The 115,343-nt window shown below is 39.2% G+C and carries 119 protein-coding genes and 4 tRNA genes (1 of these 123 running past the window's edge); 40 read left to right on the top strand and 83 right to left on the bottom strand.

The window, feature by feature from the left end:
- The 5 genes from PTI45_RS09140 to PTI45_RS09120 all read right to left on the bottom strand — a co-directional run.
- Positions 1 to 700: the 5' portion of a BMP family lipoprotein gene (locus PTI45_RS09140; protein WP_069327251.1), read on the bottom strand. It extends 338 nt beyond the left edge of the window; 700 of the gene's 1,038 nt are visible here — the first part of the coding sequence; its start codon is at positions 698 to 700; its stop codon lies off the left edge, out of view.
- Between the two features lie 408 nt (positions 701 to 1,108).
- Positions 1,109 to 1,468 carry a 50S ribosomal protein L20 gene (gene rplT / locus PTI45_RS09135; protein ID WP_069327250.1) on the bottom strand — a complete coding sequence of 120 codons (360 nt, stop codon included), beginning with the start codon at positions 1,466 to 1,468 and terminating at the stop codon, positions 1,109 to 1,111.
- Between the two features lie 26 nt (positions 1,469 to 1,494).
- Positions 1,495 to 1,695, bottom strand: coding sequence for a 50S ribosomal protein L35 (gene rpmI, locus PTI45_RS09130; protein ID WP_069327249.1), 201 nt, complete (start codon positions 1,693 to 1,695; stop codon positions 1,495 to 1,497).
- 15 nt (positions 1,696 to 1,710) lie between these two features.
- Positions 1,711 to 2,205, bottom strand: a complete 495-nt coding sequence (infC, locus tag PTI45_RS09125; RefSeq protein WP_069327248.1) for a translation initiation factor IF-3 — start codon at positions 2,203 to 2,205, stop codon at positions 1,711 to 1,713.
- A gap of 455 nt (positions 2,206 to 2,660) precedes the next feature.
- Positions 2,661 to 3,908: a glycosyltransferase family 2 protein gene (locus PTI45_RS09120; protein ID WP_069327247.1), complete on the bottom strand. Its 1,248-nt coding sequence runs from the start codon at positions 3,906 to 3,908 to the stop codon at positions 2,661 to 2,663.
- 696 nt (positions 3,909 to 4,604) lie between these two features.
- On the opposite strand from PTI45_RS09120, the gene PTI45_RS09115 reads away from it, so the two are divergent.
- Positions 4,605 to 5,132, top strand: coding sequence for a phosphatase PAP2 family protein (locus PTI45_RS09115; RefSeq protein ID WP_069327246.1), 528 nt, complete (start codon positions 4,605 to 4,607; stop codon positions 5,130 to 5,132).
- A gap of 119 nt (positions 5,133 to 5,251) precedes the next feature.
- Positions 5,252 to 6,385: an MGDG synthase family glycosyltransferase gene (locus PTI45_RS09110; RefSeq protein WP_069327245.1), complete on the top strand. Its 1,134-nt coding sequence runs from the start codon at positions 5,252 to 5,254 to the stop codon at positions 6,383 to 6,385.
- 37 nt (positions 6,386 to 6,422) lie between these two features.
- Here PTI45_RS09110 and trmB read toward each other — a convergent pair whose 3' ends face one another.
- Positions 6,423 to 7,130, bottom strand: coding sequence for a tRNA (guanosine(46)-N7)-methyltransferase TrmB (gene trmB / locus PTI45_RS09105; RefSeq protein WP_069327244.1), 708 nt, complete (start codon positions 7,128 to 7,130; stop codon positions 6,423 to 6,425).
- Between the two features lie 469 nt (positions 7,131 to 7,599).
- Between trmB and mnmL the strand changes: the two genes are divergently transcribed.
- The 5 genes from mnmL (at position 7,600) to PTI45_RS09080 (ending at position 11,760) form a co-directional block, all read left to right on the top strand.
- Positions 7,600 to 8,556, top strand: a complete 957-nt coding sequence (mnmL, locus tag PTI45_RS09100) for a tRNA modification radical SAM protein MnmL/YtqA (protein WP_069327243.1) — start codon at positions 7,600 to 7,602, stop codon at positions 8,554 to 8,556.
- Between the two features lies 1 nt (position 8,557).
- Positions 8,558 to 9,151 (top strand): tRNA 5-(aminomethyl)-2-thiouridylate-methyltransferase MnmM, encoded by a 594-nt coding sequence (mnmM, locus tag PTI45_RS09095; RefSeq protein ID WP_069327242.1) that lies wholly within the window; start codon positions 8,558 to 8,560, stop codon positions 9,149 to 9,151.
- 54 nt (positions 9,152 to 9,205) lie between these two features.
- Entirely contained in the window at positions 9,206 to 9,595 is a 390-nt protein-coding gene (locus PTI45_RS09090) for a VOC family protein (protein ID WP_069327241.1), read from the top strand.
- 85 nt (positions 9,596 to 9,680) lie between these two features.
- Positions 9,681 to 10,649, top strand: coding sequence for a type I phosphomannose isomerase catalytic subunit (locus PTI45_RS09085; protein ID WP_069327240.1), 969 nt, complete (start codon positions 9,681 to 9,683; stop codon positions 10,647 to 10,649).
- A gap of 154 nt (positions 10,650 to 10,803) precedes the next feature.
- Positions 10,804 to 11,760 (top strand): alpha/beta fold hydrolase, encoded by a 957-nt coding sequence (locus PTI45_RS09080; RefSeq protein WP_069327239.1) that lies wholly within the window; start codon positions 10,804 to 10,806, stop codon positions 11,758 to 11,760.
- Positions 11,761 to 11,821: 61 nt separating this feature from the next.
- Here PTI45_RS09080 and PTI45_RS09075 read toward each other — a convergent pair whose 3' ends face one another.
- From PTI45_RS09075 to PTI45_RS08995, 19 genes are all read right to left on the bottom strand, one after another.
- Positions 11,822 to 12,460 carry a LysE family translocator gene (locus PTI45_RS09075; protein ID WP_069327238.1) on the bottom strand — a complete coding sequence of 213 codons (639 nt, stop codon included), beginning with the start codon at positions 12,458 to 12,460 and terminating at the stop codon, positions 11,822 to 11,824.
- A gap of 177 nt (positions 12,461 to 12,637) precedes the next feature.
- Entirely contained in the window at positions 12,638 to 14,038 is a 1,401-nt protein-coding gene (locus tag PTI45_RS09070; protein WP_245703464.1) for a phytase, read from the bottom strand.
- A gap of 126 nt (positions 14,039 to 14,164) precedes the next feature.
- A complete protein-coding gene (locus PTI45_RS09065) occupies positions 14,165 to 14,629 on the bottom strand; it encodes a GNAT family N-acetyltransferase (RefSeq protein ID WP_069327237.1) in 465 nt (154 codons plus the stop codon).
- A gap of 175 nt (positions 14,630 to 14,804) precedes the next feature.
- Positions 14,805 to 15,542 (bottom strand): Bax inhibitor-1/YccA family protein, encoded by a 738-nt coding sequence (locus PTI45_RS09060; RefSeq protein ID WP_069327236.1) that lies wholly within the window; start codon positions 15,540 to 15,542, stop codon positions 14,805 to 14,807.
- Between the two features lie 87 nt (positions 15,543 to 15,629).
- On the bottom strand, positions 15,630 to 16,358 hold the full coding sequence (locus PTI45_RS09055) for a hypothetical protein (protein WP_069327235.1): 729 nt from the start codon (positions 16,356 to 16,358) through the stop codon (positions 15,630 to 15,632).
- Positions 16,355 to 16,849 carry an NUDIX hydrolase gene (locus PTI45_RS09050; protein WP_069327234.1) on the bottom strand — a complete coding sequence of 165 codons (495 nt, stop codon included), beginning with the start codon at positions 16,847 to 16,849 and terminating at the stop codon, positions 16,355 to 16,357. The genes PTI45_RS09055 and PTI45_RS09050 overlap by 4 nt, the downstream gene beginning before the upstream one ends.
- A 13-nt stretch (positions 16,850 to 16,862) precedes the next feature.
- A complete protein-coding gene (locus PTI45_RS09045; RefSeq protein WP_069327233.1) occupies positions 16,863 to 17,633 on the bottom strand; it encodes a tetratricopeptide repeat protein in 771 nt (256 codons plus the stop codon).
- A 27-nt stretch (positions 17,634 to 17,660) separates the two neighbouring features.
- The gene (gene msrA / locus PTI45_RS09040) at positions 17,661 to 18,191 is read right to left on the bottom strand and encodes a peptide-methionine (S)-S-oxide reductase MsrA (protein WP_069327232.1); all 531 of its coding nucleotides are present in this window, start codon (positions 18,189 to 18,191) and stop codon (positions 17,661 to 17,663) included.
- Positions 18,192 to 18,362: 171 nt separating this feature from the next.
- Entirely contained in the window at positions 18,363 to 18,485 is a 123-nt protein-coding gene (locus PTI45_RS24540) for a hypothetical protein (protein WP_273593517.1), read from the bottom strand.
- A gap of 141 nt (positions 18,486 to 18,626) precedes the next feature.
- Positions 18,627 to 18,938, bottom strand: coding sequence for a hypothetical protein (locus PTI45_RS09035; protein WP_069327231.1), 312 nt, complete (start codon positions 18,936 to 18,938; stop codon positions 18,627 to 18,629).
- Positions 18,939 to 18,969: 31 nt separating this feature from the next.
- Positions 18,970 to 19,392: a GNAT family N-acetyltransferase gene (locus PTI45_RS09030; RefSeq protein ID WP_175425154.1), complete on the bottom strand. Its 423-nt coding sequence runs from the start codon at positions 19,390 to 19,392 to the stop codon at positions 18,970 to 18,972.
- A 105-nt stretch (positions 19,393 to 19,497) separates the two neighbouring features.
- The gene (locus PTI45_RS09025; protein WP_069327229.1) at positions 19,498 to 19,998 is read right to left on the bottom strand and encodes a DinB family protein; all 501 of its coding nucleotides are present in this window, start codon (positions 19,996 to 19,998) and stop codon (positions 19,498 to 19,500) included.
- A gap of 39 nt (positions 19,999 to 20,037) precedes the next feature.
- Positions 20,038 to 20,220 (bottom strand): hypothetical protein, encoded by a 183-nt coding sequence (locus PTI45_RS23890; RefSeq protein WP_175425153.1) that lies wholly within the window; start codon positions 20,218 to 20,220, stop codon positions 20,038 to 20,040.
- A 141-nt stretch (positions 20,221 to 20,361) separates the two neighbouring features.
- Positions 20,362 to 21,075, bottom strand: coding sequence for a DUF4309 domain-containing protein (locus tag PTI45_RS09020; protein WP_069327228.1), 714 nt, complete (start codon positions 21,073 to 21,075; stop codon positions 20,362 to 20,364).
- Between the two features lie 104 nt (positions 21,076 to 21,179).
- Complete coding sequence (locus PTI45_RS09015) at positions 21,180 to 22,250, bottom strand: hypothetical protein (RefSeq protein WP_069327227.1); 1,071 nt, start codon at positions 22,248 to 22,250, stop codon at positions 21,180 to 21,182.
- A complete protein-coding gene (locus PTI45_RS09010; RefSeq protein WP_069327226.1) occupies positions 22,247 to 24,085 on the bottom strand; it encodes an HSP90 family protein in 1,839 nt (612 codons plus the stop codon). Before PTI45_RS09010 ends, PTI45_RS09015 begins: the two co-directional genes overlap by 4 nt.
- A gap of 23 nt (positions 24,086 to 24,108) precedes the next feature.
- Complete coding sequence (locus PTI45_RS09005; RefSeq protein ID WP_069327225.1) at positions 24,109 to 24,546, bottom strand: DUF7716 domain-containing protein; 438 nt, start codon at positions 24,544 to 24,546, stop codon at positions 24,109 to 24,111.
- Between the two features lie 30 nt (positions 24,547 to 24,576).
- Complete coding sequence (locus tag PTI45_RS09000) at positions 24,577 to 25,203, bottom strand: hypothetical protein (protein ID WP_069327224.1); 627 nt, start codon at positions 25,201 to 25,203, stop codon at positions 24,577 to 24,579.
- Between the two features lie 298 nt (positions 25,204 to 25,501).
- Complete coding sequence (locus tag PTI45_RS08995; protein WP_069327223.1) at positions 25,502 to 26,173, bottom strand: HD domain-containing protein; 672 nt, start codon at positions 26,171 to 26,173, stop codon at positions 25,502 to 25,504.
- 317 nt (positions 26,174 to 26,490) lie between these two features.
- Between PTI45_RS08995 and PTI45_RS08990 the strand changes: the two genes are divergently transcribed.
- Positions 26,491 to 27,399 (top strand): methyl-accepting chemotaxis protein, encoded by a 909-nt coding sequence (locus tag PTI45_RS08990; protein WP_371748095.1) that lies wholly within the window; start codon positions 26,491 to 26,493, stop codon positions 27,397 to 27,399.
- A gap of 175 nt (positions 27,400 to 27,574) precedes the next feature.
- On the opposite strand, the gene PTI45_RS08985 is transcribed toward PTI45_RS08990, so the two are convergent.
- From PTI45_RS08985 to PTI45_RS08970, 4 genes are all read right to left on the bottom strand, one after another.
- A complete protein-coding gene (locus PTI45_RS08985) occupies positions 27,575 to 27,871 on the bottom strand; it encodes a hypothetical protein (protein ID WP_069327222.1) in 297 nt (98 codons plus the stop codon).
- 65 nt (positions 27,872 to 27,936) lie between these two features.
- Positions 27,937 to 28,731, bottom strand: coding sequence for a PP2C family serine/threonine-protein phosphatase (locus PTI45_RS08980; protein ID WP_069327221.1), 795 nt, complete (start codon positions 28,729 to 28,731; stop codon positions 27,937 to 27,939).
- A gap of 15 nt (positions 28,732 to 28,746) precedes the next feature.
- Positions 28,747 to 29,397 (bottom strand): DUF3885 domain-containing protein, encoded by a 651-nt coding sequence (locus PTI45_RS08975; RefSeq protein ID WP_069327220.1) that lies wholly within the window; start codon positions 29,395 to 29,397, stop codon positions 28,747 to 28,749.
- Positions 29,398 to 29,405: 8 nt separating this feature from the next.
- Positions 29,406 to 29,876, bottom strand: coding sequence for a VOC family protein (locus PTI45_RS08970; protein WP_069327219.1), 471 nt, complete (start codon positions 29,874 to 29,876; stop codon positions 29,406 to 29,408).
- A 129-nt stretch (positions 29,877 to 30,005) separates the two neighbouring features.
- Between PTI45_RS08970 and PTI45_RS08965 the strand changes: the two genes are divergently transcribed.
- Positions 30,006 to 30,542, top strand: coding sequence for a hypothetical protein (locus PTI45_RS08965; protein ID WP_069327218.1), 537 nt, complete (start codon positions 30,006 to 30,008; stop codon positions 30,540 to 30,542).
- A gap of 158 nt (positions 30,543 to 30,700) precedes the next feature.
- Here PTI45_RS08965 and PTI45_RS08960 read toward each other — a convergent pair whose 3' ends face one another.
- The 4 genes from PTI45_RS08960 to recQ form a co-directional block, all read right to left on the bottom strand.
- Positions 30,701 to 32,470, bottom strand: a complete 1,770-nt coding sequence (locus tag PTI45_RS08960; RefSeq protein ID WP_069327217.1) for a B12-binding domain-containing radical SAM protein — start codon at positions 32,468 to 32,470, stop codon at positions 30,701 to 30,703.
- Positions 32,467 to 33,192: a thioesterase II family protein gene (locus PTI45_RS08955; RefSeq protein ID WP_069327216.1), complete on the bottom strand. Its 726-nt coding sequence runs from the start codon at positions 33,190 to 33,192 to the stop codon at positions 32,467 to 32,469. Before PTI45_RS08955 ends, PTI45_RS08960 begins: the two co-directional genes overlap by 4 nt.
- Positions 33,193 to 33,270: 78 nt before the next feature.
- Positions 33,271 to 34,095: a hypothetical protein gene (locus PTI45_RS08950; protein ID WP_069327215.1), complete on the bottom strand. Its 825-nt coding sequence runs from the start codon at positions 34,093 to 34,095 to the stop codon at positions 33,271 to 33,273.
- 162 nt (positions 34,096 to 34,257) lie between these two features.
- Complete coding sequence (gene recQ, locus PTI45_RS08945; protein WP_069327214.1) at positions 34,258 to 36,141, bottom strand: DNA helicase RecQ; 1,884 nt, start codon at positions 36,139 to 36,141, stop codon at positions 34,258 to 34,260.
- A gap of 168 nt (positions 36,142 to 36,309) precedes the next feature.
- On the opposite strand from recQ, the gene PTI45_RS08940 reads away from it, so the two are divergent.
- The 5 genes from PTI45_RS08940 to PTI45_RS23635 all read left to right on the top strand — a co-directional run bounded on the left by PTI45_RS08940 (position 36,310) and on the right by PTI45_RS23635 (position 42,737).
- On the top strand, positions 36,310 to 37,974 hold the full coding sequence (locus PTI45_RS08940) for an AraC family transcriptional regulator (RefSeq protein WP_069327213.1): 1,665 nt from the start codon (positions 36,310 to 36,312) through the stop codon (positions 37,972 to 37,974).
- Positions 37,975 to 38,060: 86 nt separating this feature from the next.
- Entirely contained in the window at positions 38,061 to 39,041 is a 981-nt protein-coding gene (locus tag PTI45_RS08935) for an ABC transporter substrate-binding protein (RefSeq protein WP_069327292.1), read from the top strand.
- An 18-nt stretch (positions 39,042 to 39,059) separates the two neighbouring features.
- Positions 39,060 to 40,067 (top strand): FecCD family ABC transporter permease, encoded by a 1,008-nt coding sequence (locus PTI45_RS08930; protein WP_069327212.1) that lies wholly within the window; start codon positions 39,060 to 39,062, stop codon positions 40,065 to 40,067.
- The gene (locus tag PTI45_RS08925; protein WP_069327211.1) at positions 40,060 to 41,085 is read left to right on the top strand and encodes a FecCD family ABC transporter permease; all 1,026 of its coding nucleotides are present in this window, start codon (positions 40,060 to 40,062) and stop codon (positions 41,083 to 41,085) included. Before PTI45_RS08930 ends, PTI45_RS08925 begins: the two co-directional genes overlap by 8 nt.
- A gap of 41 nt (positions 41,086 to 41,126) precedes the next feature.
- Positions 41,127 to 42,737 (top strand): alpha/beta hydrolase, encoded by a 1,611-nt coding sequence (locus PTI45_RS23635; protein ID WP_083243434.1) that lies wholly within the window; start codon positions 41,127 to 41,129, stop codon positions 42,735 to 42,737.
- Between the two features lie 72 nt (positions 42,738 to 42,809).
- Here PTI45_RS23635 and PTI45_RS08915 read toward each other — a convergent pair whose 3' ends face one another.
- Positions 42,810 to 43,736 (bottom strand): alpha/beta hydrolase, encoded by a 927-nt coding sequence (locus PTI45_RS08915; RefSeq protein WP_069327210.1) that lies wholly within the window; start codon positions 43,734 to 43,736, stop codon positions 42,810 to 42,812.
- A 39-nt stretch (positions 43,737 to 43,775) separates the two neighbouring features.
- Entirely contained in the window at positions 43,776 to 44,693 is a 918-nt protein-coding gene (locus tag PTI45_RS08910) for a LysR family transcriptional regulator (RefSeq protein ID WP_069327209.1), read from the bottom strand.
- 112 nt (positions 44,694 to 44,805) lie between these two features.
- Between PTI45_RS08910 and PTI45_RS08905 the strand changes: the two genes are divergently transcribed.
- On the top strand, positions 44,806 to 46,119 hold the full coding sequence (locus PTI45_RS08905) for an APC family permease (protein WP_069327208.1): 1,314 nt from the start codon (positions 44,806 to 44,808) through the stop codon (positions 46,117 to 46,119).
- Positions 46,120 to 46,242: 123 nt separating this feature from the next.
- Here PTI45_RS08905 and PTI45_RS08900 read toward each other — a convergent pair whose 3' ends face one another.
- Positions 46,243 to 48,207 (bottom strand): fibronectin type III domain-containing protein, encoded by a 1,965-nt coding sequence (locus tag PTI45_RS08900; RefSeq protein WP_069327207.1) that lies wholly within the window; start codon positions 48,205 to 48,207, stop codon positions 46,243 to 46,245.
- A 243-nt stretch (positions 48,208 to 48,450) separates the two neighbouring features.
- On the opposite strand from PTI45_RS08900, the gene PTI45_RS08895 reads away from it, so the two are divergent.
- The 7 genes from PTI45_RS08895 to PTI45_RS08865 all read left to right on the top strand — a co-directional run bounded on the left by PTI45_RS08895 (position 48,451) and on the right by PTI45_RS08865 (position 54,908).
- A complete protein-coding gene (locus PTI45_RS08895; RefSeq protein WP_069327206.1) occupies positions 48,451 to 49,182 on the top strand; it encodes a hypothetical protein in 732 nt (243 codons plus the stop codon).
- Positions 49,183 to 49,382: 200 nt separating this feature from the next.
- A complete protein-coding gene (locus PTI45_RS08890; RefSeq protein WP_069327205.1) occupies positions 49,383 to 50,126 on the top strand; it encodes a response regulator transcription factor in 744 nt (247 codons plus the stop codon).
- Entirely contained in the window at positions 50,126 to 51,487 is a 1,362-nt protein-coding gene (locus PTI45_RS08885; RefSeq protein ID WP_069327204.1) for a sensor histidine kinase, read from the top strand. Before PTI45_RS08890 ends, PTI45_RS08885 begins: the two co-directional genes overlap by 1 nt.
- Before the next feature lie 37 nt (positions 51,488 to 51,524).
- Complete coding sequence (locus PTI45_RS08880) at positions 51,525 to 52,553, top strand: RluA family pseudouridine synthase (RefSeq protein WP_083243433.1); 1,029 nt, start codon at positions 51,525 to 51,527, stop codon at positions 52,551 to 52,553.
- Positions 52,554 to 52,666: 113 nt separating this feature from the next.
- A complete protein-coding gene (locus PTI45_RS08875) occupies positions 52,667 to 53,182 on the top strand; it encodes a hypothetical protein (RefSeq protein ID WP_069327203.1) in 516 nt (171 codons plus the stop codon).
- A 391-nt stretch (positions 53,183 to 53,573) separates the two neighbouring features.
- Complete coding sequence (gene speD, locus PTI45_RS08870; RefSeq protein ID WP_069327202.1) at positions 53,574 to 54,395, top strand: adenosylmethionine decarboxylase; 822 nt, start codon at positions 53,574 to 53,576, stop codon at positions 54,393 to 54,395.
- Between the two features lie 6 nt (positions 54,396 to 54,401).
- Entirely contained in the window at positions 54,402 to 54,908 is a 507-nt protein-coding gene (locus PTI45_RS08865) for a DUF6985 domain-containing protein (RefSeq protein WP_069327201.1), read from the top strand.
- A gap of 96 nt (positions 54,909 to 55,004) precedes the next feature.
- On the opposite strand, the gene PTI45_RS08860 is transcribed toward PTI45_RS08865, so the two are convergent.
- The gene (locus tag PTI45_RS08860; RefSeq protein ID WP_175425152.1) at positions 55,005 to 55,661 is read right to left on the bottom strand and encodes a cyclodeaminase/cyclohydrolase family protein; all 657 of its coding nucleotides are present in this window, start codon (positions 55,659 to 55,661) and stop codon (positions 55,005 to 55,007) included.
- Positions 55,662 to 55,937: 276 nt separating this feature from the next.
- On the opposite strand from PTI45_RS08860, the gene PTI45_RS08855 reads away from it, so the two are divergent.
- Positions 55,938 to 56,924: a Gfo/Idh/MocA family protein gene (locus PTI45_RS08855; RefSeq protein ID WP_069327200.1), complete on the top strand. Its 987-nt coding sequence runs from the start codon at positions 55,938 to 55,940 to the stop codon at positions 56,922 to 56,924.
- An 80-nt stretch (positions 56,925 to 57,004) separates the two neighbouring features.
- Here the strand turns inward: PTI45_RS08855 and PTI45_RS08850 are convergent, their stop codons facing one another.
- The 4 genes from PTI45_RS08850 to PTI45_RS08835 all read right to left on the bottom strand — a co-directional run bounded on the left by PTI45_RS08850 (position 57,005) and on the right by PTI45_RS08835 (position 59,412).
- Positions 57,005 to 57,748: an HAD family hydrolase gene (locus PTI45_RS08850; RefSeq protein WP_069327199.1), complete on the bottom strand. Its 744-nt coding sequence runs from the start codon at positions 57,746 to 57,748 to the stop codon at positions 57,005 to 57,007.
- A complete protein-coding gene (locus PTI45_RS08845) occupies positions 57,745 to 58,182 on the bottom strand; it encodes an HD domain-containing protein (protein ID WP_069327198.1) in 438 nt (145 codons plus the stop codon). Before PTI45_RS08845 ends, PTI45_RS08850 begins: the two co-directional genes overlap by 4 nt.
- A gap of 101 nt (positions 58,183 to 58,283) precedes the next feature.
- On the bottom strand, positions 58,284 to 58,991 hold the full coding sequence (locus PTI45_RS08840) for a DUF4241 domain-containing protein (protein WP_083243431.1): 708 nt from the start codon (positions 58,989 to 58,991) through the stop codon (positions 58,284 to 58,286).
- A 94-nt stretch (positions 58,992 to 59,085) separates the two neighbouring features.
- Entirely contained in the window at positions 59,086 to 59,412 is a 327-nt protein-coding gene (locus PTI45_RS08835; RefSeq protein WP_069327197.1) for a hypothetical protein, read from the bottom strand.
- Positions 59,413 to 59,441: 29 nt separating this feature from the next.
- Between PTI45_RS08835 and PTI45_RS08830 the strand changes: the two genes are divergently transcribed.
- Positions 59,442 to 60,167 carry a threonine/serine exporter family protein gene (locus PTI45_RS08830; protein WP_069327287.1) on the top strand — a complete coding sequence of 242 codons (726 nt, stop codon included), beginning with the start codon at positions 59,442 to 59,444 and terminating at the stop codon, positions 60,165 to 60,167.
- A gap of 29 nt (positions 60,168 to 60,196) precedes the next feature.
- Entirely contained in the window at positions 60,197 to 60,619 is a 423-nt protein-coding gene (locus PTI45_RS08825) for a threonine/serine exporter family protein (RefSeq protein WP_069327196.1), read from the top strand.
- 65 nt (positions 60,620 to 60,684) lie between these two features.
- On the opposite strand, the gene PTI45_RS08820 is transcribed toward PTI45_RS08825, so the two are convergent.
- From PTI45_RS08820 to PTI45_RS08810, 3 genes are read right to left on the bottom strand one after another with little or no spacing between them, the layout of a single operon-like run.
- Entirely contained in the window at positions 60,685 to 61,056 is a 372-nt protein-coding gene (locus PTI45_RS08820) for a hypothetical protein (RefSeq protein WP_069327195.1), read from the bottom strand.
- Between the two features lie 24 nt (positions 61,057 to 61,080).
- Positions 61,081 to 61,581 (bottom strand): hypothetical protein, encoded by a 501-nt coding sequence (locus PTI45_RS08815; RefSeq protein ID WP_069327194.1) that lies wholly within the window; start codon positions 61,579 to 61,581, stop codon positions 61,081 to 61,083.
- A gap of 9 nt (positions 61,582 to 61,590) precedes the next feature.
- Complete coding sequence (locus PTI45_RS08810; protein ID WP_069327193.1) at positions 61,591 to 62,559, bottom strand: DUF4261 domain-containing protein; 969 nt, start codon at positions 62,557 to 62,559, stop codon at positions 61,591 to 61,593.
- 222 nt (positions 62,560 to 62,781) lie between these two features.
- Here PTI45_RS08810 and PTI45_RS08805 point away from each other — a divergent pair, with 222 nt between their 5' ends.
- Both PTI45_RS08805 and PTI45_RS08800 read left to right on the top strand, forming a co-directional pair.
- Positions 62,782 to 63,288 carry a DinB family protein gene (locus PTI45_RS08805; protein WP_069327192.1) on the top strand — a complete coding sequence of 169 codons (507 nt, stop codon included), beginning with the start codon at positions 62,782 to 62,784 and terminating at the stop codon, positions 63,286 to 63,288.
- 224 nt (positions 63,289 to 63,512) lie between these two features.
- Positions 63,513 to 64,601: a M24 family metallopeptidase gene (locus PTI45_RS08800; RefSeq protein ID WP_069327191.1), complete on the top strand. Its 1,089-nt coding sequence runs from the start codon at positions 63,513 to 63,515 to the stop codon at positions 64,599 to 64,601.
- Between the two features lie 155 nt (positions 64,602 to 64,756).
- Here PTI45_RS08800 and PTI45_RS08795 read toward each other — a convergent pair whose 3' ends face one another.
- Together PTI45_RS08795 and PTI45_RS08790 are read right to left on the bottom strand one after the other, a co-directional pair.
- Positions 64,757 to 65,512 (bottom strand): queuosine precursor transporter, encoded by a 756-nt coding sequence (locus PTI45_RS08795; protein ID WP_069327190.1) that lies wholly within the window; start codon positions 65,510 to 65,512, stop codon positions 64,757 to 64,759.
- Between the two features lie 302 nt (positions 65,513 to 65,814).
- Positions 65,815 to 67,212 carry an L-cystine transporter gene (locus tag PTI45_RS08790; RefSeq protein WP_069327189.1) on the bottom strand — a complete coding sequence of 466 codons (1,398 nt, stop codon included), beginning with the start codon at positions 67,210 to 67,212 and terminating at the stop codon, positions 65,815 to 65,817.
- Between the two features lie 511 nt (positions 67,213 to 67,723).
- Between PTI45_RS08790 and PTI45_RS08785 the strand changes: the two genes are divergently transcribed.
- On the top strand, positions 67,724 to 69,415 hold the full coding sequence (locus PTI45_RS08785; RefSeq protein WP_069327188.1) for a methyl-accepting chemotaxis protein: 1,692 nt from the start codon (positions 67,724 to 67,726) through the stop codon (positions 69,413 to 69,415).
- On the opposite strand, the gene PTI45_RS24105 is transcribed toward PTI45_RS08785, so the two are convergent.
- Positions 69,412 to 69,552 carry a hypothetical protein gene (locus tag PTI45_RS24105; protein WP_175425151.1) on the bottom strand — a complete coding sequence of 47 codons (141 nt, stop codon included), beginning with the start codon at positions 69,550 to 69,552 and terminating at the stop codon, positions 69,412 to 69,414. The genes PTI45_RS08785 and PTI45_RS24105 overlap by 4 nt on opposite strands.
- A 478-nt stretch (positions 69,553 to 70,030) precedes the next feature.
- Between PTI45_RS24105 and lplA the strand changes: the two genes are divergently transcribed.
- Positions 70,031 to 71,032, top strand: coding sequence for a lipoate--protein ligase (gene lplA / locus PTI45_RS08780; RefSeq protein ID WP_069327187.1), 1,002 nt, complete (start codon positions 70,031 to 70,033; stop codon positions 71,030 to 71,032).
- Between the two features lie 30 nt (positions 71,033 to 71,062).
- Positions 71,063 to 71,860 (top strand): Cof-type HAD-IIB family hydrolase, encoded by a 798-nt coding sequence (locus tag PTI45_RS08775; protein WP_069327186.1) that lies wholly within the window; start codon positions 71,063 to 71,065, stop codon positions 71,858 to 71,860.
- A 111-nt stretch (positions 71,861 to 71,971) separates the two neighbouring features.
- On the opposite strand, the gene PTI45_RS08770 is transcribed toward PTI45_RS08775, so the two are convergent.
- The 11 genes from PTI45_RS08770 to cysT all read right to left on the bottom strand — a co-directional run bounded on the left by PTI45_RS08770 (position 71,972) and on the right by cysT (position 82,611).
- Positions 71,972 to 72,892: a response regulator gene (locus PTI45_RS08770; RefSeq protein WP_069327185.1), complete on the bottom strand. Its 921-nt coding sequence runs from the start codon at positions 72,890 to 72,892 to the stop codon at positions 71,972 to 71,974.
- Position 72,893: 1 nt separating this feature from the next.
- Positions 72,894 to 74,261, bottom strand: coding sequence for a sensor histidine kinase (locus PTI45_RS08765; protein ID WP_245703463.1), 1,368 nt, complete (start codon positions 74,259 to 74,261; stop codon positions 72,894 to 72,896).
- A 158-nt stretch (positions 74,262 to 74,419) separates the two neighbouring features.
- The gene (locus PTI45_RS08760; RefSeq protein ID WP_069327184.1) at positions 74,420 to 75,070 is read right to left on the bottom strand and encodes an amino acid ABC transporter permease; all 651 of its coding nucleotides are present in this window, start codon (positions 75,068 to 75,070) and stop codon (positions 74,420 to 74,422) included.
- Between the two features lie 71 nt (positions 75,071 to 75,141).
- Positions 75,142 to 75,795 carry an amino acid ABC transporter permease gene (locus PTI45_RS08755; protein WP_069327183.1) on the bottom strand — a complete coding sequence of 218 codons (654 nt, stop codon included), beginning with the start codon at positions 75,793 to 75,795 and terminating at the stop codon, positions 75,142 to 75,144.
- Positions 75,796 to 75,910: 115 nt separating this feature from the next.
- The gene (locus PTI45_RS08750; protein WP_069327182.1) at positions 75,911 to 76,753 is read right to left on the bottom strand and encodes a glutamate ABC transporter substrate-binding protein; all 843 of its coding nucleotides are present in this window, start codon (positions 76,751 to 76,753) and stop codon (positions 75,911 to 75,913) included.
- A gap of 49 nt (positions 76,754 to 76,802) precedes the next feature.
- The gene (locus PTI45_RS08745) at positions 76,803 to 77,531 is read right to left on the bottom strand and encodes an amino acid ABC transporter ATP-binding protein (protein ID WP_069327181.1); all 729 of its coding nucleotides are present in this window, start codon (positions 77,529 to 77,531) and stop codon (positions 76,803 to 76,805) included.
- 233 nt (positions 77,532 to 77,764) lie between these two features.
- The gene (locus PTI45_RS08740) at positions 77,765 to 78,574 is read right to left on the bottom strand and encodes an MBL fold metallo-hydrolase (protein ID WP_069327180.1); all 810 of its coding nucleotides are present in this window, start codon (positions 78,572 to 78,574) and stop codon (positions 77,765 to 77,767) included.
- 221 nt (positions 78,575 to 78,795) lie between these two features.
- Positions 78,796 to 79,860: a sulfate ABC transporter substrate-binding protein gene (locus PTI45_RS08735; RefSeq protein WP_069327285.1), complete on the bottom strand. Its 1,065-nt coding sequence runs from the start codon at positions 79,858 to 79,860 to the stop codon at positions 78,796 to 78,798.
- Positions 79,861 to 79,931: 71 nt separating this feature from the next.
- A complete protein-coding gene (locus tag PTI45_RS08730; protein WP_069327179.1) occupies positions 79,932 to 80,996 on the bottom strand; it encodes a sulfate/molybdate ABC transporter ATP-binding protein in 1,065 nt (354 codons plus the stop codon).
- A 2-nt stretch (positions 80,997 to 80,998) separates the two neighbouring features.
- On the bottom strand, positions 80,999 to 81,796 hold the full coding sequence (locus PTI45_RS08725) for a sulfate ABC transporter permease subunit (RefSeq protein WP_069327178.1): 798 nt from the start codon (positions 81,794 to 81,796) through the stop codon (positions 80,999 to 81,001).
- Complete coding sequence (cysT, locus tag PTI45_RS08720; protein WP_069327177.1) at positions 81,796 to 82,611, bottom strand: sulfate ABC transporter permease subunit CysT; 816 nt, start codon at positions 82,609 to 82,611, stop codon at positions 81,796 to 81,798. Before cysT ends, PTI45_RS08725 begins: the two co-directional genes overlap by 1 nt.
- Before the next feature lie 304 nt (positions 82,612 to 82,915).
- Between cysT and PTI45_RS08715 the strand changes: the two genes are divergently transcribed.
- Positions 82,916 to 83,317 carry a secondary thiamine-phosphate synthase enzyme YjbQ gene (locus PTI45_RS08715; protein WP_069327176.1) on the top strand — a complete coding sequence of 134 codons (402 nt, stop codon included), beginning with the start codon at positions 82,916 to 82,918 and terminating at the stop codon, positions 83,315 to 83,317.
- 195 nt (positions 83,318 to 83,512) lie between these two features.
- Here PTI45_RS08715 and PTI45_RS08710 read toward each other — a convergent pair whose 3' ends face one another.
- From PTI45_RS08710 to PTI45_RS08700, 3 genes are all read right to left on the bottom strand, one after another.
- Positions 83,513 to 84,094 carry a TetR/AcrR family transcriptional regulator gene (locus tag PTI45_RS08710; protein ID WP_069327175.1) on the bottom strand — a complete coding sequence of 194 codons (582 nt, stop codon included), beginning with the start codon at positions 84,092 to 84,094 and terminating at the stop codon, positions 83,513 to 83,515.
- Positions 84,095 to 84,132: 38 nt separating this feature from the next.
- Positions 84,133 to 84,774: a YigZ family protein gene (locus PTI45_RS08705; protein ID WP_069327174.1), complete on the bottom strand. Its 642-nt coding sequence runs from the start codon at positions 84,772 to 84,774 to the stop codon at positions 84,133 to 84,135.
- Between the two features lie 193 nt (positions 84,775 to 84,967).
- Complete coding sequence (locus tag PTI45_RS08700) at positions 84,968 to 86,323, bottom strand: glucose-6-phosphate isomerase (protein ID WP_069327173.1); 1,356 nt, start codon at positions 86,321 to 86,323, stop codon at positions 84,968 to 84,970.
- Positions 86,324 to 86,448: 125 nt separating this feature from the next.
- Between PTI45_RS08700 and PTI45_RS08695 the strand changes: the two genes are divergently transcribed.
- A complete protein-coding gene (locus PTI45_RS08695; RefSeq protein ID WP_069327172.1) occupies positions 86,449 to 87,345 on the top strand; it encodes an NAD(P)-dependent oxidoreductase in 897 nt (298 codons plus the stop codon).
- A 167-nt stretch (positions 87,346 to 87,512) separates the two neighbouring features.
- On the opposite strand, the gene ppnP is transcribed toward PTI45_RS08695, so the two are convergent.
- Positions 87,513 to 87,824 (bottom strand): pyrimidine/purine nucleoside phosphorylase, encoded by a 312-nt coding sequence (gene ppnP, locus PTI45_RS08690; RefSeq protein ID WP_069327171.1) that lies wholly within the window; start codon positions 87,822 to 87,824, stop codon positions 87,513 to 87,515.
- A gap of 105 nt (positions 87,825 to 87,929) precedes the next feature.
- Positions 87,930 to 89,990 carry a transketolase gene (gene tkt / locus PTI45_RS08685; protein ID WP_069327170.1) on the bottom strand — a complete coding sequence of 687 codons (2,061 nt, stop codon included), beginning with the start codon at positions 89,988 to 89,990 and terminating at the stop codon, positions 87,930 to 87,932.
- Between the two features lie 404 nt (positions 89,991 to 90,394).
- Here tkt and PTI45_RS08675 point away from each other — a divergent pair, with 404 nt between their 5' ends.
- Positions 90,395 to 90,841 carry a hypothetical protein gene (locus PTI45_RS08675; RefSeq protein WP_245703462.1) on the top strand — a complete coding sequence of 149 codons (447 nt, stop codon included), beginning with the start codon at positions 90,395 to 90,397 and terminating at the stop codon, positions 90,839 to 90,841.
- A 204-nt stretch (positions 90,842 to 91,045) separates the two neighbouring features.
- Here PTI45_RS08675 and purU read toward each other — a convergent pair whose 3' ends face one another.
- Both purU and PTI45_RS08665 read right to left on the bottom strand, forming a co-directional pair.
- Positions 91,046 to 91,945, bottom strand: coding sequence for a formyltetrahydrofolate deformylase (gene purU / locus PTI45_RS08670; RefSeq protein WP_069327168.1), 900 nt, complete (start codon positions 91,943 to 91,945; stop codon positions 91,046 to 91,048).
- A 148-nt stretch (positions 91,946 to 92,093) separates the two neighbouring features.
- Positions 92,094 to 93,215, bottom strand: a complete 1,122-nt coding sequence (locus PTI45_RS08665) for a deoxyribonuclease IV (RefSeq protein WP_069327167.1) — start codon at positions 93,213 to 93,215, stop codon at positions 92,094 to 92,096.
- 369 nt (positions 93,216 to 93,584) lie between these two features.
- On the opposite strand from PTI45_RS08665, the gene PTI45_RS08660 reads away from it, so the two are divergent.
- Complete coding sequence (locus PTI45_RS08660; RefSeq protein WP_069327166.1) at positions 93,585 to 94,487, top strand: TIGR01777 family oxidoreductase; 903 nt, start codon at positions 93,585 to 93,587, stop codon at positions 94,485 to 94,487.
- A gap of 220 nt (positions 94,488 to 94,707) precedes the next feature.
- Here PTI45_RS08660 and PTI45_RS08655 read toward each other — a convergent pair whose 3' ends face one another.
- From PTI45_RS08655 to PTI45_RS08610, 10 genes are all read right to left on the bottom strand, one after another.
- Positions 94,708 to 96,588, bottom strand: coding sequence for a DUF6382 domain-containing protein (locus PTI45_RS08655; RefSeq protein WP_069327165.1), 1,881 nt, complete (start codon positions 96,586 to 96,588; stop codon positions 94,708 to 94,710).
- Between the two features lie 93 nt (positions 96,589 to 96,681).
- A complete protein-coding gene (locus tag PTI45_RS08650) occupies positions 96,682 to 97,194 on the bottom strand; it encodes an A24 family peptidase (protein WP_069327164.1) in 513 nt (170 codons plus the stop codon).
- Between the two features lie 48 nt (positions 97,195 to 97,242).
- Positions 97,243 to 98,397 (bottom strand): TadE/TadG family type IV pilus assembly protein, encoded by a 1,155-nt coding sequence (locus tag PTI45_RS08645; protein ID WP_083243429.1) that lies wholly within the window; start codon positions 98,395 to 98,397, stop codon positions 97,243 to 97,245.
- Positions 98,366 to 100,654, bottom strand: a complete 2,289-nt coding sequence (locus PTI45_RS08640; RefSeq protein ID WP_069327163.1) for a hypothetical protein — start codon at positions 100,652 to 100,654, stop codon at positions 98,366 to 98,368. Before PTI45_RS08640 ends, PTI45_RS08645 begins: the two co-directional genes overlap by 32 nt.
- Before the next feature lie 13 nt (positions 100,655 to 100,667).
- The gene (locus PTI45_RS08635) at positions 100,668 to 101,339 is read right to left on the bottom strand and encodes a TadE/TadG family type IV pilus assembly protein (RefSeq protein WP_069327162.1); all 672 of its coding nucleotides are present in this window, start codon (positions 101,337 to 101,339) and stop codon (positions 100,668 to 100,670) included.
- Position 101,340: 1 nt separating this feature from the next.
- On the bottom strand, positions 101,341 to 101,538 hold the full coding sequence (locus PTI45_RS08630) for a Flp1 family type IVb pilin (protein ID WP_083243428.1): 198 nt from the start codon (positions 101,536 to 101,538) through the stop codon (positions 101,341 to 101,343).
- Positions 101,539 to 101,550: 12 nt separating this feature from the next.
- Positions 101,551 to 102,435 (bottom strand): type II secretion system F family protein, encoded by an 885-nt coding sequence (locus PTI45_RS08625; RefSeq protein ID WP_069327282.1) that lies wholly within the window; start codon positions 102,433 to 102,435, stop codon positions 101,551 to 101,553.
- A 37-nt stretch (positions 102,436 to 102,472) separates the two neighbouring features.
- Positions 102,473 to 103,345 (bottom strand): type II secretion system F family protein, encoded by an 873-nt coding sequence (locus PTI45_RS08620; protein WP_069327160.1) that lies wholly within the window; start codon positions 103,343 to 103,345, stop codon positions 102,473 to 102,475.
- 49 nt (positions 103,346 to 103,394) lie between these two features.
- On the bottom strand, positions 103,395 to 104,663 hold the full coding sequence (locus PTI45_RS08615; RefSeq protein ID WP_069327159.1) for a TadA family conjugal transfer-associated ATPase: 1,269 nt from the start codon (positions 104,661 to 104,663) through the stop codon (positions 103,395 to 103,397).
- The gene (locus PTI45_RS08610) at positions 104,660 to 105,799 is read right to left on the bottom strand and encodes a P-loop NTPase family protein (RefSeq protein WP_069327158.1); all 1,140 of its coding nucleotides are present in this window, start codon (positions 105,797 to 105,799) and stop codon (positions 104,660 to 104,662) included. Before PTI45_RS08610 ends, PTI45_RS08615 begins: the two co-directional genes overlap by 4 nt.
- A gap of 414 nt (positions 105,800 to 106,213) precedes the next feature.
- Between PTI45_RS08610 and PTI45_RS08605 the strand changes: the two genes are divergently transcribed.
- Positions 106,214 to 107,461, top strand: coding sequence for an outer membrane protein assembly factor BamB family protein (locus tag PTI45_RS08605; protein WP_069327157.1), 1,248 nt, complete (start codon positions 106,214 to 106,216; stop codon positions 107,459 to 107,461).
- An 82-nt stretch (positions 107,462 to 107,543) separates the two neighbouring features.
- On the opposite strand, the gene PTI45_RS08600 is transcribed toward PTI45_RS08605, so the two are convergent.
- The 3 genes from PTI45_RS08600 to PTI45_RS08590 all read right to left on the bottom strand — a co-directional run bounded on the left by PTI45_RS08600 (position 107,544) and on the right by PTI45_RS08590 (position 109,172).
- Positions 107,544 to 108,041: a thiol-disulfide oxidoreductase DCC family protein gene (locus PTI45_RS08600; protein ID WP_083243427.1), complete on the bottom strand. Its 498-nt coding sequence runs from the start codon at positions 108,039 to 108,041 to the stop codon at positions 107,544 to 107,546.
- 96 nt (positions 108,042 to 108,137) lie between these two features.
- Complete coding sequence (locus tag PTI45_RS08595) at positions 108,138 to 108,413, bottom strand: hypothetical protein (RefSeq protein ID WP_069327156.1); 276 nt, start codon at positions 108,411 to 108,413, stop codon at positions 108,138 to 108,140.
- A 345-nt stretch (positions 108,414 to 108,758) separates the two neighbouring features.
- Entirely contained in the window at positions 108,759 to 109,172 is a 414-nt protein-coding gene (locus PTI45_RS08590) for an organic hydroperoxide resistance protein (RefSeq protein WP_069327155.1), read from the bottom strand.
- A gap of 161 nt (positions 109,173 to 109,333) precedes the next feature.
- Here PTI45_RS08590 and PTI45_RS08585 point away from each other — a divergent pair, with 161 nt between their 5' ends.
- On the top strand, positions 109,334 to 109,843 hold the full coding sequence (locus PTI45_RS08585; RefSeq protein ID WP_069327154.1) for a glutathione peroxidase: 510 nt from the start codon (positions 109,334 to 109,336) through the stop codon (positions 109,841 to 109,843).
- 110 nt (positions 109,844 to 109,953) lie between these two features.
- Here PTI45_RS08585 and PTI45_RS08580 read toward each other — a convergent pair.
- Together PTI45_RS08580 and PTI45_RS08575 are read right to left on the bottom strand one after the other, a co-directional pair.
- Positions 109,954 to 110,036, bottom strand: a tRNA-Leu gene (locus PTI45_RS08580).
- Positions 110,037 to 110,221: 185 nt separating this feature from the next.
- Positions 110,222 to 110,584: a helix-turn-helix domain-containing protein gene (locus PTI45_RS08575; protein ID WP_069327153.1), complete on the bottom strand. Its 363-nt coding sequence runs from the start codon at positions 110,582 to 110,584 to the stop codon at positions 110,222 to 110,224.
- Positions 110,585 to 110,798: 214 nt separating this feature from the next.
- Here PTI45_RS08575 and PTI45_RS08570 point away from each other — a divergent pair, with 214 nt between their 5' ends.
- Complete coding sequence (locus tag PTI45_RS08570; protein WP_069327152.1) at positions 110,799 to 111,005, top strand: helix-turn-helix domain-containing protein; 207 nt, start codon at positions 110,799 to 110,801, stop codon at positions 111,003 to 111,005.
- Positions 111,006 to 111,223: 218 nt separating this feature from the next.
- On the opposite strand, the gene PTI45_RS08565 is transcribed toward PTI45_RS08570, so the two are convergent.
- From PTI45_RS08565 to PTI45_RS08555, 3 genes are all read right to left on the bottom strand, one after another.
- A tRNA-Leu gene (locus tag PTI45_RS08565) sits at positions 111,224 to 111,306 on the bottom strand.
- A 35-nt stretch (positions 111,307 to 111,341) separates the two neighbouring features.
- A tRNA-Lys gene (locus PTI45_RS08560) sits at positions 111,342 to 111,414 on the bottom strand.
- Between the two features lie 17 nt (positions 111,415 to 111,431).
- Positions 111,432 to 111,506 (bottom strand) — tRNA-Glu (locus PTI45_RS08555).
- Positions 111,507 to 111,666: 160 nt separating this feature from the next.
- On the opposite strand from PTI45_RS08555, the gene PTI45_RS08550 reads away from it, so the two are divergent.
- The 3 genes from PTI45_RS08550 to PTI45_RS08540 all read left to right on the top strand — a co-directional run bounded on the left by PTI45_RS08550 (position 111,667) and on the right by PTI45_RS08540 (position 115,157).
- Entirely contained in the window at positions 111,667 to 112,452 is a 786-nt protein-coding gene (locus PTI45_RS08550; RefSeq protein WP_069327151.1) for a DeoR/GlpR family DNA-binding transcription regulator, read from the top strand.
- Positions 112,449 to 113,324 (top strand): Cof-type HAD-IIB family hydrolase, encoded by an 876-nt coding sequence (locus tag PTI45_RS08545; protein WP_069327150.1) that lies wholly within the window; start codon positions 112,449 to 112,451, stop codon positions 113,322 to 113,324. Before PTI45_RS08550 ends, PTI45_RS08545 begins: the two co-directional genes overlap by 4 nt.
- A gap of 303 nt (positions 113,325 to 113,627) precedes the next feature.
- Positions 113,628 to 115,157 carry a cohesin domain-containing protein gene (locus PTI45_RS08540; protein ID WP_069327149.1) on the top strand — a complete coding sequence of 510 codons (1,530 nt, stop codon included), beginning with the start codon at positions 113,628 to 113,630 and terminating at the stop codon, positions 115,155 to 115,157.
- The last annotated feature ends 186 nt before the right edge of the window (positions 115,158 to 115,343 follow it).

Here is a 115,343-nt window from a genome sequence, read left to right as displayed (position 1 = left end):
CAGCAGCATGGAAAATGATATCCGCGCCATCGTTGTACATTGTAGCTGCTGCTGCTTTACCTAGATCAGGCTTATCAAATGCACCTGTGTAGTTTACAAGCAATTCAGCATCAGGGTTTACTGCTTTAATACCTGCTTTAAAACCAACTTCGAATTTTTTGATCAATGGGCTATCTACCCCACCGACAAATCCGATTTTGTTGGATTTTGTCATTTTACCTGCTACAACACCTACTAAGAAGGAACCTTCGTTTTCAGAGAATGTTACAGATTTAACGTTAGGAGCATCAACTACACTATCAATAATAGCTAATTTTGCATCTGGATTTTGTTTAGCTACAGTAGCAATACCATCTGCTAAGCTAAAACCAATTCCCCAAGTTAAGCTGTAATCGCCTTTTACAAATTGATTCAAGTTAGGAATATAATCCTGATCGGATTTACTTTGCAGATATTTCACTTCTGCTCCGCTTTCAGTTTTTACTTTTTCAAGAGCTTCCCAAGCAGATTGGTTAAATGATTTATCATTTACGCCACCTACGTCAGTTACCATACCAATTTTAACATCGCTTTTTACTGCTCCGCCTGTAGCATCGCCACTCCCTGCGTTGTCAGTACTGTTGCTTTTGTTCCCACAAGCTGCTAGTACCAATGAAAATGCTAGCAACATAATGAGTGAAAGTTTGTACGCCTTCTTCATGAATCTTTTTCCCCCTTAGAAGTATAAGCTATGATCTGCTGCCTCTCTGTCTGGATACGAACATTTTTACCCTTATCGAGCTCAATATTCGTTATAGGTGCAGATTTAACAGTCGATGAACAAATTATACAATCAAGTGGTAAGAAAATCTACTATTTAAATTACTATTGGTTAATTAATTTACGATTTTATTTTCTGAAAGCGCTTTATTATGTAAAAATATACTATTTAATGTTAATCTCGTGTAACATTATCGTTCATAGTCTTTACACGTTTTACGTTTTAATGCGTTAAACTGCTATTTATGTGTTATGTTTTATTACTATGTATACTTTTTAGAATAATTTGCGTATAAAAAGAGCCACCGGATCATCCGACGGCTCTTTATGCAACACAGAAGAATAAATCTTATGCGTTAATTTTTTCTTTAGCTACAGTAGCCAATGAGTTAAACGCGTTAACATCATTTACAGCCAATTCAGCTAACATTTTACGGTTAATATCAACACCAGCCAATTTAAGACCGTGCATCAATTTGTTGTAAGATAATCCGTTGATACGTGCTGCTGCGTTAATACGAACGATCCACAATCTGCGGAAGTTACGTTTTGTCTGACGACGGTCACGGTAAGCATACACCAAAGATTTGTTAACTTGCTCTTTTGCTGTTTTAAAAATACGGTGTTTGGAACCGAAGTAACCTTTTGCTAATTTAAGAATTTTCTTATGTCTGCGACGTGTGACGAATCCGCCCTTCACTCTTGCCATATCAGTAAACCTCCCAGTAAATTAAATTATTTAAGATTAGATAATTGTTGTTTCAAACGTTTTACATCGCCGCTAGACATCAACGGGTTTGTTCCCAAAACGCGTTTTTGACGTTTGGATTTGTGAGAAAGCAAGTGGTTTTTAAACGCTTTATAACGTTTGATTTTACCTGTTCCTGTAATTTTGAAGCGTCCTTTTAAACTACTATGAGTTTTCATTTTAGGCATTTTAATATCCCCCTTTTAATTTTTCGGCGCCAAGATCATGATCATGCTGCGGCCTTCTAATTTTGGTTGGCGCTCAACTGTGCAAAGTTCTTCAACTTCAACTTTTACACGATCCAATATTTTTTGACCAATACTTGCATGTGTAATTTCGCGACCGCGGAAGCGGACCGAGCATTTCACTTTGTCGCCATCTTTTAAGAATTTTACAACATTGCGGAGTTTAGTTTGATAATCATGCTCCTCAATGTTAGCACGGAACCATACTTCTTTAAGATCAACGATCTTTTGGTTTTTACGTGCTTCTTTTTCTTTCTTCTGTTGCTCATAACGGAATTTACCGTAGTCCATAATGCGACATACAGGTGGTTTCGCTTGTGGAGCTACATTTACAAGATCCATGTTCAAATCGATTGCCATCTGCAATGCTTCACGAGTAGGCGTAATTCCGATCTGTTCACCTTCAGCACCAACCAGGCGTACTTCTTTAACCCGGATTTCGTCATTGATCATATGTTCTTTACTAATAACTTTCCACCTCCATATTATGATCGTGCAACTATAATAAATATACAAATTAAAAAGGGATGCAGGTCTAGTCACCCGCATCCCTTGATCAGCTAATATCCATAACAAGACAAATCTTGTCAATAAATCTCAGATCAATGAACCAGCCGACTATTATCGGGCAGGTGAGAAGCAAAGCTTCTACTTTATATATTCTCAATCACGTACTAAAATATTGTATCATATCTATTTGATATATACAACCCTTTTTATAAAATAAATTAAATGCCTATCAAACATACATTTAGACTCATCGTATTCATCACATTCTATTACATAAACCATCTATCTAATTATAGTAGAAATTATGTTATAGGCCATGTATAAACAAAAGACCGATATAACAACTTAGCTGTTATATCGGTCTTTTTTAATTGTAGCTATATTGCATTACATGGTTATTAACCTTGTTTGCTTTGTACTTCTTCCAAACGTACAACACGCGTATGTTGAGTGTGACTCCATTGCTTGTTGTTTTGTGTGAAGAAAGCATAGAACGTAATTGGCCACCAAGATAGACCGTAGATTGGGAATAACAACAAGTATAGATATACTTTCCAAGACTTCACTTTTTCTAATGCCATTGCAAGAATAAAAGTAACAACATTGGCACCAATTGCTGTAATAGCTACCCACATTGGCAAGTAGTTATAGATTGTAGCGATATGTGGTCCACCTAGAATAGCTGTATCAATCCACATTGCCGCAGTCATTAAGAATGTAACTAAAACAATATATACGTTGACACTATACAGTGCCAAGTCGAATTTGATAATACTCATTTCTTTTACACTTTTCCATAGTAGCGGGAAGAAATAACGACGAGCTACTGTAAAGTGACCTTGCATCCAACGCAAACGTTGACGAGAAGAAGCTTTGAATGTTAACGGCTTTTCATCAAATACTTTTGCATCATAGCTAAAACGTGGGTAAATTCCTTTTTCTGCACAACGCATTGTAAATTCTAAATCTTCTACAAGACTTGTTGCGCCCCAGCCGATTTCTTTCAATAGTTCATTTTCAAAACACATTCCTGTACCACCAAGGAAGTTCGCCATATTCAAATTATGACGGGACAATTGCCATAGACGGTTGATGTACCAGTAAGATACGCCATAAGCAGCAGTGATCCAAGAATCTTCTGGATTTTTTGTATCAATATAACCTTGAATAACGCGTGCACCTTCACACATGTCGTTATTCATTTCTGTCAAGAATCTGTGGTCTGCCAAGTTATCAGCATCAAACATAACGATACCATCATACTGACGAGGCATACTCCACAATTCTCTTAGCATCCACTCGATCGCGTATCCTTTACCACGTTCTGCTGGATTAGTACGTACACAAGCATTCATTCCGTGACTACGTACGATATCTGCTGTACCATCTGTACAGTTATCACAGATAACAAACACATCATATAATTCAGCCGGATAATCCATATTTTTCAGATTTTCCATTAGTGCTCCAATAACGGTTTCCTCATTATGCGCTGCAACAAGTACCGCGAATGATTTCTGTGGAGCATGATCCGGTCTTTTTTTCCTTTTAACAATTCCAAATAGCGAGAATGAAAACTGATATACACCGATAACTGCCAGCATAACCTGGAGCACGATAAATATAGCATCAATAACGTTTCCCATAATAACTGTGAACCTCCTTAAATTTTAAAACCCCAATATAACAAATTCACTCTTTTTCTCTAGATCACTAATTTCAAGACGTCACATTTTAAATTTAATTTTTAGCATGAGTCGCTTTAAAACTTTTCACCCCAGATGATTATACTATGACGAACATTAAAGTTATGTTACAAAACGATTACAAGCGACATTAAGATTTTGCACATTTTTTGTGGATTTGTCAAAATTCTAAAAGAGGGTATACGGTTAAAAACCATGGAATTACGACCAGTTATATGCAATAAATGTTACAGAACAAGGTTTAACGCCATTTTATGCCTGTTTATGTTCTATTTGCTTATTTTTATTGCTAATGGTGTTTGATTTGTATGAGGATCAATAATGGAGCTATAGTGACTGTGAAGCTTGTGGTTGTATTTCTTTGAATTTTTAAACGTATTTAATTAGGTTGAACCATCTTATTGATAACGATTTACATATTGGTTGAACTCGATGTGAATGACTTTAGCCATTCTCGGGTAAGGGTAATAAGAAATACTTTTGGATTATTTTGCAAATCAGGTTTAAACTATTGGGTAACTTACAAAAGTTGTATCTATTTTAACACTCTGTTAACGTTATAAAGCTTGAAAAGCGTACTGAATAAAAATATGATGAATATAAGCCGAAAATTGGCAATTAATACGGGGGTCTCTCATGCGTCATTTTCTTATTCGCCTACAAACGATGGAGCAACACATTTTCAGATGGTTTAACTCAAGACTTCATAATAAGTTTTTAAATCTTTTCTTTTATTACTTAACGAATCTAGGCGGAGCGACATTTACCATTATAGCTACTCTGGCGGTATGGCAATTCGCACCCGCACCTTGGGGCCGCGCAGGACTTCAAGCTGCTGTAGCATTAGCCATTAGCCATGTACCTGTAGCTATCGTCAAAAAGCTGTACCCACGTATTCGTCCTTATCTGGCTATCCCAGAAACGATTACGTTCCGCAATCCATTAACAGACCATTCGTTTCCATCAGGACATACGACAGCGATCTTTTCTGTTACTGTTCCATTTATGTTGACAGATCCACTCATGATTCTGTTGCTGTTGCCATTCGCACTGATTGTTGCTGTATCACGTATGTACTTGGGATTACATTATCCTTCAGATGTACTGGTGGGAGCTGCGATCGGAACATCGGTAGCGATGGGTACATTTGCATTATGGCCATAAAAAAGCTATTCTAGCAATATTACCGGATTGTTACAGTAGTGTTACAGAGAAGGATTAATACTTATCCTTCCTCTACTCCATTTTATTAGAGAATACCTTGCAGAAAAGGTGAATTGGACGTGTCAAAATATAGAGTGCTGCTTTTGTCGGAAGGTTTTGGTTCGGGTCACACACAGGCTGCTTATGCATTAGCGAGTAGCTTACGCAAAATCTCGCCGAATATTCAGACTAAGGTACTGGAACTCGGTAGTTTCCTTAATCCTAAAGTGGCTCCATTGATCCTAACCGCATACAAAAAAACGGTCATCTCGCAACCAAGACTTGTGCGTATGATGTATCGTAGCCAATACAAAAAATCGATCAATCGGCTAGCTACGCTAGCTTTGCATCGTCTTTTCTATACACATACTCATAATGTTGTTCGGCAGTTAAAGCCAGATGTGATTGTATGTACGCATCCGATTCCCGGAGCAGTGATTTCACGGCTTAAACGTTTGGGACTGCGTACACCATTATGTATGGTCATTACAGATTACGATGCTCATGGAACATGGGTGAGTCCAGAAGTGAACCGTTATCTAGTCTCTACACCTGATGTACGTTCCAAATTAATACAGCGTGGTGTACCTATTCAGAAAATTGAAGTCTCTGGTATTCCTGTACACCCTAAGTTCTGGGAACATACAGGCAAAGTCGAATTTCAACAGAAGTTTGGACTCAAAAATATGCCGACTGTGTTAGTGATGAGCGGTGGTTGGGGATTGATGAGCGATGATGTGGTCAATGCGTATCTCACCAGCTTCAGTGATAAGATCCAATTTATTTTTTGTTTTGGTAACAATGATAAAGCGTATCGCAAAGCTGAGCAGAATGTGAACTTTAATCATCCTAATATTCATTTAATTCGATACACCAATGAAATTGATCAATTGATGGAAGTTTCGGATCTTCTTGTAACCAAACCGGGAGGAATGACATGTACAGAAGGATTAGCCAAAGCGATCCCGATGTTATTCTATAATCCTTTACCCGGACAAGAAGAAAAAAATTCTCAGTATTTCACGCAACAAGGTTGGGGAGAACCGATTACATCGATTGATGTGGTTACCGAATGGATGGAATTGTTGATCAATGATTATGATGCTGTGGTAGAACAACGTAAGCAAAATATAGCTCAGATTGATCGTTATAATCCAACGCAAAGTGCCCATAGTATTGCTGAAATGGTAGAAAAAAGTAAGGTCTTATCCTAAGTCGCTGGATAAGACCTTACTTTTTTTGTGGTATAAATCAATATTTATCTAAACGCATCACTTGATATTCACGCAATACTTCTTCACCGATCAGTACTTCACAACGATGAATATTCATGCCTTTTCCCATAAATTTAGCTTCGTATTCTGTCATCACATGCTCTTCATTGATCCCATCGCGATGAAGATTCAGACTCAAATTGGTCATTTGTAGACCATAATCTGCAAATGAATTCAAAGAGAACTCAAACAATGTTTCAGAATCGGTTTTGAAATGAATTTCACCACGAGCATTTAACAACTTACAATACATTTCCAAAAAGCGTGGATGTGTTAAGCGACGACGACCGTGTTTCTTTTTCGGCCATGGATCACTAAAATTAAGATAGATTCGCTCGATCTCACCCGGTGCAAAAACCTCTTCAATCTTCTCAATATTCGCGCGGGCTAGCTGAATCGTTGTAGGTTCACCACGCTCTGCTTCTTCCCAAGCTATTCTTGTTTTTTCACTGGCACGGCGTACCAATTCATCGTACATATCAAATCCAATATAATTGACATTTGGATGCTTAACGCTCATCTGGCTAACAAATCTTCCTTTACCCATGCCAAATTCAACATGAATCGGTAGATCATTATCGAAACGCTCTTGCCATTTTCCTTTATATTGTTCAGGATTCAGCACGACTAAATCTTCCTGCTGCTCCAATCCTTCACGTATTCCTTTTCTACCTCGTAAACGCATGTCGTTCCTCCGATTTCAATGGTGTATATAGTTATCCTACTACTAAGGCATTATTGTGACGAAGAAATGAGAAAAAGTAAAGCATTTATCTGCATATCTATCTGTAAACAGGAAAAAAGGATCTCCCTTCTCTGCAAGCAGATTAGAAAATCCTTTTCTCTATATTTGGAATTGGGGTCCAACAAATTTAGCAATCATAGTCTACCATTTTTTGCTCAAAAATTAAATGATTTGTTGTAATAAACTATGAAAAAATAAAGCTTTTAAGTTGTTTCTAACAATGATTACCCCTTTTTTAGTCGAATGAAGCGAGCCTTACTTTTAAAACATTTATTTTGTGAATAATATTTGGAAGTTCGTCACCTGCCGCTATCTTTTAAATAAAAATGTTTGTTACAATATAACCTGAATTAGACGTATGATTCATACTTTAAATATCGTAATCAAGAACGATCGAAGGAGCTTCACTATGCTTACAACTCAAGCTACCTCCACTCCCTTATTATGGAGTGATAAAAGGTTCCATACGTGGAATACCGAAATGCGTGAACAATTTGGAAATAAAGTATTCAAAGTCACCTTAGATGCTGGATTTACCTGTCCCAATCGTGATGGATCAATCGCCAAAGGGGGTTGCACATTCTGTAGCGCTCGCGGTTCAGGAGATTTTGCAGGCAGTCGTCGTGATGATCTGGTCACTCAATTTAATCATATTCGTGATCGTCAGCATCAGAAATGGCCTCATGCTCAGTATATTGGTTATTTTCAGGCGTATACAAATACATATGCTCCTGTCGAACAATTACGTGAGTACTTTGAAATTATTTTGCAGCAACCAGGTGTGGTCGGATTATCAATAGCGACTCGTCCTGATTGTCTACCTGATGATGTAGTCGATTATTTGGCTGAATTGAATGAACGTACTTATCTATGGGTCGAAATGGGATTACAAACGATTCATGAGTCTACTTCAGAGCTAATCAATCGTGCTCATGATAGCCAATGTTATGAAGAAGCGGTCGCCAAGTTACGTGCTCGTGGTATCCGTGTCTGTGCTCATATTATATATGGACTGCCTCAAGAAACGCATGAGATGATGTTAGATACAGGTCGTGCTGTGGCTCAAATGGATGTACAAGGCATCAAAATTCACCTGCTCCATCTTATGCGCAAAACACCGATGGTTAAGCAGTATGAAGCAGGATTATTACGCTTTTTGGAAAAAGACGAATATATTAAGTTGATCGTAGATACGCTTGAAATTTTACCACCAGAGATAATCGTGCACCGTCTTACAGGAGATGCACCTCGTGATCTATTGATCGGGCCGATGTGGAGTCTGCGAAAATGGGAAGTGCTTAACGGGATTGATGATGAATTGAAGCAACGGGACACATGGCAAAGCAAATATTGGAGAGCACTTTGATATGGGATTTCTGTCTGTTTTAAGTTATGCTCATAAATTAGTATTGGAACGTCTGGATGCTCATTCAGGTTATGCGATTGATGCGACTGCTGGCACAGGTGTAGACACGCTGATGCTTGCTAAAGCCGCTGGAAGACGTGGACAGGTATTTAGCTTTGATATTCAACAAGATGCACTGGATCGTACACAGGAGCGTTTAGATAAGGAAGACCAAGCTAAGCTTGCTTCTGTGCAATTGATTCTGGATAGTCATGCTACAATGAGCCAGTATATTCCTGAAGCTCAGCATGGTAAGATTCAAGTGATCATGTTCAATCTTGGGTATCTGCCTACAGGAGATCTGAGTATTATTACTGAACCTGAGTCTACATTGACGGCTTTGGCTTCTGCTTTTGACTTATTAGCTATTCGGGGAATACTCACCATTGTTCTCTATCCCGGACATGCTGGCGGAGCAGAAGAAGCAAAGGCTGTGCAAGATTGGGCTTCTTCTCTGCCTGTCGCTGTAGCACAATCGATTATTTATCGACAATTGCAACGGCAAGATGCACCTTATCTCATTGCGATTGAGAAAAAAGGATCATCAACACCATGAATAAGTATCCACTGCTGTATTGGAAGTAACATTATATTGAAGGAGTGAGTATTGATGGCTGTACGCAAACTAGAGCATGTAGGTATTATGGTAAAATCGATCGAGGTGTCGATTGCTTTTTATGAAGATGTTATTGGTTTGAAACATCTCGAAAATGCTGGACATATCGATGAGTATATCAAACTCGCTTTTCTTGCTTTTCCAGATCAATCGCAAACGGAAATCGAATTGGTTGAAGGATACACAGGTGAGCTCGCTAATGAAGGCAAGGTACACCATGTGGCTTTTGCAGTAGATGATATTGAACAAGAATATGTACGAATTCAAGCCTTAAATTTGCAAGAATTAGATGCAGAGATTACCACTCTTCCTAATGGCAGTCGCTACTTTTTCTTTAGTGGTCCTGATGGAGAGCGTCTGGAATTTTTCCAATCGTCACGTTAAGATAGAAACAGACCGCTTAGAGACACAGACGGCATGGGATACATAGAACAGTTGTATACCTATTACACTTGGAGGAGAGATAATAATGACTAATCCATACCCGCTTCAATTTCAACCGGAATTTAAAGAACGTGTGTGGGGCGGACGTGCCCTTGAACAATTTGGCTGGGATATTCCTGAAGGCGTGATCGGTGAAGGCTGGATGATCGCAGATCACCCGAATGGTACCACTTCTGTTATCGGTGGCGAATTAGATGGTGTAAGCTTAACTGAACTTGGACAACGATTCGGACGCGATTGGTTCGGCACCAAAGGTGTATCTGAAGTCAACGGACGTTTTCCATTATTAATCAAACTATTGGATTGTAATGACGACCTTTCTGTTCAGGTTCATCCTACAGATGATTATGCAGGGCTTCCTAAAGGGGAACTCGGTAAAACAGAAATGTGGTATGTGCTTGCGGCGAAGCCTGGTGCTAAGATCATTTACGGTCTTAAAGAAGGCGTGACTCGTGAATCCTTAGCAGAAGCGATTGAGAATAATAAAATTACAGATACATTGCAAGAGGTTTCGGTAGAAGCAGGCGATACATTCTATATTCCTGCCGGTACTGTACATGCTTTGTGCGCAGGAGTACTGGTTGCTGAAATCCAACAAAATTCAGATACAACGTATCGTTTATACGATTATGATCGTCCTGGATTAGATGGTAAACCTCGTGAGCTCCATATTGAAGATTCACTCAATGTCATCGCTTATGAAGGCGCTGGCGCAACGACGATGAAAACAGATGGTCTTGCAGCTGGAGAATGGTTAGAACTCGCTGCTTCTCCTTACTTTATTGTTGAAAAAGGGGTCGTAGATGGTGCTTGGTCATTATCAACAACCGCAGAAAGTTTTACTATTCTAGTCATCGCTGATGGTGAAGGTTCGATTGCATGGGGCAATGAAAGTGTCCCTGTCAAAGGTGGACAATGTTTCTTATTACCTGCTAATCTAGGCGACTACACATTAGATGGTCATTGCACGGTTATTCGTTCTTATTTGCCTTAAAAAGACAGAACAGTTCTAGTTAGCTTTGATTCAATAATGGGAATAAATGGTTAACATTAGTTAGATTATAGGTTCCAAGTCAGACAACAATAGACCTGTACAGATCTACATCAATTATGTAGATTTGTACAGGTTATTTGCAAGGAGGAATACGATGCTAGAACGTACATTTAAAATGACTGATCCTGAAAATGTAGCTGTCCATGTATATGAATGGCTTCCAGAAGATGATCAGAATCATCGACCTTTACGCGGAATTGTTCAGATTACTCATGGCATGTCTGAAACTGCAAAACGATACAAACGATTCGCAGAATCGCTAACTGAGCAAGGATTTATAGTCTATGCTCATGATCAACGTGGACATGGATTAACGGCTTCAGGGCCTGAATATTTAGGCGATCCAGGAGATAACGGATTTTATTGGATGACTCAGAATGTGATGCAATTATCTGAGTGGATTCGAGATCATCATCCGAATACACCCCTTTTTATTATGGGACATAGTATGGGTTCATTTATTATTCAAAAGGTGATGTATGAGCAACCTGATCTGTATGATGGATTTATGTTGTCCGGTACAAATGGAAAGCGTAATCTACTCCGTGTAGGTAAGCAGATTGCTCATCTTCAGCAACGACTGCGTGGACAAGTACATCGTAGTCTATTGTTAAATATCATTGTGTTTGCTTCATACAATAAAGGGCTCCCACGTCCACGTAAAACGTTTGATTGGTTATCACGTGATCCTGAAGAAGTATCTTTATTTATGAATGATCCACTTTGTGGGAAGTTACCTTCTGTTCGTTTTTATGTTCACTTTTTTGAATTGTTGTTAGAGATTCATCAACCCGATCATATGAAGCGTATTCCACCGAATAAGCCTGTGTATTTATTTAGCGGCGAACGTGATCCTGTCGGACAATACGGTAAAGGGGTCAAGCAGTTGTATCAACAATATCTTCAGTTAGGGTTAGAAGATGTGAAGCTCGACTTGTATTCAGACAGCCGACATGAGACGCTAAATGATACCAATCGTGATGAAGTGACTGCAAATGTGATTCATTGGCTCAATGAACACCTATCCACTAAACCCGTTACATCCAAATAAAGCCATCTCTCCTATGCTATGTAGGTAGAGACGGCTTTATTTTTTTCAAAATGATAAAGAATTACGATGAAACATTACGCGAAGTACGTAACAGATTCAGACCTAATAATATAAAAATACTACCTGTAATCTTGTTCATATATGTAGAGATACGACTGGATTGAAGACGCTGTGCCATTTTACTAGAAAACAGAACCAATAACATACACCATAGTATCCCGGTCGTGCTAAAAGTAAGTCCGAGCAGGATAAAAGGAATTGCTCCATACGTCTGTTCAGGGCTGACAAATTGAGGGATAAACGCTAAGTAAAACAGCGCAACTTTGGGATTCAGTACATTGGTCATCATGCCTTGCAAATACACTTTACGATTGCTTTGTGACTCTACAGCTTGCATCGATGGTTTATCTTCGTGCCGAGCCATAATCGAACGAATACCCAACCAGATCAGATAGGCAGCCCCAATCCATTTAACAATATTAAAAGCAAGCGCAGATTGCATAAGAATAAGAGAAAGTCCAAGACCCGCAAGTAATGTATGTACTAATGAACCTGAGACAATACCATATACTGACATGATCCCTGCCTTTTTCCCTTGAAAAATACTACGACTTAAAATATAAATCGTATCACTGCCCGGTGTTATATTGAGCAAAATACTAGACAAAATAAAAATCCAATAATGTTCGATTCCCCACACGGTTACTCACTCCTATCTTTTTTATATTTGAAGATTATATCTGCTTTGAAGAGAAATGGGTATAGATAATATAAAAAAATACAGACAACAGCATCTTGAAAGATACTTTTGTCTGTATGTGTAGAAGTAAACCCTACAACTATTTAATAAATTAGTGTATAGCGATACATCTATACCTTATTGACGATTTTCTAATTTTCGTGGATCAGGGCTAGTGTTGGTCGTCATATCTACACCTTCATGTAGACCCGCATCAATCGACTGCCATGGTACAAGCTTGAAGTTTTGATTAAGCTTTTTACCATTTTGCAAATTCTCATCATCTTGAGCAATAAATACACCATACGGATACTGGCTACCCATATTCGCACCTAATACATCAATACCATCGGTTTCTGTCGTGCCATCGATACCTTTGCCATCGTTAATCGTAAAGTTAGCGATGTATGGATTGTTATTCTGGCGATCATAGACAGCATACGTGTTATTACCTTGACTTGAAGCCATCAAGTAACCTGTTCCATCTGCACCATAATAAAGGGTTAAACCTTCGATATCATCATGGAGACGACGACCATCTGCAACATCGACTGTGCTCAAAGCTTTGGTACCACCATCAGGTTCTGCACTGTATTTCCAGATCGCTGCATCTTCTTCAGCAATATATAATGTGCCATATTCATCATCAGCAACCATACCTTCTGATTGCGTATCCAGCTTGAATTGACGTACCAATGATCCTTTTACTTTGCCTCTACCATTATCCATTAATTCATATTGTTCGAATTCGCCTTCTTTACCCAAAACAAGCGCATAGTATTTGTTTGTTTTTACACTATGGTACAAGCTAAATCCGTATACTTCACCCATTTTGGATTTGATTGGTGTAGCAAGGATATTTTGAAGTGCGCCTGTCTGACCATTAAACGAAAAGATATCAATCGTATTGCTTGAACGATTGGTCGCACCAACAATATCCACTTTTTTACCGTTCAATGGAAAATCGTAACGAAGGTCGGTATTGTTCATTTTACCTGTAGGATAAGATTGTAACTCTTTGCCTTTCAGATCATAGACCAACATGCCTCCGCCTTTGTTCGTAGCAATAATCTTGCTGTTGGCTGCGTTGGATGGATCAAGCCAGATCGCTGGATCATCTGCTGCATCTTCACCTGACTCTACAGCAGCTGTCTCGCCTGTAGGCTGAACCGAAAATACAGGGATAGCATCAGCAGGATCATTGAATTTGGCATTTTCAGCAGTGATCATTGTCAGCAAGCTTTGTGGAATATAGGTAGCTCCCTGTTGTAAATGAGCAGCTTGTTCCAATACGCCGCTTTTGCCAGCCAGTCGGTATTTCTTCTCACCCACTGTAATCGAACCTGTAATTCCATTTTTCAATTGGAAAAAGGCTGCTTTATCTTCTCCGTCCCAGTACATTTTGCCACCGATAGCCTCGATCGATTGTCTAAGCGGCACGGATGAACCTTCTGCTGCATGTACCAGCGGACTCGCTACCGCTGCTGTAATACTAATTCCTGCCATCAATAAAGCCGTTTTACCTATGTTCTTCAACATTTCATCTGCTCCTTGTCGCGATTACGCTATGTATGGCGTGTCATACCCATCGATTTAAATATAGGCGATGATTGTTAGCGTGGAGTCTGTATTGTGTAAAGTTCAGGTAAAGCGCTAGAATAGTATTTATTTATCCAAATCAAGCTTTTTCTCATAACATAAACTAATACCATCATCTTTATAATCCGCAAAGACAGGAATACGATAATAACCATTGCGTTCGTAAAAAGCTGTCGCTTCAAATTGTTCTGCACCTGTCTCCAAGCGAATCCATTGACAACCCTGTTCAATCGCTCTCTGCTCTAATGCTTGTAGCATTTTACCAGCAATCCCTTGTCTACGATATGTAGAGTCGACGAAAAATCGTTTCAATTCTACACTGTCTGCATCCAATGAACGAATAGCACCACAACCTGCTGGTGTATCATCTACATAAGCCACCATAAAAGTAGTTTTAAGGGTATCAGGATGATCCAGATCAATTGTATAAATATTTTCTTCATCATACCGCTGTAGTAGATCTTCATCTAATGCCTGAATTAATCTTCTCAAATGCTGATCAGTAGGTAGAACTTGTTCTATACGAACCATAGATATAACACTCCTTTGATTATAGGGATTATGATGCTTTTATATGGGATAACGATAATAAGTTTGATTTAGTATAAGGGTCTTCCCGATTTCATTCAAGGTATAATACAAAAAGCCTTGCTCCTATAATTAGGAACAAGGCATGATGAATAGACTATAACGAATATACTGTAGATTAGTTACGACTATTCAGCTTAGATAACAAACGCAGAATTTCCATATACAACCAGATCAAGGTCACCATTAGACCAAAGGCTGCATACCATTCCATATACTTAGGTGCACCTGATTGAGCTTCAGTCTCAATGAAGTGAAAGTCTAGCAATAAGTTCAGTGCAGCAATCGCTACGATAAATAAGCTAATCCCGATACCGATCCAACCAGTTTCATGAATAAACGGTACACTGATTCCAAAAAATCCTAAAATAATATCAATCAGATAAACAAGTGCAATTGAAGCCGTACAAATCACGATACCTAGCGCAAATCCTGGTGTGACTTTGATAATACGTAATGTATAAATAGCTAGCATCAAGAATAATGTCCCTACCGTAATCAGAATCGCATTGATAACAATTCCCGGATAACTATAATCGGTCCATGCTGAAATCGCACCTAACATCAGTCCATTCAAAATCACATATAAAGGTGCTGTTACAAAGGCTGCTCTTTTGAAAAAAATAGTAATTAGCGAAGTCACCAGACTACCGATCAAACCTACGATCAGAAAACCAGTCACATCTTGTCCTTGATAATACAAATACCATGTGTACACTGCTGCAACCATTAGCAAAGCAAGAAGTACCATTGTTTTTCCAACAGTACCGCCAACCGTCATTGCTCCTGCTTTAAAATCACTTTCTTTAAAATCCGAAAATGCTTTTTCACTAAGTGCTGGATTGTTTAACGCCATACGATCATCTCTTTTCTGTCTAAAATATAAATAACCCCTCTACATCATCGTTCTACGGATGACTTGTTCATTATAGGTGGGAATGATTCATTTGGACAACCCCACCCATTTGGCACGTAACACAAATACTTCTTTGTTATTTTTGATCGTTTCAGCTAGATTGCTACTTGTCATAGTGTGTTGACCATCATTGTTGACACGCATAGAAAGATCAACCGTCGTATTGATCGGAATTGATCGCTGATCCAACAAGGTACTCGACATGGATGTAGAAGCATGTACTGGAAGATATGTATACTCTAAGCTGGTAGAATTTAATCCCACTTGAATCATAATCACAACCGTCTCATGGCGATTATCTTCTCTTTTAGAATAAGAGCTAATCGACATTTCTTTTTCTCCGTCTGGAATAGCAAAATTGTTATACAGCATTTGTTCTTTGAACTGTCCATTACGATAATGATCGATCCATGTTCGCACGGTACTTACTTTTTGCTGATTTATATTCACTTTCGCGATAACGATATTATCCCATGTCTGTGCTTGTAACTTTTGATATTCAGCATCGGTATTCGGTACAACATGTAATTGGATCATTTTCTGTTGTTTTTTCGCTTTTTTTGTAGCTTCTTTGGCTTCATACTGTTCGATCAGATCTGTGGTTAATCCTTTTTCTGAAGTGGGTGCCTCAGTAGTATTGGTTACAGGTCGATCAGGTGTTCGAATGACTTTAGCTGTTACCGGTTGTGTGGGAGTAGACTGATTTTCACATCCAACCAATACAATAAGCAACAATACGATAATGGTTTTTTTCAATCGTTTGGATTCCTTTCGGTGACAGCATCACGATCACTTCCTAGAAATGATTGCGTAAAAGATTGAATAATAGGACGATCAGGTGGATTGATCATCTGTGGTAATACAAAAAGGTCAAAAAATTGTAATTCTTGGACTTCAGAACATTGCGCTTGAAGTGAACCTGTATACTCTCTACATACGTAAGCTGCTACAACATTATAGACTTCATCCCCATGCGGATATTGATAATATAGATCAGGGCCGGAGAAGATATCCAGTAGCTGCAAATGCACAGCTACCAAACCTGTTTCTTCTTCTAGTTCTCGCTTAGCGACTTGTTCTAATGTCTCGCCAAGTTCCATACTTCCACCGGGTAATCCCCAGCAATGATTATCTACACGCTTTTGCAAAAGGATCTGTTGTTGATCATTTACTAATATAACAGTAGCACCAGCCATAATAAGAGGTCTGCTTCCTACAACTGCTCTTAGTTCAGTGATATAGCTCATCCACCTTTGCTCCTTATTGAACAGCTATAATTTGCTGTTTGGTCTGTCGTGCTATTTCTCTGCCTTCTTCATCCAGCGAAGCATCTAACATCGCAAACCATGTATCAATATCCATTTTATCTTTGCGAGCTGTTAAAATAATTTTGGCGGCTTCCATCGTATGAGGTAACATAGGCACTCCACGCATATATAAGAACGTATCATCTGTAATATGAAGTTGCTTATGGATATCAACTAATTCATTTAATACTTTAAATGCACGATCATATTCCTTAGCATCTGCAAGTGCACGGCAAGCATAGTACATCATCTGCGGAATAGGTACACCTTCATCATTTTCAGCGTGTGCACGTAATTCTTTGGCTTGTGTATAAGCTTCCATGCCCTGATCGATTTTACCTGCCAGAATAGCCGAAGTCATTAAATTAAACCAATCATTGATATCTCCATACTCATTGCATAACCATTCAAATGTAGCTCGTGCTTGTTCATATTGCTCTAATCGAAAATAAGACAAAGCAGTCAAACCATACGCTTCTTTCACCACATACGTATCTAGAGAGGAACGATAAGGTTCAACTTCTTGCAAAACTTCACTAAATTTCTCTTGTTGAAACAATTCACGCAACCGATCCATTTCTTGAAATTCAGGATTGGCTAGATTCACTTTCTGTGGTTCTGTAGCAGACTCTGTTGGAGAAGTGGAAGTCTTTGGTGTAGACTCTTCATGAGATTCATTCGTGTCATCTGACTTTTTACCAAACAGTGAACGTAACTTTTTCATTATCTATTCTCCTCTACTCTTGCTATTTTAAGACTGTTGCCAGTTGCTATCAATAAATTCGTCCCGACCGGATTGCTCACGATCTTCTTTATAATGTTTTGGATTCTTTTTGTGATAATCTTGATGATATTCTTCAGCAGGATAGAACACAGATGCAGGCAAAATTTCAGTGACAATCGGTTGTGTAAATCGACCACTTGCTGCCAGTTCTACTTTGGACTGAAGTGCTAATTCTTGCTGTTCTTCATTATGATAAAAAATAGCGGTACGATACTGTGTTCCACGATCTTGGAACTGTCCGCCATCATCGGTTGGATCGGTCTGTGGCCAGTACAATTCTAACAATTTCTCGTAAGCAAATAATGACGGATCAAATGTAATTTCAACGACTTCATAATGACCGGTATTGCCTGTTTTGACTTGTTCGTACGTTGGATTTTTGATATGTCCACCTGTATATCCAGATACGATTCCATGAATACCTGGTAATTCTTCGAATGGAGTAACCATGCACCAGAAACATCCTCCGGCAAATGTAGCTTTTTGTAATTCTGACATGTACATAATCCCCTTCTGTGTATGAGTAGGTTAAATATATCTTCATTATACGTATGTTTAGAAAGCATTACAAAAGCCGCAACACTTAGATGATCACTCATCTATGCTTGCGGCTGATTTTCAAAAAAATCATAGGGCTTATCGATTGATAAGACGATTATAGACTACCTGCTATTTCTGTTCAGGAATATAGACGACAAACCCGCTATCTTCACAAAACACATCACTGAATTGATATACCTGTTTGTTATCGACAAACAACCATTCCAGCACTCTACGGATGACTTGCAGCATGATAGTCCCCTCTCTTCATTTCAACTTCGCCTATGTGGCTTATCGTCATTTTAAGGGGGAGAACTATCGTTGTCAATCCAGATTTTTGTAAATAAAAATAGAAAATATCAACGCAGTGTAAACGCTCTAATATATACAGCTTTATGAGGAAGATATATCAAAGTAATGACCAAATATTCCTAACGATTTGATCGTCAAATTTCCTTTATTGGTCGAGTATTCATCTGTCGTTTTTTTATAAAGAAACAAATGACGTTCTGTTTTGTCTTTCCGTTCAATCGCTTGTCCATTAATACTACAATCTCTCGTTACTGTATCACTTGTACACTTTAGATTGTATTGAGTGGCTAACCATTGATTATAAGACTTTTCACTTGGGACAGTAGCCACCATACTCAAAATCAGTGCAAAAAAGATCAATATCAAAATCCATTTTTTTCTTTGTTTCGGCAAAACAGAATCAGCTCCTATACATGTGAGAACATTATAATACTTTGTAATGAGTACGATGTGGATCATGAGAATCCGGCTTAAATCCTAGCGCTAGATAGAACTGACTGGCTTGCTCACTATCTGCACGCAGTACCAGTATATTATAGAACTTGTTTGCTTCAGAAGTCACTTTTTGCACCAATTGCGTACCAATTCCTCGATGACGATAGTCTGGATGAACATACAATCGGCGTACACGACCTGTAGATTGATCGGAAAAAGGATCTTGATTCAGTCCGATGACACCGACAATCTGCTCTTGTTCGTGGGCAATATATAGTACTTCGCCTTGACCTGAAAATGTATTTTCTCCTGACTGATATTCGTTAACCAATCGACGGATATGTCTAAATCCTTCTTGTTCACTTTGGAGCACCAAAGGTTCAAGTTCCTCTACTTTCAATTCTTTAATCACAGAGATCATCGTATGTATAACCTACTTTCCTTATCAAATAAATGCAAATAGATCATATCCCTGTATGACAGTAGGAATATGATCTGTATGAATATACTATGTTATTTAACGATGTTCAACTTTGGACTTTTTACTTTGGTTAATCATCGTCTCAATGCGTTCATTACCAAGAATCTGACGGAAATGATGAATCATATGTTCAATATAATCCGCAGCTAACCAGTCGAGTGTCGCACTTTCACCGGAAGGCAAAATACCTTCTTTGGTATAATCTTCTTCTGGAATCTGTGCCAGTACAGTAGCAATCTGAACATTACGATTGATCCAGAGCTGAATCACATCATATGGATCATAACTATTATGATAATCATTCAGTTCTACCCAGCGATCTTGATCATATCCTTCAAGTGGAATCGGATAATCCGACAGAGCTATTTTGACAAAGCGTATATAATTATTCGCAGCCGAATCACATAAGTGACCCACAATTTCTTTTTTAGACCATTTGGCAGGATGCGCTTTGGCGCTGAATTCGTCTTGAGGAATACGGTTCAATTCGGTCTGAAAATGCAATACCAGATTCTGAAGTCGTTGACTATAATTCATTGAAAATCCTCCTTTGACAAAATAAGATCCTTTTTGAGCTTAACGAATATGCATGCCAAAATAATACTGACTGTTGTTATCTTTATTCCATGTCGCAGAAAGTGCATGCTGCACATCATCATCAGACTTTTCAGGTAGTGAATACTGTCCAGATTGATTTAGTTCTACTGGAAAGTACTCCCCATTTTTTACCATGTATACTTCTATTTTAGCAGGCTTCATTGGAAAGTCGACTTTTATTTGTGATCCAGGAGCAAGTGAAATAGACTGACTCTTTATCTGTTGATTTAACAATTTATGATCAAAACAAAAAGACACTCGTAAAGAGTGCCTTTCTATATCTATATGTTGCTTATTTGTGTATTACTGAATCTCTTCATACAACCGAACATATTGTATCTTTTGAGTTTGAGTATGATACGAAAAGACAAGAAAATACTTAGGAATATCTTGATTGGTCATTTGATACGTAGCTTCTGCTGTATAAGCTACATCTTTAGACGTATCATTTTTTTCATCAGGCTTACCCAATTCAGTGATAATAGTATCCATTTTCAACTTTTTATAAGCGTCTGCACTAGATGTGAGTTCCACTATTTTGTCTTTTCCATCGAAAGCCACATCGAATGTACCATAACTCAACATTGGAACATCCGTATCACCTAATTCTGGCTTCCCTTTTAATTGAAATAATGTCTCACGGCTTGATCCTAATGCTAGACCTTTAGGCAAATCAGGCAATGTGCCTTCTTTAGCAGCTTTGAGAATTGTTGTTCCTGAAAAGGTATCTGTATCGTCTGTATCTTCACTTTGTGTTGACTGTTCGGGAATAGTCTCTTCTGAAGATTGTGGCTCTGCTGTCGCCGGTGTAGACGCTGTGACGGACGGTTCTACAATATTATTGTCAGATGGAGTCGTGGATCCAGAAGTTGTAGGTGTTGCTTGTTGCTGAGAATTACCACACCCTGCTACGATCATCAAGCCTACGATCAATAGACTGATTTTCCATAGACCTGATGATATCTGCAATCGACTCCATTGTTGGTTATCGTTATTTTTACGTGTAGACCTATTCATTCTCTGTTCTCTCCTCTTTGTCAATGATTCGTTAGGTTTAGTATATAGAGAACATGTATCTGCAATACGAACGAATGTATCTAACTTGTAAATAACAGCCTGATTTATAATTGCTGAATCAAAGTCGTATAATAACGATTTCCATTGCGCTGATCTAACCGCCCTGCTGTTTCTAGTGCCATTTGTTCTAGACGACTCGCTATAGCTGGCAAATCATTAGCTTCTTCTGGATAGGGATAGCCAGCTGGTAATTTGACAGATTTTACATTGCCATCAGCAACCAGACGCTTGAACAGGACAGCTGCATACGCATTAAACATCATCTTATCACGCGGATTCTCATGATCCAAAGATAATCCAACCCATTGTTCAAATACTTCCAAAGCCTGCAAAAGATCGATATTTAACAGGTAATACATATGCTCACCCGAATGAAGTACAAAGTCACGATTGCCTTTGATCAGGCGATAGCCTTGTTTTTGATATTTCTCTGCTTCTTCTAATTTACCCTGACGATACAATGGCATTAACACTTTCGATAATGTCAGATGAGGAACTTCGCCACATGTCATTCGACCTCTCAAAATAGGTCTAGCTGTGCGAATGATCTGCTCGTCATTGCCTTTCATCACTTCGAACTCTACGAATTGATGTTGTTCACATGCTTCACAATCGCTCATCTCATCACGATCCATCGCTTTGGTCTTATCCAAAAAGTGTTGTGCTTCTTCTACTTCACCATAATCTTTGAGTATTGAAAAGCGATAGTAATAATAAGAACGCTCACTGTATCCGAATTGTTCGTAACGTCTACGCATATCAGCTAGCAATTCTTCAATTTGTGCCCGGTTAATTTCTGGAAAAGAAGCAATCGAATCCAGAATCCACTTGTACGACCATAATAATGTAAAATCATCGTATTCATCCGGTTGTTGATCAAATTGTCCAAGTAACCATGAGAATGCAACCAGTGCTTTCATCGGATGACCGCTAAAAGTACATGTTTCTACTAATTCTTCACGTGCACTATAGCCCTGTTCAACATCACCAAGACTATCTGCAATCCGAATCGCTTCTTCTAATAAAGCAATCTTGGCTCGTCCATTTGGTAAACTATAAGCTTGATCCATAATATCTTCAAAATCTGGATTTATCTGTTCTGGTTGATGATTCATTCCGTATGTCCTCCTTGATCGTTATTCGCCGATAATCCCCAATCCAAAAAGCGAACAATTCCTTGATTTAATACTTGCATCTCTTGTCTGTTCATCGGGTAATGTCCCATCATTAATGCATTTACATATAACATCTCAATAGCCACAACGATCATACTTTCATTTTTGGCTTGGAAAATACGTTCTACAACCGAATTGTTAATATTCAGATACAGTGTCGAATAAGCAGATTCTTGTAGCGAAGAACTTAAGCTCTGCAAGACTGAAGTTAATGCTAGCGGACTGACTGATTTGGATGTTTCAATCGAGCGCAGATCAGAAGCTTCTTGCGACAAAGTAAATAATGCTGGCAAATCTTCCGGCTTGAACCGTTTAAGTTGAATCTGACAGCGGAATCGTTGCAAAGCCACATCCGCATAGCGAACAGCCTCATAATACTGCTTACGTTCATCTGCGGTAATATCAGTAAAAGCAAGCGAGACATCTTCTGGAATCAAGCGCTCTGTCTGCGCTTCTGCACACACTTCAGGAAGTAAAGCAATCAGTTCGGCATCATACACATAACCACCATTGACCACTAACAATGATTGAGCAGAAGCCACATGTGTAATCTGACGATATTCATCCAGACTTGTCGTGTAATACATCTTCTGTCCATCGGCCATTAATTCATGCACTTTACGGCGACCATATGTCGTTTCAAAAGGCAACCAGCGATAGATAATCTGGAAAAAGGATATATCTTCAACCGCCAGAGCTTTCATCGATAATGCATGTAATTGAATAATCCGTTGCAGTCGATCAGGATCGTATTCAGCCATCCGTAACAATTCAGCACGAATACTATCTCCTAACTCCTGACGTACTTGTTCCAGTTTCTCATTTTCATAAAAATGTTCACGAGATGCTGTCGGCTGTAACTCATCGGTCCAGATGATACTTTTCACAAAAAACGCCCAGTCTGGCAAAATGTTTTCTGCTTTTTCTGAGACCAACATATACTTGAGATACACACGATTGGATTTTTTAACATTCAGATTGACCGAGTGTGGCAAAATAAACGCAATCCCACCTGTGCGTCCAGAAGCAGTCTTCAAAGGGATATAATCTTGAAACTTCTCTCCTAGTAAACGTTGTCCCAATTGCAATACTTCTTCACGATGCCCACGTGCTCGCTCTGGATCATCTAACCATAACGGACGCTGATCGTTCACAATACGCTGAGTCTGTCCATCACGGAATGTAATCGGGTATGGCAATAGCGCCCCATAATCATAGATCCATTGTTGTAACAACTCCGATTCATAATACATTTCACAATCAGGCTTACAACGTAAATATACTTTGGTTCCTGGAGATAACTCTGTCTCTAACTCACGAATATGATATGTACCATCTGGATTACCACGCCATTCTAGCGCTTTGCCACCTTTGGCAGATTGAGTCACCATCACAATCTCATCACTGACCATAAAACAAGATAATAATCCAATCCCGAATCGTCCGATAAATGAGGTCTCTTGCGTAAACGCATCTGCTCCACCACGCTTAGACGATTGACCGATCATTGCCAAAAACTCATGCACATCTTCTCTAGTTAAGCCAATTCCATCGTCTTCGATCATCAATGTCGACCCAGCACCTGTACCGGTTAATTCAAGATGGATACTTCCTTGATACGTAGGATCTTGCTGAGAACGAGCGGTTACAGCATCAACTGCATTCTGCAACACTTCACGTAAAAACACTTTAGGATTACTATACAAATGATTGGATAAAATATTGATCATTCCACTAAGATTTACTTGAAACCGATATGTATCTGACTCACTCATACCATACAACTCCTTCAATAATATTAATGATTATCCATTCTAGCGACCACGTCATCATATTCTAGAAAAGCATCGTATTCATAATAATAATTAATCGCAATCACCATCATTTCAGGTGTTGGTGTCTGCCCGGTATTGCTCAAAATATCAATAATATCTTCAAACGTCGCTAATTCTAACCATGTCTGTATCGCATGATCATCCACCCAATCCGGAAAGATATCCTCACGAGCATTCGTAATGGTTCCGCCTTGATACTCCAATTCATTGAGCCAATCTTCATTAAAATAATAAATAGGTGTAGCCAGCGGATTCTGTTCCCATTTCTTCACATTGAGATATAACCATTGATTTTCAATCTTATTCATCACAGGCAACAGCTCTACAAAATGATCAAACTGAGCATGCTGTAATTCTCCTTTTTCATGCAAATCAACGATGTGCTGTTGATGTGGATTCATAGAATATTCCTCCTCTTTGGGCAAATAGCATCACACCATACTATGGGTATGTTCGTACTTATGCTGTAACTTGTGTAACGCTTTGACGATTCCATCTCTATTTTTAGCGTCTTTCATATACTTGGGTAATCGATAAGACGCATGACGCTTAATATACACAGAAGGCTTAACCCGTAGATCAGCCGAAATATAATCAATCAGATAATTTAAATGTTCATGATTGAGTGCCCAGATTAATTTGCCCCGATAATGGGTCAGCAAATATAGGTTCAGTTGAAACAATGGATCTTTCCCATCTCTAATCTCAAATCCTAAAGAATATCGGTTGGATGTTTTCTTGTTGAGAGGTACTTGATTAGTGGTCTGACAATACGGACAGCGAATATGTACATTTTTATGATGATGCTGTCCTTTATCTGTGACTGACTCATTAAACCAGCGCTCACAAAAGGTACATACACCGCTTGCTGTATAATCATAGTCTATTTGATACGTTTGACTATAAAAACAATGAGAACATTGCATTTCGATTGATTCATTATCGGTGATAGAGGCAGGGCTTGCACATTTGGGGCACTCTACCAGTACAGGTTTGCCATGATGTAATGAATACCAGAAACTATATGGTTCTCCTAATTCATCAAAAAAACGTTTCATGTTGTATCGCTCCTTGATGTAGTATTTCTTGTAGATTGATCTCTTTAACTATCCATCTCCCAAGAATAATATCAGCTAGAAGTAAGTATTGTAACAAAGTAGTACTTCAGTAAATACACATAGAATTTAATATCAATTTTCGTTAAGATCTTACTTTCCAGTATACCGTTTCATAAAGAACAGAACAACCGAGCGACATCAGTAGTGTACATGATCTTTTGCCTATATCGTTGTATATACAAAAAGACCTGTGAAAGATTATTCTCTTTGCACAAGTCTTTGTATAGGATGTCTACATTTAGATTTCGCCATTCCATTCTTTATAAAAACGATCTACATACTCTTGCATATAGCGGTGACGCTCTTCGGCTATAATACGGGCAGCAGGCGTATTGATCTTATCTTTTAATTTGAGTAATTTTTCATGAAAATGATTGATCGCTGTACTCTTCTCATTGCGATATTGTTCAGGTGTCATTGATGTGCGTACCGGAATAGCTGGATCATGAATCGGACGACCCGTATGCCCTGAATACACAAAGACACGCGCAATAGAGATCGCTCCAATCGCATCCAAGCGATCCGCATCTTGTACAATCTGTCCTTCCAGTGTACGCACAGGAGGATTATTTCCACCGTTGTAAGACATCGTAGCAATAATATCCACAATATGTTCTGTATCTTGTTCATTGATTGGTTGAGTCTCTAACCAGTCGGTCACTTTACGCATACCTGCTTCTTTAGAATCATTTAACTTCTCATCAGCTACATCATGAAGTAAAGCCGCCATTACTGTAATGAATCGATTAGCTCCTTCAGCCGCTGTAATCCGTTCTGTCATTTGTACCACCCTATGGATATGCCACCAATCATGACCACTGGTATCTTCACCAAGAACGGATTGCACAAATTGTGCTGTGTCCTGAATAATTTGCTCTTGTGCTTGTTGATTCTGATCTGCTGTTGTCATTATATATGTACCGTCCTTTCGCTATCTAGATAATAAAGATGACTTGACCGAGAATGAAGTATACATGACTTTATATAAACTGTATATCACTACACTATTTTATCTTGTTCCAATAATTCCTCCAAATCAAACGATATGTCATTCTTTTAATGAAATATATGATTTAAATGCTCATTAAACATTTAGAAACGGTCGATATTATAATAAATATAAATTTTTTACCTCTATCCAAAAATAATACCTACTTATAATCGTATCTACTTTTAAAAAAAAGAATAGCTGAATTGGATGATTTTATTTGTGAGAGGGAGTTACTTGTGCAAAATTACAATCAAGAAACAATGGATACTTTAGTCGTCAAAGCTTTGGAAAATAACCTTGCTATTATTCGGTTTGATGTTCATCGACGTGTAGCTTATGTAAACGATATTTTTGCGCGGACAATGGGATATACACGCGAAGAGATGCAAGGTATGGAGCATCAAAGGTTTTGTTTTCCTGCATTTGTAAATAGTCCTCAATACGAATTATTTTGGAAAAGCCTGTTGTCTGGAGAAAGTTTTCAAAATAAAATCGAGCGTATGGATGCTCAAGGTCAGCCGATCTGGCTAGAAGCTACGTATATGCCTATTTTTGAAGATAGTACCCGGAAAGTGATCGGGGTCTCCAAGATTGCTACTAATATCACTCAAAGACAAAATCATATGACTCATGTAGTGACTGAACTGCAACATATGGCGGATAGTATGAGCGAACGTGCGAATAAAGGGATTCAACGTAGTCAAGAACTGCTACAAAGTATCAACAAAATTGCAGATGTCTCTGCTGAAAATAAACATACACTCGTTAATCTTCAACAACAAGCACAATCGATTCAAGGAGTTGTACAGACGATTCGTGAGATTTCTTCTCAGACTCATTTACTTGCGCTCAATGCAGCGATTGAAGCGGCTCATGCTGGTGAATTTGGACGTGGATTCGATGTGGTTGCCAAAGAAGTTCGTAAATTATCAACCATGGTTGAAAAATCAATTATTGAAGTACGTGATAGTGTAGATTCAATTACTCAAGAGATTGAGAAAATCGCTAAAGGCACAAATGAAGCACAATCAACTGTAGAACAAAGCCAACAACAGATTCAAGTAGCGATGAGTGACTTCACTAAAATTTCATCAGCTGCGCAAGAATTAGATATTCAAGCACGCGAAGTATCTGTCATCATTTAATAAGAAGAGTACAAGCCCCTGGCAGTATAAGGATAGCTTTTTCTGGTCTAATTTAAAATCATGTTGTACAAAATAACATAGCTCACGTTAAAAAGACCGTTCAATTATAGCAACGGTCTTTCATTTTATAACCAAAGAGCAAGTACTCCACCTCACTCTAAGATTCAAACTATACTTAATTCGGATTTTGCTGTGGTTCTTCTTCGATTTTCTGCTGTTTCTTAACAGTCATTAGCTGACGTTTACGCTCATTGTCTTCTACTTCTGCTTGATATAGATACACAATTCCCGCCGCTAAAGATATCCAACTGAGGTACAAAGGGGCTTGACCTACACTATTCAAAAAATTATTAAATAAATCGCTGTTCCATGTATTTGTTCCTGATCCCCAAATCGCAGCACTCATGTATTTCACACCATACAAAAATGCGGCTATGGCAATCAGGCTGATTCCTGCTGCTCGTTTGTTCATCACAATCTCCATTCTTGCTCGCTAGTATAGTTGAGAATGTAGTAATCGCTGAATCTTATCTTCATTTAGGGCATATCTGATGGCATCTGTGGAGCTTGAGAATTGCTGTACTCCCAGCTTATGATGGTGGCGCTATCTTTTCCACGTTGGGTATGAATATGGTCTAAGATCGACTGCATATTCGGCTGGAGCTTATCATCATTGACCAATGCTTGATACAGATGTTCAGGACGTTGAAAATACTGATCAGGCGTATCGACTACACCGTCAGTCATTAAGACGATGATATTATGCCCTGCTCGCAATTGTCTTTTGCCAATCGTGTAACAAGGAACTTCCAGATCGAACGTATTGACCTGTCCGATCCATTCGTAGAATTGCCGTTGATTAAGACCATACTGTCCCCAGTGAGCTAGATCGGGATGAAGCAAATATGCTATACAATCGCCTACCGAGAACCACCATAGATACGATTCTTTTTGCAAAACAATTAGACAAGACGTTTCTCCGATGACCTGCTGACAAGCTTGGCGAAATGCAACACTTGAGAACAAGTACACAATATACTTTTCAAATACGTCGAATACATCAGGATGCTCTAATATCGCTTGAAGTTTAGCTTCGTCCTGTTGCAATGTCTGTACAATCAATGCTGCACTGGTTGCTGTCTGATGAGCATCCAGAAGAACAGCTAATTTGACAGAACCATCTTCACTTTGCATGATGAATAAACCATCTTCATTTTTATTCGCACCCGCTTCTGTATTGCCACCATACCATCCTATATGTATCCCTTGTTGCTCTGTGATCGTTGGCGTATCTAAAAAAGGTCGCTCACTTCCGATCCATGTATAGCTCATAAATACCTCCTTTGTTTATATACCAAAAACCTGATTCATCTTTTCCAAATCATAAGGTAAAAGCCAATCATAATATTGGTGATACAAGCGCTGTAATGACTCTTGTTGCATACCTACAATATCCAATCCACGATCATCGTACATATGGAAAATGATTTTTTGCTTGGGTTCTATAAAAAATACTCTTTCTACTAAAAAAGCTTCTCGCTCTGGAAAATCAGTATAACCAATTGCTTTCAAAATACCTGCATAATCAAGATCACCAACCGTACACCATACATATTTACTTTGAATATATCCCATTAATTCTGCTGTATCTTCATCATAATCAGGTTGTTCAGAGTGAATACTAACCTGTGAAACACATTCTAGTTGTAGATAATTTTCTAACACCTGAACTTCATTGCGCTCAATATGCTCAATATCCGATAATGCAGTCTGATAGGTAAAAGTCATTACACATACTTGTTCACTTTCAGCAAATACAGCTTCAAATAAAGAGATAGCACGCTGCTCAAGTTGTTCAAAATAAGTCGGATCATCAATCCCCCGATAAGGTACTCCTAATTCAAACCGTAATCCTAAAGGAAAGTTATAAAACAAAGGCACTTCTAACTTCATTTGCGGAAAAGTCTGCTCTAACCATTGATTAAAATCATGATTCATAAATGTGCTCACTCTTTACCGCGCTTGGACTGCAATTCTTCCCATTCATGCAAATACATCATCTGTTCTTGATCCGATGTGTCTAATTCGATAGGACAGATAAATTCTAATAAGTTGCCATCAGGATCATCGAAATAAATAGCGGTATGCGCTTGAGGTCTATTCGGTAATACAATCGGCGCAATCGGTTGAAAACCAAACACTTCACGTACAGCGATTCCTTTGGCTTCTAACCATTCTTTGGCTTGCTTGATATCTTCATAATCGACGCGAAATGCAATATGACGCAAAGAAGGATGATATGGAGTATTGACCTGTTCACCTTCCCATAAGCCTAACCAACTGACCCCTTTTTCGATCCATACAAAACTCAAACTTTCGCCATGATGAGCGATTTCTAGCCCTAAATTTTCATAAAAAGCGAGCGATCTATTCATATCTTTGACAGGTAACAAGGCTTCGTATAATCCTTTAATCATGATAATCCTCCATTCATATAGGTGATATTCAACTTCTATCTACCATTCTACCTCAATATTAAAACTTGTCTAATTTCACAAAATAGGGTTATATACACATATATCCGTTTACGATGAGGGGGCATTTTGATGAAATCCAATTCATATACCACTGTACCTTATGGACAAGAACCTGTGATTGAAAAAAGCAAAGGCACGCTAATCTACTACGATTCGTTTGAACATACAACAGATGACGATCTCAATCTGGCACTACGCACGATGGATCATATGCAGTTCACACGCTTGGTACTCTATCCACTGCATGAACTGACGGTTAAACGCATGTCCAAAGAACCGGTATCTGCTTATTACAAACGTGAAGATCGGCTTCATGCCTGGAAAAGAGAAACCAGTCGCAAAAGCATTACGGTTGAAAATTGGGACGGCAAACGTAAAAAGTACACCCCGATCGAAGCGGCATTACGTACATTAGTCGATCACTATCAATCGCCTTATTTTCTACTGATGACTCCTGAGATGGCGAACTTATTTGCATCGTTTTCTTCATTTGAAGAATGGATTAGCAAGCTCAAAATCGTTTTGACGGAAGAACCCAAAACACTACATCCACGGATGGAAAAGTATAGTAAGCGTTGGGTAGTGGCAGGAGTGGAACCGGAGTAATCGCTTTCAATACATCTATGGCTAAACCATCCTTACGGGTGGTTTTTTATTATTGATAACGATATGTACGATCAAAAATAATAAAAAGATGCTACGTGTCATTGATACACGAGCATCCTTTTATTATCTTATTAAGATGAATATTGGACTACTATATCTTACATTGCTGCTCCTTCAGGCGATAAAGCAGTGGTGAAAAATATAGGTTTTTGCTGTTCATTCTGTTGATACGCTACCAGTAACAGACTGCGTCCTTCGCTCGCCGTTAATGGTTCGCCAGCAAGAATTTTATCCAGACGGAATGGTAATTCTTCCATCACGGTATGCTTGTGAAGTTCTTTGTCATTCAATTTCAATTCGACAAACTCGGTTGAAAAGTCTTCCGGTTGTTGAATCGCATGTCTGATATGGCTAGACATCTGGTCTTTGTTCATCGTGAAGTCCCACCAGATTTTGCGTGGTTTGTATTTGTGATTAAGGAAGTAGTCTAACTTCATCAGTCCCAGTACAACATTCATCCGCGGGGTCTGACGATCCATTAAGAATGCTTGTAAATGGGTAAATAAATCTTCCAGCTGATGACCGATCTTTTGCCAGCCTTGCGCTTCCCAGTAATTCCCGAACTCTTGGAAAAAGTCGAATGGCGACTGGAATTCGTTATACAGCAGATAGTTCAGCGTATAATCCATCCGATGCGCATTCCAATACTTCTCTAACACATCTTCCAGACGCTTCAAGCGCACGATATCGTCAAAGGTCAGCTTATCGCTACTCAAAATCTCATACGGTGCATGATCCATGTACGTGTACTGATATTTCTCGGCATCGATCCGAAGCCCTGTTCCCCGTAACATTTTGAGGAATCCTAATTGCAATTCTTCCGGCCCTAATGCAAACACATCGTTAAATGTTTTGCGGAATGTATCGTAATCTTCAAGTGGCAATCCTGCGATTAAATCCAGATGCTGATCGATATTCCCTGACTCTTTGATCTTCGTTACGGTACGACTGAGCTTGGTAAAGTTCTGACGACGCTTCACCAATTCGTTGGTTGGATCATTGGTCGATTGCACACCAATCTCAAAGCGGAATACACCTGGAGGTGCATGTTCTGCCAGATAATCCAATACTTCTGGACGCATAATATCTGCGGTAATTTCAAATTGGAAGGTACATCCATTATGATTAGCAATTAAGAACTCAAACATTTCCATCGCATAGTCACGCTTAATATTAAATGTACGATCGACGAACTTGATTAATTTGGCTCCTTGTTCAATCAAGTACAGAATATCGCTTTTGGTACGTTCGATATCAAAGTACCGCACACCTACCTCAATACTGGATAAACAAAATTGACAGCTAAATGGACACCCACGACTCGTTTCAAAATAAACAACACGCTTCGCCAGTTCAGGCACATCTTCGACAAAGCGGTACGGTGAAGGCAATTCATTCAGATCAAGCTTCGGACGACCGGGCATCATAATCAGTTCTTCACCTTTACGATAAGCAACCCCGTAGACAAAATGATATTTGCCTGCGCCTTCGATCTCTTGCAGTAAATGGTGGAACGTTTCTTCGCCTTCTCCAATTACGATAAAGTCGATATTGTTTACACGTTTCATCCAGTATTCGGTATCGTAAGACACTTCTGGCCCACCGAGCACAATCTTCACTTCGGGCATTACTTTTTTGAGAATATCGATCACTTTAATCGTTTCTTCAATATTCCAGATGTAACAAGAGAATCCGATTACATCAGGCTTACGTTGAAATAAATCAGATACAATATTCATCACTGGATCTTTGATTGTAAATTCAGCAAGTTCAATATCAAAGTCCTTCTCACTAAAGGCTTTGAGACAACGAATCGCCAGTGATGTATGGATATACTTGGCGTTCAATGTGGATAATACGACTTTCATAACGATAAGCTCCTCTCATGCTCTAACAAAATCATTCGGATATCGGCAAGCACCTGTTCTGCGCAAGTATTAATAAAGAAATGTCCACCATCATAAGATTTAAATGTCGCATCAAGCGATGAATACTCACTCCATGCTTCGATATCTATCGTTGTCATTTGATCCTGTTTCCCGGTCAACACTGTGATCGGAAATGGAAATACTTTATACTGCCTGTCATAGCGATATTGCTCTACAAGGCTAAAATCTGCACGCAATACAGGAATAATCATCTCCAATAATTCCTTATGTTCCAGTATAACATCCGGTATTCCGCCGAGGGTAATGACTTTTTCAATAAACGCTTGATCGGGTAGCTTACTCCATTGTTTTTCACTACGGATATGGGGAGCAACTCTGCCTGAAAATAGACTTGTTACCGGATAACGTCCTGTTTCGGTATACACTTTATGTATCATTTCAAAAGCAAGAATACTGCCCATACTATGCCCGAAAAAAGCAAATGGACGATGGTCTTGAAAATAAGGTTGTATATGTTGCCAGATATCATTCACGATACTCTGTGTATCGCTAACTAAAGGCTCAGATATCCGTGCTCCATGACCGGGAAGCTCTATCGGAATCAATTCAATCTGCGGTTGCAATGATTTTTTCCATGAATTATAAATATAGGCGTTGCCACCTGCATAAGCTAACGTAAATAAACGAATTGCATTATTCATGTGTATACCTCCATAAGGTTGTTTGGATATCGCGATGCAGTGAGTTGGCATACTGATGTTGAATGTAGATCACGTCTGCTACAAGCAGCCCAGTACCCATCCTTCTAATAGACTCAGTTGATCCTCTCCTGAGCTTAATGTAGGCAATGCAAGATAAGGTGCTAACGTATCTTCTTGATCACGTTCGCGCATCCACTCTGCAATATAATAAGCATCCCGTTCATGTTCACTGTAAGTCGAAACATTAAATAGATGAGGTTCTATCATCATTCTTCTTTTATATAACGATGGATAGCCTTCGACGATCACATGATGGTGTTCCGGTATTATTTTACCATCAAATGGCCAGAAGTGGATGTTCATTCCATGTCTTTTTTGCCAGTATCGTAGCCGATAGATCCACGGTAATCCGGTATGGGTGGAATAAGAGACTGCACCTTGCATCCCTGAGACTCGATCCAGATCGACGACACTTTTGGTAGAAGGTACAAATTCACGTTCAACTAATCGCTTAGCGGTCGAATTGGTGTAATGAGCTTGGTCTTTACTTTGCTTCATTGTAAGTCTGGTCGTCTGCCATGTCTGATTGCTCCATTTGAGAAAATCATCCCACTGATCCAATTCTAGTTGTTGCAACACAGATAAAGGATAGGACAGCCCATGATCGATTCCGATAATCATTCGTTCTTGGCTAGAGAGTAGCTGATTCCGTAGCCAGAAATAGACTTCTTCTCTCGACCACAAATGTTCTTTGTCTGAAGCTGAATGCTGAGCAGTAGATGGATAGACTAAAGACGCAGCTGATCCTTGACTGGATTGCACTACCGCTAATCCTTTAATTTTGGATCTGGGCTTATCTGCACCGGAGTAATCTATTCCGATATATTTGTCAAATAAAGGCATGTCTATTCCTCCGAATCATTGATTCTACGATGTATTTTAAATTATGTCGTTTTAGTACATATATATAGCAAAAAACCGATACTTGTTACGATTAAGCTCTTTTCAATATACGTTGTGAAAAGAAACTGAACCAGACAAAGTATCGGTTGTTGGATGTTTAATTTAGAATTCTTCCATATCGTAACGCCCTTGATCCAGTTCCAAACTTTCCTTCTGGAAAAAGGCAAGGAATGGTTCACCATACTTACGGAATTTCACTTCACCGACACCTTTAATCTCCAGCATTTCGCCTTCGCTTTGTGGTTCGACGACACTCATTTCACGTAAAGTAGCATCATTGAAAATGATATAAGACGGTACACCTTCGCGTGATGCCAGTTCACGGCGAATCAGGCGCAATTGCTCGAAGATCGTCTCATTCACTGCTGAAGCATCATTATTACGGCTTGTTGTACGGCTACGGCTAGAACTTGAACTGCTAGAAGCAGAACCCGCCATTGGACGTGGCGCACGTTGCATCACTTTACGCTGTCCTTTAAGAACTTCGGCTGCGATCGGTTGTAATTTCACCACTGGATATTGTCCTTCTGTTAGGAGTAGATACCCTTCTGCCGCCAGTACATTGATACGTTCTGAGATTTCTTTTTCCGACAAATGGGACATTAATCCATGGGTGGGCAATTGATCGAACTGGTATTGCAGTACTTTTTTATTGCGTGAACCTTTAAGGACTTGCGCAACCACAGATACACCGAATCGCTCACGTAAACGATGAATACACGAAAATATTTTCTGCGCATCTATCGTCATATCGACTAACTCGCGCGCATCACGGCAAGAACTGCATTGTCCGCAAGGTTCACCGGAATGTTCTTCATGAAAGTAATCAAGCATCGCATTACGCAGACATTTGGTCGTATAACAGTAATCCACCATCTGTTGCATTTTGCGATAATCGTTATGCTTGCGATCCCCTTCATGCATATTTTGTTCGAGTAGAAATTTCTGTGTCATGATATCTTGCGGACTAAATAGCAAAATACATTCACTAGGATCGCCATCACGACCTGCACGACCGGCTTCTTGAATATAAGCTTCCATATTTTTGGGCATATTATAATGAATAACATACCGAACGTTAGACTTATCAATACCCATTCCGAATGCATTGGTAGCGACGATCACACGAATATCATCATAAATAAAAGCTTCCTGACTCTGATCCCGTTCATCATCGCTCATTCCTGCATGATAACGTCCAGCCGCTACACCACTACTAAGCAGACGACTGTACAGATCATCTACATCTTTACGAGTAGCTGCATAAATAATACCGGATTCATTATCATGAGACTTGGCATAATCAATGACAAAATCACGACGCTGTGTACCACGCATAACCGCCATTGCTAGATTATCTCGACCCAGCCCTGTGATAAAAACTTGCGGATCATCTAATCTCAATAAACGCAAAATATCGTCACGTACTTCCGGTGTAGCTGTTGCTGTAAAAGCAGCTACTATCGGACGCTGTGGCAATTGATTCACAAACGGTGAAATTTCAAGATAACTGGTACGAAAATCATGACCCCACTGAGATACACAGTGTGCTTCATCAACAGCGATACATGTAATATTGACACCGTTCATTTCTTCACGGAACCAATCCAGTTCTAATCGCTCAGGTGCTACATATAGTAACTTCAGGTCTCCACGACGTGAAGCACGAATCCGTTCATTCACTTCTTTACCTGTTAACGTACTATTAATATAAGCCGCAGGAATCCCTGCTGCTGTCAGCGCATCGACCTGATCTTTCATCAGTGAGATCAGCGGTGAGATCACCAGTGTTACTCCATCATTGACCATCGCTGGAATCTGATAACAGATCGACTTACCGCCACCTGTTGGCATAATTCCAAGGGTATCTTGACGTTGTAACAGACTATTTACTATCTTCCGTTGACCTTCTCTAAAGTCTTCATATCCAAAATACTTCTGTAACAAAGTCTGTGCTTCCTGCATCACAGGCGCTTGCACGCTCATTGCCAAAACTCCTTATCCTAATTCTGTAGTGATGATATAACTTTCTTCTGCTTCAAATCTATCCTTCTATTTTAACAGAGAATTCATGATAATTCTCAGCAACTTATACAATCTGATATAATAATTATGATAATGATTATCATTTTCATATGTAAAGGAGAATCAACATTGAACTTTCCAGATTCACTATCGTTAACAGCTCCACCACATCCTTATCTATTACAACTGCATCATGCAGATATTCATCATATACAGCCTCAGTCTTCATTAGCTTTGACACAGATTATGGCGACACATCTCACCATTCTTGTGCTGATTGAAGGAGAATGTGTCTTAAAACGTGAAAATCATCCTTATCCTATGAGACAAGATACTGTCTATATCTGCCATGCTGGAAGTACATTTGCTTTATCTTCAGAACATCTCCATACACATATAGCCATGCTCCATATCGAACTGTATTTTCCACATCCAGACGATTCGAAGCAATTACTATTAGCTCGTGATATGCAATCTCTTTCTTTACCCGAAGAAGCTACATTTCTATATGCTAGTGCGAAATGTCAGCAGATCTGCTCTGCTTTTCGTTCGACTCATGCGTTACATCGCTGGCGAGCACAGATCGATGCTACTGAATTGCTATTTGAAATGGTGACAGCGGTCCATGCCAATTCAGTGTATCACCCACAACCTGAAGATGGGCTGGTACGTGCTCGCAATTATATAGCAGAACATCCTGAACAGACGCTGACTTTGGAACAATTAAGTCAGATCGCTGGATTGAGTGCCAAGCATTTCTCTGATGTTTTCAAAAAAACATACGGGCAAAGTGCGCATGACTATATAACAGAAATTCGGCTTACGAAAGCCAAACAACTTATGCTTCGTTCAGGTTACAAGCTCAAAGATATCGCTCATGAAGTCGGTTATCGAGATGAGTTTTATTTTAGCCGTGTATTTAAAAAAGAAACTGGAGTCTCTCCTTCACAATACATAAACAAACGGAAGCAAAAAGTAGCTGCTTATGCTTGTGTTTCTACACTTGGGTATTTGTTGCCACTTGATATTGTGCCGTATGCCGCACCTTTACATCCGAAATGGTCAGGCTATTATTTAGAACGATATGGTGCAGATATCCCTTATCATCTGGAATATGGTCATGCAGATCCGCATGATCATGCTGTAATGAGGCGAATCGAAGAAGTGAACCCTGATTGGATACTATGCTCCCATGCTATTCAACCATGGGAATATCATCGCTTAAGTCAATATGCCAAAGTGATAACATTGCCTGAAGAACAACAAGGATCATGGCGAACAGGATTGTATGAACTAGCTGATCTATTCGATATGCATGCAGAAGCAAAGCAATGGATTCATACCTTCGATCAGCGTACGGCTCATGCCCGCTCTTTACTCACACGTTCAGATGGTTCCAGACCTTCTGTGTTATTTGTTCGTATGCTTCGTGAGCAGTTATACAGTCTAGGTTCAGCAGGATTATTAGATTATGTTTATCACGAATTAGGGGTACAGCGTCCTCAAGATACACCGGCAGACAATAATGAAGACGACTTAGTGACATGGGAACAGCTACAAGCAAGCGATGTAGAGCATATCTGTATTTTAATTCGTCAAGACTCGGAGACCTTAGAACACTGGCATCGGTTACGTCAATCTTCCCGTTGGCTGGATCTTCCTGCTGTTCGTCAACATCGATTGCATATTCTAAGTTCCAGTCCATGGCGTGAATATTCTCCGATAGCTTTGACCAGAATACGTGAAGAACTGATCCAGTATCTGTCCGCCAAAAGTCCATGTACGATCCGCTAATTGTCTATGGAAAAGAAGAAACATAACCTCTATCATAGCTATTGAGAATCTTTCTCACTGATAACGAGGGGAGTTATACTATTATGATGAAAAAAATATCCATATCTATACTTATGATGGTCATGTTTGTGTTATTGGCCGCATGTGGCAATAGTGCCAACACCACAGCAACACCAGCAGGAGCGAACGCTGCAACAGCTTCTACCGATGCCACTTCTACAGCTACACGAACGATAACGTATCTGAATCAGTCGTATACGATTCCAGCTCAAGCCAAACGAATCGTGATTACAGGTTCTTTGGAAGCGATGGAAGATTCGATTTTACTTGATATTCATCCAGTTGGGGCTATTTCTATTTCTGGAAAATTCCCGCCTTTATTCGCTTCGATTACAGATCAAGCTGAATCGATAGGTGAAAAAGTTGATCCTAACTTTGAAAAGATTTTGTCACTCAAACCAGATATTATTCTGGGAACGACCAAATTCGATCCTGCGGTACTGGAAAAATTAAAACAGATCGCACCGACTATTCCATATTCGCATGTCGCTACCAATTGGGAAGCGAACTTGAATCTTTTGGGTGACATTAGTGGCAAGCAACAACAAGCTACTCAAGAAATTAATGAATACAAAGCCAACTTAGAAAAGGCTAAAACATCCTTACAACCTACACTACAAGATAAGCAAGTCTTGCTCGTTCGTATCCGTGAAGGATCGGTCTGCTTGTATGGCCCTGACTTGTATTTTAATCCTGTATTGTACAGTGATCTAGGATTGGCTATTCCAACTGAAGTTGCATCTGCACAATCACAAGAAGCGATATCGATCGAACAATTTGCTCAGATGAATCCAGATGTATTGTTTATCCAATTCTCTGAAGACGAGAATCCAGATGCTACAGGCGCACTGGAAGATTTGCAGAATAACCCGATTTTCCAAAGTATTCAAGCGGTTAAAGATGGCAATGTATTTGTCGATGTAGTCGATCCACTGGCTCAAGGTGGAACTGCCTATAGCAAAATTCAATTTCTGCAAGCTTTTGTCGACAAGTTACAATCCAAATAAGAAAGTAATGAATCTAATATGTACAAAATAAACAAACTACCGGCAGTGATTTTCACACTTGCTCCGGTAGTTACTATTTTAATGATGATCTTATCTATTCTATATGGAGCCAAAAATATCTCATCACTGGATGTCTGGAATGCTATATTTCATTTCGATGCTGGTAATGTAGATCATCAGATTATACGTCATTCTCGATTACCTCGAGCCATCGGTGCACTATTGATCGGGGCTTTTCTAGCGATGTCTGGAGCGGTTATGCAGGGCATTACTCGTAATGATCTGGCTTCCCCATCGTTACTCGGTGTACTTGATGGGTCTGTATTTGCGATTACATTATGTATGATCTTTGCTCCTTCTGTGCATGGAAGCAGTCTGATTGTCGTATCTATGCTGGGTTCAGCCTTTGGTATGTTGTTGGTATTCGGGATGTCCTCATTGATTCCAGGCGCACAATCACCAATTGTACTCGCGATTCTTGGAACATTGACCGGTATGTTTTTGAATGGATTGGCTGATGCGATAGCGATGTACTTTCATGTGGCTCAACGAATCAGTTATTGGTATAACGCTCGCTTGTATCAGATTGATCCTGAACTGATTCAGTTGTCGATTCCATTTGCTATCGTAGGTTTCGTTATCATGCTGTTACTCGCTCGCTCAATTTCGGCACTATCGCTGGGTGATGAGATCTCTAAAGGTCTCGGGCAACGGGTCAAACTTGTTAAATTTGCTGCTTTTATCGCTGTTGCTTTGCTATCTGGTATCTCTGTCGCTTTAGCTGGAAAAATTGCATTTATTGGACTAATCGTTCCTCATATCGCTAAAATGATCGGCGGTACTGATTATCGACGTATTATTCCACTATCCGGCGTTCTTGGAGGTATTTTTCTTGCTTGTTGTGATATTTTATCTCGATTTGTGAATTATCCATTTGAGACACCGATTGGTGTGATCACCGCTTTGTTCGGTGTTCCTTTTTTCCTGTATTTGATTCGTCGCAAAGGAGGAAAAAGCCATGGATAAGTTCGCTCAAAAACGGTATCTCATCCTAATCGGTGTAGGTATAATAGCGATCTTGCTTATGATCTGTATCGGGCTAACGTATGGTGAAATGAAACTTTCACTGATCGATGTTATATCGACTTTGTTTCATACATCAAACGATCCTTCTTATACCGTAGTCATTTTTCAATTTCGCTTGCCTCGTATTGTATTGGGGTTGTTGATCGGTATCTCGCTGGGTATCGCAGGTACGGTTGTTCAAAGTCTAACTCGTAATCCACTGGCTGATCCGGGGATTCTAGGTATTAATGCAGGAGCCGGCATGTTTATTGTGCTATTTATGTTTTTGCTTCGCGATCAGATTGATCTGACAGGCAATCTAGCGATTATGCTTATGCCTTTATTCGGGATTGCAGGCGGTCTTTTGTCTGCACTGCTTATCTTTTTGCTAGCCAAAGATCAAAATGGGTTAAATCCGCAACGACTTATTCTGGTCGGCATAGCGATTACCACTGGATTCTCGGCGATTACTTTATATGCTTCACTCAAAATGGACCCGCAAGATTTTGAAAAAGCGGCTTCATGGTTATCAGGTAGTCTGAACTCTGCCAATTGGTTATTTGTGATCTCTCTACTTCCCTGGATGATGATATTGCTTCCATGGTTACTGTATCAGACACGTCTACTGGATGTGATGCGTCTGGGTGATCATACCTTGTTAAGTCTGGGAATTCCTTTGCGTCAAAAGCGAACGATATTGATGTTTATCAGCGTAGGGCTTGTCGCCTCAGGTGTGGCTGTGTCTGGAAGTATTGGCTTTGTAGGCTTGATTGCTCCGCATATGGCAACTCAACTTGTTGGACTGGCTCATCGGCGTGCGCTTCCACTTAGTGGTGTGATCGGGGCATTATTAGTATTGATTGCGGACTTTATCGGACGGACGTTATTTTCACCTGCTCAATTGCCTGTCGGGATTGTGCTTTCTATTATTGGAGCTCCTTATTTTGTCTGGTTGTTAAGTCGGCGGCGTAAAGTCTAAGACCACCTTCATAAATTTATCATAGAAAGGAATACGACGCTATGAAACATAAAGATGAACTTGATATTCTAGGACGCAAAGTGACGGTATACTTGCCTCCTTCGTACCATTTGTCTGAACGTCATTATCCTGTCGTGTATGTGCATGATGGCGGTCAACTGATCGCTAACTGTCAGAACTATCTAGATCGTTTATTTCGCGAAGGATTACTTACCGAATTGATTTTAGTAGGAGTACATACAGATCGACGTACGTATGAATATACGCCATGGGTTGCACCTGCGTTAAAGCCCTCCTTCCCTGATTTTGGTGGACAAGGTAAGGTCTATATCCATGAACTTGCAGATCAGGTCAAGCCTCATTTGGATCAGCGGTATCGTACTTTGCCAGAAGCTGAATCTACCGGGATGATTGGCGGTTCTTTGGGAGGATTGGTGACCATGTGTACGGCGTACTGGAGAGCCGATGTATTCGGTCGTCTGGGTATGCTTTCTCCTTCCTGCTGGTACAAAGGGTTAATGGACTATATCGAAGCACAACCTGCGCCTGCTTCACAGTCCAGATTATACGTATCTGTAGGCAATCGTGAAGGGTTTTATAAGCACAATGAGCAACAAGCGATGGTCAAAAATATTCTGCGGGTATGTCAATTATGGCAAGATAAACGCTTCCCTGATCAGCATCTTTTGTTAGATATTGAGGACGGTGGTACACATGATCTTATGTTTATGACGCAATATTTTGTGAAAGCATTACAGTTTCTTTTTCCTCAATCTTCCGATGATTCTGTTATGTATTCGGCTTCTTCTGCCACTGCTCTAGCACAACAGCTTACACCGTCTGATCGCTACGCTATACCGGGAACAACTACTTTTGTGATTCGTTCCAAGCAGACAGGATTAGAGTATCAGATTTTTGTCTATCTGCCCGTAAAACCTCCTTCTGCTGAAGGGTATGCGGTTCTTTATACGGTGGATGGAAATGCTTATTTCGGTTCGATTGCAGAAGCGATGCGCTTGCAGACACGTCACCCACGCGGACTACCCTCAGGCATAATTGTTAGTATTGGTTATGTCACAGATGAACCTTTTATATCTGAACGTCGCTTTCGTGACCTGACGGTACCTGATATTCAATCTGGCTTACGACCGGATGGCACACCATGGCCTTGCAATGGAGGAGCCGATGATTTTCTAGACTTTATCGAACAGGAATTAATGCCTGAGATTCAGCGCCGTTATCCAGTAAATCCGCAAAATCAGGGTTTGTTTGGACATTCATTAGGCGGATTCTTTACCTTATATACATTGATCACACGTCCATCCTTATTCCAGACGTATATTGCAGGAAGCCCTTCCTTCTGGTGGAAAGATCGCGTTTTATTTGATCTATTGCCTGCACTGGAGAATGCTTTTGCCGAACAAAACGTGAACATCCATCTTATGCTAGCGATAGGAACAGATGAGCATCAAAGTATGCTTGATGATACTCGCTTATTTTATGAAAAGATAAAGCCTTACCAAAACACACATGATATTCGTCTAAAACATATCGTATTTGAGGGTGAAGGGCATATGTCCGTGTTGCATCCTTTGATCAGTCCGATGATTCGATTTATGTTTGCTCAAGAAGGCGTTAAGCTTTATATCTAGATATTTAAGTACACAAAGAAAGCAGACCTGATCGATGTCAGGTCTGCTTTTGATCATCACATGAATCTGGTGTTAACGGTAAATCATCGTCGCTACATCGTGTAAGGATTGTCTGGCTGCAATACTGATTCCGGCTAATTGGAAAAAGCCATGATTCACACCTAGGTAACGACGACAATGTGCTTGTACATCTGCCTCTAACAATTTACGATAAAAGGTTTCATTTTCAAATAATAACGGATCGAATTCAGCAGTTAACATATACGTTTCTGGCAGTCCGGTCAGATTCTCTGCATATAATGGACTGACTTCAGGATGATCCAAAGGTAAATCGCCAAAATAAGCTTCATATCCACTAATTAACACATCTCTTGTTATGATATAATCATTGCCATATTGTGCATACGTGGTGCTTGTACCGCTTGCGTCCAGCATAGGATAGATTAGAATCTGACGCTGAGGCAACCAATCACCCTGTTCTTTCAATCGTAAACAGGTCACAAGTGCCAAATGTCCACCTGCACTATCACCAGCGATTGTGATTCGATCTGTATCTCCGCCCCACTCTGCTAGATGTTCACGAATAATATGCACAGCGTGTAGCGCATCATCATGTGCTGTTGGATATGTATGTTCTGGTGCTAAACGATAATCCACTGCAATCACCAACGATTGACTCTCTAGCGCCAATTGACGCATCTGCTGATCATGTGTCTCCAAGTCTCCACTGACAAAACATCCACCATGATAATAGATCAATACCGGTAGATTAGACTGATCGACGGATTGATAGATGCGGAAAGTAATCTCATCTATCGTAATATCGTGAACCGCATAAATATCTGCTTTGTCTCCTGCTAAAGCAATTGTACTCAGATATCCTGCACGACGTTCTTCGATACTTTGATGAAGAGCCGAAGGACGACCTGCTTCTACAAACTCTTCTACCAGTGTGCGTATCCCTTTTTCCAAATGATCTAAATGTTCTACTTTATGCATAATTGATTACTCTCCTTCATAATTCGAAATCATCTGTATTTAACTTGTATGGATCAAAGCCTCTTCTTGCCAGCTCTCTGCATGACGATGAACGATCTCCAAGAAAGCATCTAAAGCAGGCGATTGCCACTTTTTCAAATGATAACTCAGTTGTGTGTACACTTGTTGTTCACGATCATCCCAATCTAACCGTGCTAATTTGTTCTCTCGCAATTCACGCTCAACAGCTACTAATGGTAAAAAAGAAATACCTAATCCAGCCATCACGCACTGCTTAATCGCTTCCAGACTCCAAAATTCTAGACTAGGATCAGGAAAAATGCCATGACTATTTAAATATTGTTCGAATAATGTGCGATACGTACACCCTGATTCTGTATGCAAAATTGTCTCATGGCGTAAGTCTTCAGGTACAATATGCTTTTTGCCTACAAGCAGATGATCGATTGGCGCAATCATCGCCATTTTCTCATGCGTCAGTGTCTCCATATGCAGTTCACGATCTTCCATCTCAGGTTGCAATAGAAATGCGATATCTAAACTTCCACTACGAATCATCTCTAGCAATTCTGCGCAGGCACCTGGTTTGAGAATGATTTTGACCAATGGATGATGCTTGCGATATTCACGAATAATATTCGGCAAGCGAAAAGCAGCCAGCGATTCTGGAGCACCTATCGTTAATGTACCCGATAGATCGGCATCCGAACGAATTGCATCTTTAGCAAGAGCATGCATTTTGGATATTTCTTGTGCATAAGGTAACAAGCGTCGACCTGCATCTGTGAGCAAAATCTTTTTGTTCATACGATCAAATAAAGGTGTACCCAGCTCTGCTTCAAGCGCTTGAATCTGCGCAGTAATACTGGATTGCGCATAATCTAGTCGCTGGGCTGCACGTGTGAAACTTCCGACTTCAACCACAACTAGAAACGTAAATAAATGTCTAGATTCCATTATTTGATCTCCCATCGGTTTTTTAGATGGATCACATTTAAAATTTCTGTTTTTCCGATAACACTATTATCTGCTACGCTATAGCAAATGACAAGGAAAGCGGGAAAATAAAATGACAACGTCTCATTCATCGGGTTTGCAACGCACAATAGGGCTCCCTCAAGCGGTTGCTCTATATATTGGAGCTGTTCTAGGATCAGGTGTATTGCTTGTTCCCGGACTTGCCGCTCAGATGGCTGGCCCTGCTTCACTAATAGCATGGGGATTTATGACCTTATTGATTTTGCCGATGGCTTTGTCGATGGGATTATTGTCTGCCAAGTTCCCTAACGCTGGAGGCGTTTCTCATTTTGTCAGTCTAGCCTTTGGTCCACGTGCAGGTGCTCTAGTCGGGTGGTTTTTCTTAATGTCGGTTCCGATCGGGGCTCCTGTAGCCGCCCTAACTGGAGCAGGGTATATGACTGCTGCGATGGGATGGAGTGATTCGGTTCGAATTTTGATCGCTGTATTGATGTTATTAGCAGGGCTCATTACGAACTGGTTCGGGATGCAAGTCGCTGGCAAAATACAGATTGCAGTTGTGATTTCGATTGTAGCTGTACTTACATTTGCGATTATAGCGGCTGTACCTGAGATCCAAGTGGTTCATTTTACTCCATTTATGCCTCACGGTTGGAAAAGTATCGGTCAAGCAGCTGCCATTCTGTTCTGGTGCTTTATCGGCTGGGAAGCTGTTTCTCATATGTCTGAAGAATTTAAAGATCCTCGTAAAGCCGCTGTGCGTGGCGTTGTGATTGCTGCGATTGTAGTAGGAATTTTATATTTTCTGACTGCACTAGCGACAGTAGGGACACAAAGTTATTTGTTAGGCGGGTCTGATGCTTCCCTTGTGTGGGTAATCAGTCGTTTGCTAGGTTCGTGGGGCGCTGTGTTAGCAGGGGTTACAGGAATTTTTATTTGTACAGCGACTATTATTGCTTATGTAGGTGCTTCTTCTAGGGTCGCTTTTGCATTATCCAGACAACATCATGCTCCCAAATGGATGAGTCTACTATCTGCCCGATACAATACACCTGTAGGTGGGATTCTTTTTCTAAGTGTTTGTTTTGGATTAATCACTGTTCTATACGCTAGCAAAACTGTCTCTTTAACCACACTGATTCAATTACCTAATGCTACTTTTATTCTGACCTATTTAGGAGGATGTGCGGCAGGGATTCGATTATTACGTGAAAGTCGATTTGGCGTTATCATTAGCTGGATTTCTTTTGTAGCGACAGCGATTATTTTTCCATTTACAGGCTGGGCGATTCTGTATCCAGTCGCTATCACTTTACTTTTCGGAATCACCGTTTGGGTACGATCTAGATATTCATTACACAAATCGATCATTTTGGATAAAGAGTTGAAATCCGATATCGAATAATAAAAAGCTGTTTTGTACGCAATTGCCTACAAAACAGCTTTTTTTGGATAGATTACTATTGTACTGTTGGGACTCCTGACTTCAATTGACTATTCCTTTTTAGAATGTCTGTGTGACTTTCGATTAATACGTATCTGTACTTACCGTAGGTATAGATAAAGGACTATACGTATCAGTCAGCACCGTACCGTTGGTATTAGCGCCATAGAATAATAATAATTCTTGAAAAGTCACCCATGTGGTTGTCGTTTCAGTCAAAATCATAATTCCTTCATATTTGCCGGGTGGTACAGGAATAGCTGGTAGAACTCCACCGAAAGGATTAAAGTAAGCTTGAATTTTGCCATCATATAATAGATTCCAATTGTTGCCTTGTAGACCATAGATAGTGAACGTTTGTTTACCCGGTACATTCAACATACTGACTAACTGAATCGCACTTAATTGAACAGGCTTAGGGAAACGGTAGTTAATTGTTCCACTCTTATGATCACCTGTATTCGGTATCCAGTAGGTCGATAGATCGCCATCTATCGTATTTTCAGGCGGTTTGTTATCGTAATAACCGAGAGTGGTGACGGTGGTTCCTTTGGGTACAGGATTACCTGTCGCATAACTCATCGGTGTGGCATGGACGAGATTGGAATAGTTTTGATTTTGCCCATTGATTACAGCATTCACAACAAAATAATAAGGTACACTGTTATTATCAAGCCCTGTCACTGTATAATCTTGATACGTATCTGCTTGAACGGTAATCGTCTGACCATTTAACACATCAGGGTACTGCTTCATATACGTAATTCGATATTCATCCGCTTCGGGAACCGCATCCCATGTCAGATGTACCTGTCCATTTTGGGGTGTAGCTTGTAATCCTGTCATCGAAGATCGATCGCTGATATATAATAACTCGTTGACCTCTACTGGTGCGGCGGTTGAACTGATTTCGATTTTAAGTAATTGATACCAATCCGGTTCAATCGGAATACTCTCGATACGCACAGGCGATAAGGAACCAGCTACATGCACTGTTTTTTGCCCGATCAAGGTATTACCATTTCGCCCTTGTTCATATATTTTGTATGTGATATCACTTTCAACAGGAGCAGTGATCACAAATTGTAATTCATCAATATACAATGGATAGCGTATCCCATAACTTAACGTTGCATTTTTACTGTTATTTTGTGTTTTCCATTTGGATAGTATATCCCCATCCATGGTATATTCAACCGGATTACGATAGTATTCGCTACTTGCACCCTTACCTGTATTTTCTGGAAAAGGATTGCCACGTATACGCATTCCACCGACTTCATTGGAATAATTCGTTCGGATGCCATTGCGTACTCCTGCTACTGCAAAATAATAAGTGACTCCTGTAGCTAGGTTAGGAACGGTAAAGTTGTTATATGTGTCTGAGGCTATGGTAACTGTATCTGTATATTGACCCGAAGTGGTACCGTAACGTATTTGATAATGATCTACATCTGCAATCGGTTTCCAAGAAAGAGAGACTTGTTCATTTTTGTTGAGGGCTGGGAGTTGTGCTGGAGGAGTACTTGTTGTTGTAGGTACAAGATGAACTTCACTCATCATCACCCAATTACGTGTAGAACTAACGGCAATACTAATCCCATCATACCAGCCTATTTGTACGGAAATAGGGGTTAATGCTTGATTGCCGCCTGTAGTGACATGAAAGGTACGCGTAGCGATATTACGCCAGTATCCATTTTGTAGACCTCGAATCGTATACGTTTCATAACGATCTCCGATTCCACCTGTAGAGACTTGTACACTTTTGAGATTCACTGCCTCGGCAAACTTCATTTGTATTATTCCTGTATTTGCAGAGACTTTCCATATACTGTACCAATCACCATCTCCAATATTCTGAGGCTCAAATGTAGGATCATACGTACTTGATGTATACGTGGTACCCACAGGAATCCGATTACCTACCAGTCCTTCACTTCCATCTAATGCCGCTTCAACTGTCTTCGCCTGAGGAACACAAATAACAAGCAAACTAAAGATACATACATATAGCCAACCTTTACGCCACTGAAATTGATTTTGCATTATTACCCTCCTTTTTTGATCGTTATGAACTACAGATGCTGTTATCAACGGGTTATGTATACAAGTAAGTGTTTAATTAATAGCACAATATGGGTTTAATGTATATTTTTATTTTATTAGATTTTTGAAAAAGAAACGATTATCGCTGTATTATCATTTCATACACTTTTCACACATCTATTCCACGATTCTCACATAACCTCTTGATAAGATAAATTTACATTCTAAGAAGAGGTGATTCCAATGAAAAAATGGACAAAAAATGCAGCAGTATTATTAACAACAATTAGTGTATTAGGAGGCGCAACCAGCGCATTCGCAGCTACACCAACAACAGCAACTTCAACTACACCGAAAAACACTACACCTGTCACTGCCACTCACAAAGCAGCACCTTCTACAATGACTACAGCAACTCCAGCTAAAAAAGTAACAACGACTACAACAGCCAAAGCGATGAAAGCCAAACACAGAGCGACCAAAGCTAAGCATAAAGCGACAAAAGCGGCTCATAAAGTAGCTCACAAAGCAACAAAAGCCAAACATAGAGCAACCAAAGCCGCTCATAAAAAAGCGACTGCACACAAAACAGCCGGTACTACCAAACATAAAATAGTAACAACAACTCCAAAACACAAAGCTACTCGTCATGTTAGCCAATCAGTAGCTACCAAACACCATGCTAAAAAAGTAAATCATAAAAAAGTCACTCACCAAAAAGCTACTGCTCATAAAAAAGCAGGCACTACACACAAAGTAGTAAAAACAGCTCCAAAACACAAAGCTGCTCGTCATGTTAGCCAATCGGTAGCTACCAAACACCATGCTAAAAAAGTAAATCATAAAAAAGTAACACACCATAAAGTCACTCATAAAAAAGCCGTTGCTCACAAAGCTACGACTACTAAATCTACTGCTAAAAAAGCGCCTGTAACTGCCTCTACATCTTCTGCTAAAACAACGACACACAAGTAAAATAATGCATTAGATAGCGCTCGTTCTTTTCATTCATGAACACAAGCTTGATAAGTTATGACTAAAACTCACTCTTAAAGACGGGGACTGCCTAGCAGGTCCTGTCTTTTTGCTTTAGCGAACTTTGATATTATATATACCGCTCTGCTACATTAAGAATAAGAACATTTATATTTCTGGAATGATAAGGAGTTCCCCCTATGACCAAACTATTTGTTGTCGATGATGATCCGTCTATTTTGCAATTAATTTCTGAATATTTACGTAAAGAACAGTATGAAGTGTTCTCGTATGCGCATGGACAACAATTAATTGAACATGTACAGCATGAACATCCGGACTGTTTGATTTTGGATATTATGATGCCTGGTATTGATGGGCTTACCTTATTAACAGAACTTCGTACATTTACAGGTATTCCTATAATTATGATCTCAGCGCGGGGTGAAGAAGTGGATCGAATCAATGGATTGGAGTTAGGTTGCAATGACTTTTTGAGCAAACCTTTCAATCCACGCGAATTGGTTGCCCGTGTAAAAGCAATGCTACGCTTAATCGACACTGGCAAACGTACAAGCAACTCGATCAGTCTATCTAATGTTGCAGATATGACTCCCCCAACCGTACCTGATACGTCTACCTCTTATGTCTATGCAGGCAATCTATCCATTTCAGAAGAATTTCGGCAAGTACTCATCCAAAATAATGAATTGTATTTTACCTCACGCGAATTTGAATTGTTATTATTTTTGGCGACCCATGTACAGCGTCCATTCAGTAGAGAGCAATTGATTCAGCAAGTATGGAATTATGATTTTTTCGGCGAATTACGGGTGGTTGATGATCTGGTCAAACGGATACGCAAAAAGCTAGTCCAATACCAATCGACACTTACGATTGATACCGTATGGGGATTCGGCTACAAAGCCGCTATTCATGAATAATGAAAACGATTCGTGGCAAAATGTTGCTGTCCCTCTGTGTAGGTATGCTGATGACGGTAGCCATTACCGTCTTTTTCTTCGTGCAATTAATGGATGATATTTTACTCAATCAAGTGAAACAGCAGTTATCTGCTCAGACGATCAAAGCAGCACATATTTTGAAAGATCAAGATATTGACGGATTGGATAGCACAGATTTTCGCTTTTTTATTAAAGACATTTTGTTTTACGCGGACTATTTTGTACTTGATAAAAATAATAAAATCGTTACTTCTAGCGACACTCAGAACAACGGAAAAATCCTCAAAAACTTTTCCAGCAATCATCAAGGATATATGCAGTTAAATGGTAGCAAAGTGTTGTATAGCGAAGCTCAATTAAACCATCAGCCTTTTCGCGTGATTCTATATTCTCCTTTATCATCAGTACGTGCACTATATATCCCTTTATTACGAACGACTTTGTTATCAATAGGCGCTAGTTTTATCGTTATTTTGTTTATCGCTTTGTTCGCTGTCTGGCGTATGGTACAACCACTGAATCGTTTAAAAGAAGCGGTAAGTCGGTATGAACCTCATTTACAGCCGAACGAGCACTTTTTACAAGCTGATCATACCGAAATTGGTGAATTAATCAGTACTTTTCAATTAATGGCCAATCGATTACAACGACAGCATCAATATCAGATTGAATTTCTGCAAAATGTATCACATGAACTCAAAACACCATTGATGTCGATTCAAGGATATGTGTATGCGATTCAGGATCAAGTGGTTACCACAGAGCAAGGGTTAGAGATTATCACCACTCAATCGAAGCGATTAATTCATATGGTTGAGAAATTACTGCAATTATCCCGACTCGAAAGTGTCGATGAAGTATGGCAACAGACTACGATTGATCTCAAAACGATGGCAGAAGAAGCGATTCATTTGCTATTACCAGCGGCGCAACCGCGCAATATACAGCTACAATTAATGGGCCCTTCGCTGATGATCACTATTGCTGCGGAACAGGTATTTCAGATCTTGCTGAATCTGCTTCAAAATGCTATTCGTCATACCTCTACACAAGTACAATTGACGATTGAAGTGTCTGATGATCATGAGATTTGTCGTATTCATATCGACGATGATGGTGAAGGATTATCCAGCGAAGAACAACAACAGATTTTTCAACGCTTTTATACAGGTAAAAGTGGAGTCACCGGTCTAGGACTGGCGATCTGTCAGCAAATTGCTTCCCATTTACAAGCAGAGCTCGTATGCACTTCTTCCCCACTTGGAGGCGCTAGATTTAGCTTAATCTTGCCCAAAAGCACAGAATTAACAAATACGGGTGCAAGATCACTTTCTCCATGATATAGTGAAGGGGTTAATTACAGGAGGCTTACAGCTTATGCAAAAAAATAATTCCCGTTCAAATTCATCTTCAAATCGCTCAAAACCAACAAAATCCGGTCATAAAGGTAAACCGACCGCTCATGCATCCAAAGCGAAAAGCACGTCTTCTCGCAATGGTTCCTATCGCAGTAAACCGATTCCACCTACGATCTATACAGTCAAAGAAGCGACAGAACTTCTTCCTTTTTTACTGGACAATCTTACAAATATCAGCCGTAACTCGGTGAAATCGATATTGGCGCGTGGTCAGGTCATTATTAATGAAAGAACCGTTACAGCGTACAATCATATGCTTCGTCCCGGTCAAGAAGTGATGGTTCATAAAGAACCACCGGTCGCCGCACCTGCTATGGTCGGCCTATCGATTATGTTTGAAGATGAGCATTTAATTGTGATTCACAAAGATGCTGGACTACTCTCTATCGCATCAGATAAAGAAAAAGATGTCACTGCTTATCGTCAATTAACCGAGCATGTTCGTGCGACTGATCCTGAGCAACGTATCTTTGTGGTTCATCGGTTAGATCGAGATACATCCGGTGTCATGATGTTTGCCAAATCTCATGATGTTCAACAACAATTGCAGAACACATGGCGTGAGAGCGTAGAAGAACGTACTTATGTGGCTCTTGTTGAAGGCGAAGTGAAAAAGCCTGAAGGAACGATCTCCTCTTGGCTGAAAGAAAGCAAAACGCTCAAAATGTTCTCCAACTCGCATGATAATGGTGGACAACACGCAGTCACTCATTTCAAACGATTGCAAAAAACAAGAGAATACTCTTTATTGGAAGTTCGCTTAGAAACAGGACGCAAAAACCAGATTCGTGTTCATATGGAAGATCTAGGACATCCTATCGTAGGTGACAAAAAGTACGGTGCTCGCGCTCAAGGTGTCGGTCGTCTTGGACTCCATGCACGCGTACTCTCCTTTATTCATCCAGTAACAGGTGAAACGATGCGCTTCGAAACGGATATTCCTAAAAGCTTCAAGCATCCTTTTAAAGATGCGCCTGAATCCAAATAAGTCATCATGTATGCTGTTACGAAAACAGGTGCTGAATTGCACCTGTTTTTTAATGCTTATCGCTTTTTATCTATGTTATAATCACCACTACTCAACACTCACAGGAGGCAATTATGCTTAATTTTGAAAAAAAGCTTGAACTGCTACAATCGTATCCGCAATTGCAACGCAAAGATGTTTCTCTCGGTCGTGTGAATTTCCATTATGAAGACAGTGCCTATGAGAAAAAGATTGTCGCTTTCCATATTCATCCGAACGGTAATGGTTACATTTATGCGGGTCTACTGCATAACTACCAGACTGATGATAAAGGATTCGTCAATATCCGTGATTATTCAGAAGAACAATTACGCACATTATTAGATGAAACGATCAAAGCGATGTCATATAACCACAAAGCAGTAGAATCGAAAGAGCAAGCAGAAGCTACAGCTTCTTTCAAATTAGCTACTACCACTTCTACAGGCGGTACATGGATCGATGAAGATGGACATATTTTAACGCTGAAATATGAAGATGAGATGTGGTGCGTGTATTCAGGTCTGAATTTAGATATGGCTTTCGAATCTCGTAGTGAAGCAGGCAACTATCTCAAAGACGAAGGATTTAAGCCACAGACTCAAGCTTAATTTTGATAGTGCATGTTTACGTTACAGCAAAAGACCATTTTCTTTGTACGTTAAAGGAAATGGTCTTTTTGTTATTAAAGTGGTTATAGAACGCTATAAACATAGGCTTGATGTATGTTCTACTTTTATTCTACATTTTACACACTTCATTGACAGAGAAAATAAAATTGGTTTTTCTAGTGCAGATATATCCATATGGAGTGTTATGTTATAATATAGGTTTTAGTGCCTGCTGTTTTTATATGTACAGATTGGGTATAGTAAAAGTATTTGATTCTTTCCTTATTAAAAGTACAACATCACTGTATATACTAATAAGACATATAGAATCATCGTTAAAATAGCATTTTATCGCCATTTCTATGGAGATCAACACTGAGGGGGAATACAAATGGGATTGACACCGCAACAGCGAATTCAGCTTCATAATTTTAACAACTTGACTAAATCATTAAGCTTTAATATGTACGATATTTGTTATACACGCACGAAAGAAGAGCGTGAAGCATATTTGGCTTATATTGATGAACAATACAATGCAGATCGTTTGGGCAAAATCTTAACGAATGTATGTGATATTATTGGAGCTCATGTGCTGAATGTGGCGAAGCAAGATTATATTCCACAAGGTGCAAGTGTAACGATGTTGATCTCTGAAGGTCCGGTAGAGACAGCACCTAACGCTTCTTTCGAAGAATCGCCTGGTCCATTACCAGAGCATGTACTCATGCATCTGGATAAAAGTCATATTACCGTGCATACGTATCCTGAATATCATCCTGATGAAGGTATCAGTACGTTCCGTGCGGATGTTGATGTATCTACTTGTGGCGAGATTTCACCACTTAAAGCGCTAAACTTCCTCATTCACTCTTTTGATACTGATATTATGACAATGGATTATCGAGTACGCGGATTTACGCGCGATATTCATGGACATAAACTCTTTATCGATCATGATATTAGTTCTATTCAGAACTACATTCCATCTGAGATCAAAGACACATACGATATGATCGATGTGAACGTATATCAAGAAAATATTTTCCATACGAAATGTAAATTAAAAAAATTCGATCTGGATAATTATTTATTCGGCTATACCAAAGAAACATTGACTGAAGAAGATCAAGATCAAATTACTCAACGTCTCAAAATGGAAATGGACGAAATCTATTACGCCAAAAATATGAATACAGATCGTTCCGTATAGTGAATCATGAGTGAACATTTAACTCATATTCAGCGCCATGAGCAGGACTGGGAAGCTCAGTTTCACTCTTCTCTTTTTCAATCTGAGGTGTCTGTGATCGCTTACGATCTGGATATTTCTACAGAACAAGCAGAAGTGGCTGTACTGGCTTTTAACCATTTAGACGAACACGTTATTGCTTCATTATGTCAGTTTTCTTGGGATTACTGCATTAGCTTTTGCGAATATGTGGGTGATGTTGAAGCCCCTTCTATTCAGGAGCCGTTGGAGATTTTGAAATATATCAAGCCTACTGCTTTGATCGTCGAACACCTCCCAGAGCATACAGAACCTATTGTTCATGTTGAACTCGAATGTGATTGGGAAGTAGAACACGGGTTAGAATGGCTTGTTCGTGGACAGCAGATTCTATATGTAGGTAGTTTTGACGGTGTAAACTCGCTGGAAAATGAAAGTTATTATCAAAACTATAGCTTGAACTTTGCCTATGGCAATACCTACGATAATCTGTAAAAAAACATCAAAAGCTCCAAACGACTCCCTTTCGGTACAGTGAGTCCGTTTGGAGCTTTTGTTAACATTTGAAATCAATCTGATGATTTGGATTGTCTATGCATGATCACTAGCGATACGTTGTTGCACTTGTACTAATAATGTTTGTTTAAGTTTGTTTATTTTCTGCATTAACAGGTCTGCACGTTGCTCATAATAACGTTGATGCTCTTCATCGGGAAGTGTCACCAGATTAATCTGTACAGTTAACGATAAAGACTGTGCTGCCGCTTCGAACAAAATAAGACTAATGCCTACATCAGAGAGCACTGTTCGATTACAGATCTCAATCAGCGGTGAAGCGCTATATAGACCATACAGACAGCATTCCATTAATTGTAGTGGAATATCGATCGATTGGATTTTCATCGTTTGAAGTGTTTCTTTGCGGTCATGCTGTTCTTTTTCCGTACGATATGGGAGTCGCAATGCTTCAATATATTGTCCAAACGATTCCATATCTTCATCCATCAAGTGTTCACAAGCACTTCTGATCTTCGCCATATCTTGTAATGCTTGTTCCACTTCTACTTGTACTTCTTTATACTCTTCTCCCTGTGAAAAGTGGGCGGTCATCGAAGTCATTGCCGCACCTAGCGCTGCTACAATCGCAGATACACTACCTCCGCCCGGTGTAGGTTCTGCTTTACCTAATTGTTCCATCACTTCACGTAAAGACTGATCCCAAGATACTTTATTCACTTCTATATTCACTGATATGCCCTCCTGATCAATCATCGTATACTGTCTTTTACCCTGTTTGGCGACGATTCATTTACTATGCGACAAAAAGATTGGCGAATAAGATCAATATCACTGTTTATTTACTCAGATCAAGCAACTAGATAAGATACTTCTAATGAATCTTGTTTCTTTTTCAAACATGCTTTGTCATATCACGGGTGACTCGGGTATAATATTGTATATTGAATACATGTATCCGTACATATTTCGGGGTACCCATATATGACGAATAGAGAGGACGATTCCATGATCCGGTTTGGTATTATAGGCACTAATTTTATAACAGAGCGATTTATTGATGCTGCACAACGTAATGATGACTTGCAGATTACTTCCCTTTACTCACGTACGCTTGAACGAGCAGAACAATTTGGTGGTAAACATGATATTCCACATGTGTTTACAGATATTACAGCTATGCTAGAAAGTGGACAGGTAGATGCCGTCTATATTGCTAGCCCTAATTCTTTTCATGCCGAGCAAGCTATTCTATGTATGAATCATGGCAAGCATGTCCTATGTGAAAAGCCACTGGCGTCTAATGTAACGGAAGTGACTGCTATGATCGAAGCAGCGAAGCAAAATAACGTTACTTTGATGGAAGCCATGAAATCAACGATGATGCCGAATCATATTGCGATTCACGATAATTTGTATCGTATCGGGCAAGTCCGCCGTTATTTTGCTAATTATGGTCAATATTCTTCTCGTTACGATGCTTACAAAGAAGGCAATATCCAAAATGCGTTCAAACCTGAATTCTCCAATGGCGCTTTGATGGATCTCGGGGTTTATTGTCTGTATCCGCTTGCAGTGATGTTTGGTCGTCCGAATGAAGTGAAAGCGACAGGTGTCATGTTAGAATCCGGTGTAGATGGTGAAGGCAGTATTATTTTGTCTTATGATGAAATGGATGCTGTAGTCATGTATTCCAAAATCACCGATTCTTCGCTTCCGTCTGAAATTCAAGGCGAATTAGGTAGTGTACGCATCGACAAGATCAGTGAGCCTCAACAAATTACGATCACGTATCGTGGAGGATATGAAGAAGAGATTAATGTAAGTCAATCCGAGCCACCAATGTATTACGAGATTCGTGAATTCTTGAACCTGATTATAGAAGGTAGACAACAATCAAGTATTAATTCATGGGAACATTCGTTGATTACGTTTGAAATTATGGACGAAGCTCGTCGCCAACTTGGTCTGATCTTCCCTGCTGATTCCAAATAGTTCTTAACTAACAGAATAAGATAAAAAAAGCAAAGACATGATCTATGTCTTTGCTTTTTTTAAATTTACTTATTTCAAATTCAATCTATTGACGATGAATCGAACTGCTTGGCAATCATCGCTAACAATTGTGTACGGATTTCAGTATAATTTAGGGCTTCTGTATCCGGTTGATGATTCGATTCACGAGGAGCATGACGGGCATTGAACCAGATCATATGCCAGTGAGCACTTACTGCACCCACAACATCATTACGCCACGAATCGCCAATAAAGAAACTATGTTCAGGCTTGGTATCCGTCAACCGATTAACATAATTAAATATAGCTGGATCTGGTTTTTCTAGACCCACCTCACCTGAAATAAATATTCGATCACGCGCAAAAACTTGATCCATATGTAATGCGCAAATCTTTTTCCATTGATGCTCCGCAGGGCCGTTGGTTAATAGACCAACTGTATAGCCTTGATCCATCAATTCATGAATCAACTCTACAACTCCGTCGTAAGGACGAATATTATACTGTGAGCCTATATATACAGCCTGCATTTGCTTCGCTTGTTCCTCCGTAATCTCAATCTCAAATTCCTTTAATGTCAATATAAAGCGCTGGTAACGCATTTCTTCTAAAGGAAGTGCCTGAGGATTCTGAGGCGATACTAATACTTCACTATAATAACGAAAACGTTGATATACATCACTATACGACAACGATTCCTGTTGCTGTGGAATCACCTGTTGCAACGCTTCGAACAGCGGTTGCAAATGATCGTATAATGTATCATCAACGTCAAAAAAGATACCTATTTGTTGTGGATTCAATGGGTCGGATTCTCCTCGGTCATTAATTCATCCAGTGCTTTGCCATACTTACTGATCCGTTCCATATCTTTGTCGGTTGAACTCAAAATACGAGATGGGTCCATATTATCTTCAATATCAGCAATTTTTACTGGACGAGCTAACGAATTTTTTTTGGCACGCTTTACAAATTCATGATAGTCCTCGTCTTCGCTACGACTTAACGCTTGTACAGCTTCTACAATTTCATCGGAAAAGCCTTCAGCAGATAGATCATGAGCGGTTACATCTGTATCTTCTAACACATCATGCAATACAGCAATAATTCGTTCTTCTTCTGTAGTCATTTTTAACATCACACGCAATGGATGTAAAATATAAGGTAGCCCTGATTTGTCTATTTGTCCGGAATGCGCTCGGGTTGCAAGAATAATAGCACGATCTAAATTACTCATTGACATTCACATCCTTTTTTATGGTTACTTTCGTATCACCCATGTTATTTATTACACACGTATAGCCGGATGAATCACTTCACCCGGCTTCACTTTATGATTTAATCAGGATATACATTAAAGTCTGTTAACAATTGTACACAATTGCCTTCACTATCATAACCGATATAACTATGATAAATTCCATTGCCAAACCCGCTAGAAAACAGCGCAATATTGTGTCCATTATCCAGTTCTTGAACAAGCCAGCTTCGTGTATGAAGATATGATTCTTCGGCTGCAAGTTCCCATGCTTCCATCAACTCTTGAGCCACTTCAGGATTTTCTTGTTCTTGTTGAAAAGCAAGCCATGCATACGCTTCAGCATCCAAAAAGCTACCTGTGCCTGAATCGACTGCATATCCCCAACGTGCATGTTCATCGAGCTGATACAAATTAGCATCGGCTTGAACTTCACGCTCTGCGCCTACCCATCTTGCTACAGGATTGGAATTAAAGGTAATACGTGCAAATGCAATGCGTTCATCTACATGATCTTTATGCCGATCTGTAGGATCGGTAATACGTGCAATCGATAATTCTATTGGAAAAGAACCTGTGGGGAAAGTCTGTACAAAAGGTGTCGATTCGATCAAGCTGTATGGATCATCGGCTACAATCTTGCCGGTTATCACACGCAGTTCCCCGATAGACTTGGTATAAAAAGCAAGATTACGTCTCTGGCCTCTCCATAATTTGACTTGTTCTAAGGCAAATCCGTCTTTGAAAACTTCTTCCAGCACCTTACTTTCTTTAAGAACCTCGCCCATCTTCTTTTCCTCCAATCAGATGTAGATTATTTTCCATTATACTCCTATTTAAAGAATACGGTACATGTTCTCTGCAAAAAATTTGAATTTTCGCTTAAAAATTTTGGATATTGTCCACGATATCTGCATTACTCGCATAAACCTCACATTTTCCATTGAATGATTGTGTAGAATCAAGCATAATATGATACGATGCTGTAACATGAAATAATAGAAGAATTGTGATTGTACTGCCAAGCGCTGATGTAAGATATTTTGCTTTGCAAAAATCATTTTTGATTGAAATAGAAGAATCGCGCTTATATTGCCAAGCGCTGGATGTAAGATATTTTGCTTTGCAAAAACCATTTTTGATTTGAATAGAAGAATCGCGCTTATACTGCCAAGCGCTGAGAACGGAGAATAGCTTTGGATCAACCATCAACGATCAGTCGGGCGATTTTTGAAATTATGGATACCTGTCTGCTTGCCGGTAAAATTATGTTACAAAGTGGTGCGGAAACGTATCGTGTAGAAGATACAATGATTCGGATTGCAGAGACGCTGGGGATTCCTGGATCTCATAGTTATGTTACGCCGACAGTAATTATGTTTTCTACAAATGGAACAGACCCTGCGAAGTTAATACGGATTGCAGAACGTACAACAGACCTGCACAAGATTGCACAGGTGAATCTGGTATCACGCCGCATTAGTAGTGGCGAACTGAATGTAAATGAAGCTTATGAATTGTTAAAAGTGATCGAGGCGGCACCTGGTGAATATAGTGTTCGTATGCGGATTATCGCTGCTGCAATTGCCAGTGGATGTTTTAGCATTATGTTTCAAGGAAGCTGGGCTGATTTCTTACCTGCGGTGGTTGCAGGTGGTGTGGGCTATGCGGCTTCGCTGTATTTACATCGCTGGGTACAAGTGAAATTTTTTGCCGAGTTATCTGCGGCTTTTCTGATCGGATTACTGGCGGCTATCTTTATCAACTGGGGTTGGGGTAATCAATTGGATAAGATTATTATCGGTTCGATTATGCCACTTGTGCCCGGTCTTCTTATTACCAATGCGATTCGTGATCTGATGGCAGGTCATTTGGTATCCGGTATTTCCAAAGGAGCCGATGCGCTATTAACTGCTTTTGCCACTGGCTCAGGGGTAGCGATTGTGCTGACATTTATTTATTGAATTTAGAATGAGAGAAGGTTATATGAATTATGCTGGCGCAGTTAATCACCAGCTTTATTGCTTCGGCAGGATTTGGCATTATTTTCAATGCTCCCCGAGCTTCTTTACTACAATGTGGTATATCAGGAATGTTAGGCTGGATGGTCTATATGCTACTGTATGAATCGTTGACTCCAGTGTCTGCTTCATTGATTGCGACGGTAATTGTAGGTGGAATCAGTCAGGTTTTTGCTCGCATTTACAAAACACCTGTCATTATTTTTAGTGTAGCGGGTATTATTCCACTCGTTCCGGGAGGGCTTGCTTACAATGCGATGCGTAAGTTCGTCGAAAATGATTATTCAGTCGCTATGGAATTAGCAGCTCAAGCGGCTATGATATCAGGTGCTATTGCTCTTGGTCTTGTGTTATCCGAAGTATTGAATCAAATGATACGCCGCGTGATCAAATAGATCCCGGCGTATTTTTTATACTCATCTATATACAACGTTCCATATACAGCCCAAGTCTACTGACACTATACAGGTAAACGCTCATCTATATACGATTCTACTAATCTATCGATAAAATGATCTTCTACTTCTAATGTAAATGCGGTAAAAATCATATCCATATCGTCACTCACATAAGCTGCTAGATCAGCATCGCCGCCTTCTTGCATCACATGGACAAAAGCTAATCGACTCCATTCAGTGAGCTGTACTTGCTCGGCTTCTGTCAGACTGTCCCGTTGTAATTTCTGATATGCTCCTATCCATTCGGTATCAAAATCAGCACGATCTCGATATGCAAGATAAGACTCAGCATCTAAATCTTGCAGAAATGAAGCAGATAGTAATGATCCTTGATGCAGTTTGGTTTGCAACGTTTCTATCGATTGCTTGTCCATCAGTAGCCTCCTTTGGTTCGATCGCTATACAACCGTCCCTTGCTCTAACTTGATCCATAGATTCACATGATCAAATCCAGCAACGACTGCTTTTAACAGATGACCTGGATATAAGCTTTCTGCCGGGATTCCTTTGACACAATCGCCTACATTAATAATTCCCAGTGCATCATTAGGTAAGCTCAAAATAATGCCTTGCGGATAGATCACTTCGACAATCCCTTTAACATGATCGCCTACTTTAAACATCTGTTGTGTCTTTTCCCAATCTTTCATATACGGTTTCATTGCTTCCTGCCATACTTCTTCAAATTCAGCAGCAGAGATATCTTTGCGCTCGCCTTGATCCAGATCTTGATCAAACTGCTGATCATACAGGCAGAAATGCAATTCTTCATCTCGTTGACTCGATACAATCCAACGTTCTTCATCTTCGATTACTTCACGCAGTACCGTCTGTTCTTCATTAATCTCAAAATAATAGTTCTCATCATTCTCTTCATAGCTCAAACGGTAATATTCCATAACCTTGATCTACTCCTGACTTTGGGAACGACTGGATTCCTGTACTCCCGCATAATAGAGATTACCCGGATTCAGATCAATCACCACTCTACGTGGTGCTATCAATGAAAATTGATGCTCACAGGTCCATCGCTGTTCTTCATCTTGTCCAATCGTTTCTCCATCCGTAATAATATCGCCTTGTTCATATAGATAATGCGAAATATCCATTAAGAAACCAGCAACTTCATTTGGATTCATATCATAAAAGTGGCACTGCACATCCGGTACACCTAATGCAGCTAATCCACAACTATCCATTACCATCTCTTGACGTTCTTGCTCAGATTGAATATTGTATAATCTAATATTCAATGCTCCATACAAATCTTGTCCTTCTTGTAGCGCCGCTAAAAAAGCTGTAGGTTCCATCAATTTATCACTACTACGCCAGTAAATTGCATCACATGGAGCAACTTCAAGTATAGCACGTAATACTTGATTAAATAGCTGTAGCCGTTGCTGATGTGGTAGCCCTCTTGCCATCATATCCGTTAACATGAGTTCATAATCACAGGCTTGAAGCACTTCTGAAGCTTCTTGCCAATGCCATGATTGTTGCAGTGCAGTGGTATATAATTCAGCTTGAGGCTCCATTTCAGAAGGCATCAACACCGTCTGCGCTGGCAAATCTCCATCTTCATAGTGAACCATATGATTGAGATGAAAAAAGTGATAATGATCTCTCGGATCGGCTTCTGCATTGGGATCATCTGTAGGATTTGCTTCCCATACAGCGAGTGCCTCCTGCTCTTCTCCTTGGTCATCTAAAACGGTATGCAGTGGGCCTGTATATTCTTGTACTTTGGCATACAAGGTGTCTCGATCAATCGTTGGCTTCGTACGATATAATAGTTGGGCAGAATATATATCAAAAAATCCAAAATCCTCATCGGCTTGTTCATTTTGTTCGTTATCATCGTATTCGTGTGTACTCATGGTTTATTCTTTCTCCTTTCGCTCAATCGCTCGCTTAACTAGTATTAACCTAATTTTATGTAGACGGCGCACTTATTTAACGATTTAGTTATCATCTATGTTCGCCTCTTATCATACAATTCCTATGGGTTAACGTAAACCTATGATTTGGCAAGATTGGATTGTAAAGTCTCAAGTATGTTTAAATATACTTATAGGTTAATAGCCAAGGAGGTCATGAATATGATTCATCCCAACACCATTAAAGTAAGACAAGACATCTGGGATTTTGCCCATTCCTTAAATGAAAATGTGATGAATGAACACAGTCAGCCTGATAAATGGACGATAGCACAGGTGTTAGAACATTTATATCTGATGGAAATGGCAATCACTGCTCGATTGCGAATAAAAGTAGATGAAGAAAATCCTGCTCCTTCTTCTATGCCGTCGATTCCTTTTCATCTTACGCTGGATCGTAATCGTCATACACCTGCACCATTAGCACTTGTTCCCGCAGATAAACATTGTACCTTAATCGAATTGCAGACAAGACTGGTGCGTTCACGCGAACTGTTTACTGAATTGATCGAAAGTATAGATCCAGTGATGCTGGAACATCGGACTATGGATCATCCTATATTTGGGCCACTGACTTTACAACAATGGACTGAATTTATTGGACTTCATGAACAACGACATTTAGAACAAATGCGAGAAATCGAAGCAGAGTTATCTCAATATCATTAATTTGCTTCTAGCTCGTACTAAATATATACACAAAGCCTTCTCTATAATGGAGAAGGCTTTTTTACATTTACTATTTTCACATTCAATAATAACGGTCTAGGATTGATCTTATTTATTTGATTAAAAGGAAGTGAATGCTGTGTCTATTTGTCCTAATGGATATTCCACGTTAAAATAGATATAGTCTGGTAATGCATTCTATAGACAATAAGGAGACTACACTCATGGACGACAGAATCGCCAAAATTCGTGGCCATATGCAAACGAACGGATTAGATAGCTTATTGATTACTGATCCCAAACACGTATACTATCTCACTGGATTCGCCAGTGATCCACATGAACGCTTTTTAGGGCTTTTTATTCCCGATGGAGACGAAGCCTTTTTATTATTGCCTGCACTGGATGAGGACAAAGCTCGTAGCGCTTCTAGCGTATCACGCATAGAGACTCATACTGATACAGATAATCCCTATGTACGTTTGAAAGAATGTGTCAAAGGCAGTATCGGCAATCTAGGTATCGAAAAAGAAAACTTATCGGTAGCGAGATATGAACAATTGTCTGAAGTATTAGAAGCGACTTCGTATCAGGATATTGGCAGTATGCTCAATGCAATGAGATCACGCAAATCACCGGATGAAGTCAAACGAATGAAACATTCGATTCAATTGATTGAAGAAGTATTACGTCGTGGTCTGTCTAGCGTACGTATTGGAGTGACCGAGATTGAATTGGTTGCAGAACTTGAATACCAGATGAAAAAAGTAGGTGCAGAAAAGCCTGCTTTTGATACGATGGTTCTTTCTGGTTCCAATACCGCTCTTCCTCACGGTGTACCGGGTACTCGTAAAATCGCAGCCAATGAACTGTTAATGTTCGATCTAGGGTTATTTGCAGACGGATATGCATCTGATATCACGCGTACATTCGCTATTGGGGAACTGGATGCTGAACTGAACAAAGTCTATCATACCGTTCTAGCGGCGAATGAAGCAGCTATTCAAGCGATCAAGCCCGGTGTTACTTTTGCCTCGATTGATAAAGCGGCTCGTGATGTCATTACTGAAGCTGGATACGGTGATCGTTTTGTTCATCGCCTGGGTCATGGACTGGGTATGGATACACATGAATATCCTTCAGTACACGGGCAAAATGAAAATCTATTACAAGAATGTGTATTGTTCACTGTAGAACCAGGTATCTATATTCCGGGTCTTGGTGGCGTACGCATCGAAGATGATGTTATTGTAACTGCTGATGGCGTTGAAGTCCTTAGCTCGTTCCCTAAAGAATTAACCGTTCTCGGGTAAGCGATAGCTACTCTTGATCTATTCAATACGTATAATGAGTACTATTTATTTTCAATATTAAGATCGTTAACTAACACGTTCTATTCAAAAAAGACACGCTACAGATCGTATGACTTGATCTGGTATGCGTGTCTTTTGCTATGAGCTTATTTTGTTCATTCATGTTCTTGTGTTTGTTCTTCTTTATCTTTGGCAATTTGATAACTAATCATTAATGGCTTATCTTCTTCGGCTACTTTCATACTGCGCGCAAGGTATAAAAATGGTGTTCCTGCTGCTGTCAGTACAAATTTAAGAATATACGTCGTTAAGAAAATTTCAATCCACACTTGCCATTCGTATACACCTAAGAAAGCAATACTACAAAATACAAGTGTATCTACAAACGAACTAATCATTGTACTTCCGTTATTACGTATCCATAATTGATGCGGTGCAGGAAATAATTGACGCAACCACGTATACAGACGTACATCTAGAAATTGACTGATTAGATAAGCAGATAGACTGGCTACTACCAATGTAGGTAATTGATCAAAAATAGTCGTTAAGGCAACTTGTGCATTATCTGCATCTTCAATTCCAGAAACTTTGAAAGTCAAAGCCATTTTCATAACAATCGTCGTCATAATTAAAGTGAAAAATCCAAACCAAACCGCTTTGCGCGCTACTTTCGGTCCAAATCGTTCATTCAATAGATCACTTGCTAAATACATACTGACATACATCGTATTACCTAGTGTTGTTGCTATCCCGAATAATTCAATCGTTTTAATAACTTGAATATTCGCTAATACTGTAGCAACCCCGATCCAAGCATACATCCCTTTAATCCCAAATAATCGATAACATAATGTAAACAAACCATAATTAACGATAACAAATAAAATACCCCACCATATATTAAACATGACCTTTTCCCCCTAGTTTTGATAACGCGGGATGGTTACGAACCGCGGATCAATCACTGAAAACCTGTTTTACTTTATCATATGAGCAAGCAAGCTGCCAACTATTATCACTAATTTTCCCATAAATGATATGTCATTATCGATATGGATCTTCTTTTGAATTGAAAATAACAGTCGTCATATCAACGCAAACACTCCAATAAAGCCCAAAAAGTCTACTCCTTATTCATAATGATAAGGAATAGACTTTTGAATGTTTATCTGTTATTCAATGTACACTTCAATAGATTAATATTTATGAATTATGAAGCTTCCGCAGTATCGAGATCACGATCTGGTTGGTTGTAAACGTCTTTGTTTTGTTCTTTCAACCATTTACTGCTGAGTACACCTGAAGTCATAGAACCACTAACATTCAGTGCTGTACGTCCCATATCGATTAAAGGCTCTACAGAAATCAACAATCCTGCTAAAGCGACTGGTAGATTCATGGTAGATAATACGATCAACGCTGCAAATGTTGCTCCACCACCAACCCCAGCCACACCCAAAGAACTAACCGTAACCACTGCAATTAATGTCAAAATAAACTGCCAGTCTAATGGATTCACGCCTGCCATTGGTGCAATCATAATCGCAAGCATTGATGGATAAATACCTGCGCAACCATTTTGCCCGATAGTAGCTCCAAAGCTCGCAGATAAGTTAGCAATCCCTTCCGATACACCTAACTTTTTTGTTTGCGTTTCTACATTCATCGGGATCGTCGCTGCACTAGAGCGAGAAGTAAATGCAAAAGTAAGTGTTGGAATAATTTTTTTCACATATTGAATTGGATTAAGACCTGAGATCGCTAGAATGATGAGATGAACAACAAACATTGCAATCAAAGCCACATAAGAAGCCAGTACAAAGTTAATCAATTTCAGTATTTCTTGACCACTTGTCGTGGCAACCATTTTGGCAATAAGCGCTAGAATACCATAAGGGGTTAAGCGTAGAATAATGGTGACCATTCGCATCACTACCCCGTAGATCGCTCCCATCATGCTCTGGAACATTTCACCTTGTTTTGGATTTTTGCGTATAAGACCCAGTGCTGCAACTCCAACAAAAGCGGAGAAAATAACGACTGCTAATGTAGAAGAACGACGAGATCCTGTCATATCTGCAAAAGGATTAGTCGGAATAAACTCTAGTAATTGTGCAGGCAATGACATATCTTCGACATCACCTAGACGTTCTTGCAATATCACGCCACGTTGTTGTTCAGCTTCACCTGCTGGAATATCCAGAGCCGTTAGATTGAATCCAAGTGCTACTGTAATTCCTATCGCTGAAGCAATCGCTGTCGTAAATAACAATACACCTATAATAGAACCACTGATTTTACCAAGATTTTGCTTACCACTTAGCTTCAGGATCGCCATAATGATCGAGACCATAATCAGTGGAATAACAACCATTTGAAGTAACCCAACATAGCCACTACCTATCAGATCGAACCATTCCATCGAATCTGAAATAACTTCTGAATCCGGGCTATAAATCCATTGCAATACTACGCCGTATGCAATCCCCAGAATTAAGCCAGTAAATACTCTCTTTGTAAATGAAATATGCTTTTTCTGCATCCAACCTAATAAAACAATCAGTAAGACTAGAACAGCTATATTCACAATAACTAGCAAAACATTCATTTTGACACCCCTTTTGATATATATGTAGTGACCTGAATATTGAGTCGCATTTCATTTTAGCATAATGTCGAGTAAACAGGTAGGGTTATTTGTAAGATAGTTTTAATATGTATTTTCTACATTTTTTGCACTTTTTATAGAAAAAAATTAGGTTTATGACTAATTAAATGAAAAAATACCTATTCAAACAGTGGTCGATTGTTATAATATAGATAATTATTTGAATCTTTTTACTCAGTACTTTAAGATCATATGCGCAATTATTCATGTCATATTTACAGGAAAACCTGTTGAAATAGGATGAATACCGGGAGGAGTCGAATAAATATAGTTCTTTTTGCTTAAAATATTCAAAATACTATACACGTTGCTTCGTATTTCGATTGGAATCAGATAAGACTCTGTGTCACATTTTGTCACGTCGCTAAAAGTTTGATTGTATCTGTAGATAGCTACATGTTGGATGAGAGAAAAGTAACTGTTTTTCAAGTATGGGAAGGGGCAAGTTTGCATGTTTAGAATCAATCAATTTATCAGTCGTAAAATTATGGTGACGTTCGCTGCACTGATAGTAGCAGTATGTATTGTACTCAGTCTTTTCTTTTTCTTTATGACTCAAAGAGTAATTAATCAAAATGTAGTTCCTCAATTCCGTCAGGTCTTGAATATTGCGATGGATGGTATTATCAAAGGCATGGACAGCACACAAGCTATGCAAGCAGCCCAAGGAAACAGTGGCGAAATTATGAAAATCGAAACATACTTAGAAACCCAACTTCAAGCTTACCAACTAGATAATCTATACTTACTTCGAATTGAAGATAACAAAGCCATTGTAGCAGCTGTAGCTAATAGCTCCAAAAATTTCAAAGATAAACAAGAAGTTCAACTAAGCGACAATATCAATAAAGCAATGACTGATGGCAAACTGTTAACAGACCTTTATCAGACTGATGCTGGTTCTACAGTTACCTACTATTATCGTGTACCCGGTAGTTCGGTAATTGTAGCAGCGAGTATGGATGCTAGCTTTGTAAATAGTATTATTTCGAATCTGATCTGGACTACAGTGATTGTAGCTATTGTTGCTCTTGCCGTATGTCTATGGGTCGCTTACAAATTTAGCCGTAAAATCACCCTTCCACTTGCACGCCTTGTTCGTCATACTCGCCTTGTTGCAGAAGGTAATTTACAACAAGATATCAAAATGACAGGTAATGATGAGATTGCTCAATTAGCTCGTGGATTCCGCTTAATGACCGAAAATTTACGTACGATGGTGCATCAAGTCTTAGATAGCTCAGATAAAGTAGCTGTCGGTACAGAAGCGTTAACTACACGATTAAATAAAATGCAACGTATGGTCGATCAATCTGTTCAATCCGTGACTAGTATTGAATCCGGTAGTGAAATGATTGCTAATACGACTTCTGAAAATGCACGAGCAATGGAAGAAATCACAACCGGTATCCAACATATTGCTTCATCTACAGCTGAAATTTCAGAACAAATCGGTGATGCTTCAGATAGTGCAATCACTGGTAACCAAATGGCTCAACAAGCAGTCACTCAGATGGGATCTGTTGAAAAAGCCGTTATGGACACCAAATTATCTGTACAAACATTAATCGAACGTTCAGAATCGATCAGTGAGATTCTGGTAGCAATGAGCGATATCACCAAACAAATCCGTATGCTTTCCCTGAATGCTTCGATTGAAGCAGCTCGTGCAGGCGAACATGGTCGTGGCTTCGCAGTCGTCGCTCAAGAAGTAGGCAAGCTTGCCGAACAGTCTCGTGCATCTACCTACGAGATCGAAGAAGCACTCGAATCGATTCGTCAAGAATCTCAAAAATCCACCGAATCGATGGATAGCGTGACTAATGAAGTGAAATCAGGAACAGAATTAGTACAACAAGCAGGTGATGCGTTCAATCGCTTTGTTGAAATGATGCAACTAGCGAACCAAACGGTTCAATCTGCTTCAGCGGCAACTCAAGAAATCTCAGCTGGTTCTGAAGAAGTCAGTGCTTCTGTAGATGAAACTGCCGAAATCACTCACAAATCCCTGACCAACGTCAAAGCAATCGCCAAAAACGCTGACCGCCAATCCGGCGAAATGCTAGCCTACGTCGAAATCATGCGCGAACTCAACAACGAAGCCCTATCCCTACAAAACATCGTCAGCAAATTCAAAATCTAACTCCATCTCATATCCCATTCCATACTTAAAACATTCCCAAGCCAGTATAGCTCACCCGAGTCTATACTGGCTTTCTTCATACTAATACCGCTACCCACTTTTTTCCATAATGCTTCTACCTTAACCACTTTCTTCAACAAATCACCTCCTTCCTCTTCCTTTACTAATCCCTACCACGATCTCTTATATCCTTACCTCTTAAATTTATCTCTTTTACTATTCACCTTTCCCTTCGCCAATCCACCACTTCATCACTCTTAAACTTCCTAACCAATCTACTCTATTCTCGCACTTCTTACTAACTACTCTTTTCTACTCCTCCCTCCCCTGGGACTAGGATTGCCTTTCTAACCACAGTTGCGGAGGGGATCGGTTCTTCTGAAAGAGCGAAGCGCTCGCCTTTGTAAAGGAATCCCTACCGCCCAGCGGTTATTCAAGGGATTCCTTTACAACAGCGACGACAAGAAGAACCGATCCCCGTAGCTCTCCCACTCCGCCCCTTCAATCCTTCCCCCTTATATTTTCATAATGTTTGGTTTACAATAAGAAAGCAGGCTATTTATCATCTTTTTTGATAAAAATCTGTTAATGATGAGTACAAACGGAGGAAGAATCATGCTTTTTATTGATAATCAGGGAATTCACGATCCAACCATCAATCTGGCAATCGAAGAATTTGTACTGAAACATTTGCCAATGGATGATAGCTACCTGCTTTTTTATATTAACGAACCCTCGATCATTATCGGTAAACATCAGAACACGATCGAAGAGATTAACGCTGAATATGTCAAAGAAAACAATATTCATGTGGTACGTCGTCTTTCTGGTGGTGGAGCAGTGTATCACGATCTAGGCAACTTAAGTTTTAGCTTTTTGACCAAAGATGACGGTCAATCGTTCCATAATTTCCGTAAATTTACCCAGCCTGTTGTGGAAGCATTACACCAATTTGGCGTGAATGCCGAATTATCAGGACGTAATGATCTTCAAGTGGGCGAACGCAAAATTTCGGGAAATGCTCAATTTTCGACACGTGGACGGATGTTTAGCCATGGTACACTGATGTTTGATTCAGAACTGGATAATGTGCAATCTGCGCTTAAAGTGAATCCAGAAAAGTTCAAATCAAAAAGCACCAAGTCAGTACGCAGTCGTGTCGCTAATATTACTGAATTTTTGGAAAAACCTTTAACCATGGATCAATTCCGTGACGATATTTTGCGTCATATTTTTGGTGTAGAACCTTCAGAAGTTCCTCAATATGTACTGACAGAAGACGATTGGAAAAAAATCCATGAAATCTCGGCGGAACGTTATCGCAATTGGGATTGGAATTATGGTCAATCACCAGAATCCAATATCAAGCACACTCGCAAATTCCCTGTAGGGATTATTGATTTACGTATGGATATCAAAGATGGTCATATTCATGAGATCAAAATCTATGGTGACTTTTTCGGTATAGGTGATGTGGCTGATATTGAAAACAAATTACGTGGTCAGCGTTATGAAGAGAGTGTCGTTCAGACTGCTTTAGCAGGTACAGATATTAAGCACTATTTTGGAAATATTGAATTAGAAGAGTTTGTGGGATTGGTATTTTTGCAAGACTAGAATGAGATAGATAAAAGGAGAGTTACCTACATGTATAAATTAATCGCCATCGATATTGATGATACACTAATCAACGATAACAAAGAAGTTACACCGGCTACACAGACGGCTCTAGAACAAGCTGTCGCTAAAGATGTGGTCGTTACACTAGCAACAGGTCGGGCGTATGCGTCTGCTCAAGCTATCGCTCGTCAAACAGGTCTTAATGTACCGATCATTACGTATCAAGGGGCTTTAGTCAAAAACTTGATGGATGAAAAAGTATTGTATGAGCGTTATGTGCCGATCGAAGCTGCTCGTAAATTATTCGAATATTGCATCGAACATAATTTGCATTTGCAAACCTATATTGATGATAAATTATATGCTCGTGAAGTGAATCAACATTTGATTGATTATGCAACTTTGAATGGTACTCAGTATCATATCGAACCGGATTTCAACAAATTGATCGAGCAACCTACGCCTAAGATGCTAATTATTGACGATCCTGCATTCTTGGACGAATTACAACCGATCTTACGTGAATTGCTTGGCGACAGTGTTCATATTACCAAGTCCAAACCTCAATTCCTTGAAATTATGCATAAAGAAGGAACCAAAGGCGCAGCACTTACTTTCCTTGCTGATTATTTCAATTGTGATCTAAAAGATGCAATTGCTGTAGGCGATTCATGGAACGATCATGAAATGTTAGAAGTTGCAGGTTTAGGCGTAGCAATGGGAAATGCCATCCAACCGCTCAAAGATATCGCTGATTATATTTCAGCTAGCAATAACGAAGACGGTGTTAAAGAAGTGATCGAGAAATTTATTCTTAACGCTTAATCTGTAATAGCTACCAAAGAAGCACCTTGCCAAGGAGTATAGGATCATCTGCGTAATATATGCTAGATAATCCTATACTCTTCGGAAGGTGCTTTTTTACATACTCTTCATTTATCTATTTTTCATCTGATCCAATGCTTCCAGATACAAGACTTGCAAAAACTTTTTGATACTGACTTTGCTTTTACCATCATCCCGTTCTTCATCAATCTCTTTCATTTTGGCACGAATATCTTCAAAGTCAAAATAAAGCGGAGCGTAATGTTCAAACTTAGGATTGCCGTAGTCTGTCAGTCCTATTGATGCTAAATGATTAAGTGCAGTCGTGACCGTTCTTCTGATACGTTGCTCAATCGCCTTAGCTTCTTTATCCACTTCACGCGGCGTATGCTTATAACGGCTAGCTGCGGCTTCATACAATTGTCGCAACGGTGGGAATGAACCCGGTTTACCCTGCTGTTCCAGTAATATTTCCATAATCGCTGTCAAATCACCACAACCGGATTCGCCAACAATGCCTAGATTCATATAAATCGGTCGCACCATATCATCTACAGTTCGTGGTTTTATTGATGTGGAAGACGCCGTATTGGGCGAGAACTGACTGAGTGTATCGAGTTTGGACAAAGAAGATTTTAACTCATTCAAATAGTGTTTAATCTCTGTATGCTCGGTCACTCGGGAAAGAACAGATTCAACTTCAATACGGTTAATAGGCTTTCGAATAAAAAATTCAATCCCAGATTGATAAGCTTCGCCAACCATTTCTTGATTTTCGATCTGTGAGATCATCACGTATTTGCCATGATAACCTTGACGCTTCAATTGCATAATCGTTTCTAATCCATCTTGATCGGGCATCAACCAATCAATTAAGACCACATCAGGATGCGTCTCCAAAATAATACGTGTACCTTCTTCTCCACCTCGCGCTGTACCGATCACTTCGCCAAGCTGACTTTCTTTGATGATATTCTCAAGCATAGCACGAGTTGCTGGATCATCATCTACAATACAAAAAGATAAAGCCATCTTATTCCCCCTTTTTCAACAATAACGTTGGTAATTTCACTTCAAAAATCGTCTGCCAAACGGTATCTTCTGCTTCTTGTAGTTGGATCGTTCCTCCTAGCGAACATACAATATCATGCACATGAGAAAGCCCTATTCCTGTAGCTGCGCTTCCACCTTGAGCGAACTTGGTCGTAAAACCAGGTTCAAAAATTAATTCACGTGCTTGCTGGTCGATCCCTTTACCCGAATCATAGACAGTGAGTATCGTATCTTGCCCTTGTTCCCACACACTTACTTCGATCGAACCACTTTCGCCTAACGCTTCAACAGCATTGGATGTCAAATTATTCAGTATCGTCAGTAATGGAATATATTCAGAAGTAATATAATTCACTTCTAAGCGAGCTGTAAACGTCACTTTTTTTGCTAACATTGTCGCATATTTGCGATTACCTCTTATGGTATAATCCAGTATTTCAAATAGGGATAAAGCAGTCTGTGATTTTTGATCAAATAATTTGAGCAATCCAGCGGCTATACGTTGAGAGTCTTTTTTGACTTCATGTATTTCCTGGGTAATACTCAGTTGCCTTTGACTATACTCGGTTAGACCTTCACGCTTCATATCCATATATAAGCGGTAACTACTGCTGGTTAGATGCTCGATCGTATCCATCGATTTGCGTAAATAAAACACTTCACCATATAGACCCGCATTTACAGCTAACATCTGTTCCATTCGCTTTTTCTGTTCACTATGAAGAGCACGAATCTGGCTCACCGAGATACTGCTATATAATCCTGTTGTAAAAAAGCCACGAATCACAGCAACTAGAAAAATATAGCCCCATGTTGCTGGAATCATAATCTCACTACCTGTAAGAATCCAGCGACAGATCATTTCAATCGTATTGGAGCCAAAATCAATACAAGCCGTCACTCCACTTAGCAGCAATAGGTTCATTCGGGTTAATCGACTTTGAATACAAAACATACCGATCGCAAACGTCATATAGTACAAACCTGCTGATGTATGCACACGTGCACTCTCATCTATAGAGAATAGATGCGGAGCCGAAATAAAGTCCAACATCATACGAAAAACAACCACTGTTAAAGCTGTAAATATCCCTGTTCGCAAATACGGAAGCCGATTCATGAGTAGCATCAATAATAGAAAAGCACTACCACCTAGACCAATCCGAAATAGATCACCTTGTACTGGATTGATTTTGAATTCACCGGCTACTGCTGTACCGATCGCTACAGTAAGCATCTGGATTTTTTCATTTTTAAAAAAAGTCGCCATCCGTCCTTCCGCTCCTCTGGAACTGGTTTCTGCTGCGACTTGATGATAGGACAATGCGTACTTAAGTTTGTTCCACATGCGGTAAAAAGGTTTATGAAATTGTTTATATGGTATCATACATTTTCCCTTTCAGGCTGTATACTTTTACAAATCGATAACAAATCTTAATTTCACATACCAAAAACCGGCCCCCCTGCGGAAACCGGTGATTTACATCGTCGATATCTTTGCCGAATTTAAGCTGTTTTTGTTTCTAATCGTTTGGAAATTAGCGATAGTGCATAATTGATCACAAAGTAGATCACAGCGATCAATAATAAGATTGGAATCGGATAATTAGAATTTTGTCCCATAATAATCTGTGCATTGTGTACCAATTCAGCTAACGAAATAATAACCGCTAATGAGGTATCTTTAAGAAGCGAGATAAATTGACTCACTAATGGTGGAACCATTTTACGTAATCCTTGAGGCAATACAATATGCCATAACGTCTGCATTTGCGTAAGCCCTGAAGAACGTGCAGCTTCTACTTGCCCTTTGGGAACCGATGTTAGCCCTGCACGAACAATCTCTGAGATCATCGAAGCTTCGAAGGCAGTCAGCGCTACAATAGCACCGAAGGTGATCGTCATTTTGATTCCAATCTCTGGCAAACCGAACTGTACAAACAAAATAATAAGCAATAATGGCAAATTACGCAAGACTTCAACAATAACCATTAATATCGGTGATAAAATGGGTACTTTGGCATAGCGAATCGTTCCTACAATACAACCAATCACAAAGCTAAGTATAATCGCGATAAAGGCGACAAAAAGTGTTATTTTCAGCCCTTCCATAAGAAAGCGCAAGTTATCCGGTGAATATGCTCCTATGAAATCCATCAATTGCCCTCCTTTGGTTCATCTGACTCTGACTTCTGAGGTCTATCTTCATTCGATTAGGGTAGAAGAAATTATGAATTTTTCGCCCATTTACGTTCCAATACAGAAGCCCCATAACTCATTGGTAATGTCAGTACAAGATAGAACATCGCTGCAAAGATATAAGTACTGAAGATAACATACGTTTCGCTACTGATTTTGTCTGAGAAGTACATCAGATCAAGACCCGCTACGATTGTAAGTACTGAAGAGTTTTTGATCAAATTGATAAACTGATTACTAAGCGGTGGAATGACTAGCTTAATCGCTTGTGGCAAAATCACATGAATCATCGTCTGGATATACGTCATTCCCGCAGATCGTGCAGCTTCGGATTGCCCTTTAGGAACCGATTGAATCCCTGCACGGATCGCTTCAGCTATAAAGGCTGATGTGTATACCGTTAAGCCTAATGTTCCTGCGGCAAAACCATCTAATTTGACACCGATCGAAGGAAGTCCCCATGAGAAAAATAAAACGACGATCAAAATAGGAATATTTCGTATAAATTCAACATACGCTGTACCGAACCATTGCAATAGCTTTACACCGCTAATTCGGAAAATAGCAATTACTGTTCCTAATAAAAAGCTACCGATCAATGCCAATACGCTCGCTTTAATTGTATTTAGAAAACCTTCCAAATATAAAGGGAAATACTCGGTGAGAATCGAAAAGTCCAACATATTTTCTGTACCTCCTTAGCCTGTGTATACATGATCAAACAAAAAAGGTAGGCAACGATTGCCGGTTGCCCACCTTCTGTATGCATTACTAATGATCGCTTGAACAGATCACGATTTAGGTTGTTGGCTCTTTACCAATCCATTTTTTATAAATCTCATTATATGATTTGTCAGCTTTCATATCTGTCAGTGCTTTGTTGATCGCTTCAACAACTTTGGTTTCCCCTTTTTTCACAGCGATACCGTAAGGCTCATCTGTAAATGGTTTACCCACAACTTCATAACCAGGATCTTGTGCAGACATACCATATAGAATCGCATCATCGGTAGTTAAAGCATCACCTTTACCTGCTTTAAGTGCATTAAATGCATCTTGATAATTATCAAATTCCAATACTTTGACACCCGGTACTTTTTCTTCAATATTTTTGATTGATGTTGCACCTTTAGAAGCAAGTACTGTTGTATCTGCGGTTACATCTTCAATACCTTTGATTGGGCTACCTTTTTTCACTAACAATGATTGTCCCGCTTGGAAATAAACATCCGAGAAATCAACTTCTTTTTTACGCTCATCGGTAATCGTCATCGTTGCAATAACCATATCGATATCACCATTATTAAGCATCGGAATACGTGTTTTGGATGTTACTTCTTTGAACTCCACTTTGCTTGCATCACCTAAAATACTTTTTGCTAAAGCATAAGCTATATCAATATCGAATCCTTCTACATCACCTGTGGATGGGTTTTTGAGACCGAATAATTTAGTATCGTATTTTACGCCTACGATCAATTTATCACGTTCTTTAATTTGATCTAATAATGCGTTAGAACTTGCTGTAGAAGAGGACGTTGGCTTGGTTACGCTACATGCTCCCAGTACTGTAACAATAGCTACCATACATGCTAACAACATCGCTAATTTTTTAACATTGTATCTTTTTTGATTTTTCATAAGTAAATCCCCTTTTCTTTTTTTATATTGGTGGATATAAATAACAGAATTAGTGATTCAATAAACGACTCAAGAACAATTGAGCACGTTCTTCTTTGGGAGCGGAAAAGAATTCTTCCGGCGTGGCTTCTTCTACAATTTTGCCTTGATCCATAAAGATCACGCGGTCTGCGACTTCGCGAGCAAATCCCATTTCATGAGTAACTACAACCATCGTCATTCCTTCCCGGGCGAGTGCTTTCATCACATCAAGCACTTCACCAACCATTTCAGGATCTAAGGCAGAGGTTGGTTCATCAAACAGCATAATTTCGGGTTTGACAGCAAGTCCTCTAGCGATAGCCACACGCTGTTGCTGTCCGCCTGATAATTGTGAAGGATACGCATTTGCCTTTTCGGCGATACCGACTTTTTCTAAATAATACATAGCGGTCTCTGCGGCTTCGGCTTTGGATACACCTAGTGCTTTGATCGGCGCGAGGGTAATATTATCAATTACTTTTTTATGAGGGTATAAATTAAAATGCTGAAAAACCATACCGATTTTGCGACGTAACTTATTGAGGTCTGTTTTGCGATCATCTACCCTTACATTGTTCACAGTTAATTCTCCACTACTTGTATCTTCAAGACGGTTGATACATCGTAGCATTGTACTTTTACCAGAACCAGAAGGTCCGAGTACAACAACTACCTCTCCTTGTTTGACATGAAGGTTAATTCCAGTCAACACTTGAAAATCTCCATAGAACTTGTTAACTTCATGGAAGGTAATCATTATATTCCTCCTTTTAAATTCCATAAATAGTATATATTATATTTCTCTTGTTAGTTATACTTACATTTTATATAATCTTAACCTACACCTATGTAAAACTACATAATCCTACAAGAAATTATTTTAAATTTCTGTTTTATTCTAAATAATGATCCTAAAAATGCAAATAAACCGATAGACAATCTATCGGTTCATGCTGGTTATGCTATATAAGTGTAATCGCAATATCGTTATTATTCGGATAGTAATGAAGAATAATTGCCCAGATCGACTGTCATGCCTGTGCGAGCTACACTGATACTTGGAGCCAGGTTCAAATCTTCACGCAAATCCACATAATGAGACATATGTGTATAGATCGTTTCAGAAGGAACCACTTCATCTACCAATTCAGCCGCTTCACGCATATCATATACAGAACGAGTAGCATATTCTGTTTCTTCATGTACAAAGCTTGTTCCCAAAATCAACAAGTCTAACATATGCAGAGGCTTCTTCTGTGTGTCATTTAGCCCTATCGCATCCGGGCAATACACCCATGCAAAATCATTTTTTTCAAAACGATACGCATAAGAATAACCGTTATGTCCGTGATGTACTTTCCATGGAGTAATACTCCAGCCATTGAGTTCCATTCCTTGATCGTTTGCTATAAATTCAATATGACTGCTAATCCATGGAAATTGCTTGCTGATCATATCCAAAACTTCTTGTGGTGCAAATAATCTACCTTTTAATTGTTGCCACTTACAAGCATCTGCCCATTCAGGTAAACCACCGATATGATCAAAGTGTGCATGCGTCACAACAATATCGGTGATATCTGCACGGCGATTAATCATTTCCATCTGTGTGCGCCAATCAGGCCCACAGTCTATTAAGAAATCTCCCCCGATTCCTTCGACAAGCACAGAAGAACGCAGACGGCGATTCATTCCACCACTTCGTGCTTCTTCGCATACGGTACACTCGCAGTATACTCTAGGTACTCCCATTGCATCGCCTGTCCCCAAAAATGTTAATCGATCTACTCTTCCGTTCATTATTATATTCTCTCCTTGAGCGTTGCTATCTAATATCGTACAGTATATCATTTTCTTGTATCTTTCGACATATTAATCGTGACCTTTGACTTAGTTAAAAAGGTAAGGTATTTAGTCCTTGTTCTGCTTTTACCCACAAAAAAACTTCTTTAAGCGTGAAATAAGCTTCACGTAAAGAAGTTTTTTGTATTTACCACTGAATAAAATCTATTTCTACTATTTTATATGCCAGCTAGAACCTGATACCATATTCCACGACTAGAATATAGATTTTTCCGTACTTCACTCCAACCACCTAGATAATCGATATTAAATAATCCTTTAGGTGTAGGATACTCACTTACGTGTTTTGCCATCACCTGTTCATTAACCGGGCGAAATCCATGCTTTGCAAATACTTCTTGAGCTTCAGGTGTCCATAAGTAAGCAAGAAAAGCTTCAGCCACTTTACGTGTGCCATGCTCATCAACATATTGGTCTACAACAGCTGCTGGATTTTCGATAAGTATTGTATCGTCAGGTATAACCACTTCATACTTAGCCCCTTGTGCCATCCGTGCTAACAATTCATTTTCATACGTTACAATCACATCGCCCACACCATATTCAAATGCCGCCATAGATGCACGTCCACTTTTATCTAAGGACTCTACATTTTGATGTACAGCTTGTAAAAAAGCTTTGGCTGCTACAGGATCTTTTTTGCCTTCATCCCGTTCGGATTGCTTGAGTCCTGCACCGTATATTGCATTAATATCCCATTGTGCCCCACCTGATGTTTTGGGATTAGGATACAATACTTTGACATCGGGCTTAGTCAGATCGTTAAAATTATGAATACCGAGTGGATTCCCTTCACGTGTGCCTAATACAACAATAGAGCGTGTGATCATTCCTTTATGCGGCTCGTCTCTCCATGTATCTTTGACTAGTCCTGCTTTGACTAATTTATCAATATCGCCTTCAAGCGATAATAAGGTCACATCCGCTTCAAATCCACCTGCAATAGCACGGGCTTGTGTACCAGAAGCTTCGTACGATTCTTGGAATTTTACATTTTGCCCTGTTTTGGCTTTCCATTCAGCTTGAAATTTGGGTAAAATCTCTCCGACTGCATCTTTAGCCACACTGTATGCACCAATCACGAGTGTAATATCTTTGCCATCATTAGATACGGCACTGGCTGAAGCTGTAGATTCGGTATCACTTTGATTACCACATGCAGATAAGATCACACTTACTACAAGCAATACAGACAGCAACATCACATTACGCTTTATCCTCATATTCAAACGATTGTTTTTCAAGCCCAATCCCTTCCTTTCCCACGTTCACAGAACGGGCTGAGATCCTTTGGTTAAATAAACATCGATAAGGTATCTTGTTTGAGACGATTTTCAGCAATCCAGCTTTCCTGATCATTAAATAGATATGCCCGATGCACCATCACATGTACTGATTGTCCAATTTCTAATGTTTCTTTTTCCAGTGAACGATATGTGATCAATGAATGCTGACCGACCTGTACTTCGACCAACCACTGACTGCCGCGAAAATGTAGATGTTTTACGGTTCCTTTCTCTGTAGCAGATAAGAAAGGGAACTCGCTAGCATGTCCCACTTCAATATATTCAGGACGAATCAAGGCATGAATACCTGGATGAGATTGTTCATGGTCAAATCCTTTTAATAAAGAAACTTCATCGACAATCGTAGATTCTCCAATAAATGAAGCTACAAAAGGTGTGGATGGTTGTTTGTAAATATCCCATGGTGTTCCTTTTTGCTCCAAACGACCGCCATTAATAATCATAATCTCATCAGCCACTTCTATTGCTTCATCCTGATCATGGGTGACAAAGATCGATGTAATGCCAACCCGTTCAATCAATTCACGAAGCCATGTACGTAGTTCTTGCCGAATCTTGGCATCGATTGCTGCAAATGGTTCATCCAACAACAATAATTGAGGTTCAGGGGCAAGAGCTCTGGCAAAAGCCACCCGTTGTCGTTGTCCACCGGATAACTGATGCGGATAACGATGTTCAAATCCAGCTAAACCTGTCAGTTCTACTAATTCCTGCACACGTTCTTTGATCGCAGGCTTTTTCATTTTTTTTACCGTCAGACCAAAAGCGATATTATCGAAGACCGTCATATGTTTGAACAACGCATAGTTTTGAAAAACAAAGCCAATCTCACGTTCCTGAGGAGGCAATTGATTGACTTTTTGTCCGTGAAAAATAATATCTCCACTATCCGGTGATTCCAATCCAGCTAACATACGTAAGATCGATGTTTTACCTCCACCACTTGGACCTAACAATCCGATCAAATGACCTTTTTGTACATTGAAGCTAACATCTTGTACAGCGTGAAATTGTCCGAAATGCTTATCCAAATTACGAACTTCCAGATGCATACTCAGTGCACTCCCTTTCTCTTTTTGGCGCGTTCCATTAACAATAATAACCCTACCGAGAATATAGCCAAGACCAGTGCAACTCCATTTGCAGCTGTTACATTGAAGTTCTCCATATCTTGATACACCAGCGTCGTAGCTGTTTGTGTTTTGTTAATAATATTGCCTGACACTACCAATACCGCTCCAAATTCACCTAGAGAGCGTGCAACTGTCAAAATCGTACCGTAAATCACAGCCCAGCGGATCGAAGGCCATGTGACTTTCCAAAACGTTGTCCAACTATACGCTCCAAGTGTAGAAGCCGCTTCTTCTTGATCGTTTCCCAGTTCTTGTAGTACAGGCATCACTTCACGTACCATCAATGGAAAGGTCACAAATAGTGTTGCAATCACCATACCGGGAAAGGCATAGACTACTTTAAATCCAATCTGTTCAAAAAATGTACCGATAACGGTATCTGGCCCTAACAGCAATACAATCATTAATCCTCCAATAACAGGAGAAACAGCATACGGTAAATCGACAATACTATTGAATAATTGTCTGACTCTACGGCTTAGCCATGTACCACGTACCAGATAGATCCCCATCATGATTCCGAATAGACCATTTAAAATCGTTACAACTAATACAATCAATCCAGTCATCATTAATGCATGTCTGGCTTCAGGGCGACTCAGTGCAGCAATAAAACCGCTTGTCCCTTTGTCAAAAGCTCCTGTCGCAAGTACAGCTAATGGAATCAAGATCAATATGCTAAATACAATCCATGTGAGTGGAATCCAATATTTTCTCATTAGCGTGTTCTCCTTGTCTGTACTGCATTAATCAGCCAAAGGATAAGAAACGATAATGTCAATAAAATAACAGAAATAGCGGCTGCTCCAGCTTCGTTATCACTTTCTACTTCTCCAAAAATATACACAGAAGCTGTCAATGTACGTCCGGGAATATTACCTGCCACCAGTACAACAGCTCCAAATTCAGCCAATGCTCTAGAGAAAGCTAGCATCGCTCCACTAATAATGCCTGGAGACATGGATGGCAATATCACGCGAAAAAAAGTATCTCTTTTAGAAGCTCCTAACGTATACGATGCTTCTTCAGCAGAATGATCCATTTCTTCTAGTAGTGGCTGTATTGCTCGAATTACAAATGGAAAGGTTACAAACACCATCGCTATAATAATTGCTGGTTGGTGAAAAACGAACTGAAATCCTAAAGTATCTGCTAATTTGCCCATCCAACTGTTCGGCCCTAACAACACCAGAATCATCAGTCCACCTACAGCTGTTGGCAAAGCAAATGGCAAATCAACAATACTGTTCAACAAAGATTTCCCGGCAAAATCATAACGCACTAATACCCAGGCAGACATTGTACCGATCAACACATTAATCACTGTAGCAATTAAGGCTAATTTTAATGTCAATAGCACAGCTTTCCAAGCAATAGGATCACTGATATTCTGTACGAATGCTGCCCAACCTTCTGAAAATGAGTTCACATACACGCCTGCAATCGGTAGTACAATCAATAGTAGAAAATACAATAATACGGTCGAGCGAAATCCCCAAGTCCATCCTTTATGACGCAGCAATGTACGATTCACGATATGACTCCTTTGCTTTAACCTTTTTTTCCTATTAGTATACTCGGCTTTAAATCTTAGCAATACTTTAGCAAATTGTCATACCTACCGTCAATTGAAAGAGTACTTTTTGTCAAAATGATTAATAGTCCTCAATCTACTGATATGATAAGCATTCTGTTGAAAACGGGTAATAGAGAAGTAGACGGTTGTTTAAGTGGTACTCTAATTTCAAATATATTTTTGTGATATTTTGTCTATATATGTAAAATAACAATCGTTGAATATCCAATTTGAAAAAAAGCATAGAAAGAAGGAATAATGGATGCTATATACCTTACCGATCTCAACCAGTAAACGTGATGAAATGAGAGATATTACGCGTGACGTCTCTTCTTTAATTTCCCAAAGTGGAGTCAAAGAAGGCATTGTTGTCGTTTATTGCCCGCATACAACAGCAGGAATAGCTATCAATGAAAATGCCGATCCCGATGTAAAGCATGATGTAATTATGCGACTCGATGAAGTGTACCCATGGGAACATCCCAAATACCGTCATATGGAAGGCAATACTGCTTCTCATCTCAAGTCGATCACTACCGGCCCTTCCCAAACGATTATTATCCAAGAAGGTCGGATGCTACTTGGACGCTGGCAAGGGATTTACTTCTGTGAATTTGATGGTCCACGTAAACGTGAATATATGGTCAAAATTATAGCAGGTTAACTTAAAAAGGCGATGTATCCATCGTATGCGTTCGTGGATACATCGCCTTTTTAAATCATATACAACTTTTACGATTTTACTATAGGAGTTTACCGTTTTGACAAGGGAAAGCCTTAAAGTATGCAGATACTTTTGAGCTTGATCTGAATAGCTCACCTTATCTTGATCCATATACGCAATCATTTCATTGTCCCTTCACAGTACACGACATAGTGTCTTGACATGGGCAACTACAGCAGGCTTAATATCATCGTAGCCTACACGATCTTGAATATAATACGAGATAAAGCCATGAATCGATAAAAATAAACTCAGCGGAATAGTATTCATTTCTTCCCTCGTATGATCTGATGCGGTCATTGATTGACGAATGATTGACGCAAATAAATCAAAACATCGTGCTTGTTCTGCCCTGCAATAACTCAGTAATTCTTCATCACGAGTCATAAACATAATCTCATACTGATGCGCATTGTCTAAGCCAAAGCGAATAAACTCGATAAGCAACAACTCTACTTTGGACCATTCCCCGTGTTCAGGCTGATCTTTAACTTCTCGAAACAAAAAGCATAAATGATCAAAGTCCTCCATTACGATCGCATAAAACAGCTCTGCTTTTTCTTTAAAGTGATAATATAACGAACCATGGCTATACCCCAAATGTTGACCAATACTCCGCATTGAAATTGCCCGATATCCTTTGGTGACGAACAGATGTCTGGCAGCTTCGAGAATTCTTTCTCTGGATAATTCTTGTTCTACCGCTCTTCGTGCCATGATTACGATTCTCCTTCAAGCATTTTGCATAGTCTGATTCAAAATGCAGCTTCGATAAAGTAACGCTGTTCACCTTCAGTGATCACAGACTGTCCTTGCGTGACATCTGTAATCCATGCTTTGAATGCTTCGGCTTCGCTTGCTACAGGCAAACAATTCACAATCACCTTATCGGTAAAATCCGTTTCGGCTGTGCGAATACCGCGATTACGCAATTCGTTTTCGACTTTGCCGAGCCAGGTGTAATCCAATTCTACTGCAACTTCTTGATGAAGTATACGAGTAATTGCTTCACCTGCTTCAATAGCCGCTACAGCGCCATCGGTATAAGCCCGAATCAACCCTCCTGCGCCTAACATAATTCCCCCAAAATAACGGGTAACCACAATCGCTACATCTTGAAGTTGCTGATTCTTGATCACCTCCAAAATAGGTTTCCCTGCTGTACCGCTAGGTTCTCCATCGTCCGATTGCCGCTGTATCTCTCCTCGTGAACCGATCAGATATGCCGAACAATTATGAGTAGCATTCCAGTGTTGCTTTTTAATGCGTTCTATAAAAGCGATGGCTTCTTCTTCTGTCTGTACAGGCATAACATGCCCTAAAAAACGAGATTTTTTAATAACAATCTCTTTGACACCTTCTTGCTTGACTGTGCGATAACGTTCAGGTTTGTCCATTTTAATCCCCACTTTATTGATAAGACACTGCCCTATTCTGCTTTGATTTAATAGGTATGTACCAGACAGAATAGTTCATGTGTTTCCAAAGATATAATACACTATATTTAAGTATCAAGAAAGCAGCCCCCTGACATTACTGTCAAAGAACTGCTTTCTCGTATTGATTTATTCTATTTTAACTTAAAGTGACTTATTCGGAAAGTCTTGCTTCAAGTTCTGCTTTTTGTTTTTCAAATCCTGGTTTGCCTAGCAATGCAAACATATTCTTTTTGTAAGCTTCTACGCCTTCTTGGTCAAATGGATTCACACCTGACAAGTAACCGCTGATACCGCAAGCTTTTTCGAAGAAGTAGACAAGGTATCCGAAAGAATAAGGTGTTTGATCTTCGATATTCACGATCAAGTTAGGTACTTGACCATCTGTGTGTGCAAGTAGTGTACCTTGGAATGCTTTTTTGTTAACGAAATCAAGTGTTTTACCTGTTAAGAAGTTCAAGCCATCCAAGTCATCTGGATCAGATTCGATCGTAATGTGGCTAGCTACATTTTCAACTTGTACAACCGTTTCGAAAATGTTACGGCTACCATCTTGGATAAATTGACCCATAGAGTGCAAGTCTGTTGAGAAATCTACAGCTGCTGGGAAGATACCCTTAAAGTCTTTACCTTCACTTTCGCCGAATAGTTGTTTCCACCATTCAGATACAAAGTGCAATGAAGGCTCATAGTTTACCAAAATTTCGATAGCTTTACCTTTACGGTACAATGCGTTACGCACGGCTGCATACTGGTAGCTTTCGTTTTCAGCAACATTAGGATTACTGTATTCTTTCGCTGCATCTGCTGCACCTTGCATCATTTCTTCAATATTGATACCTGCTGTAGCGATTGGTAACAATCCTACTGGAGTCAATACAGAATAACGTCCACCTACATCATCAGGAATCACGAATGTTTCGTAACCTTCTGCATCAGCCAATGTTTTCAAAGCGCCTTTTGCACGGTCAGTTGTTGCATAGATGCGTTTTTTTGCTTCTTCTTTACCATATTTTTTCTCTAGTTCTGCACGGAAAATACGGAAAGCGATCGCTGGCTCTGTAGTTGTACCTGATTTGGAGATTACATTGACAGAGAAATCTTTACCTTCAATATTTTCTAGCAATTGGTTTACATACGTAGAACTAATATTGTTACCTGCGAAATAAATTTCAGGCGTTTTACGTTTGTCTTTAGGTAGTGTGTTATAGAACGAATGAGTTAACATTTCGATCGCTGCACGAGCACCTAGATAAGAGCCACCGATACCGATAACGATTAGTACTTCAGAATCGCTTTGAATTTTTGCTGCTGCTTTTTGGATGCGAGCAAATTCTTCTTTATCGTAAGCTGTAGGCAAGTCAATCCATCCTAAGAAATCAGAACCTGCGCCTGTGCCGTTATGCAATTGTTCGTGAGCCAAACGAATCGGCTCTGCAAAATAATCCACTTCGTGTTGAGCGACAAAAGAAAGAGCGTTACTGTAATCAAATTTAACTGTTTTAGCCATAATATTGTTACCCTCCCAAAATAAATTATGATACGGTCCCATACCCAATTCGCTATTGAACATGCTACACTAAATGGATAAGTATAGATGTTCTAACCCACTCAGGATATGGAGGAAATCAAGCTATGAAAAAAATCGGATTTATTGGCCTTGGCACGATGGGTCTACCTATGGCAGCCAACTTGCTCAAAGCAGGTTACACATTAACTGTATACAATCGTACAGCATCCAAAGCAGAATCTCTAGTTCAGCAAGGAGCCCATCAAGTACATACGCCGCGTGAAGCAGCTACAGGTCAAGATATGGTCATTACGATCATTAGCGATGATGCTTCGATTGTTGATGTATACGAAGGCGAAGATGGCATTTTACAAGCTGTTCAACACGGATTAACGGTTATGGATTGCAGTACCATTTCTCCATCACTTGTCAAACAATTAGCCACTTCGATTACAGATAAAGGCGGTCAATTTCTAGATGCCCCTGTCACAGGTAGTGAGCCTGCGGCTATTGATGGTACTCTTGTGTTTATGGTTGGCGGTGACACGCACGTTATTGATGCACATCAAGATGTATTTGAGACACTGGGTCGCAAAGTGATCCCGATGGGTGCTAACGGTAGCGGTGCTACTGCCAAATTAGCTCATAATACCATTGTAGGTATTCATACTGTTGCCCTTGCTGAAGCTTTTGCTGTAGCCGCAAAAGGTGGCATTGATCCATCGGCTTTTTATGAACTGGTACGTATGGGCGCAGCAGGTAGTCGTACCGCTGAACTCAAAGGTCAAAAAATTATCGATGGTGATTATACCAATCAATTTTCACTGGCATTGATGCTCAAAGACCTTAAGCTTGCCTCTGTGCTTAACGATAATAATGGAGTACCTTCGCCTATGCTAAATCTAGCAAAAAGTATGTTCCAGATCGGTCAGACCAAAGGATATGGTGATGATGATCTTTCGGTTATCGCTAAATGCTATGAAGAATGGATCGGTCAAACGATCAATGGCAAAGAGCTGTAATCCTATATTCTTAGTACAGTATAACTTTAATTCTTGATCTTCCGCATGATGTATCGCACAGGTGATAGATGAGTCTATAGTACACATGAAAAGGGTAAGTTCTCAGTATGATTGATACTGATGAGCTTGCCTTTTTTGATAGCTACTTTCGATGCTATTGATGTTGATTAAGCATAAGAACAGCAGTAATCCGTGACTACAGCAATCTCAAGTTTGAAGCGAGTATTGGCAGGCACTTCAAATGTTGCCTGTCCCTTAATATCTAACCATTCTTCTGTATCTGGTAACAGGACACGAAGTTCTCCCGATAGAATTTCCATCGTCTCATGTTGATCTGTTCCAAATTCATAAGAACCTGGCAACATAATGCCTAATGTGATTTTGCTACCATCTGGCAAAATGACTGCGCGGCTAGTTACTTTACCCTCGTAATAAATATTAGCTTCTTTTACTACAGTTACCTGTTCTAATTGCGTCATGAATCAGACCGCTCCCCTGCTCATCATTTGAAATACAGAAAATAGTTATAAAAAGGTGCAGAAATGGCGCTTTGCCAACTTCTGCACCTTTAACAGTACTTTTAATTATTTAGACAATAGACCTTTAACATGTTGAACAACGTTCTCAACTGTAAAGCCGTACTCAGCCATTACGCGATCTCCTGGAGCAGAAGCACCGAAAGTTGTAATTCCGATAATTCCACCTTTGTCGCCAGTGTAACGTTCCCAACCGAATGTTTGAGCCATTTCGATTGCAAGACGTGGTTTAACATCTGGTAACAATACAGAATCTTTGTAAGCTTGGTCTTGTTGTTCGAACAATTCCCAGCTTGGCATACTGATAACACGAACTTCGATACCTTCAGATGCTAGTGCTTCTTGAGCACGAACAGCTAATTGTACTTCAGAACCTGTTGCAATCAATTGTGCTACTGGTTGTCCCGCTTTAGCATCAGATACCACATAAGCACCTTTTTTGATGTTTTGACGAGAATGTTCTACAGTACCTGGCAAGATCGGCAAGTTTTGACGAGTCAATACAAGCGCGATAGGACCTTTTTGGTTTTCCATAGCATGAGCCCAAGCAGCAGACGTTTCGTTACCATCAGCTGGACGAATCACTGTCAAACCTGGAATGATGCGTAGAGAAGCCAATTGTTCGATCGGTTCGTGTGTAGGACCATCTTCACCAACAGCAATACTATCATGAGTCAACACATACGTTACAGGCAAGCCCATAAGAGCAGCCAAACGTACAGCTGGACGCAAGTAATCTGTAAATACGAAGAATGTACCACCGAAGATTTTAACGCCTGTATGAAGAGCAATACCGTTCATTGCCGCAGCCATACCGAATTCACGCACTCCGTAATAAATGTTACGACCCGCATAACTTTCAGGAGTAAAGCTATCCAAACCGTTCAAGTGAGTCATTGTTGAACTCTCAAGGTCAGCAGAACCGCCTGCTAATTGAGGAACACCATTGATTAGACCATTCAATGCATTACCAGAAGCTACACGAGTTGAAACTGCTTTGTCTTCTGTAGTGTAATGAGGAAGTTCTTTGTCCCATCCTTCGCTTAATTCGCCAGCAATTACTGTTTCGAATTGAGCAGCTAGTTCAGGGTTAGCTTTTTTGTATTCAGCAAATTTCTCGTTCCATGCATTGTTCGCTTCTACACCACGCTCTTTTACTTTAGCGAAATGTTCACGAACTTCGTCTGGTACATAGAAATCTTCTTCATAAGTCCACTCGTAAGCAGCCTTAGTTAATTTAGCTTCAGCAGAACCTAGTGGAGAACCGTGAGTACCGCCGTGGCCGCCGATACCTTGTTTGTTCGGGCTACCGTAACCGATCACTGTTTTCACTTCGATCAATGTTGGACGAGAAAGATCCGCTTTTGCTTCTTCCAAAGCAGCTGCAAGTGCAGGAAGATCGTTACCGTCTTCTACACGAATCACTTGCCATCCATAAGCTTTAAAACGGTCTTCTACATTCTCAGAGAAAGAAAGACCTGCTTTACCATCCAATGTAATATCATTGGAATCGTACATCATGATCAATTTACCTAGTTTCATATGACCCGCCATAGAAGCAGCTTCACTAGAAACGCCTTCCATCATATCGCCATCACCACAGATTGCATATGTGAAATGATCGACAACATTGAAGTTACCTTGGTTATACGTTGCTGCCAAGTGAGCTTCAGCAATAGCCATACCTACAGCCATACCTACACCTTGACCTAGAGGTCCAGTTGTAGCATCAACACCAACAGTATGACCAAACTCAGGGTGACCTGGAGTTTTACTGCCCCATTGACGGAACTGTTTGATTTCATCCATTTCCAAGCCATAGCCGGAAAGGTGTAGCAAGCTGTACAATAGCATAGAGCCATGTCCAGCAGAAAGTACAAAACGGTCACGGTTGATCCAAGTTGGATTAGCCGGGTTATGTGTCATTGTTTTTGCAAATAATTGGTAACCCATTGGTGCAGAACCCATTGGCATACCAGGATGTCCGGAATTCGCTTTTTCGATTGCATCGATAGAAAGCGTACGGATTGTTGAAATCGCCAGATTATCCACGTTGGAGTTCTCTGCTTTACTTATACTTTGTTCTTGCTCTTGTTTCTTGTCAGTCATGTTAATCCTCCTCATTCTTCTTGGTAAAGCGAGGTGCTTGAGATTCTATTTCATCTGAATATCAGATCTTAGCAAAGTTGCAAATGAAATAAATCCTCTTGAGTCTTTCAATTTGACTTATTAGCCTTCAACCATTGTAACACTTGTTTGAGAAGTTTGCCAGAACGTTATTTAACTTCATCCTTATTTATACCCAAACTAGCTATAACGAAAAGGAAGTTCGTCATTTTGTTTTGGGAAAATCACTTTTTGTTACAGCTTTTTGTATGTGGTGATGGAGGTTTTTTATTGGGATCATGTATTGCCAAGCGCTGGGATGTAAGATATTTTGCTTTGCAAAAATCGTTTTTTTATTGGACTACAATAGGTCGCGCTTATATTACCAAGCGCTGGGAGATGAAGGTTTGAGAATAACACGTAATCGTACACAAAGATCGAAATGGCTACCTATTTTGTTGGTTGGTTTACTCAGTGGAATTATTTTAGGTTTGTTTTTGAAATGGATTCAGTATGCAACAGGTTCGTTAGTTTATACACTTTTATTGAATATTGATTTTGTTCCTTTTTTACCAGATCGTTTACCTGAACTGATTGAATTTGCTTTGCATCTTGTGGTTTCGGTGATTATTGCATGGATCTATAGTATATGGATTCGTTTGTCTCCATATCCATGGAGGTATGGCATATTGATCGGTATCGCGTCTTCTCTTTTATTTATTCCGTTAACATTGATGTCAGATCGAGTTCCAGCGATCACTGATATGACAGCTTATGGTTACTGGTTAATCGGACATTTGTTGTATGGATTATCTTTAAGTCTATTAACAAAAGTATTATTGATGCGAAAATAAATGCTCAAAAATAACATTCGGTATCTGCATCCTCTTTAGCATACGTTATCTGTATTAACAGAACATTAACGTACCAACAAAAAAAACACGAATGATCTTCTGCCAGCTGACTGCAAAAGATCATTCGTGCTTTTTGTATATTTATATTGTAGCTTGCCCTGTACTATTACATATTGAACAAAAGCTAATGACTTGAAAGAAAAATTAATTAAAAACGACTGTTTTGTTCTGATGTACCAGTACGCGATCTTCTGTGTGCCACTCTACTGCTCGTGCTAGAACCACACGTTCAATCGTGCGACCAATACGCTTCAATTCATTCACATTGTCGCTATGACTTACACGTTGAACGTCTTGTTCAATAATCGGTCCACCATCTAATTCTTCTGTTACATAATGAGCGGTTGCGCCGATAATTTTGACACCACGATTATACGCTTGTGCATACGGCTTACCCCCTACAAATGCAGGTAAGAAAGAGTGATGAATATTGATAATACGATTACGGAAGTGTTCAATAAACAACGGTGAAATGATCTGCATATAACGAGCCAGTACAATCAGATCAATATCGGAGCCGATCACTTCTAGTTGCTTTTGTTCAGCTTCTTTTTTAGTATCAGCTGTCACAGGAATATGATGGAACGGAATACCGAATGATTCCACATAGCTACGCATATCATTGTGATTACTGATCACCATAGCAATATCTGCATCTAAATCTCCTGCTTGCCAGTGCCACAACAATTCCACCAGACAATGATCTTCTTTAGATACAAAAATCGCTAGTCTTTTTTTGCGACTCACCTGATTAATAGTCCATTCCATTTTGAACTGATCTCCTACTGCTTGAAAATCACGTTCAAGTGCAGGTAAGTTTTTACTTAGTTCAGGTAGATCAAATTCGACACGCATAAAGAACATACCGCCGGCTGGATTCATCGTATATTGATCAGATTGAACAATATTCGCTCCATGTTCAAATAAAAAGCGTGATACTGTTGCAACAATTCCGGGGCCATCTGGACAAGAAATCAGCATCCGTGCGCGATTTTCCTGTTGTTCTTCTCTTGCTGTTTGATTTTGTTTTACATGTACTTCCATTGAATCTTCGTTCCCCCTTCAAATATCTTATATTACAATCTATGTCATGATGCTAAGAAAGTAAATATATTTATTCAAATTTATTAATATTCATTCAATATCATAAAGATTTATATCATTTTTGATAGCATCATGTAGACATTCGATTTTATGAAAGGATACTTTTTCCTGCGAAATAAGCAGTCAACCGATGATTTAATGCTTCTTCACTTAATTCTGTAAATAGACCTTCTGCAATTACCATATCGTACAATCGTTCCATCGGTTCACGAGGATCCGCTTTACGAGCTTTGGCATCACCTTTTAGCATCTCCCATGTTTCCAAAATATATGGACGTGCTTGAATATGTTGTCCTTCAAAGAAATGATGCAATTTTTCTACATCTTCTAAGAATCCTGCACCAAATCGACCTGTCACATCACCACGTAGCAAAGCAATCTCTGCTTCATACATCGGACGCTGTGTTTTAGCATCTTTACCGATCCAAGGCGTTTCCAGTATAAAAGGACGACCTTTCAACTGATCATGATGAACAATCCGGCTCAGCGCTTCATAACCGATCCAACCAGATCCAAGTGTTGTATGGCGATCTTTACCTGCGCCTGTTGGGTTTTTACTATCATTGATATGCATAACTGTTAAACGATCCAATCCAATCAGGCGGTCAAATTTCTCCAGCACTCCATCAAAGTCATTGATCAGATCGTAACCAGCATCATGTGTATGACACGTATCAAAACAAATCGTTAATCGTTCATTATGAGGTACCATATCTATAATCTGCGCAATTTCTTCAAAGCTACGCCCTACTTCAGTGCCTTTACCAGCCATCGTTTCTAGCGCAATATTCACATCTGTTTCAGATACGCCAGCTAATACTTTTTCAAGACCTTCTGCAATACGTTTGATACCAAATTCAGCATCCATATCTGTAAAAGCACCTGGATGAAGCACGATATTACGTACACCGATTTGATGGGTACGGCGAATTTCTTCTTGTAAAAAATCAACAGCCAATTCATAAATATTTTCTTTGTACGAACCTAGATTAATAATGTAAGGGGCATGCACAACGATTTCTTCAACACCCATCGTTTGCATTTTTTCTTTGCCTTCTTCAATAAATAACGTATCTATAGGTTTACGGCGCGTATTTTGTGGCGCTCCGGTATATATCATAAATGAGCTTGAGCCATATGTATCTGCCTCATTCGCTGCACTAAGTAACCCTTTACTGGAAAGTGATACATGAGAACCGATCTTTAACATAGTGTATTTCCTCCTTAGTGTTCCGCTATTCACGAATCTCACCTATTTTAACGTGAATAGCAAAATAAATCTAGAAATAGCTGTGCCTTTCATCGTAAATTCATTGTTTGCTAGCTTATATTCAAACGGTTATCTCAGATCATCTGACTTCATAATGGGTAATTAAAATATAGAAGAATGATAACTGCTTAACATCGGCGCAAATAGATTAATGTAATCTTATACATTTCTAAATTTTTTTAAATATATTCAGTAAGATCGATATAGGTTTTGAAGCACATAGATTCTTTGTGGATATAGACTGATTTGAAGATATACATCGTTTATCAGACATAGTGAACTCACTTTAGCTTAAATAGGAGGATTTATATGAATATCGTTGTTTGTGGAGGTACAGGTCTAGTAGGTAGTCATCTCGTTCCATTTTGGTTACAAGAAAATCACGATATTACAGTAGTGACTCGTAAACTTCCAGATGTGTCCAAATCAAATCCAGCTGTAGAATATATTACGTGGAATGATATGGAACAAAACCCTACGCAATTAGAAGGTGTAGATGTTATCGTTAATCTTTCCGGAGAAACATTGAATCAACGATGGACTACCAAAACCAAACTTGAATTGGTAGAATCGCGCATGAGAACCGTTAATATCGTTTCCAAAGCGATAGAAGCATTGAAGAAAAAGCCTGAAGTGGTTGTTCAAGCCAGTGCAATGGCGATTTATGGTACTTCAGATACGGAAACATTTGATGAACGCAGCCCAAAAAGAACGATGAACTTCCCTTCTAGCCTTGCTGAACAATGGGAAGCCGTAGCTGACAGTATTAAAGGTGTACGCCTGATTAAACTTAGAGTGAGTATTGTACTCGACAAACATAAAGGTGCTTATCCATTGATGCGATTACCTTATATATTAATGGCTGGCGGTAAACTAGGTTCAGGTAAACAGTGGAATTCTTGGATTCATATTGATGATATGGTGAGATTAATCGACTTTTGTGTTAAAAACAAAGCTATTGAAGGCCCAGTCAATGCTTCTTCACCTAATCCTGTACGCTATGCGGATCTTGGAAAAACGATTGCTAAAGTGACTCATCGTCCTCACTGGTTCCATGTTCCAAGTATCGCCCTCAAACCTACATTAGGCGAAATGTCAGATATTTTATTGGATGGACAACGTGTCATTCCGAAAAAAGCTTTGGATCATGGATTTACTTTTCTATTTCCTGAAATTCTAGGCGCTTTAGACCATATCGAAAAAACACAATAATCAGCGTTATCATGTAGACCTTATTATCTAATGATGAACGTTATCATTATAAGTCGATAACAATAACTGTTGATAATGGTTACTTGTATATACTTAAAAAAGAATAAAAGGCGATTTCTTTTAATACGTACTAAAGAAATCGCCTTTTTGCTATATTGTATTGCTGTTTGTCTATCATCATTTTTATTCATAATGTGGGTGTATACAATTAACAATAATCTTAACTTAATCGCAATGTATATACCGCCTGCGCAATAGTAAAAGAATCTCCTTCATGTAAAGGGTATTCTTTATAAGGTACAATAGGTTCTCCTTTTAACATCGTTCCATTACGCGAACTCAAATCTTTGATCGTAATCTGCTGATCATTAATTTCTAATTCAACATGGTTGCGAGAAGTTCCAGTCGACTTTTCCAAATAGTGAACACCTTCTGCTGCTCGACCGATAATAAAACTTCCCCGAGTCAAACGTACAGGTTCCATCTGCATTGCTCCATTTTCTCTACGTTCTAGATATCCTGTAAATGCTTGCACTTTAGAATGACCATATTCTTGATCCGAAGAAGCATCCTGCCCTAACAGAACAGTAGCCATATGTGGAGAAAGCATTTCTGTACTATGATGAGACGAATGTTGTGAATAAGTGTCTTCATGATCATTAGGCATCGAGGAAGCTTGTGATGAACGACCAAATTCTACAGGTGAACCTGTATTAGAATACGCAGCTGACTGTTGTTCATATCCATTCACCATCGAATGTTGATGACGAATAGGTGATGGCTCTGGCGAATCAGAACCAAAAATAGCAGCAATATTTTCATCCCGCCAACGCATTGGATCAGGTGTAGGTGTGGAAGAAACTATTGCTGAAGCTAGTGCTCCACCCCCTCCTGCTAAAATAGGATCTGCTTGCCAGCGCCAATTTTCACTTCCTTCTTCCTCTTCCGACTTTTTATTACGAATAAAAGAAGGCATTTGAAGCCCATTTTTAAGCGGTGATTTACCTTTTAAGATCATATAGATCACTAAAGCAATCGCTATAGTCAAAGCTGTACATCCATACAACATAAAGTCATTACTGTGCGAAAGGTATCCAAATTTCCAGATCATCGCTGTTACTAAAGCTCCTCCTGCTAGCAAATAGGTTCGATGCGCTGAAGGCATTGGTTGCGCTTCTTGATCAGGTACAGATTGTGTTGACATCGATGGGCTTGGGGTAGCTGAACTTTTATCTTTAGATAGTTTTGTTGATTTTTGATGCTGATTGCTTGGCAAAGGAGGTGTAGCTAAATCGGATGAATTTGTTCTTTTTTTCTTATTTTGCATATGTTGTAAAATAGGATTCGTTGCAGATTGAGCTGGAATATTCACTTCTTGTTGATATCTCACGTTAGAAGATAACGATTCTTGCGATGATGTAGCATTTGAAAATGGTGGAACGTGATTATTCCGCAACTCTGCAGGATCGATCCATTTTGAAGCAGGTGGCTGAGTAGGATGTGTTGTAAGATCTAACATTTGTTGTGGATTACCAAGTAACTCAAGCAACAACATCTTGATGCCTTTGATTGTAAAATCTTCTGCATGACAATAACGCAAAATCCGCTGAATCTGATTACCGCTCAGTTCAGCTACAGAAGTCATCCAACGTGATGCTAATTTGCTTAAAGTCATTTGTACAGGATCTTCATTTAATGTCTCCATCACCGGAATATATGTAAAATGCAATGTTCCTGCCTGTAGTGAACCTTCTACAAAAATATATTCTTCATCCAGTACATAATTAGTCATCGACAACATATGCTGGCTGCTTTCTTCCAGTGTAGAAACTACTTGTAGTAGCAAACCTAGATACTCAGCAATTCCCATCATTTCACCTTGCATACAATGCTTAAGCATTCGCTTACCTGTGATATCATACCGGAGCACTGCTTGTAGATCGACTTCTTGCAAATGAAGTTGTAGAACTCCACGAATACGAGAAGCTAACATCATACCTGTTTGCGCTTTACTCAGATCACTATTTTGAAAACCTTGTTCACGACCTACAATCATATATGTTTTGCCATCTTGTACAAAATCCTGTATCAATTGTTGCATGATAATATATGCCTCCTTACTTTCTGTAGCTGATATTTATGCCCAAATCTTTTATAAGTACGTACTTCAACTGAACCGTAATCCCTTATCATCCTAAGTTATAAAAAGATAACAAAACACGACTCCTGGTAATACTGCGGTCATAAAAGGGAATGTTAAAAATTGTTGATGTTCCGTTTCGGTCGATCGAATAGATTGCTTCCATAAAACAGAACCAATAAGCTTCCAAAATACTCTACGCATACGCATTATCGTTTCGCGTCTCCATAACATAATCAACAGACCAATAACCCCTGCGAAAATAATAGAGTACATCATAACCTGAGCAGTCATTCCCATACCGAACCATATCCCAATCCCACCAAACAATTTCACATCACCTGCGCCTACTGCCTTCATCCAATGAAGGATTAGCATAATACCGAATCCCAATAGAAACCCTTTACCAGCAAAAGCAAGACCATCCCAACCAGATATCACCGCATGATATAGTAATCCACTGATCATAAATAAAATATTCAGTATATTAGGAATTTTGCGTGCCTTAATATCTGTCCAAAATGCCCATAATATAAAAACTCCACCGCCGATAAATATCGTTTCCATTGCTATTCTGTATCCCCTTTTATGATCCAAATAAATGTTATCTATTGCTTATGAAGCTGCGCTACCAATAACAGGTCGGCCATCGTACTCTGCGACTTGAAATACACCTCTCACTTCTTTGCCATCTGCTGTAGTGATCGTATAATTTGCCCAACCTGGCGTAGCATTGGAAGGAATTTTCCATGTCCAATTTACATGACCTTCTGCATCTACTGTCGCTTGACCGAGTCCTTGCGCAGTACTATTCCCACTTTTGTATTGAATATTGAGACTAACAGTTGTACCTGGAGGAGCTTGAGCGACAATCGAAATATTCGATTCTGGATAAGCAGGTGAAGGCACAGAGACAACTGATACGCCTGTCGTTTCTTTCGCTGCTTCTGCCGCATCTTCACCAAACTCTCCAGTGTCTCCTATCCATAATCGTTCTGTCGCTCTTGCTTGCAACACTATCGGTTTGAAAATTAAAGGAATTTTAAACGGTAGCTCATACCGAATTTCGATTCCAAAATACGGATGCGTTTTGGCAGTCAGATCAGGTACAGTCACTTGAGTCACATGAATGCGCTCATAATCTAATTTATTTTCTGCTGATAGCTTCTGCATTAATGGTTTGATCATAGAATCAAGTGCAGGTGCAGATAATTGATTTTTCATATCTTGTAATTTGATATCTCCACTACTTGCCGCTTCCATCATCCACGTATTGAGTGGAGCGGGTACAGAATCTTGATATTTGGATGCCAGCTCTGTAAATGTTAATTTGGGTAGTCGCATCGATTCAGCAGGCAATAACTCTTTGGCTACAAGGTTATCTGCTGCTAATTGAACAGGATACATATGTGTAGCTACATACCTTGCTGTATCCGAAGTTACATTTTGCATAGCTGTATACACTAATGTCATCTGCACTAAATACACCAAAAAAATAGAAATAAACAAAAAGATCGGTAACACCATAGCGGCTTCTAAAACTATACTTCCACGCTCACCATCTTTAAAAAATCTACATTTTGTACGTCGACGTGGAGTATAGTTTTTAAATTCATAGATATTAGAAGCATTTGATGAAGAATGATGAGCTGGATCGTGTAGATTCGCTGAAGAATAAGTAGCTACAAAGCGAGATGTGGTATTGAATACACCAATAGGCTGGATCGTGTTGCTTGGTTTAATAGGAGTAATCTGCTTGTTTATCCGCATAATACACACCCTGTTCTATAGAACTATTCACACTGGTTGAATTTACCATTTTGATAACACCTGGTAAAAACCAAATAGGCATTGCTGTTCGTATATGAGCTGAAGCATACGTATTTCGTTCTGCTGGATTGATATCTGTCAAAAAGCGGATCAATGCCAACATACGAGACATCTTTTTCTCATTGTTAGGTTGTAACAAAAATAAGCGCATATAATCTCGATACTCGAATTCGATAGGGAAATAAGCAGATAATTTGGTTTTGCCAGTATTAAGTAGTTCGATCATATCTTTGATTGCCATCTCTACACCGTAAGCTACCCCTGCTGCAAGAACAGCTAGTGGATGTCCTAGATTTGCATTTTTGACAAGTCCTTCAGCAGTACGAATGGCAAGTCTCATCCCAAAAATTTCGCTATAGGCTGCGGCAATATTGGCAGAAGGATCATTGATACCGTAGATAATATATTCAATCTGCTGATTACGTACTCCAGCTTGTTCGATTGCATCTTTTATAGAACCTTCTGCTAAAGAATCACCTAATCCTTGAAGCTGAATGATATCGAACGTATTGAAATATTGGATCGCATATTCATTTTGAAAAAATTCATTTCTACCTGTAATCAGTGCATCAGAAAGTCCACCAAATACAACGTCCATCGCACCCATCGCTTTTTTGCTTTCTTTGTAAGGGTCTTTATCCATTTTGGAATCCGAAATCGCTCCACCATCTGCACCGTTAAAAGCTATACTTTCTTTATAATATCCATCTACTTCATCGAACTCTTTAGCTAGTAATCGGGCGGCTGCGGCTGCACCTACGATTTGAGCTAACATTTTTTTAGCTTTTTTTAGTTCTTCTTTGGCTTTTGCTTCTGAAGCTGCTTTAGTTTCTGTTCCTGATCTGGCTGCTTTGAGATCATGTTCGATTACACCCATAATTCCGTTAGGAGCTTTACCTGTATAGTTATCTATATATTTTTGTAAAAGCTTAGCGGTACGAATGGTACTGCTTTTTAAAGAATTGGCATCGCCCGTTGTTTTAGTAAGTTGAGCTGTAGCTTCTGTAATTAAGTTACCAATAGCATACTGTGCTGTCGTGTAATCATCTTTTTGTGTTTTGATTGAACTTTCCATTTTGCCTAAAAGGTCATCCGATAATACAAGTTGTTCTAGATTTTTGCGAAGTTCTGCTAATTTCGCTTCTGATTCTGCATCTCCAGCATTCGATCCGCCAGGGATATTCGTATTTCTTACTCGTTCATATGCTTCATTTTGTGTACGAGTTTTGGCTTCTTCGATAATACGAGCAATTTCTTGATTATATTTTTTAATTTCAACCATAATTTCGTTAGCTTCTTTATACATATTGTCATGAGTAATAATTAGATCTTTGTAATCTCTCGATAAATTAGATAAAAACGTTTTGGACTTACTTTTATACGCAGAAATTTTGGCTGTGTTGATCGGACTTTTATCTTTTTTCTTACGTTTCTTATCTTCTGCAATCAACGCTGTGTAATTATTAAACTGAGCTACAATATCAGCTACAGACGAAATCGAACCTACATTTTTGTTAGCAATCGAACTTTTCACAGGATGCATAATTTTAGCAGTTAATTCTTCAACTTCTGCGGCTGTTTTTTTCTGTAACGCTATTAATTTATCTATTTCTTGTTCACGCTTATCGTACGGTTCACGTACATCTTCCAAAACATTTACTGTTTGGCTGGCTTCTTTAAGTACACCAGACATTCCTTTAAATTTATCTACAATTTCTATCGTAAAATCTATAGGTGCTTTATATTTCATTTCTTCTTGAATCTGATGGTTAAACACATCGTAACTTCCTAAAGGACGGCTTAGTTGAACAGATGTTGTATCTGCTCTCATTGGAATTAATTTAAAGCTATCTGTATTCTCGGTATAATTAAAATTCTCATTTAACGCTGTATCTAACAGTTGCGTAGGATCAGATTCGCCCGTAGCAAATAATCCATATTGTTGTTGTAAATCAGTATCAAAAGCAGACATAGTTGAACGAACAGCCGCATGAGCAAGACGCTCGGATTGTACTTCCATCGCTGCAATGCGTGAGTAATCGATAAAAACAGCTGTAAATAAAAAAACACCTGCCAGTACAACGATCATAAAAATAGAAACCACACCTTGTGTATCTGCTACCTTACGTAGTAATGCTTTTTTCCAATAGGTTACTTGGTATCTTAATTGTAGTTTACGTGCTTTTCTCAAAATCATTCACACTCCTGCTTTAACTACCTGCTGCTGTAGAAAACCATTGCAGTACGGTTCCAGCACGTCCCATATTCATAGCCGCACCATATTTCCCTGTAAATTTCGCTCCATAATAACGCATCAATTCGATCGTACGGATAAATTCTACAGGTTCAACAACAACTGAACTTGCACTCACTTCACTTCTCAATGGATGACCTAATTCACGTTCTAATGCGCCCAAAGAAATAGGTTCACTCAACGTTGTATTCACATTTCTCATCATCAAATGGTTGTTATAGGTTGTATTACCACTCATTTTTCCAGGTATCCATGAAGCAGCAGCGGCTAATTTGTTGGCGGGTAATGACCCACCACTTCCACCTGGAATAGCAACATTCGCTGTATTTGCCGCACCTGCCCATCCAAATAATCCACTGATCATATTATCATCAGCGATTCGCCAGTACAGACCATCATCTTGCCCTTGCGGAAAAGCACCTGTATTGATATCTTTGTGACTGTTGTCCCAAGTGTACGCCGCACGTTCTGAAGTTTTGGATGCAGCCTGTTTAAGCATCGTATTTTGATATTGGTACATACACATAAACAGAATCAGCAACGTGGTGAACAGAATGATAGGAAAAACGATGGAAGCTTCAAGTGTGAAGCTCCCTTTAGTATTTTTCCAAAAATGTTTGATATTCATATTATTTAGTAAATTCTGCGCTTTTAGTTTCCATATATTTAATAGTATTCTCTACAATTTTTGTGATTGAAGTCTTAAATAATAGAGCTAATGTTACAATTACAGCTACAATCAAAATCATTTCCAATGTTCCAATACCTTCCTCATTACTCCAGAAGTTTTGAACTGCGCCCCATGAACCTTTAATTAAATTTGTCATTATATTTTCCTCCTACATATTCATCATCATAAATGCTGGCGTACCGACAAGAACCATAACTACTACAAAAATTAACACCATCGGAAATACCATTTTAGAAGAAGCTTGTTCTCCTCTTACACGACTGACTGCTTTGCGTTTATCCCACAATGTCCGTGAAAGATCACGTAAAGCAAGTCCAAATTCTCCACCGCCACGACGGAAGTTAAGCATTACCGTTGTTGTAAATACCGAAACTTCTTGTACTCCACAACGTTTACTGAACGACTCTAATCCTTGCTGAAACGAATACCCATTTTCCATTTCACGTACCATTCGAAAGAGTTCTTTGTACAATGGATGATTTTCTGCTTCACCTTGTTTACGCTGCACACAACGTACAATCGCTTTTTGAACAGTTTCGCCAGCACCTACAAGAAGTACGATTTTATTCAGAAATTCAGGTAGTTCTAGCAAAATATCTTGTTCACGCTCATGTACTTTCTTTTGTAGATCGCGGAACAGTCCAACAGGAAGCAATATTGCCAAAGCGATCCCCATGACTAACCATGTCATACTACCACCAGAGATCGCCGCCATTACCAATCCACCTGTCAATAGTAACCAGATATACCCTGCCATTTCTGCAATATACAGCAGTGTCATTTCACCACTACGATGTACACCAAATCCTTTTTGGATCGAGCTTTGAATCCGGTAAAATACCCCTGAAAATCGTGATACAAAACGAATTTTTTCGAGCAATACTAACATAGCTGGTAAAAGAGGTCTTAGCTTAATCACTTCAAATGGTAGCTTGGCAAGTTCTTTATGTAACGTACTGGCACTTTGATTCAGTACGACCCATCCAATCACTAATGCTGCTGCCAATAACCCTTCTAACCATATCAAAAGCAGTTTATTCACCTCCCTTCCAGCTTATCGTGATCCTTATTTAGACTTTGATATTCATAAATTTGCGAATTAGCCAATAGCAAAATCCTAAAGCTGCCAAGCAAATGGTAGAAATTACAATCCCAATCGGATTACCATACAATGGTTTCATAAAATCTGCTGCGGTCACATTCAAAAAGATCAAAAAGAAAAATGGAGTCGCTACCAGCGCATTAGATTCGAATTTTTTCTGCGAAATCATCACTGATATTTCTTGCTGAATATCTAACTTTTCACCGATTGTTGCAGACGTTTTGCGTACTACTTCTACCAGATCACCACCGGTACGTTTACAAGTGACAAATACATCTGCAAAATTCGTAATATCTTCATTCATAGCTCGATCGCTAAAATCTTGTAATGCTTCTTCGATCGGCTGTCCATACTCTAATCGCGTAGTAATAATATTGAGCTCTCGAATCATGTCGTTATCCCCATCTGGATATAACATACGCAAATCTTGTGCTGCTTCGCGAAACCCATTTTCAACTGAACGTCCGACGGCTAGAGAAGATGACAATGAATATAGCGCTTGTTTGAAATGTGAGCTTAAAGCCGCTCGCTTACGTTCTAGTAAATGTTTACGTAATAATTTCGGCATAAACCATGCGCCTATCGCCAGTACACTAGCAATAATCCATTGATGGTAAAACAGATAACCGATCATGATAAACAAAATAGCGCAGAGCACAATACAACTTATTCGTTGTAAGGCAGATAAGTGATACACAGTATAATCAGCTAACTCTGCACGTGGCTGTTCAGAACGTGCAAGTGGTGGAAGCGATGATGAAGATGGATGAGGTGCAGCAGGATTAACTTGTGCTACAGGTGTAACTGTTTGGCTTTTTCCTGCATGATTAGCTTTGAACATATGGTTCTCCTTTCTTTAGGTATCTTGAACAATTTCTACATATAGCTGGTTATACTCTGCTATGTTCAGCAGTAGGCGTATACATCGAAGCTAACTTACGCCATTCTTCGATTCCAGCTGCTCGTAATTTATCCGTGTGAATTAACAGATTGCCTGTAGGTACAAGATCACCTATAATGCGCCCTTCTTTTTCACCCGACTCTTCAAATACAAACAATGGATTCAACACCACTTCGCCATCAACCATACCTCGTACTTCTGAGATTTCTACAATACGACGTGAACGATCACGCAAGCGAGCTAGATGGACAAAGATATCAATCGCCGAACTAATCTGCTTACGTACAACCTGCATCGGTAAGTCTGCTCCGCTAAGTACCATCGTTTCTAGACGACTGATCATATCTACAGCGCTGTTAGCATGACCTGTAGACAAAGAGCCATCATGACCTGTATTCATCGCTTGTAGCATATCTAGCGCTTCTGAGCCTCGCACCTCACCGACTACAATCCGATTGGGACGCATCCGTAGAGAAGAACGGATCAGATCACGGATCGAAATTTCACCTTTGCCTTCTGTATTGGAATTACGAGTTTCCATAGACACTAAATTTGGAATCGTTTTGATCTGTAGTTCTGCTGAATCTTCGATAGTGATTACACGCTCGTCTTCAGGAATGTACTGAGATAATGCATTAAGAAAAGTCGTTTTTCCTGATCCGGTACCTCCACTAATAAAAATGTTAAATTTACTTTGAACAAGCGTCTGTAGTAAGTTAGACGCAATTGGAGCAATTGCACCCATACGAACCAGATCATTCATGGTCATCGGTTGCTCTGGAAATTTACGAATAGTCATTGTAGGACCTTTAAGCGCTACAGGTGGTAATACAATATTGACACGTGATCCATCTTTGAGCCTTGCATCGACTATTGGTGACGATTCATTGACGACCCGATTGACACCCGACACGATCGTCTGAATAATATCCTCTAATCGATCTCTGGATTCAAAGACTGTAGCATTGCGCATCACTTGCCCATTACGTTCAATAAAAATGTCTGTATGACTATTGATCATAATCTCGGTCACACTTTTATCATCTACAAGAGGTTGCAAAATATCTAATCCCCGAAAAGAATCAAATACTTGGCGTACTAAGCGACGTTTCTCGCCAGCAGTTAAATTAGGATAACGTTGTTGATCTAATACTTTTTGTTCTATACGCTGCATCAGCTCATCATCGTCGATTGTGAATGTTACATCTAGACCGGAGCGCACTTCATCCCGTAATGTTAAAAATAAGTCTTCGTTCACATTTTCACCCCGTCCGTACTATAAATATCATATGTACCAGACTGACATAGCTTCAAGATATCTCGCTGAAAAATAGGAGAACACCATAGCAATTCGCTGTTTGTCACTTGTTTCCATGAAGGAACATAAGCCAGTGTACCTTCTAACTGCATATCTTCCAGTGGTAAAACATTCACAATACTGCCGTTGAATTTGTTCATAACAAACGATGTTTTGGCTCGCAATTCCTGATATAAGCTTGCATAATGATTTTCCCAATAAGACATCCAGATAGCTGTTTTGTTCATACAAGGTAGATCGTCGGTCATTAGCCATAACACACGATCACTTTCTTGCAATGCTACCTGTATCCGTTCATGCCAGCTTGATTCTCCATCGATTACGATATGATCGTATTCACCACTATTCACAAGATAACGAATTAACATTTGCGTTTCTTCAGCTGTCATGCGCAATAATTCATTTAAATTTTCAGGTGGTTCAAAGGTGTCAGCTTTCATTTCTTCAGCATGTATTGCATAGGAAGAAGGAAGATGAGTCGGTATTTCTTTTTTCTCTGCAAATGCTTGTAGATCGTATAGTAAGCGAGACAATCCATTACTTTGCTCACGTTGCTGATCCCAATGTAGTAACCATGTGCTACTCGCTGATTCTAGATTCAGATAAAATACATGATGTCCGCTCATACTTAATTGTTTTACCATATTGATAGCCGTAATCGACTTACCACTTCCCGGAACAGCAGAGTGCACCATTGTGACGATTGTACGGTTATCACGGCGTACTACATCTGTACTTGTAGGTTTGGTCATCGCACATAATTGTTCGAGTAAACTCTGTAAAGGTTGATATTTCGCTATTGAAGGACCTTCAAGAGTGGTTTCTCCATATTCATTGAGACATACCCAACGATATTGCTGAATATTTTCACTATCTAACCAACTTTTGAGAAAAGATTCTTCTGCCGCTACCAACCCTGAATGTTCCCCAATATTCATATAGGTGCGAAATGTAGCTATATTCGAAAAAGCTCTGATTCTCACTTTAGATCCATATTCACTCTCTCTTACATAGCGCAGTAATAGTTCAATATACTGGCTATCTTCAACGCCCAGAACAATGTGTACTGGAGCCATAGACTTTCCCCCTCAAAAAATGCAACAAAAAAAGCACCGTTTAAATACCACACAAAGTAAATTGTGCGATGCTTAAACGGTGCTTCCGTTGCATGTGTTATCCAATTAACGATAGAATATCATACATTTTATAGGTCTGCAATACTATTTTACTAAAAAAAGCAAAAAAATATCAGATAATATGAATATATAGTCTCACTTTTAGTTAGCAATTGTATATTTCCTCACTGTATATATACCTATAAAGGAGTCTAAATAACTACAAACTGCATATAGAGGTCATTTGTTGAATACAAGTGTTTAACATAGAGATATTACATTATAGTTACATATGTTGCATTTAATTAAGATAAGGTTAAATGGATACAGAGTAATCAACTCAGTCTATGCCAATCAGGAGAGGTGGAAAAATTTATGTTTAAACGCCCTATGAATACTAAGCCATGGGCAGTTTTGCTTCTGACAGGAGCAATCTGTATGGCTTCACCTTCATTTATGTATGCAGCGGATACCGTTACGCCATTAACTAACCCTTCTTGGACGTCAACTTCCCTATTCACCGATAAAATGGAGAACGCTATTGCGACTCGTGCAACTGATGTACACGCGCTTCCATCCAAAAATCTGGTGTATGTACATACGCAACAAGATATCCCTAATACAACCGGTCAGACTAAAAACAACTGGTATCTGGATACCGTCAAAGCTTTTGATATCAAAACCGGTAAAATGAAATGGCAATACACTCTACATGACGCTGCTGGCCCTTACACATTGAACACAGATATGATTTATTCTAGTTATGGAACAGTCTATGTCTATGCTGCTTATTCGGATGGTACTTATAAGCTTCATTCGATCAATTCAGCAGGTAAACTCAACTGGGTCAAAACATTAACAGGTGCAAGCAGTATAACGATGCTGAAAGATAGCTCTCTACTTGTCGCTTCTCAAGGTACAGTGAATAGTAAAGGTGTAGTGAAATCAACCATCAGTCGTTACGATACAATGGGGAAATTGCTAAATACCAAAGATATTCAAGGTTCTGTACTGAAAGCAGAAGGCGATCGTATTATTGTAACGGCAAGTAATTTACTTAAAAATGAAAATGGCTGGGAAGCTGTTCCAAATCCTAAAGTGGATGTATATGGTCTAGCGTTAACCAAATTATATTCTTACCAGTTCCCTGCAAACATCAATATTTATGGAGATGGCAGTGACTCGATGTTTGTACTTAAAGACAGCACTGTTCTGATTCGTACCAATATTGATCGTACTAAAAACAAAATATTTGCTTTCAATGCAAAAGGCAAATTAATGTGGGGACGCAATATCCCGGCGAGTTCGATTACACAATCAACAGGTACAGGTTATGTCGTCTATGATAATCAAATAATGAAATTATATAATACGACTTCTAGCAAAGTACTCACTTCCCGTGAATTAGAAGGTGAACCTTCTGTCGATTATATATGGGTACAAAAAACAAGCGATGGTAACTTAGCTGTTAATTTAGATGATCGTACTTACATCTTGTATCCAACCAATCTTTCTACTATTCATGTATTCAAAAATAAAGCATTAAGCGCACCAAATGATTATGTGAATCATACGATCTATTCTGTCGATCAAGATATGCTTGCCAAAATGGTATTAAAATAACTCGTTTTGGCTTTCATATCCAAAAGATCACAAAAAAGCACCTTCATCCTTTATGGAGAGGTGCTTTTTGCAATATCTATAATTAATCTATAAAGCGTCCACGAATCTCTGGACTAGGTAACATACACTGATCAGCTTTACCAAACCAACGATAACGATTTTGAGCGACATAATTATATACTGCATCACGTAATGGCTTCGGTACAAGAATCAGAGCAAACATAATAGGCCATGGAAAGCGCAATTGGCGAGCAATACGCAAAGCCCCTGTAGAACGAGTATAATATCTACCATTTTCTATCAGTACAAAGGTATCCATTGTATCTGTTGAAATACCTCCACGTTTGAGCAGTTCTTGTCCAACCTCCGATTGAATCGAAGCAAAATGGAATTTGCCTTTGGGATCACGAGCAATAATAATTTTAGTTAAACCCTGACAAAAATGGCAGACTCCATCGACAAGAACAATAGAATGGTCACCATGAATCAATTGATCGACTTCTGCTTGTGTTTTATCTGTAGGATCACCTGGTTTGGATACTGGTGCTTGACTTGTTGTAGCTACATTTGTATTTTCCATTGTATTGTTCCTCCTTTAGATTAATCACAAAATATAGAAAAAAGACGCAAGGGTGCAATACCCCCGCGTCTTTCATTTAATTATAACCATTAAATATTAAGAAAGTGCTTTATCAATCAATTGACGATCTTGAATCTGTTGATTGATGTCGCCTGCAAATGCATCCATACATTTACAAATAAAATCTTTACGGCATACTGGGCAAGGCGTCGTTAACAAACGATTGATGTTTGTCATTTTCCACTCTGGAAAACGATTGTAAAACACACGGCATTGTGTTCCGTCAGCAAGTGTCAAAACAAATTCGTACAAACCATCTTTTTCATTGATACCAGCTTTTTGTAATTCCGTAATATTCGGTCTATATGCCACTAATGATCACCCATTATCCTTTAAATTTCGGTATAAAACAATAGAAATTCACCTATGTCATCTTAAAGAATTTTGCTTTGCCTGTCAACTCATTTTGATTGCGGGGGAGCAACTGATGAGTCGAAAAAGCAATGATAGCCATTGATTTGGTCATTTTATATTAATAAATAGATTTTAAAATACTCTGTTATCTACACTTACCCTTCTCTATCATTTTTAATCTCTTCCTTTAAAGATAATCATGACTTTCATGAGGATTTGGAAGTATAGAATAAAAAAAGAACCTGAAATTGTTCAGGTTCTTTGACACTTTTGCTCTATTTAAAATAAATAATACATTAGCAATTAGACAATATTCAATTGTACATCAATATTACCGCGAATCGCTTTGGAATACGGACAGAATTCATGTGCTTTTTTAGCAATATCTGTCGCTTCTTCTTTAGACAATCCTGGAATATTAATATCCATACGTACTGACAATTTGAATCCACCATCTGTATCTTTATCAAGCATTACGTTATTCACAATCGTTGTATCTTTTACATCTACTTTAGCTTGACGTGCTACATTGGCTAATGCGCTTTGATAACAAGCGCCATATCCTGCTGCAAATAATTCTTCAGGATTTGTACCTGTACCTCCGCCGCCACCTAATTCTTTAGGCATAACCAAATCTACATCGAGTCCACCTGTAGTTGATTCCACTTTACCTTGACGTCCACCATGGACTGTTACTTTTGCTGTATATACTGCCATTTCGTTTCAGCTCCTTGTGATAGGCTATTTTAGATCAACACTATATTTGTAAAGCATTTCTAGACAAATGAAACTTTTGACCATAATAAACTCCATTTTTTGAAATTAAATTGTATCATGTTATAATAGGTTACCAAACAAAAAGGTGGTGGAATATCATTATGAGTATATACGATTATGCTGTTGATAATATTCGTGGAGAGAAAGTGTCGTTAGAGAATTATAAAGGCAAACCGATGTTGATTGTGAATACGGCAAGTAAATGTGGATTTACGCCTCAATTTGCTGGACTTCAAAATCTATATGATGAGTTTAAAGATCATGATTTCGAAATTTTAGGCTTTCCAAGTAATCAATTTGGTCAGCAAGATCCTGGTTCCAACGAAGAAATTTCTGAATTTTGTCAATTGAATTATGGTGTAACTTTTCCTATGTTTGAGAAATTAGAAGTCAAAGGTTCTTCTGCTCATCCACTTTTTCAATATTTAAGCAAAGAAGCTCCGGGTATTTTAGGTTCCAAAGCGATCAAATGGAACTTCACTAAGTTTCTAATCGATAGTAATGGCAAACCTGTAAAACGATATTCACCTCAGACGACTCCAGATAAAATAGAAGCTGATATTCGTGAATTACTAAAAAATGATGCTTCAACACCAACTACAAATTCATAAATAAATCCATAAAAAAGCCTTCTAAACGTTAGAGATACATGCGATCTCTGATCATTTAAAAGGCTTTTTTGTTGAGGAATATGTATAGAACTGTCTAATCAAGCTTATAATGCGGTCGAGAGGACTCGAACCTCCACGGGTATACACCCACTACCCCCTCAAGGTAGCGTGTCTGCCATTCCACCACGACCGCGCAAAAAGTACATTCTTGCAGCGAACCTCCATATTATACTATTCTAACCCTCACTTGTAAACCCACTTCCAAAATCAGTAATCTTATTGCATAACCATGACCTTAAATATAATTTGTACGGTCTCCATCTGCTACTAAAATATAAAAAGCCCACCTGTGATAGGCGGACTTTTGAATATATCATCTTATTGATCTTGCTTTTTATTTTTGCGATACACTGTAAATTCAATATATTCTTTGATGAAGCCTTTTTCATTCTCTGATAATACTTCATCTTGGCAATTCAGTTGCCCCATTAGTTCAAAAAAATAAGGATCAGTCTGCTCTTTAATTAATTCAGGAAGACGTTCTTGCCCTGTAAGCAACCAATCCAGACTTGTATTAAAGTAAGCAGCAATCTCAATAAGCTTATGTGTACCGGGTGTAGATTTGCCTCTTTTCCAATCACCAAAATTACCTGTACTGATTTTTAACTGTTCACAAAATGATTTCTTGGTAATGCCTTTATTCTTAATCAATATTTCAATTCGATCATAGATAGATTGCATATTGGACCTCCACTCCCGACCATATTATCTTTAGGTACTCAATTAAGTTATTTTTGTTGATTAACAACTTAAAAAAGTATATACTTACTTTATCGACATTTTTTACTACTTTCCCTAAATAATTATATCACAGGTTTTTGAATAATGAATTTTGGAGTCTTTATTCATCACCTGACAATACACATTTTGATGTTTAGTTAAGGGGTGATATCTATTGAATCGCAAGCAGCCCGTTACCCCATTCGGTTGGGCAATCAAGCAACGTCTGGCAGAATTACAGATGGATCAGAAAACATTTTGCACACGTCACGGGATTCCTCCTTCCCGCTTATCCAATCTCATTAACGGTACACGCAAAGCCACACGATACCGTAAACAAGTCGCCGATCTGCTTGATATTCATGATTGTTGTAATCACTGATATGCGTACATAGTTATACTACAGCTCTTGCAATATACAACAGGTTAATAATCATTTGCAGCCAATTTATGTATTTAGAACTTTAGTCTGGATATGGCGAATATGAGCTAATCACTCATTTATATTCTACCAAAAATAAGCTTTCTATTCTATCCTATATTAATAACATTATAAAAAAAGTCCCGGCTATAACAGCTAGGACTTTTTTTACTTTATAATGCGGTCGAGAGGACTCGAACCTCCACGGGTATACACCCACTACCCCCTCAAGGTAGCGTGTCTGCCATTCCACCACGACCGCTCAATGAATATAACTGAGGATTATTTATAAAAGGATGAGCCATGAAGGGCTCGAACCTTCGACACCCTGATTAAAAGTCAGGTGCTCTACCAACTGAGCTAATGGCTCACAAATACAAACATAAATGGTGACCCGTAGGGGACTCGAACCCCTGTTACCTCCGTGAAAGGGAGGTGTCTTAACCACTTGACCAACGGGCCATGCTCTTTAACAACAGAAATGAGTATAACAAGAATCGATATAGATAGCAAGCATTTCAAATGAAAATTATTTTACTTACTATTTACACAAATGCTCTTGTTAATTCACTTAAAAATACTTATAATTACTTATATATACTTATTTAAAAGGAGTATGTTTATGTATCAAGAAGAGCGAATGCTTCACATTTTAGCGTATCTCAAAAATCATCAACGTATTAATATTGAAGATATTTGCCAGTTATTTGATGTATCCAGAGATACAGCGAGACGTGATCTGGTACGGATGGAAGAGCAAAATTCAATTATTCGTACACGAGGTGGAGCTCTACTGCCTTCTTCTGAAATGGTTATTCCTAGTTATCAAGATAGACTGAATACTGTTTCTTTGGAAAAGAAAAGTATTGGTAAAGTTGCTGCTTCACTAATAAATGATCGTGATCGTGTCATTCTTGATTCTTCGACAACTGTGCAAGCTTGTGCAGAATTTTTAGATGCTAAAGGTTGTACGATCATTACGAACTCTATTAATCAAGCTGATATTTTATCAGACAAAGAAGATATTACGATTCATTTGCTAGGTGGACAACTACATACTCAGCATCGTTATGTATATGGTTCAGCAGCGATTGAACGGCTTTCTCATTATTTTGTTCAACGTGCTTTTATCGGGATCGGAGGTATTTCTGCCAAAGGGCTTACTTCGGTCTCTGATGAAGAAGGCATGATTAAGCACAAAATGATGCAACAAGCAGATATCGTTATTATTTTAGCTGATCAATCCAAATTCGGTAGAGAACTATTTTATAAATTTGCCGATTTATCTGAAATTGATCTTATTATTACAGATCGTGCCCCTACTCCTGAGATGGCTGAATTACTAAAACAACATGAAATTGAAGTTCATATCGCCAATCAACCTATTTTGAAGGAGATGAGTCTATGACTGTCAAATTAATTGCTATTGATCTAGACGGAACCTTATTAAGCGCACATACTCACATCAGTGAGACGAATATTCAAGCTGTACGTACAGCACAACAAGAAGGAATTCTAGTCACTATTGCTACAGGACGTGAACATGGAAATGTACGCGAGATCCTACAATCTTCAGGTCTTGAGACTCCTGTTATTTCTTCAAACGGATCTGTCATTCATGATGAGCAAGACCAACAACTATTCACTTTACCTTTAGAGCGTCAGGCTGCTAATGAAGTTTTACAATGGTTAGAAGTTAATGAGTATTACTATCAGGTGCACAGTAACCGTGGCATTTATACCGTAAATAACAGCCATCAACTATTAGCTATGGAAGTCGATCGTCTGCTAAGTACTGATCCTGACCCTAGCTTACTTAAAATGCTAGAAGCTATGCAGTTCCATCATGAAAATACAGGATTTTTACGTATTTCATCCTATACTGAAATTCCGGATCAAGCTGATTTGTATAATGTGATGGCATTGTCTTTAGATCCAGAAAAGTTACAAGTAGGACGAGACAAATTTTCTAATCGTGATGATATGACAATGGTCATCTCAGGTAGTCATAATTTTGAAATGGAGCACAAACAAGCTTCTAAAGGATTCGCTCTACAACGTCTTGCGGAACACTTTAATATTCCTATTGAGGATACGATGGCGATTGGAGATAACTACAATGATGTCTCCATGCTGCAAATAGCAGGTAAAGGTGTAGCGATGGGTAATGCTGATTTAGAAGTACAATCCTATGCGGATGAAGTCACCAAAAATAATGAAGAAGATGGCGTAGCTCATGCGATCTATAAAGCAATGGGTATGACAATCCCTTCTGTTTAATCATTTCTATTTTAGATTGTATTCTTTCAATTAGTTACTATAATTCAAGTGAAAGTGAACTCTGAAGATATTCAGGTTCACTTTTTTTGTTTATTTAAAATAAATACTAAGACAAAAGTTTCACTAAATATTCGACAATACTAGATATATCAGCTTATATTTGACCTTCTTTATACATATTATCAATAATAAAATAAAACATTAAAAGTACATAATCCCATATTTAGTAATAAGTGTTTTGACAATAGGTTCTTTGTTCCTATATGATTCTTTTTGGTAATAAAAACATTTCAGGGGGAAGTTATGAAAAAGAGAATTTTTAGTCAATTAAGTTTATTTTTATCAGTTTTGTTTGTAGCCGTATCCGTACTTACAGCTTTGCCAACAGCAACACAAGCAGCTACATCACCAGTAACATGGTCAAATGGTTCTTTAGTTAAAACTTTTTCAGGAGAAACTGGATTTAGAAGTGGTGTATTAGCGACAGAAGGTAAAACAACAGGTAAATGGTATTGGGAAGTAGAAGTAACTAATGAGGATCAATCTAAAACTTCATCTTATGGCATGATAGGAATATCTACTGCTGGCTTAAAAAAAAGTATTGCTTATTATGGAGTAAACGGGAACTTATATAAAAACTACGGTTCTTCTCCAACTAGTGATACCGTTTATGGCAAAGGTTTGGCTAAAACTGATACTCTATCTATAGCACTAGATATAGATAATCATACAATCATATGGTACAAAAATGGCATTAAAGTTGTTGAGAACATTTATAATTACACAGATTCTGATTTAGGTACACCTCTATATCCTGAAATAATAAATGGAAGTAGTAGTGGAAGTCGTACTTTGACTGCCAATTTTGGAGCTACTCCTTTCAAATATGCAAATATAATTCCAGCTGGTTACTTAGCTTATGATCAAAGTAACGCTATCGTTGTTGGTGAATCTACTCTGAAAGCAACTGCTGGCGACGCTAAAATTGATCTCACTTGGTCAACTGCAACGAATGCAACTAGCTATAATGTAAAACGTGCTACAACGACAGGTGGTCCTTATGCTAATGTTGCGACTAATGTAACAGGTAATACGTATTACACAGATACAACTGCTGTTAACGGCACTCCTTACTTCTATGTAGTAACAGGCGTAAACGGTACTACTGAAGGTGCTGTGTCTAATGAAGTAACAGCTACACCAATCGCAGCGATGAAGCCTAATGAGCAAGCAACACTTGATGTTACGATCAACAAAGAAAAAGTTAAAGTTGGCGAAGATTTTATTGCTGATTTATCTTTGAAAAAAGCAACAAATATTTATGCAGAAGATTTTGTTGTGAACTATGATGCTACATTAATGGAATACTTGGGCGCTACTGAAGTTCCTGGTTACAAAGTATACAATGAAACAAACGATAAAAAAGGAACGCTTCGCTTTATCGTAGCTAGCCAAGGTAAAAACTATGGTATTTCCGCAGATACTGTATTTTTGAAATTGAAATTTAAAGCTATTGCTGTCGGAACAGGTAAAGTTGATTCACTATCTGGTCGTATCGCAGATACGGATAACGAATATGATATCGCTCCTGCTAACGCTTTAGAAGATACGATTTTAATTGAAAAGCCAGCTTTTTTGGACGTGAATAGATCTGGTTCTTATACGCTTCTAGATCTATCTATTGATGCATTCTACTTCGGTCAAAATGCAGCAGACACGGATAAAACATTGCATGATGCAGATCAAACGGAAGATGATCAAGTTGGTGACGATGATCTAGTCTATATTGTTGGTCAAATGTTGACTAACCCTGATTATACGCCTAACAAATAATTCGGTTTTAAATCAATAGGCATGAGACACTTTCTATCACAGAAAGGATCTCATGCCTATTTTTACTTCTACTTCTACTTCTACTTCTACTTCTACTTCTACTTCTACTTCTACTTCTACTTCTACTTCTACTTCTACTTCTACTTCTATCTCTTCTTATTCTTCTACTTCTACTTCTCCTTCTAC

The sequence above is a fragment of the Paenibacillus nuruki genome (genome assembly GCF_001721045.1).
GTDB lineage: Bacteria > Bacillota > Bacilli > Paenibacillales > Paenibacillaceae > Saccharibacillus > Saccharibacillus nuruki.
This window is presented reverse-complemented; position numbering and strand designations above follow the sequence as displayed.

Excerpts from the sequence above, each read along its gene's own strand:
- rplT (WP_069327250.1), bottom strand. The coding sequence starts at position 1,468 with ATGGCAAGAGTGAAGGGCGGATTCGTCACACGTCGCAGACATAAGAAA.
- rpmI (WP_069327249.1), bottom strand. The coding sequence starts at position 1,695 with ATGCCTAAAATGAAAACTCATAGTAGTTTAAAAGGACGCTTCAAAATT.
- infC (WP_069327248.1), bottom strand. The coding sequence starts at position 2,205 with ATGATCAATGACGAAATCCGGGTTAAAGAAGTACGCCTGGTTGGTGCT.
- PTI45_RS09120 (WP_069327247.1), bottom strand. The coding sequence starts at position 3,908 with ATGGGAAACGTTATTGATGCTATATTTATCGTGCTCCAGGTTATGCTG.
- PTI45_RS09115 (WP_069327246.1), top strand. The coding sequence starts at position 4,605 with ATGCGTCATTTTCTTATTCGCCTACAAACGATGGAGCAACACATTTTC.
- trmB (WP_069327244.1), bottom strand. The coding sequence starts at position 7,130 with ATGCGTTTACGAGGTAGAAAAGGAATACGTGAAGGATTGGAGCAGCAG.
- mnmL (WP_069327243.1), top strand. The coding sequence starts at position 7,600 with ATGCTTACAACTCAAGCTACCTCCACTCCCTTATTATGGAGTGATAAA.
- mnmM (WP_069327242.1), top strand. The coding sequence starts at position 8,558 with ATGGGATTTCTGTCTGTTTTAAGTTATGCTCATAAATTAGTATTGGAA.
- PTI45_RS09090 (WP_069327241.1), top strand. The coding sequence starts at position 9,206 with ATGGCTGTACGCAAACTAGAGCATGTAGGTATTATGGTAAAATCGATC.
- PTI45_RS09085 (WP_069327240.1), top strand. The coding sequence starts at position 9,681 with ATGACTAATCCATACCCGCTTCAATTTCAACCGGAATTTAAAGAACGT.
- PTI45_RS09080 (WP_069327239.1), top strand. The coding sequence starts at position 10,804 with ATGCTAGAACGTACATTTAAAATGACTGATCCTGAAAATGTAGCTGTC.
- PTI45_RS09070 (WP_245703464.1), bottom strand. The coding sequence starts at position 14,038 with ATGTTGAAGAACATAGGTAAAACGGCTTTATTGATGGCAGGAATTAGT.
- PTI45_RS09065 (WP_069327237.1), bottom strand. The coding sequence starts at position 14,629 with ATGGTTCGTATAGAACAAGTTCTACCTACTGATCAGCATTTGAGAAGA.
- PTI45_RS09060 (WP_069327236.1), bottom strand. The coding sequence starts at position 15,542 with ATGGCGTTAAACAATCCAGCACTTAGTGAAAAAGCATTTTCGGATTTT.
- PTI45_RS09050 (WP_069327234.1), bottom strand. The coding sequence starts at position 16,849 with ATGAGCTATATCACTGAACTAAGAGCAGTTGTAGGAAGCAGACCTCTT.
- PTI45_RS09045 (WP_069327233.1), bottom strand. The coding sequence starts at position 17,633 with ATGAAAAAGTTACGTTCACTGTTTGGTAAAAAGTCAGATGACACGAAT.
- msrA (WP_069327232.1), bottom strand. The coding sequence starts at position 18,191 with ATGTCAGAATTACAAAAAGCTACATTTGCCGGAGGATGTTTCTGGTGC.
- PTI45_RS24540 (WP_273593517.1), bottom strand. The coding sequence starts at position 18,485 with ATGCTGCAAGTCATCCGTAGAGTGCTGGAATGGTTGTTTGTCGATAAC.
- PTI45_RS09025 (WP_069327229.1), bottom strand. The coding sequence starts at position 19,998 with ATGAATTATAGTCAACGACTTCAGAATCTGGTATTGCATTTTCAGACC.
- PTI45_RS23890 (WP_175425153.1), bottom strand. The coding sequence starts at position 20,220 with ATGAAGCCTGCTAAAATAGAAGTATACATGGTAAAAAATGGGGAGTAC.
- PTI45_RS09020 (WP_069327228.1), bottom strand. The coding sequence starts at position 21,075 with ATGAATAGGTCTACACGTAAAAATAACGATAACCAACAATGGAGTCGA.
- PTI45_RS09015 (WP_069327227.1), bottom strand. The coding sequence starts at position 22,250 with ATGAATCATCAACCAGAACAGATAAATCCAGATTTTGAAGATATTATG.
- PTI45_RS09010 (WP_069327226.1), bottom strand. The coding sequence starts at position 24,085 with ATGAGTGAGTCAGATACATATCGGTTTCAAGTAAATCTTAGTGGAATG.
- PTI45_RS09005 (WP_069327225.1), bottom strand. The coding sequence starts at position 24,546 with ATGAATCCACATCAACAGCACATCGTTGATTTGCATGAAAAAGGAGAA.
- PTI45_RS09000 (WP_069327224.1), bottom strand. The coding sequence starts at position 25,203 with ATGAAACGTTTTTTTGATGAATTAGGAGAACCATATAGTTTCTGGTAT.
- PTI45_RS08995 (WP_069327223.1), bottom strand. The coding sequence starts at position 26,173 with ATGACAACAGCAGATCAGAATCAACAAGCACAAGAGCAAATTATTCAG.
- PTI45_RS08985 (WP_069327222.1), bottom strand. The coding sequence starts at position 27,871 with ATGAACAAACGAGCAGCAGGAATCAGCCTGATTGCCATAGCCGCATTT.
- PTI45_RS08980 (WP_069327221.1), bottom strand. The coding sequence starts at position 28,731 with ATGAGCTATACATGGATCGGAAGTGAGCGACCTTTTTTAGATACGCCA.
- PTI45_RS08975 (WP_069327220.1), bottom strand. The coding sequence starts at position 29,397 with ATGAATCATGATTTTAATCAATGGTTAGAGCAGACTTTTCCGCAAATG.
- PTI45_RS08970 (WP_069327219.1), bottom strand. The coding sequence starts at position 29,876 with ATGATTAAAGGATTATACGAAGCCTTGTTACCTGTCAAAGATATGAAT.
- PTI45_RS08965 (WP_069327218.1), top strand. The coding sequence starts at position 30,006 with ATGAAATCCAATTCATATACCACTGTACCTTATGGACAAGAACCTGTG.
- PTI45_RS08960 (WP_069327217.1), bottom strand. The coding sequence starts at position 32,470 with ATGAAAGTCGTATTATCCACATTGAACGCCAAGTATATCCATACATCA.
- PTI45_RS08955 (WP_069327216.1), bottom strand. The coding sequence starts at position 33,192 with ATGAATAATGCAATTCGTTTATTTACGTTAGCTTATGCAGGTGGCAAC.
- PTI45_RS08950 (WP_069327215.1), bottom strand. The coding sequence starts at position 34,095 with ATGCCTTTATTTGACAAATATATCGGAATAGATTACTCCGGTGCAGAT.
- recQ (WP_069327214.1), bottom strand. The coding sequence starts at position 36,141 with ATGAGCGTGCAAGCGCCTGTGATGCAGGAAGCACAGACTTTGTTACAG.
- PTI45_RS08935 (WP_069327292.1), top strand. The coding sequence starts at position 38,061 with ATGAAAAAAATATCCATATCTATACTTATGATGGTCATGTTTGTGTTA.
- PTI45_RS08930 (WP_069327212.1), top strand. The coding sequence starts at position 39,060 with ATGTACAAAATAAACAAACTACCGGCAGTGATTTTCACACTTGCTCCG.
- PTI45_RS08925 (WP_069327211.1), top strand. The coding sequence starts at position 40,060 with ATGGATAAGTTCGCTCAAAAACGGTATCTCATCCTAATCGGTGTAGGT.
- PTI45_RS23635 (WP_083243434.1), top strand. The coding sequence starts at position 41,127 with ATGAAACATAAAGATGAACTTGATATTCTAGGACGCAAAGTGACGGTA.
- PTI45_RS08915 (WP_069327210.1), bottom strand. The coding sequence starts at position 43,736 with ATGCATAAAGTAGAACATTTAGATCATTTGGAAAAAGGGATACGCACA.
- PTI45_RS08910 (WP_069327209.1), bottom strand. The coding sequence starts at position 44,693 with ATGGAATCTAGACATTTATTTACGTTTCTAGTTGTGGTTGAAGTCGGA.
- PTI45_RS08905 (WP_069327208.1), top strand. The coding sequence starts at position 44,806 with ATGACAACGTCTCATTCATCGGGTTTGCAACGCACAATAGGGCTCCCT.
- PTI45_RS08900 (WP_069327207.1), bottom strand. The coding sequence starts at position 48,207 with ATGCAAAATCAATTTCAGTGGCGTAAAGGTTGGCTATATGTATGTATC.
- PTI45_RS08895 (WP_069327206.1), top strand. The coding sequence starts at position 48,451 with ATGAAAAAATGGACAAAAAATGCAGCAGTATTATTAACAACAATTAGT.
- PTI45_RS08890 (WP_069327205.1), top strand. The coding sequence starts at position 49,383 with ATGACCAAACTATTTGTTGTCGATGATGATCCGTCTATTTTGCAATTA.
- PTI45_RS08885 (WP_069327204.1), top strand. The coding sequence starts at position 50,126 with ATGAAAACGATTCGTGGCAAAATGTTGCTGTCCCTCTGTGTAGGTATG.
- PTI45_RS08880 (WP_083243433.1), top strand. The coding sequence starts at position 51,525 with ATGCAAAAAAATAATTCCCGTTCAAATTCATCTTCAAATCGCTCAAAA.
- PTI45_RS08875 (WP_069327203.1), top strand. The coding sequence starts at position 52,667 with ATGCTTAATTTTGAAAAAAAGCTTGAACTGCTACAATCGTATCCGCAA.
- speD (WP_069327202.1), top strand. The coding sequence starts at position 53,574 with ATGGGATTGACACCGCAACAGCGAATTCAGCTTCATAATTTTAACAAC.
- PTI45_RS08865 (WP_069327201.1), top strand. The coding sequence starts at position 54,402 with ATGAGTGAACATTTAACTCATATTCAGCGCCATGAGCAGGACTGGGAA.
- PTI45_RS08855 (WP_069327200.1), top strand. The coding sequence starts at position 55,938 with ATGATCCGGTTTGGTATTATAGGCACTAATTTTATAACAGAGCGATTT.
- PTI45_RS08845 (WP_069327198.1), bottom strand. The coding sequence starts at position 58,182 with ATGAGTAATTTAGATCGTGCTATTATTCTTGCAACCCGAGCGCATTCC.
- PTI45_RS08840 (WP_083243431.1), bottom strand. The coding sequence starts at position 58,991 with ATGGGCGAGGTTCTTAAAGAAAGTAAGGTGCTGGAAGAAGTTTTCAAA.
- PTI45_RS08835 (WP_069327197.1), bottom strand. The coding sequence starts at position 59,412 with ATGGTTGATCCAAAGCTATTCTCCGTTCTCAGCGCTTGGCAGTATAAG.
- PTI45_RS08830 (WP_069327287.1), top strand. The coding sequence starts at position 59,442 with ATGGATACCTGTCTGCTTGCCGGTAAAATTATGTTACAAAGTGGTGCG.
- PTI45_RS08825 (WP_069327196.1), top strand. The coding sequence starts at position 60,197 with ATGCTGGCGCAGTTAATCACCAGCTTTATTGCTTCGGCAGGATTTGGC.
- PTI45_RS08820 (WP_069327195.1), bottom strand. The coding sequence starts at position 61,056 with ATGGACAAGCAATCGATAGAAACGTTGCAAACCAAACTGCATCAAGGA.
- PTI45_RS08815 (WP_069327194.1), bottom strand. The coding sequence starts at position 61,581 with ATGGAATATTACCGTTTGAGCTATGAAGAGAATGATGAGAACTATTAT.
- PTI45_RS08810 (WP_069327193.1), bottom strand. The coding sequence starts at position 62,559 with ATGAGTACACACGAATACGATGATAACGAACAAAATGAACAAGCCGAT.
- PTI45_RS08805 (WP_069327192.1), top strand. The coding sequence starts at position 62,782 with ATGATTCATCCCAACACCATTAAAGTAAGACAAGACATCTGGGATTTT.
- PTI45_RS08800 (WP_069327191.1), top strand. The coding sequence starts at position 63,513 with ATGGACGACAGAATCGCCAAAATTCGTGGCCATATGCAAACGAACGGA.
- PTI45_RS08795 (WP_069327190.1), bottom strand. The coding sequence starts at position 65,512 with ATGTTTAATATATGGTGGGGTATTTTATTTGTTATCGTTAATTATGGT.
- PTI45_RS08790 (WP_069327189.1), bottom strand. The coding sequence starts at position 67,212 with ATGAATGTTTTGCTAGTTATTGTGAATATAGCTGTTCTAGTCTTACTG.
- PTI45_RS08785 (WP_069327188.1), top strand. The coding sequence starts at position 67,724 with ATGTTTAGAATCAATCAATTTATCAGTCGTAAAATTATGGTGACGTTC.
- lplA (WP_069327187.1), top strand. The coding sequence starts at position 70,031 with ATGCTTTTTATTGATAATCAGGGAATTCACGATCCAACCATCAATCTG.
- PTI45_RS08775 (WP_069327186.1), top strand. The coding sequence starts at position 71,063 with ATGTATAAATTAATCGCCATCGATATTGATGATACACTAATCAACGAT.
- PTI45_RS08770 (WP_069327185.1), bottom strand. The coding sequence starts at position 72,892 with ATGGCTTTATCTTTTTGTATTGTAGATGATGATCCAGCAACTCGTGCT.
- PTI45_RS08765 (WP_245703463.1), bottom strand. The coding sequence starts at position 74,261 with ATGTGGAACAAACTTAAGTACGCATTGTCCTATCATCAAGTCGCAGCA.
- PTI45_RS08760 (WP_069327184.1), bottom strand. The coding sequence starts at position 75,070 with ATGGATTTCATAGGAGCATATTCACCGGATAACTTGCGCTTTCTTATG.
- PTI45_RS08755 (WP_069327183.1), bottom strand. The coding sequence starts at position 75,795 with ATGTTGGACTTTTCGATTCTCACCGAGTATTTCCCTTTATATTTGGAA.
- PTI45_RS08750 (WP_069327182.1), bottom strand. The coding sequence starts at position 76,753 with ATGAAAAATCAAAAAAGATACAATGTTAAAAAATTAGCGATGTTGTTA.
- PTI45_RS08745 (WP_069327181.1), bottom strand. The coding sequence starts at position 77,531 with ATGATTACCTTCCATGAAGTTAACAAGTTCTATGGAGATTTTCAAGTG.
- PTI45_RS08740 (WP_069327180.1), bottom strand. The coding sequence starts at position 78,574 with ATGAACGGAAGAGTAGATCGATTAACATTTTTGGGGACAGGCGATGCA.
- PTI45_RS08735 (WP_069327285.1), bottom strand. The coding sequence starts at position 79,860 with ATGAGGATAAAGCGTAATGTGATGTTGCTGTCTGTATTGCTTGTAGTA.
- PTI45_RS08730 (WP_069327179.1), bottom strand. The coding sequence starts at position 80,996 with ATGCATCTGGAAGTTCGTAATTTGGATAAGCATTTCGGACAATTTCAC.
- PTI45_RS08725 (WP_069327178.1), bottom strand. The coding sequence starts at position 81,796 with ATGAGAAAATATTGGATTCCACTCACATGGATTGTATTTAGCATATTG.
- PTI45_RS08715 (WP_069327176.1), top strand. The coding sequence starts at position 82,916 with ATGCTATATACCTTACCGATCTCAACCAGTAAACGTGATGAAATGAGA.
- PTI45_RS08710 (WP_069327175.1), bottom strand. The coding sequence starts at position 84,094 with ATGGCACGAAGAGCGGTAGAACAAGAATTATCCAGAGAAAGAATTCTC.
- PTI45_RS08705 (WP_069327174.1), bottom strand. The coding sequence starts at position 84,774 with ATGGACAAACCTGAACGTTATCGCACAGTCAAGCAAGAAGGTGTCAAA.
- PTI45_RS08700 (WP_069327173.1), bottom strand. The coding sequence starts at position 86,323 with ATGGCTAAAACAGTTAAATTTGATTACAGTAACGCTCTTTCTTTTGTC.
- PTI45_RS08695 (WP_069327172.1), top strand. The coding sequence starts at position 86,449 with ATGAAAAAAATCGGATTTATTGGCCTTGGCACGATGGGTCTACCTATG.
- ppnP (WP_069327171.1), bottom strand. The coding sequence starts at position 87,824 with ATGACGCAATTAGAACAGGTAACTGTAGTAAAAGAAGCTAATATTTAT.
- tkt (WP_069327170.1), bottom strand. The coding sequence starts at position 89,990 with ATGACTGACAAGAAACAAGAGCAAGAACAAAGTATAAGTAAAGCAGAG.
- purU (WP_069327168.1), bottom strand. The coding sequence starts at position 91,945 with ATGGAAGTACATGTAAAACAAAATCAAACAGCAAGAGAAGAACAACAG.
- PTI45_RS08665 (WP_069327167.1), bottom strand. The coding sequence starts at position 93,215 with ATGTTAAAGATCGGTTCTCATGTATCACTTTCCAGTAAAGGGTTACTT.
- PTI45_RS08660 (WP_069327166.1), top strand. The coding sequence starts at position 93,585 with ATGAATATCGTTGTTTGTGGAGGTACAGGTCTAGTAGGTAGTCATCTC.
- PTI45_RS08655 (WP_069327165.1), bottom strand. The coding sequence starts at position 96,588 with ATGCAACAATTGATACAGGATTTTGTACAAGATGGCAAAACATATATG.
- PTI45_RS08650 (WP_069327164.1), bottom strand. The coding sequence starts at position 97,194 with ATGGAAACGATATTTATCGGCGGTGGAGTTTTTATATTATGGGCATTT.
- PTI45_RS08645 (WP_083243429.1), bottom strand. The coding sequence starts at position 98,397 with ATGCGGATAAACAAGCAGATTACTCCTATTAAACCAAGCAACACGATC.
- PTI45_RS08640 (WP_069327163.1), bottom strand. The coding sequence starts at position 100,654 with ATGATTTTGAGAAAAGCACGTAAACTACAATTAAGATACCAAGTAACC.
- PTI45_RS08635 (WP_069327162.1), bottom strand. The coding sequence starts at position 101,339 with ATGAATATCAAACATTTTTGGAAAAATACTAAAGGGAGCTTCACACTT.
- PTI45_RS08630 (WP_083243428.1), bottom strand. The coding sequence starts at position 101,538 with ATGACAAATTTAATTAAAGGTTCATGGGGCGCAGTTCAAAACTTCTGG.
- PTI45_RS08620 (WP_069327160.1), bottom strand. The coding sequence starts at position 103,345 with ATGTTCAAAGCTAATCATGCAGGAAAAAGCCAAACAGTTACACCTGTA.
- PTI45_RS08610 (WP_069327158.1), bottom strand. The coding sequence starts at position 105,799 with ATGGCTCCAGTACACATTGTTCTGGGCGTTGAAGATAGCCAGTATATT.
- PTI45_RS08605 (WP_069327157.1), top strand. The coding sequence starts at position 106,214 with ATGTTTAAACGCCCTATGAATACTAAGCCATGGGCAGTTTTGCTTCTG.
- PTI45_RS08600 (WP_083243427.1), bottom strand. The coding sequence starts at position 108,041 with ATGGAAAATACAAATGTAGCTACAACAAGTCAAGCACCAGTATCCAAA.
- PTI45_RS08590 (WP_069327155.1), bottom strand. The coding sequence starts at position 109,172 with ATGGCAGTATATACAGCAAAAGTAACAGTCCATGGTGGACGTCAAGGT.
- PTI45_RS08585 (WP_069327154.1), top strand. The coding sequence starts at position 109,334 with ATGAGTATATACGATTATGCTGTTGATAATATTCGTGGAGAGAAAGTG.
- PTI45_RS08575 (WP_069327153.1), bottom strand. The coding sequence starts at position 110,584 with ATGCAATCTATCTATGATCGAATTGAAATATTGATTAAGAATAAAGGC.
- PTI45_RS08550 (WP_069327151.1), top strand. The coding sequence starts at position 111,667 with ATGTATCAAGAAGAGCGAATGCTTCACATTTTAGCGTATCTCAAAAAT.
- PTI45_RS08545 (WP_069327150.1), top strand. The coding sequence starts at position 112,449 with ATGACTGTCAAATTAATTGCTATTGATCTAGACGGAACCTTATTAAGC.
- PTI45_RS08540 (WP_069327149.1), top strand. The coding sequence starts at position 113,628 with ATGAAAAAGAGAATTTTTAGTCAATTAAGTTTATTTTTATCAGTTTTG.